General features: G+C 40.6%; 96 protein-coding genes, 1 other RNA gene and 1 riboswitch (2 of these 98 only partly in view). Of the genes, 27 read left to right on the forward strand and 70 right to left on the reverse strand.

What is annotated here, in order from left to right:
* A protein-coding gene (gene tyrS, locus OZX68_06085) for a tyrosine--tRNA ligase (GenBank protein WEV60486.1) crosses the window boundary here: on the reverse strand, window positions 1–398 show its 5' portion. 856 nt of this gene lie to the left of the window's left edge; 398 of the gene's 1,254 nt are visible here — the first part of the coding sequence; the start codon lies at window positions 396–398; the stop codon falls past the left edge of the window.
* A 130-nt stretch (window positions 399–528) separates the two neighbouring features.
* On the opposite strand from tyrS, the gene OZX68_06090 reads away from it, so the two are divergent.
* Window positions 529–2,898: a transglycosylase domain-containing protein gene (locus OZX68_06090; GenBank protein ID WEV60487.1), complete on the forward strand. Its 2,370-nt coding sequence runs from the start codon at window positions 529–531 to the stop codon at window positions 2,896–2,898.
* Window positions 2,899–2,958: 60 nt separating this feature from the next.
* On the opposite strand, the gene thiI is transcribed toward OZX68_06090, so the two are convergent.
* The 4 genes from thiI to OZX68_06110 form a co-directional block, all read right to left on the reverse strand.
* Window positions 2,959–4,176 (reverse strand): tRNA 4-thiouridine(8) synthase ThiI, encoded by a 1,218-nt coding sequence (thiI, locus tag OZX68_06095; GenBank protein ID WEV60488.1) that lies wholly within the window; start codon window positions 4,174–4,176, stop codon window positions 2,959–2,961.
* Between the two features lie 14 nt (window positions 4,177–4,190).
* A complete protein-coding gene (locus tag OZX68_06100) occupies window positions 4,191–5,333 on the reverse strand; it encodes a cysteine desulfurase family protein (GenBank protein ID WEV60489.1) in 1,143 nt (380 codons plus the stop codon).
* A gap of 125 nt (window positions 5,334–5,458) precedes the next feature.
* On the reverse strand, window positions 5,459–7,516 hold the full coding sequence (locus tag OZX68_06105; GenBank protein WEV60490.1) for a sodium:proton antiporter: 2,058 nt from the start codon (window positions 7,514–7,516) through the stop codon (window positions 5,459–5,461).
* Window positions 7,517–7,543: 27 nt separating this feature from the next.
* Window positions 7,544–7,867 (reverse strand): hypothetical protein, encoded by a 324-nt coding sequence (locus tag OZX68_06110; protein ID WEV60491.1) that lies wholly within the window; start codon window positions 7,865–7,867, stop codon window positions 7,544–7,546.
* Between the two features lie 167 nt (window positions 7,868–8,034).
* Between OZX68_06110 and OZX68_06115 the strand changes: the two genes are divergently transcribed.
* Window positions 8,035–8,487, forward strand: a complete 453-nt coding sequence (locus OZX68_06115) for a universal stress protein (GenBank protein ID WEV60492.1) — start codon at window positions 8,035–8,037, stop codon at window positions 8,485–8,487.
* Between the two features lie 80 nt (window positions 8,488–8,567).
* Here OZX68_06115 and rpsA read toward each other — a convergent pair whose 3' ends face one another.
* The 6 genes from rpsA to OZX68_06145 all read right to left on the reverse strand — a co-directional run bounded on the left by rpsA (window position 8,568) and on the right by OZX68_06145 (window position 14,501).
* On the reverse strand, window positions 8,568–9,791 hold the full coding sequence (rpsA, locus tag OZX68_06120; GenBank protein ID WEV60493.1) for a 30S ribosomal protein S1: 1,224 nt from the start codon (window positions 9,789–9,791) through the stop codon (window positions 8,568–8,570).
* 207 nt (window positions 9,792–9,998) lie between these two features.
* The gene (locus OZX68_06125) at window positions 9,999–10,262 is read right to left on the reverse strand and encodes a type B 50S ribosomal protein L31 (GenBank protein ID WEV60494.1); all 264 of its coding nucleotides are present in this window, start codon (window positions 10,260–10,262) and stop codon (window positions 9,999–10,001) included.
* 118 nt (window positions 10,263–10,380) lie between these two features.
* Window positions 10,381–11,640: a UDP-N-acetylglucosamine 1-carboxyvinyltransferase gene (locus tag OZX68_06130; GenBank protein WEV60495.1), complete on the reverse strand. Its 1,260-nt coding sequence runs from the start codon at window positions 11,638–11,640 to the stop codon at window positions 10,381–10,383.
* 70 nt (window positions 11,641–11,710) lie between these two features.
* Entirely contained in the window at window positions 11,711–12,640 is a 930-nt protein-coding gene (locus OZX68_06135) for a bifunctional oligoribonuclease/PAP phosphatase NrnA (protein WEV60496.1), read from the reverse strand.
* A gap of 24 nt (window positions 12,641–12,664) precedes the next feature.
* A complete protein-coding gene (locus OZX68_06140; protein ID WEV60497.1) occupies window positions 12,665–13,948 on the reverse strand; it encodes a DRTGG domain-containing protein in 1,284 nt (427 codons plus the stop codon).
* Complete coding sequence (locus tag OZX68_06145) at window positions 13,941–14,501, reverse strand: GNAT family N-acetyltransferase (GenBank protein ID WEV60498.1); 561 nt, start codon at window positions 14,499–14,501, stop codon at window positions 13,941–13,943. The genes OZX68_06140 and OZX68_06145 overlap by 8 nt, the downstream gene beginning before the upstream one ends.
* Before the next feature lie 63 nt (window positions 14,502–14,564).
* Here OZX68_06145 and OZX68_06150 point away from each other — a divergent pair, with 63 nt between their 5' ends.
* Window positions 14,565–15,017, forward strand: a complete 453-nt coding sequence (locus tag OZX68_06150) for a DUF1694 domain-containing protein (protein WEV60499.1) — start codon at window positions 14,565–14,567, stop codon at window positions 15,015–15,017.
* Between the two features lie 37 nt (window positions 15,018–15,054).
* Here the strand turns inward: OZX68_06150 and ffs are convergent.
* From ffs to OZX68_06190, 8 genes are all read right to left on the reverse strand, one after another.
* Window positions 15,055–15,153: signal recognition particle sRNA small type (gene ffs / locus OZX68_06155), an RNA gene on the reverse strand.
* Between the two features lie 10 nt (window positions 15,154–15,163).
* Entirely contained in the window at window positions 15,164–15,631 is a 468-nt protein-coding gene (gene tadA / locus OZX68_06160; GenBank protein ID WEV61390.1) for a tRNA adenosine(34) deaminase TadA, read from the reverse strand.
* Window positions 15,632–15,641: 10 nt separating this feature from the next.
* On the reverse strand, window positions 15,642–16,418 hold the full coding sequence (locus tag OZX68_06165; GenBank protein WEV60500.1) for an MBL fold metallo-hydrolase: 777 nt from the start codon (window positions 16,416–16,418) through the stop codon (window positions 15,642–15,644).
* 297 nt (window positions 16,419–16,715) lie between these two features.
* A complete protein-coding gene (locus OZX68_06170; protein WEV60501.1) occupies window positions 16,716–17,399 on the reverse strand; it encodes an ABC transporter permease in 684 nt (227 codons plus the stop codon).
* Window positions 17,396–18,412 carry an ATP-binding cassette domain-containing protein gene (locus OZX68_06175; protein ID WEV60502.1) on the reverse strand — a complete coding sequence of 339 codons (1,017 nt, stop codon included), beginning with the start codon at window positions 18,410–18,412 and terminating at the stop codon, window positions 17,396–17,398. Before OZX68_06175 ends, OZX68_06170 begins: the two co-directional genes overlap by 4 nt.
* A 78-nt stretch (window positions 18,413–18,490) precedes the next feature.
* The gene (locus tag OZX68_06180; GenBank protein ID WEV60503.1) at window positions 18,491–19,324 is read right to left on the reverse strand and encodes a MetQ/NlpA family ABC transporter substrate-binding protein; all 834 of its coding nucleotides are present in this window, start codon (window positions 19,322–19,324) and stop codon (window positions 18,491–18,493) included.
* A gap of 31 nt (window positions 19,325–19,355) precedes the next feature.
* Entirely contained in the window at window positions 19,356–20,189 is an 834-nt protein-coding gene (locus tag OZX68_06185) for a MetQ/NlpA family ABC transporter substrate-binding protein (protein WEV60504.1), read from the reverse strand.
* Between the two features lie 96 nt (window positions 20,190–20,285).
* The gene (locus OZX68_06190) at window positions 20,286–21,122 is read right to left on the reverse strand and encodes a hypothetical protein (protein WEV60505.1); all 837 of its coding nucleotides are present in this window, start codon (window positions 21,120–21,122) and stop codon (window positions 20,286–20,288) included.
* 123 nt (window positions 21,123–21,245) lie between these two features.
* Window positions 21,246–21,350: riboswitch (TPP riboswitch) on the forward strand.
* Window positions 21,351–21,390: 40 nt separating this feature from the next.
* Here OZX68_06190 and thiT point away from each other — a divergent pair.
* From thiT to OZX68_06215, 5 genes are all read left to right on the forward strand, one after another.
* Window positions 21,391–21,930 carry an energy-coupled thiamine transporter ThiT gene (gene thiT / locus OZX68_06195; protein WEV60506.1) on the forward strand — a complete coding sequence of 180 codons (540 nt, stop codon included), beginning with the start codon at window positions 21,391–21,393 and terminating at the stop codon, window positions 21,928–21,930.
* 59 nt (window positions 21,931–21,989) lie between these two features.
* Window positions 21,990–22,838, forward strand: a complete 849-nt coding sequence (locus OZX68_06200) for a DUF368 domain-containing protein (protein ID WEV60507.1) — start codon at window positions 21,990–21,992, stop codon at window positions 22,836–22,838.
* Window positions 22,838–23,308 (forward strand): aminoacyl-tRNA deacylase, encoded by a 471-nt coding sequence (locus OZX68_06205; GenBank protein ID WEV60508.1) that lies wholly within the window; start codon window positions 22,838–22,840, stop codon window positions 23,306–23,308. The genes OZX68_06200 and OZX68_06205 overlap by 1 nt, the downstream gene beginning before the upstream one ends.
* A gap of 9 nt (window positions 23,309–23,317) precedes the next feature.
* Window positions 23,318–24,415, forward strand: coding sequence for a serine hydrolase (locus OZX68_06210; GenBank protein ID WEV60509.1), 1,098 nt, complete (start codon window positions 23,318–23,320; stop codon window positions 24,413–24,415).
* A gap of 100 nt (window positions 24,416–24,515) precedes the next feature.
* Window positions 24,516–24,866 carry a DUF3397 domain-containing protein gene (locus OZX68_06215; protein ID WEV60510.1) on the forward strand — a complete coding sequence of 117 codons (351 nt, stop codon included), beginning with the start codon at window positions 24,516–24,518 and terminating at the stop codon, window positions 24,864–24,866.
* On the opposite strand, the gene OZX68_06220 is transcribed toward OZX68_06215, so the two are convergent.
* From OZX68_06220 to OZX68_06270, 11 genes are all read right to left on the reverse strand, one after another.
* The gene (locus OZX68_06220; protein ID WEV60511.1) at window positions 24,867–25,082 is read right to left on the reverse strand and encodes a YdbC family protein; all 216 of its coding nucleotides are present in this window, start codon (window positions 25,080–25,082) and stop codon (window positions 24,867–24,869) included.
* Between the two features lie 80 nt (window positions 25,083–25,162).
* Entirely contained in the window at window positions 25,163–26,305 is a 1,143-nt protein-coding gene (locus tag OZX68_06225; GenBank protein WEV60512.1) for a nicotinamide-nucleotide adenylyltransferase, read from the reverse strand.
* Between the two features lie 171 nt (window positions 26,306–26,476).
* Window positions 26,477–28,945: an ATP-dependent Clp protease ATP-binding subunit gene (locus OZX68_06230; GenBank protein WEV60513.1), complete on the reverse strand. Its 2,469-nt coding sequence runs from the start codon at window positions 28,943–28,945 to the stop codon at window positions 26,477–26,479.
* Window positions 28,932–29,399, reverse strand: a complete 468-nt coding sequence (locus OZX68_06235) for a CtsR family transcriptional regulator (GenBank protein WEV60514.1) — start codon at window positions 29,397–29,399, stop codon at window positions 28,932–28,934. Before OZX68_06235 ends, OZX68_06230 begins: the two co-directional genes overlap by 14 nt.
* 310 nt (window positions 29,400–29,709) lie before the next feature.
* Complete coding sequence (gene recG / locus OZX68_06240; GenBank protein ID WEV61391.1) at window positions 29,710–31,737, reverse strand: ATP-dependent DNA helicase RecG; 2,028 nt, start codon at window positions 31,735–31,737, stop codon at window positions 29,710–29,712.
* Between the two features lie 139 nt (window positions 31,738–31,876).
* Entirely contained in the window at window positions 31,877–32,509 is a 633-nt protein-coding gene (locus tag OZX68_06245; protein ID WEV60515.1) for a hypothetical protein, read from the reverse strand.
* 111 nt (window positions 32,510–32,620) lie between these two features.
* Entirely contained in the window at window positions 32,621–34,294 is a 1,674-nt protein-coding gene (locus OZX68_06250; protein ID WEV60516.1) for a DAK2 domain-containing protein, read from the reverse strand.
* Window position 34,295: 1 nt separating this feature from the next.
* Window positions 34,296–34,658, reverse strand: coding sequence for an Asp23/Gls24 family envelope stress response protein (locus OZX68_06255; protein WEV60517.1), 363 nt, complete (start codon window positions 34,656–34,658; stop codon window positions 34,296–34,298).
* 112 nt (window positions 34,659–34,770) lie between these two features.
* Complete coding sequence (gene rpmB, locus OZX68_06260; protein WEV60518.1) at window positions 34,771–34,959, reverse strand: 50S ribosomal protein L28; 189 nt, start codon at window positions 34,957–34,959, stop codon at window positions 34,771–34,773.
* 283 nt (window positions 34,960–35,242) lie between these two features.
* Window positions 35,243–35,905 carry a hypothetical protein gene (locus OZX68_06265; GenBank protein WEV60519.1) on the reverse strand — a complete coding sequence of 221 codons (663 nt, stop codon included), beginning with the start codon at window positions 35,903–35,905 and terminating at the stop codon, window positions 35,243–35,245.
* 147 nt (window positions 35,906–36,052) lie between these two features.
* On the reverse strand, window positions 36,053–36,649 hold the full coding sequence (locus tag OZX68_06270) for an ATP-dependent Clp protease proteolytic subunit (GenBank protein WEV60520.1): 597 nt from the start codon (window positions 36,647–36,649) through the stop codon (window positions 36,053–36,055).
* Between the two features lie 186 nt (window positions 36,650–36,835).
* On the opposite strand from OZX68_06270, the gene OZX68_06275 reads away from it, so the two are divergent.
* Window positions 36,836–37,366 carry a hypothetical protein gene (locus tag OZX68_06275; GenBank protein ID WEV60521.1) on the forward strand — a complete coding sequence of 177 codons (531 nt, stop codon included), beginning with the start codon at window positions 36,836–36,838 and terminating at the stop codon, window positions 37,364–37,366.
* A 40-nt stretch (window positions 37,367–37,406) separates the two neighbouring features.
* On the opposite strand, the gene ftsY is transcribed toward OZX68_06275, so the two are convergent.
* From ftsY to yycF, 7 genes are all read right to left on the reverse strand, one after another.
* Window positions 37,407–38,588: a signal recognition particle-docking protein FtsY gene (gene ftsY / locus OZX68_06280; protein WEV60522.1), complete on the reverse strand. Its 1,182-nt coding sequence runs from the start codon at window positions 38,586–38,588 to the stop codon at window positions 37,407–37,409.
* Window positions 38,589–38,631: 43 nt separating this feature from the next.
* Window positions 38,632–39,426 (reverse strand): Cof-type HAD-IIB family hydrolase, encoded by a 795-nt coding sequence (locus OZX68_06285; protein ID WEV60523.1) that lies wholly within the window; start codon window positions 39,424–39,426, stop codon window positions 38,632–38,634.
* A 10-nt stretch (window positions 39,427–39,436) separates the two neighbouring features.
* Window positions 39,437–42,967: a chromosome segregation protein SMC gene (smc, locus tag OZX68_06290; GenBank protein ID WEV60524.1), complete on the reverse strand. Its 3,531-nt coding sequence runs from the start codon at window positions 42,965–42,967 to the stop codon at window positions 39,437–39,439.
* A complete protein-coding gene (rnc, locus tag OZX68_06295; GenBank protein ID WEV60525.1) occupies window positions 42,967–43,707 on the reverse strand; it encodes a ribonuclease III in 741 nt (246 codons plus the stop codon). The genes smc and rnc overlap by 1 nt, the downstream gene beginning before the upstream one ends.
* A gap of 68 nt (window positions 43,708–43,775) precedes the next feature.
* Complete coding sequence (locus OZX68_06300; GenBank protein WEV60526.1) at window positions 43,776–44,579, reverse strand: MBL fold metallo-hydrolase; 804 nt, start codon at window positions 44,577–44,579, stop codon at window positions 43,776–43,778.
* Between the two features lie 29 nt (window positions 44,580–44,608).
* Window positions 44,609–46,033 (reverse strand): ATP-binding protein, encoded by a 1,425-nt coding sequence (locus tag OZX68_06305; GenBank protein ID WEV60527.1) that lies wholly within the window; start codon window positions 46,031–46,033, stop codon window positions 44,609–44,611.
* 6 nt (window positions 46,034–46,039) lie between these two features.
* Window positions 46,040–46,756 carry a response regulator YycF gene (gene yycF, locus OZX68_06310; protein ID WEV60528.1) on the reverse strand — a complete coding sequence of 239 codons (717 nt, stop codon included), beginning with the start codon at window positions 46,754–46,756 and terminating at the stop codon, window positions 46,040–46,042.
* A 193-nt stretch (window positions 46,757–46,949) separates the two neighbouring features.
* Between yycF and OZX68_06315 the strand changes: the two genes are divergently transcribed.
* The 10 genes from OZX68_06315 to OZX68_06360 all read left to right on the forward strand — a co-directional run bounded on the left by OZX68_06315 (window position 46,950) and on the right by OZX68_06360 (window position 60,217).
* Window positions 46,950–47,690 (forward strand): amino acid ABC transporter ATP-binding protein, encoded by a 741-nt coding sequence (locus tag OZX68_06315; GenBank protein ID WEV60529.1) that lies wholly within the window; start codon window positions 46,950–46,952, stop codon window positions 47,688–47,690.
* 47 nt (window positions 47,691–47,737) lie between these two features.
* Window positions 47,738–48,565 carry a transporter substrate-binding domain-containing protein gene (locus OZX68_06320; protein ID WEV60530.1) on the forward strand — a complete coding sequence of 276 codons (828 nt, stop codon included), beginning with the start codon at window positions 47,738–47,740 and terminating at the stop codon, window positions 48,563–48,565.
* 25 nt (window positions 48,566–48,590) lie between these two features.
* On the forward strand, window positions 48,591–49,271 hold the full coding sequence (locus tag OZX68_06325) for an amino acid ABC transporter permease (GenBank protein WEV60531.1): 681 nt from the start codon (window positions 48,591–48,593) through the stop codon (window positions 49,269–49,271).
* 27 nt (window positions 49,272–49,298) lie between these two features.
* A complete protein-coding gene (locus OZX68_06330) occupies window positions 49,299–49,967 on the forward strand; it encodes an amino acid ABC transporter permease (protein ID WEV60532.1) in 669 nt (222 codons plus the stop codon).
* 215 nt (window positions 49,968–50,182) lie between these two features.
* On the forward strand, window positions 50,183–52,009 hold the full coding sequence (locus tag OZX68_06335) for a glycoside hydrolase family 13 protein (GenBank protein ID WEV60533.1): 1,827 nt from the start codon (window positions 50,183–50,185) through the stop codon (window positions 52,007–52,009).
* Between the two features lie 107 nt (window positions 52,010–52,116).
* Entirely contained in the window at window positions 52,117–53,964 is a 1,848-nt protein-coding gene (glgB, locus tag OZX68_06340) for a 1,4-alpha-glucan branching protein GlgB (protein ID WEV61392.1), read from the forward strand.
* 97 nt (window positions 53,965–54,061) lie between these two features.
* Entirely contained in the window at window positions 54,062–55,204 is a 1,143-nt protein-coding gene (locus tag OZX68_06345) for a glucose-1-phosphate adenylyltransferase (GenBank protein WEV60534.1), read from the forward strand.
* The gene (gene glgD, locus OZX68_06350; protein WEV60535.1) at window positions 55,194–56,333 is read left to right on the forward strand and encodes a glucose-1-phosphate adenylyltransferase subunit GlgD; all 1,140 of its coding nucleotides are present in this window, start codon (window positions 55,194–55,196) and stop codon (window positions 56,331–56,333) included. Before OZX68_06345 ends, glgD begins: the two co-directional genes overlap by 11 nt.
* Window positions 56,330–57,766, forward strand: coding sequence for a glycogen synthase GlgA (gene glgA, locus OZX68_06355; protein WEV60536.1), 1,437 nt, complete (start codon window positions 56,330–56,332; stop codon window positions 57,764–57,766). Before glgD ends, glgA begins: the two co-directional genes overlap by 4 nt.
* Window positions 57,767–57,820: 54 nt before the next feature.
* Window positions 57,821–60,217, forward strand: coding sequence for a glycogen/starch/alpha-glucan phosphorylase (locus tag OZX68_06360; GenBank protein ID WEV60537.1), 2,397 nt, complete (start codon window positions 57,821–57,823; stop codon window positions 60,215–60,217).
* A gap of 36 nt (window positions 60,218–60,253) precedes the next feature.
* Here the strand turns inward: OZX68_06360 and OZX68_06365 are convergent, their stop codons facing one another.
* From OZX68_06365 to recA, 10 genes are all read right to left on the reverse strand, one after another.
* Window positions 60,254–61,213: a 3'-5' exoribonuclease YhaM family protein gene (locus tag OZX68_06365; GenBank protein WEV60538.1), complete on the reverse strand. Its 960-nt coding sequence runs from the start codon at window positions 61,211–61,213 to the stop codon at window positions 60,254–60,256.
* Window positions 61,210–63,399, reverse strand: a complete 2,190-nt coding sequence (locus OZX68_06370; GenBank protein ID WEV60539.1) for an AAA family ATPase — start codon at window positions 63,397–63,399, stop codon at window positions 61,210–61,212. Before OZX68_06370 ends, OZX68_06365 begins: the two co-directional genes overlap by 4 nt.
* On the reverse strand, window positions 63,389–64,525 hold the full coding sequence (locus OZX68_06375) for a DNA repair exonuclease (GenBank protein ID WEV60540.1): 1,137 nt from the start codon (window positions 64,523–64,525) through the stop codon (window positions 63,389–63,391). The genes OZX68_06370 and OZX68_06375 overlap by 11 nt, the downstream gene beginning before the upstream one ends.
* 27 nt (window positions 64,526–64,552) lie before the next feature.
* Window positions 64,553–65,209: a ribulose-phosphate 3-epimerase gene (rpe, locus tag OZX68_06380; GenBank protein ID WEV60541.1), complete on the reverse strand. Its 657-nt coding sequence runs from the start codon at window positions 65,207–65,209 to the stop codon at window positions 64,553–64,555.
* A gap of 3 nt (window positions 65,210–65,212) precedes the next feature.
* Complete coding sequence (gene rsgA, locus OZX68_06385; protein ID WEV61393.1) at window positions 65,213–66,106, reverse strand: ribosome small subunit-dependent GTPase A; 894 nt, start codon at window positions 66,104–66,106, stop codon at window positions 65,213–65,215.
* A 172-nt stretch (window positions 66,107–66,278) separates the two neighbouring features.
* Window positions 66,279–67,154, reverse strand: coding sequence for a 16S rRNA (adenine(1518)-N(6)/adenine(1519)-N(6))-dimethyltransferase RsmA (gene rsmA / locus OZX68_06390; GenBank protein ID WEV60542.1), 876 nt, complete (start codon window positions 67,152–67,154; stop codon window positions 66,279–66,281).
* Entirely contained in the window at window positions 67,147–67,719 is a 573-nt protein-coding gene (gene rnmV, locus OZX68_06395) for a ribonuclease M5 (GenBank protein ID WEV60543.1), read from the reverse strand. Before rnmV ends, rsmA begins: the two co-directional genes overlap by 8 nt.
* 9 nt (window positions 67,720–67,728) lie before the next feature.
* On the reverse strand, window positions 67,729–68,499 hold the full coding sequence (locus OZX68_06400; protein ID WEV60544.1) for a TatD family hydrolase: 771 nt from the start codon (window positions 68,497–68,499) through the stop codon (window positions 67,729–67,731).
* A 126-nt stretch (window positions 68,500–68,625) separates the two neighbouring features.
* Complete coding sequence (gene spx / locus OZX68_06405; protein WEV60545.1) at window positions 68,626–69,024, reverse strand: transcriptional regulator Spx; 399 nt, start codon at window positions 69,022–69,024, stop codon at window positions 68,626–68,628.
* A 113-nt stretch (window positions 69,025–69,137) separates the two neighbouring features.
* Window positions 69,138–70,283: a recombinase RecA gene (recA, locus tag OZX68_06410; protein WEV60546.1), complete on the reverse strand. Its 1,146-nt coding sequence runs from the start codon at window positions 70,281–70,283 to the stop codon at window positions 69,138–69,140.
* 234 nt (window positions 70,284–70,517) lie between these two features.
* Between recA and OZX68_06415 the strand changes: the two genes are divergently transcribed.
* Window positions 70,518–72,515: an ATP-binding cassette domain-containing protein gene (locus OZX68_06415; GenBank protein ID WEV60547.1), complete on the forward strand. Its 1,998-nt coding sequence runs from the start codon at window positions 70,518–70,520 to the stop codon at window positions 72,513–72,515.
* Between the two features lie 86 nt (window positions 72,516–72,601).
* Here OZX68_06415 and rpsD read toward each other — a convergent pair whose 3' ends face one another.
* From rpsD to mnmA, 9 genes are all read right to left on the reverse strand, one after another.
* Window positions 72,602–73,213 (reverse strand): 30S ribosomal protein S4, encoded by a 612-nt coding sequence (gene rpsD / locus OZX68_06420; protein WEV60548.1) that lies wholly within the window; start codon window positions 73,211–73,213, stop codon window positions 72,602–72,604.
* 173 nt (window positions 73,214–73,386) lie between these two features.
* The gene (locus OZX68_06425; GenBank protein WEV60549.1) at window positions 73,387–73,689 is read right to left on the reverse strand and encodes a hypothetical protein; all 303 of its coding nucleotides are present in this window, start codon (window positions 73,687–73,689) and stop codon (window positions 73,387–73,389) included.
* Window positions 73,690–73,727: 38 nt separating this feature from the next.
* On the reverse strand, window positions 73,728–75,083 hold the full coding sequence (gene dnaB, locus OZX68_06430) for a replicative DNA helicase (GenBank protein WEV60550.1): 1,356 nt from the start codon (window positions 75,081–75,083) through the stop codon (window positions 73,728–73,730).
* A complete protein-coding gene (rplI, locus tag OZX68_06435) occupies window positions 75,083–75,535 on the reverse strand; it encodes a 50S ribosomal protein L9 (protein WEV60551.1) in 453 nt (150 codons plus the stop codon). Before rplI ends, dnaB begins: the two co-directional genes overlap by 1 nt.
* Before the next feature lie 2 nt (window positions 75,536–75,537).
* The gene (locus OZX68_06440) at window positions 75,538–77,526 is read right to left on the reverse strand and encodes a DHH family phosphoesterase (GenBank protein ID WEV60552.1); all 1,989 of its coding nucleotides are present in this window, start codon (window positions 77,524–77,526) and stop codon (window positions 75,538–75,540) included.
* Between the two features lie 106 nt (window positions 77,527–77,632).
* Window positions 77,633–79,513, reverse strand: a complete 1,881-nt coding sequence (mnmG, locus tag OZX68_06445; protein WEV60553.1) for a tRNA uridine-5-carboxymethylaminomethyl(34) synthesis enzyme MnmG — start codon at window positions 79,511–79,513, stop codon at window positions 77,633–77,635.
* A gap of 194 nt (window positions 79,514–79,707) precedes the next feature.
* Window positions 79,708–80,226: a ClbS/DfsB family four-helix bundle protein gene (locus OZX68_06450; protein WEV60554.1), complete on the reverse strand. Its 519-nt coding sequence runs from the start codon at window positions 80,224–80,226 to the stop codon at window positions 79,708–79,710.
* A 106-nt stretch (window positions 80,227–80,332) separates the two neighbouring features.
* Window positions 80,333–82,780 carry an LTA synthase family protein gene (locus tag OZX68_06455; GenBank protein ID WEV60555.1) on the reverse strand — a complete coding sequence of 816 codons (2,448 nt, stop codon included), beginning with the start codon at window positions 82,778–82,780 and terminating at the stop codon, window positions 80,333–80,335.
* A gap of 60 nt (window positions 82,781–82,840) precedes the next feature.
* Window positions 82,841–83,968 (reverse strand): tRNA 2-thiouridine(34) synthase MnmA, encoded by a 1,128-nt coding sequence (mnmA, locus tag OZX68_06460; GenBank protein ID WEV60556.1) that lies wholly within the window; start codon window positions 83,966–83,968, stop codon window positions 82,841–82,843.
* Window positions 83,969–84,190: 222 nt separating this feature from the next.
* On the opposite strand from mnmA, the gene OZX68_06465 reads away from it, so the two are divergent.
* From OZX68_06465 to OZX68_06490, 6 genes are all read left to right on the forward strand, one after another.
* Window positions 84,191–84,811 (forward strand): HAD-IA family hydrolase, encoded by a 621-nt coding sequence (locus OZX68_06465; GenBank protein ID WEV60557.1) that lies wholly within the window; start codon window positions 84,191–84,193, stop codon window positions 84,809–84,811.
* Window positions 84,811–85,482 (forward strand): L-serine ammonia-lyase, iron-sulfur-dependent subunit beta, encoded by a 672-nt coding sequence (gene sdaAB / locus OZX68_06470; protein WEV60558.1) that lies wholly within the window; start codon window positions 84,811–84,813, stop codon window positions 85,480–85,482. Before OZX68_06465 ends, sdaAB begins: the two co-directional genes overlap by 1 nt.
* 16 nt (window positions 85,483–85,498) lie before the next feature.
* Window positions 85,499–86,371: an L-serine ammonia-lyase, iron-sulfur-dependent, subunit alpha gene (sdaAA, locus tag OZX68_06475; GenBank protein WEV60559.1), complete on the forward strand. Its 873-nt coding sequence runs from the start codon at window positions 85,499–85,501 to the stop codon at window positions 86,369–86,371.
* A 289-nt stretch (window positions 86,372–86,660) separates the two neighbouring features.
* Window positions 86,661–87,737 (forward strand): AEC family transporter, encoded by a 1,077-nt coding sequence (locus OZX68_06480; GenBank protein ID WEV60560.1) that lies wholly within the window; start codon window positions 86,661–86,663, stop codon window positions 87,735–87,737.
* A gap of 56 nt (window positions 87,738–87,793) precedes the next feature.
* Window positions 87,794–88,789, forward strand: a complete 996-nt coding sequence (locus OZX68_06485) for a 2-hydroxyacid dehydrogenase (GenBank protein WEV60561.1) — start codon at window positions 87,794–87,796, stop codon at window positions 88,787–88,789.
* A 104-nt stretch (window positions 88,790–88,893) separates the two neighbouring features.
* The gene (locus tag OZX68_06490; protein ID WEV60562.1) at window positions 88,894–91,503 is read left to right on the forward strand and encodes a YfhO family protein; all 2,610 of its coding nucleotides are present in this window, start codon (window positions 88,894–88,896) and stop codon (window positions 91,501–91,503) included.
* Window positions 91,504–91,516: 13 nt separating this feature from the next.
* Here OZX68_06490 and OZX68_06495 read toward each other — a convergent pair whose 3' ends face one another.
* Window positions 91,517–91,918: a CopY/TcrY family copper transport repressor gene (locus OZX68_06495; protein WEV60563.1), complete on the reverse strand. Its 402-nt coding sequence runs from the start codon at window positions 91,916–91,918 to the stop codon at window positions 91,517–91,519.
* 176 nt (window positions 91,919–92,094) lie between these two features.
* On the opposite strand from OZX68_06495, the gene OZX68_06500 reads away from it, so the two are divergent.
* Entirely contained in the window at window positions 92,095–92,850 is a 756-nt protein-coding gene (locus OZX68_06500) for a glycerophosphodiester phosphodiesterase family protein (GenBank protein WEV60564.1), read from the forward strand.
* A gap of 38 nt (window positions 92,851–92,888) precedes the next feature.
* Here the strand turns inward: OZX68_06500 and leuS are convergent, their stop codons facing one another.
* The 13 genes from leuS to rpoB all read right to left on the reverse strand — a co-directional run.
* A complete protein-coding gene (gene leuS, locus OZX68_06505; protein ID WEV60565.1) occupies window positions 92,889–95,402 on the reverse strand; it encodes a leucine--tRNA ligase in 2,514 nt (837 codons plus the stop codon).
* 147 nt (window positions 95,403–95,549) lie between these two features.
* Entirely contained in the window at window positions 95,550–96,512 is a 963-nt protein-coding gene (locus OZX68_06510) for a ribose-phosphate diphosphokinase (GenBank protein WEV60566.1), read from the reverse strand.
* Window positions 96,513–96,603: 91 nt separating this feature from the next.
* Window positions 96,604–100,995 (reverse strand): PolC-type DNA polymerase III, encoded by a 4,392-nt coding sequence (locus tag OZX68_06515; protein WEV60567.1) that lies wholly within the window; start codon window positions 100,993–100,995, stop codon window positions 96,604–96,606.
* Window positions 100,996–101,076: 81 nt separating this feature from the next.
* Window positions 101,077–102,930 carry a proline--tRNA ligase gene (locus OZX68_06520; GenBank protein WEV60568.1) on the reverse strand — a complete coding sequence of 618 codons (1,854 nt, stop codon included), beginning with the start codon at window positions 102,928–102,930 and terminating at the stop codon, window positions 101,077–101,079.
* A 21-nt stretch (window positions 102,931–102,951) separates the two neighbouring features.
* On the reverse strand, window positions 102,952–104,202 hold the full coding sequence (gene rseP, locus OZX68_06525) for an RIP metalloprotease RseP (GenBank protein WEV60569.1): 1,251 nt from the start codon (window positions 104,200–104,202) through the stop codon (window positions 102,952–102,954).
* Window positions 104,203–104,204: 2 nt separating this feature from the next.
* The gene (gene dxr / locus OZX68_06530) at window positions 104,205–105,380 is read right to left on the reverse strand and encodes a 1-deoxy-D-xylulose-5-phosphate reductoisomerase (GenBank protein ID WEV60570.1); all 1,176 of its coding nucleotides are present in this window, start codon (window positions 105,378–105,380) and stop codon (window positions 104,205–104,207) included.
* Between the two features lie 18 nt (window positions 105,381–105,398).
* The gene (locus OZX68_06535; protein ID WEV60571.1) at window positions 105,399–106,193 is read right to left on the reverse strand and encodes a phosphatidate cytidylyltransferase; all 795 of its coding nucleotides are present in this window, start codon (window positions 106,191–106,193) and stop codon (window positions 105,399–105,401) included.
* Window positions 106,194–106,952 (reverse strand): isoprenyl transferase, encoded by a 759-nt coding sequence (locus OZX68_06540; GenBank protein WEV60572.1) that lies wholly within the window; start codon window positions 106,950–106,952, stop codon window positions 106,194–106,196.
* 79 nt (window positions 106,953–107,031) lie between these two features.
* A complete protein-coding gene (gene yajC / locus OZX68_06545) occupies window positions 107,032–107,394 on the reverse strand; it encodes a preprotein translocase subunit YajC (GenBank protein ID WEV60573.1) in 363 nt (120 codons plus the stop codon).
* 61 nt (window positions 107,395–107,455) lie between these two features.
* Entirely contained in the window at window positions 107,456–108,601 is a 1,146-nt protein-coding gene (tgt, locus tag OZX68_06550; protein ID WEV60574.1) for a tRNA guanosine(34) transglycosylase Tgt, read from the reverse strand.
* A 179-nt stretch (window positions 108,602–108,780) separates the two neighbouring features.
* Window positions 108,781–110,007, reverse strand: coding sequence for a hypothetical protein (locus tag OZX68_06555; protein ID WEV60575.1), 1,227 nt, complete (start codon window positions 110,005–110,007; stop codon window positions 108,781–108,783).
* A gap of 177 nt (window positions 110,008–110,184) precedes the next feature.
* Complete coding sequence (rpoC, locus tag OZX68_06560) at window positions 110,185–113,802, reverse strand: DNA-directed RNA polymerase subunit beta' (protein WEV60576.1); 3,618 nt, start codon at window positions 113,800–113,802, stop codon at window positions 110,185–110,187.
* A 108-nt stretch (window positions 113,803–113,910) separates the two neighbouring features.
* A protein-coding gene (gene rpoB / locus OZX68_06565; GenBank protein WEV60577.1) for a DNA-directed RNA polymerase subunit beta crosses the window boundary here: on the reverse strand, window positions 113,911–115,343 show its final stretch. Its footprint extends 2,191 nt past the window's final position; the window shows 1,433 of its 3,624 coding nt (coding positions 2,192–3,624); the start codon falls outside the window, past its right edge; it ends in the stop codon at window positions 113,911–113,913.

Genomic DNA, 115,343 nt, shown 5'->3' on the forward strand with positions numbered 1-115,343 from the left:
TCAAGCACATTCATCTCTGAAAACCAGTCGTAATTATTGGCTACCTTGGCTGCATTATCCCCTTCAAAGCTTAAAAAACGTTCAAGTTGACTCTTAATGCCTGCACTCCACTCCTTAACTGTTTCAGTTGTTTGAAGGGAACGCTCGCTATCCTTAAAACTTGGGTCACCAATCATACCTGTTGCTCCACCAACAAGTGCCACAGGTTTGTGACCAGCAAGTTGGAGCCTTCTCATATTTAGGATGGGAACCAAATGTCCTAGATGGAGACTGTCTGCTGTTGGGTCATAGCCGGTATAGAAAGAAACACTCCCTTCCTTTAGTGCTTTTCGCAATGCTTCTTCATCAGTTGTTTGAAAAACTAAGCCACGTTCGACTAATTCATCAAAGATTTCCATGCCATAACCTCCTTTTAAAATAAATAGTAATATTTTAATTATAACAAAATAATTACCAAATTGACCACGAACTTTTATTTTTTTATCTTGTCCGTTAGGCAATTTTTAACAAATTTGGTATAATTCACTTATGAATAATAATGAGAATGGACAAGGTGGCAGAAGGCCAGCCAAAAAAAATACGAGTAAGCCCAAGGCTAAACTCAAATTTACCAATTACTTTAATATCGCCTTTTTATCAGTCAGGGGGGTTGTCTTCACCCTTTTAACTATCATTTTCTTAGGTGGCTTGTTTGTTGGATCAATCGGGATTGGATATTTTGCAAGTCTGATTGACGAGGTCAAGGTACCGGATAAGGAGGAGTTGACCCAAAAAATCAATAATATCCACGGAACCTCAAACATTGTTTACAGCAATAATAGTCTAATTTCACCAATTTCCTCAGATCTTGTCAGAACCAAGATTGGTAGCCAGGAAATCTCTCAAAACATCAAAAATGCCATCATCTCAACTGAGGATGAAAATTTTGAAAGTCATAATGGAGTGGTGCCAAAGGCTGTTTTAAGGGCAACTATTGGTGCAACCATTGGTGTTGGTAGCTCGAGTGGAGGATCGACCATTACCCAACAGTTAATCAAGCAGCAAATTCTAGGGGATAGTCCAACCTTCAAGCGTAAGGCTTCTGAGATTGTTTATGCCCGTGCTGTCGAAAAGGATTTTTCAAAGGATGAAATCCTCACCGACTACTTGAATGTATCTCCTTTTGGTCGCAATAATAAGGGACAAAATATTGCAGGTGTTGAGGAAGCTGCTATGGGAATTTTTGGCAAACATGCCTCAGAAGTTAATATCCCCCAAGCTGCTTTCATTGCAGGACTTCCCCAAAGCCCAATCACCTATAGTCCCTATGCAGCTGATGCAAGCCTTAAAGACGGAGATAACCTATCTTACGGCTTAAATCGGAAGGATGCAGTCCTTTTCAACATGTACCGCAAGGGTTACATCAATCAGGAGGAATATGAACAATACAAGGCCTACAATCTGACCAATGACTTTCTTAAGCCAAGTTATTCGGAAGCTGCTAGCCACGACTACCTCTACTATACTGTAATCGGTGAGGCCATTGATCATGTCTACAACTATCTACTAGCAGAAGATAAGGTTTCTGAGAGCGATCAAAAAAATGATGCTACCAAGGAAAAATACCAAAAGCTTGCTCTACAAAAGTTACAGCAGGGTGGCTATACCGTCCAGTCGACAATTGACCAAAATATCTATGCTGCCATGCAGAATGCTGTAGCAAATTACGGTGGTTATTTGGATGATGGGACTGGGCAAGTTCAGACAGGGAATGTCCTAATGGACAATAAAACAGGAGCTGTCCTAGGTTTTATTGGTGGTCGTAACTACCAAGAAAATCAAAATAATCATGCCTTTGATACCAAAAGAAGTCCTGGTTCAAGTATTAAGCCAATCCTAGCTTATGCTCCAGCCATCGATCAAGGAATCATCGGTAGTAAAAGTCGCCTAAGCAACTATCCAACCAACTACTCTACCGGTCAACCCATCCTTCACGTAGGTGACCGTGGAACAAATGAGATGATGACCCTCCAAGATGCCCTTGATTCCTCTTGGAATATTCCAGCCTACTGGACCTATCAGACCCTTCTAAAGGAAGGAAAACCAGCCCAGCCTTATATGGAAAAAATGAACTACCAGGTGGACAACTACTATATCGAAAGCCTGCCTATGGGGGGAGGGATTGATCAGACTGTTGTCCAACAAACTAACGGTTTCCAAACACTTGCTAATAACGGCCAGTACCAGGAGCAACACGTTGTCCAAAAAATTACAGATGATACAGGCAAGGTAATCTATGAATGGAAGTCTAATCCAGTCAAAGTTTTCTCAAGAGCTACTTCAACTATTATGAATGAGCTTTTAAGGGGACCTGTTCGTTCTAAGAAAACTACCAAATTCCTTGACTACCTATCAGTTGTAAATCCAGGTCTTGTGGATGCTGTTGACTGGACTGGAAAAACCGGGACAAGTGACGACTACGGGGATGCTTGGCTTATCCTTTCAACTCCAACTGTAACCCTTGGTGGTTGGATTGGTCATGACAACAATGCCTCAATGGCACCTTTAACAGGTTATGCTAATAATGGAAATTACATGGCAAATCTAGTCAATGCTATCAATAGTGCTAGCCCAAATATCTTTGGTAATGGACAAAAATTCAAGCTTGACTCAAGTGCAACTGAAAGTAAGGTCCTTGTATCAACTGGAGAAAAACCAGGTAAAGTAACTGTGGGATCTAACACCATTGACCTTAGTGGCGAAACAACCAGCAGTTACTGGGCTACCAGCAAGGGAGCTCCTACGACCCAGTACAAATTTGCCATTGGTGGATCTGACGCCAACTATGCTGATGCCTGGTCTAAAATTGTCGGATCAAATCCAACAACAAGCCCGAGTTCATCAAGTGAAAGCCATTAATGAAAGCTACTAAATATAAAAAAGTTACCTGCCAATAAACAGGTAACTTTTTTATATTCTTTAAAGGAAATCAGCTAGGACTTCTTCTTCCTCAGATAGATTGCTTCCTTCTTTTTTAATTGTTGAAACCATGATTCCGTCAACTGCACGGGCCACAAGTCCTTCAACATCCATTCTGCTCTCATAGTTTTGAGCATGTTCAAGTTTTGGATTAGTCTTTGGACTTGGTGGGGCAAAGATTGTACAGCAGTCTTCGAAAGGCTGGATTGAAAGGTCAAAGGTATCAATCTTTTGAGCAATATCGATGATTTCAAGCTTGTCCATTGTAACTACTGGACGGATAACTGGTGTATTTGTTACCTCATTGATTACCACCATACTTCCAAGCGTTTGGCTAGCAACCTGTCCAAGGCTTTCCCCGTTGATGATGATTGACCCTTCGCGGCGGGCACGGATTTCGTCAGTGATACGCATCATGAAGCGGCGGGTAATTGTCATAAGGTAGGCTTGAGGCACCTTATCCTTAATTTCTTCCTGGATCTCCGTAAATGGAACCTCGATGAACTGGATGTTTCCACCAAATGAAGTTAGTTTTTCTGCTAGGTCCTTGGCCTTTTGGAGGGCACCAGGGCTTGTATAAGGTGGGCTTGCAAAGTGGACAGCTTCGATTTCAACCCCACGTTTTAGGGCCAGATAACCTGCTACTGGAGAGTCAATTCCTCCAGAAAGCATAAGCATTCCGCGGCCACTAGTTCCCACTGGAAGGCCACCAGCTCCCTTGATTGTTTCGTATGACAGGTAGCAGGCATCAGGACGGATTTCAACACGGAGGTTGATGTCTGGGGCCTTCATCTGAACCTTAGCATGGTCAATAGTGTCAAATACGACACCACCAAGTTCACGGTTAAGTTCAGTACTGTCTAGTTCAAAGTCGTGGTCACTTCTTTTGGCTGTAATCTTAAAGGTCATCCCCTCAAGATAGATGTCAGTCATAAGGCTTGCGACTGCTTCCTTAATTGCCTCCATCTTTTTCTCAACCTTGATACTTGGTGAGAAGTTTTGGACACCAAAGACCTTAGTCAAGCGGTCAGCAACTACCTCATAGTCTTCTCCGTTTAGGATGATGTGGGTGCGGTCCCTTTGGGCGTCAATTGTAAGGCGGGGCATGTCGCGAAGGACTTCCTTGATGTTTCTTGCAAGGCGGCCGATAAACTTACCGCGGTTTTTACCCTTGGTTGAAAGCTCACCGTAGCGAACCATAATTTCTGTATAATTCATATTTATCTCTCTTTCTACCTAATCTTTTGGAATTTATCATATAGGTGGTTTAGGACGGTTAGGAATTGTTCGATTTCTGCCATATTATTCTCATCATCAAGACTGATACGGACAGCACTTGTGGCAAGGTCTGGCTTAACATTCATGGCAAGAAGGGTACTGGCTGCTGAACCTGCCTTTGAGCTACAGGCACTTGTTGTTGAAACAAAGATATCACGCTCTTCTAGGGCGTGGACTAAAACCTCACCACGCACCCCCTTGATTCCAAAGGTTATGATATTTGGAACAAAGTTCTCTGTGCCTGAGAAAATTTCAACCCCCTCATAGGTCTTAAGCTGCTTAAGGATAACTTCCTGCATGGCCCGCAGGCGTTTAAGCTTTGCCTCCTGGTTGTCAAGGGTCATCCTAAGAGCACGGGCAGTTGCTGCAATCCCTGCAATATTTTCAGTGGTTGAACGCTTGTTGCCCTCTTGTCCCCCTCCAGTTAAGAGGCTTTCAAGCTTCTTACCTTCCTTGATATAGGCAAGACCAACCCCACGAACCCCGTGAACCTTATGGCTAGAAAAACTTGCCATATCAACCCTTGAAGGGAGGTAGTTTACGTGCTCTGTTTTTCCAAGAGCTTGAACAGCGTCAACATGGAAGGTTACCCTTGGCCTGTCCTCAAGGATTTTTGCAATCTCAGCTAGGGGCTGGATGCTTCCGATTTCGTTATTTACAGCCATAACGGAAACAAGAATTGTGTCCTCACGGAGGAGTTCTTCAAGCTTTTCTGGGATGACAAAACCTTTTTTATCAACGGGAGCATAGTCGACCGCAAAACCATGGCGGGAAAGCCAGTCTGCTGATTCACGGACTGCTGGATGTTCAATGGCTGAAACAATAATATGACGCCCGTACTTCTCCTTCTCAAAGGCCACTCCCTTTAACAGCCAGTTGTCGGACTCAGTTCCGCCACTTGTAAAAAAGAGCTCCTGGGGTTTGATAGCAAGAAGGTCAGCAATCTGCTTACGGCTTAGGTCAAGAAGCTTCGTTGCTGTCGCCCCAAGACCATGAAGGCTACTTGGATTTCCCCAGATTCTTGTTGCTACGTCTGTATATGTTTTCAAAACCTGTGGATAAGGCCTTGTTGTCGCAGCATTATCAAAATAAATCACAGTTTTCTCCTCTTATCTAATTTTATCTAATTTAAACTTTGACTTTTCTTAAGCAAGAACTAGTATAGCAAAAATCACCCTCCTTTAATAGAAGGATGAGCTAAAAAAATCAGTGTCTCCACTGATTAGTTTTTTATGCCCTTGTAGTCCAAGAAATCATAGAGCAGGCTACTGTACTCTTCATTCATGGAATAATCTTCAAGGATATTTACATTATTACGAAGCTTGCGAGCCTTGGCTGAGGTGATTTCTCCCCTGTCTTCATACTCTGCAATTATCTTTCTTTCCAGATAGTAGCCGCGGGTCATCTCATCAATATTATTAGGCTTATACCTTGAAATGAGTCTCTTGGTAAAGTCCCCTTCAGCGACAATTTCAGCTGACCGTAACCTGTTTGCTGTCAAAAGATTAATCAGGTAGGGATCGTAAATATCAGTCAAATTGTAGAGGGCTGATAATATAAGCTCAGTATTGGCCAGATATAAATCCTTCAACTCCTGCTTAACTTCTGGACTTATGCTTTGCACCTTAGATGGCTTCTTTTTGGGGCGGCCCAAATGAATGATCTCTGCCACAGCCAGATGCACAGATCTAAACAAGATGGTCAGGGCAAATGTTAGGGAGGAAACCAGACTATGTTTGATTGACCGCTCAAGCTCCTTTAGGTAGCCATGATACACCCTATAAGTATAGATGGAAATATCCCCGTCACTATAGGCCCGGTCCAAACTATCCTCTTCAATCCTTAAAGCCATAAGCTGCAAGTCATTGAAATCCTGGGTAGCCTCCTCACTTTCCTGCATAAGAATAAGCTGCTGGATGCGGTTGGTATAGTTGTCAATGGTTGCATAATAACCATCCTTAGACCGACTTTTGGCCAAATCCTCCTGAAGGGCTTCAACCACATCATTTAAGATAGAAATTTGACTAAAGTAGTTGACCTTTCGCTCCTTCTTAGGGGCAATAAGGGGAAGGATGATAATCCCTGAAAGAAAGGATAGGAGGGTAACCCCTGCCGTTGTGAAAATCATCATGTTATATTTCTGGGCTATGGCCTGGGGAATAAGCATGATTGTTGCTATACTCACCGTTCCCTTTACACCTGCAAAAGTTAAAAGATTTATATCACTTTTATACCTTTCAAAGGGCTGCTTCCTTTTAATGCTTACCAGCTTATAAAAAATTGAAAGTATTATGTACCTGGTCGCAAATAAGACAAGGGTTAGAATAACAATAATTACTAGTAACTTAGAATTGCTGTAGGTATTATTTTTAAGGACGGGTAGGGCGATAGACTCAAGCTCAATCCCAAGGAATAAAAAGACAACCCCATTTAAAATAAAGACAATCATATCCCAAATGGTACTTGATACACGGTTTATCTGGGCATCAAAGAGGGTTATTTTTTTAAATCCTGCAGCCTGCATAATTCCAGCAACAACGACTGCAATGATTCCCGACACCCCGACAAGCTCTGAAATACTAAAGGCCATAAGGGGCATTATAAGCTCCAAAAGTAGATAACCAACAACATCTTGGGCTGCTACATCTTCCATGAGAGACAAAACAGTACTATTGAGCCAGGAAATTAAATAACCAATGATAGCTCCCCCAAGAGCTGAGATGACGAACTGAAGACTTGCATTTGCTAGAGAAAATTTACCAGTTGTCAGGGCCAAAAGGGCAAACTGGAAGGCGATAATTCCGCTAGCATCATTCAAAAGCCCTTCACCAGACAAGATATTTCTAATTCTTTTGGGGAAGTCAAATCTTGAAGCCAGGGAAGATACTGCCACAGCATCAGTCGGGCCAAGACTTGCCCCAATGGCCACACAGGCAGCAAGGGGAATGGCAGGGAAAAATGAATGGGTTACATATCCAATCACTAGAGCTGTTATAAAGACGACAGCTAAAACCAAAACCAAAACAGTCTTAGCATGCTTCATGATACCTGGAACATCAGCCTCTTCTCCTTCACGAAAGAGGAGGGGGGCAATCCCAAAGGCCAAGAACAGCTCAGGATCAAATTTCAAGATTCCATCTGCCCCAAAAAATGCCAAAAGCATTCCAAAGACAACCTGAATAAAAGGCAGGGGAATTTTAGGAAAGACTCGGTTAATTATATTTGATAAAATCAAAGCAAGTAAGAAACCAATAATAATAAACATAAGGTGATGGTCCATCAAGTTCTCCTTATTCCAATTATTTTATTATTTTTCGCGGGTTTTTGTAAAACCCCGATATATATTTTTGTATTTTTGCTTGAAGAGAGCCTTTTGCACTGCTAATTTTTCATCTAAGTCCGTACATGACTTATTGTCAAGCTTACGTTGGCATCTTTTAAATTCAAGTTGGGCAGCACGACGTTTGATTCTAGCCTTTTTAGCTTCTGCTGAAGCAAAGCGTTCATAAAATTTTTCCTTATATTCTAAGTTTTTTTGAACCTCTTCACTAACATTTAACCGCTCCAAATAACGCTTACGCATGCCTTCTAAACGCTCCAGAAATTCTTTTTCTGAAATATTTTTCTTCATTGTTAAAATTACGCTCCAAAAATTTGTAGGGTGGATTTTCTCCACAGTCAATGAGTCATTCTACTACTATCCACCTTAAAAAGCAAGAGATAATAAAATAAAAATTAACAAATATTTTACAGCTTTATTTTTAAAGAGTAAGATAAAAGTATAGAAAAGGAGTGCTTATGGAAGAAGAATACAAAAAAATATTGGTCGGTGTTGATGGTAGTATGGAAGCTGACAAGGCCTTTCAAAAGGCAATAGCTTCAGCCATCAGAAACAGGGCTCAGCTTATTATAGCAAATGTTATCGATTCTCGTGCCTTTCAAGGTCTTTCAGGCTTTGAAGGTGTCATTGCAGAAGATGCCCTCAAATCTTCAAAAGAATTCATGAAAAAATATGAGGATGCGGCCCACAAAAAAGGACTTAAGGATGTCAAAAGCTACATTGAATTTGGTAGCCCAAGGGCCATGCTTTCTGATACTATTCCAACACGGGAGGGCGTTGATCTAATAATGGTTGGCTCAACAGGTCAGTCTGCCATTGAAAGACTTTTGATTGGAAGTGTTGCAGAATATATTATCCGCCATGCCCCTTGTGATGTCTTGGTCGTTCGTGATAATAAAAGTAAAAAATAAGGGAAAAGCTCAGTCTGGCTGGGCTTTTTGTGTAGGGAACAATAAAAAAAAGAAGCCCATGGCTTCTTTTAAAATACTTTTTAGTCAAGTTTGAAGTCTTCACCAAGGAAGTCTGCAAGTGAGAATCCTTCTTGAGTTTCAGGAAGTTCATAATCACGTTGAGCTTTACGCTTGTTGTTACGACGAGGTTTGTTTGAACGTTCTGAACGTCCTTCGTCATCGTTACGTGGAGCACGAGCTGGAGCTTCTTCAAGAGCTTTGATTGAAAGTGATACACGTTCTTCTTCAGGTTTCACGTCAAGTACTTTAACCTTAACTTCTTGTCCTGCAGAAAGTACATCTTTTGGATTTTCAACACGAGTGTGTGAAATTTGTGAGATGTGAACTAGTCCTTCAACACCAGGGAAGATTTCAACGAAAGCACCGAAGTCTGTAAGGCGTTTAACAACACCATCAAGAACAGTTCCAGCAGCAGCTTTTTCTTCGATGTTTTCCCATGGTCCAGGTGTAGTTGCTTTAAGCGATAGTGAGATACGGTTAGCATCTTCGTCAACTTTAAGAACTTTAACTTCAACCTTGTCACCTACAGATACAACATCTTTAGGGCTTTTCACACGTCCGTGAGCAAGCTCAGTAACGTGAACAAGTCCGTCAACACCACCAAGGTCTACGAAAGCACCGAAGTCTGTTAGACGTGCTACAGTTCCTTCAACTACAGAACCTTCAGCGATTTTCGCAAATACTTCTTTACGAGCTTCTGCTGCTGATTCTTCAACTACTGCTTTACGAGAAAGGATGAAACGGTTTTCTGAAGCGTTAACTTCGATGATTTTAGCTTCAACTTCTTGTCCTACGAATTTAGCAGTATCACGAACGAAATATGTGTCAATCATAGATGCTGGGATGAATCCACGTACACCTTGATAATCCACTGAAAGTCCACCTTTAACGTTCTTAAGAACTTTAACTGTTACAACTTCACCTTCTTTACCTTCAAGAGCAGTCCATGCTTTACGAGCATCAAGACGTTTCTTAGAAAGTAGGAATACTGTTGCACCTTCAGATTCTTTACCAACGATTTGTTTTACAACTAAAAGTTCTAATTCATCACCTGATTTTACAAAAGTATTTATATCAGCGTCACGGTCGCTTGTAAGCTCACGTAAAGTAAGTACTCCTTCAACACCAGTACCAACGATAGCTACAGAAGCTTGGTCGCCGTCAACTGAAAGGATTTCACCTTTAACGATGTCACCAACTTTGACATCTCCAACGCTGTTTAATAGTTCTTCAAATTCATTCATTATAAAATTTCTTCCTCCTACGACTTAACTGACACACAGTCTTAAGAAGATTTTAACACATAAAGTAAAAAAATAAAAGAAATATTATCCTGATTAATAGATGAACAAAAAAAGAACACTAAAAAACATTGAATCTTATTTTTTAACTAATATGAATTTATAACAAAAAAAAGACACCCGAAGGTGCCTTCCACAGAAAATAACAAATTATTCTGCAGCGTTTTCGTCTTTGAGACCGTATTTTTTGTTGAAACGATCCACACGTCCGTCCGCTTGCGTGAATTTTTGACGTCCTGTGTAGAATGGGTGTGAGTCACTTGAGATTTCAACACGAATTAGTGGATAAGTGTTTCCGTCTTCCCATTCAACTGTTTCTTTAGAAGATTTAGTTGATCCGCTAAGGAATTTGAAACCAGTTGTTGTATCCATGAATACTACTGGTCCATAATTAGGATGGATATCTTTTTTCATTGTCTTTTTCCTTTCTGCCCTGGAATGTTTGCCACTCCAGAGATTAGTAGGGCTAAAATTAGCCGTGCACATAACATTTTATCAGGTTTTTAAAAGTTTTGCAATAAGAATTATTTTTTTATTCTTCAATAATTTTTATGTCAACACCAAGACCTGTCATTTTTTCAACAACATTGTCATAACCCCTTAAAATAAATTCAATATTATTTATTTTGGTCTGACCTTGGGCCATAATGGCCGCGTTCATGAGGGCTGCTCCTGCACGAAGGTCTGTTGCTGTAACTTCAGCTCCATGAAGGCTTCGAGGTCCCTTGTAAGAGACCAGGTCATTGTCTACTCTGATGTCTGCTCCCATCTTAGCCAGCTCAGGCACATGATTGACCCTCTTTTCATAAATGGTGTCAATAATGGTACCCTGTCCGTGGCTTCTTAGAAGAAGAGGGGTTATGGGCTGCTGGAGATCTGTTGCAAACCCTGGATAGGGAACAGTCTTGATATTTATGGCCTTAAGGTCAGATGATTTTTTAACCTCAATCGAGTCTTCCCTAATAATCATCTTAACACCCATCTCTTCAAGCTTGGCTAAAAATGATTCCAGATGTTCATAAATGACGTTGTTGACAGTAACACCTTCCCCGTAAGCTGCGGCAAGGGCCAGGTAGGTACCTGCTTCAATCCTGTCTGGAATGACCGTATGCCTTGCTCCACCAAGTTTTTCAACTCCGTTGATTCTAATCTCATCAGTTCCTGCACCCTTAATGTCTGCACCCATGTTGTTTAACAGGGTAGCTACATCAATGATTTCAGGCTCACGTGCGGCATTTTCAATGACCGTGCGACCAGATGCTTTAACAGCTGCAAGCATGGTGTTGATGGTTGCCCCAACTGACACCATATCCATGTAAATGTGAGTTCCTCTAAGGTCTTGACCATCTGTTGTAAGGTGCATGGCATTATCCTGGTAGGTCATCCGAGCACCAAGGGCTTCAAAGGCCTTAATATGAAGGTCAATCGGACGAGGACCAAGGTCGCACCCTCCAGGTAGACCTACTGTAGCCTCACCAAATTTCCCTAAAAGGGCTCCGTTGAAATAATAAGAAGCTCTGAGGCTATTTATCTTGCCATAAGGAAGGGGCATACTCTTAACCCCCCTTGGATCGATTGTTAAAACTTCCCCTTGGCGGTCAATTTTAGCTCCGATGATTTCCATTATTTCAATTAAGCTAGCTACATCAGAAATATCTGGAACACCTTCTAAGGTAACAATATCATCTGCTAAAATAGCTGCTGGAATCAGGGCTACAATACTGTTTTTAGCCCCTGAAATGGTAACCTCTCCCTTGATTGGCTTACCACCGTTAATTAATATTTTTTTCATTTATCTATTTCTCGCTATATTTTAGTAACACAAGCTATTCTATCACAGATAAGATAATTTTTACACAAAATTATTTATTAGCTACAGCTTCTTGCAACTCCTTAAAAATTTGTGCATTCTCGCTTAGGTCATAACTCTTGGCACCACTTGCAAAGATGTGACCACCTCCGTCATGCCTTTTAGCAATCTGATTTATAACTGTTGATTTACTCCTTAGATTAACCCTGTAATAACCCTCTGGCTGCTCCACAAATAAGACCCAAGATTCAACAGATGCTATCCTACCTGGAGCTGCAACAATGGCACTAACTTCACTTTCGCTTACGCCGTATTTTTTTAAGGTAGCTTGGCTAATGGTAATCTGAGCTGCTCCATTTTTATCAATGTCAAGATTTTCATAAAGATAGCCTTGAAGTTTAGCAATCCTTAGATCAACGCTATCCATCCTGCGAGCAAGGCCTGCAAAGTCAAAATCTTCCTTCCTCAAGATAGATGCAATCATCATTGTTTTTGAAGTTGTTGACGGATATAAGAAACGACCCGTATCACCAACGATACCAGCGTAAAGCATGCGGGCACTCTTACCATTTAACCTCAAATCATAGGTCAAGGCAAAGTCAGCAATGAGCTCACTAGCTGATGAGGCCGTATCTTCGACATAGTAAATATCGCCGTAGACGTCGTCATTAGGATGGTGGTCAATCTTTATCAGAAAGTCCCCTGTTGACCAGCGGGCGTCGTCAATTCTTGGTCTATTTGCTGTATCACAGACAATAACTAAGGCACCCTCATAGGTGGCATCACTTATTTGGTCCATTTTAGCTAGGTAGGTCAGACTTGGCTCATCATAGCCTACTGCATAAACTTTTTTATCTGGAAAATTTTCTTTAATTATTTCTTTTAAGCCAACCTGACTTCCTAAGGCATCTGGATCAGGATTTTGGTGGCGGTGGATTATTATCGTGTCATATTCTTTAATTTTTTTATAAATTTCAATCATTTTCTTTTTCCTTCCTTTTTCAAGCTACTGGATTTGTACAGTCACTAAAGCCTTACTTACAATCTTGTAACCCAGATAAACCTCAATATCAATTATTGCTTCCCTCCTACTTTCAGATATTACCTTGGGATAGATTTCAAGAACATCGTCAATGTTTACCGCATCAATAAAATAAATATTTAATTGGTCAACTAAAATAGTTTTATTTTTACTTTTAGCCATCAGCCTGGCTGCTATATTAGAGATAATCTCGACAAGAACTCCATTTGAGATATTACCTGTCCCATTCATCATAAGAGGGTCAACCTTGAAGGTGTAGTGATTTTGCACCTCCCTAACTAAAGTAGCCAAGTTGTCACTCATGGTATGGGAAAACTGATTTTGCTCTTCTGATTCCTGAAGACTTCTTAGGACATCAATCTTACTAACTAGACCCAAAAAGGTCTGCTCCCTACTTACAACAGGTAAAAGCTCAAAGCCATCAAAAATCATCCTTTGGCTGGCACTTGCGACCGTTGTATCAAGGAAGACAGTTACTGGATTTCTGGTCATTATCTTATCAATGGTAAGATTTGAGGCCTTGCCTACCACATCCCTCATGGTGACTATCCCAACGACCATGCGATGCTGGTTGATAACGACAAAACGACTGCTATTGGTCTTTTTAACCAGGTCATTATAGTCCTTTACGGTGCTTGTCTCATTTAAGCTTGTAATATTCTCCCGGTAGATGTCTGCAATGGTTAAAATATCTTTTTTAATCAGCTCATTACTAAGGGCTCGGTTGATTCGACTTGCCACTGTAAAGGTATCAAATGTTGTCCGCATAATGGGGACCTTGACCTTATCAGCCCAGACGAGAACCTCATCTTCAATGGGGAAACCACCTGTTACTAAGACAGCATTATTTTCCTTAAGGGCTAAGATCTGGATGTCCTTTCTGTCACCAACAATTAAGAGGCCACCAACAGAAAGGTATTTTTTGATGTGTTCTTTGGTCATGGCACCGATAGCAAACTTATTAAATTCCCGGTCCATTCCTTCACGTCCACCCATGACCTCAGCATTTGAAATCTTAGCAATCTCCTCATAGGTCAAGCGTTCAATGATCTTTTGCTCCTTGGTCGCAATCCTAATGGTTCCAGCCCGGTCAACAACGGCCACAAGACCCCGTCTTTCTGCCTCCTTGATGGCCCTGTAGGCTGTCCCATCACTAACGGAAAGCTTTTGCGATAGACCCCGTACACTAACCTTCTGGCCCACCTTTAAGTCTTCAATGTATTCAATAATTTCCTGGTGTTTACTCATTTTCCTTTAAATAATCTGCTCTTTCTATCCTATATTCAGAAAATAAAACAATTTCCTTGGTGTACTTATTTGAAGACTTGTATTCCCTAATCTTCTTCATCTGAGCCTTCTCAGCCACCCGCTTACTAGCAAGATTTCTAACATCAGCTACCAAATCAAGACTTGTAAGTCCAAATTTCCTAAAGGAGAAGTCAATCAAATTTTTAAGGGCCTCAGTCATAAGGCCACACCCCCAATAGTCTTTATTAATAACATAGCCTATCGTAGCTGATTTTTCCTTGTGATTGAGCTTGATAAAGTCAATGGTTCCAATCATCTTCCTTTCATCTTTGAGCACGATGGCCCATTTACCCAAAGGTTTTTCCATAAAATTTCGAGCCAGGGAGAGCTCAGTTTCAGCTAAATTTTTATGGGGCGGGAAAATAAAGATTAAATTTTCTGGCTTTGACGCATACTCATACATATCTTCTGCATCCTGAATTCTTAAAGGTCTTAAAAGAAGTCTTGGTGTTTCAATAATATTGTATCTGGCAAGCTCGACTAAAATATTCATTACATCCCCCTGGTAAATAGTATATTCTAGCCTTATTGTACCATATTTGCTATAATGCGGGACATGGACACTAATATAAATGATCGATTGGAGCGTTCTGCCTTAGGTGAGGGACGATTTAATCCAGATGAGCAAAAAAAATACCTAAATACCTTCAGGGAAAGAATTATTTTAACCATTGACTTTGAAGACGCCAAAAAGAAGGAAGTTATTGATAATTTTGACGCTGTCTTATCTGATTTGGCTGGCAAATATGAAAATATGGCTGTCAAAATCAACGGAAATCTTGATGATAATATCAGTACCAAGTATGCTAAAATAGCCAAAACACATGGTATTCCGGCTTCTATAATTTCAACCAGCCTAACGGCCTCAAGATTTGGTGTTATTATCCACTCAAACACAGCCTTAAATGCTGACCATTTTGACATCTATGAGCGTTATAACAACCTACTCAAGGCCAAAGAAGTTATTAAAAAGAAAAAGGAAGGCTTTTTGAAGAGACTTTTCAAATAAACTTCCCAGATTAAGGGCTAACTTGCAGTTAGCTTTTTTATTTTGCACAAAAAAAGGCACATACCCCACCTACTTAGTGCTGCTACCGTCAGGTCCTGACACGCTTCGTAAACAAGATATTGCCTCGAGTTCAATTATAACATACTCTATTTTTTTCGTCTAGCCTTAAAAAATTTTTTCATGATAGCACTACATTCTGCTTCAAGAAGGCCTGCTTCTACCTGGACCCTATGGTTAAGTCTTGGGTCCTCCAAAATTTGATAGAGGGAGACGGCTCCTCCGAATTTTTGATTGGCCGCCCCAAAATACACCTGGGGAATCCTCGCAAGTCCGATAGCTCCAGCACACATAACACAGGGCTCGATGGTCACAAAGAGGGCACAGTCAGTCAGCCGCCAGTTGCCGATAAAGTCATTGGCTAGATTAATGGCACATACCTCAGCATGATCAACTGCCCTTTGCTGCAACTCCCTTTGGTTAAAGGATCTGGCTATAATTTTCCCGTCCTTAACAAGGACAGCCCCAATTGGAACCTCCTCATTATCAAAGGCTTTTTGGGCCTCAAGAAGGGCTTGACTCATATAGTACTCTTTTTCTTCCTGGCTAAAAACCAGCTCCTTGTAATCAGATTTCATTAAAATCCCATTTTCTGTGAGGAGCTGAAAGCTCAACCGGAATTGATTCAGCCTCATCTTTTGCTTCCTGTAAGAGGCTTTCCAAATAATTTTCTTTCGCAATGTGCTCTGGTGCGTGTTGAGGTAGGTGGGTTAAAACCAAAAGATCAACAGAAGCTTCTTTAGCAATTTTTCCTGCCTCATAGCTTGTAAGATGAGCCGGATGATGCTCCCGTCCCTTAAAGAAATAAACGTCAGCTAAAAACATTTGAGCATCCCTTGTAAAATCAACAAGTTCATCAAACCAGCCAGTATCACCTGTAAAGACTAAACTTTGGCCTGTCTTTCGCTCAACAATTCTCATGGCATAACAAACAACTGGGTGAACAGTTTTGATGAAGGTGATATCAAAGGGACCAATTTTTTGAAGGCCTGAAACATTATAGGCATGACCCTTAGAAACATCCTTTAAGGTCAGGCGTTTAAAACTTTCAGGGTCTTCGTCATGACCATAGATATCAAGAATTTTTCCGTCCCACTCATCTTTAGGCCACAACTGGCGGTACTGCTGGAGTACGCCCAAATCTGCTATATGATCTTGATGGTAGTGACTAATAATCACTGCATCAAGCTCGAGTGGTGACAATTCATGCTCAAGCTCTGTAACAGCTCGGCTTCCTGCATCAATCAAAAGATTAAAACCAGATTCACTGGTCAAAAGATAGCTAGTTGTCCCAGCATCCTTATAGGGATATCCTCCCCAACATCCTAAGCTTGTTAATTTCATTTTCGACAATCCCTCCTTTAGAATTAATAAGTTTATTATAACAAAATAAATACCCCCGGTCGCAACCAGGGGTATTTAAGGAGTTTTATGAAAAAGAAAAGTTTACTGATAATTAATCAGTAGGATAAGTCGTTATGTACGACTATTTAAGGGCTGACGCTAGTATATAAATCAAACCTTAAAGAAAACTTAAAATAATTTTATTTTACTTAAAGTTTATTTGTTATCAAACTATAATTAAAAAAATTACAATTTTTTAGAATTTGTATGCCCAAAATAACTGACTTAGCTCTATTATCAAGATTTTTTATTTTTACTGGCTACTTTTATGGTCAAATTTCCGATTATTTGGGTAATAAAGACCAAAAGTAAAATTATCACTAAGGCAACAAGGGTCACATCATTGTGATATCTTTGGTAACCTTTAGAGATGGCAAGCTGTCCAAGGCCGCCTCCACCTACTGCACCGGCCATAGCAGTAAGTCCGATAATTGAAATCATTGTGAAATTACAAGCCCTAATAATCGGAACTAGCCCCTCCCTCAAGTAAACCCTAAAGATAATACCAAGGTCGCTAACACCCATTGACTTTGCAGCTTCAATAACCCCAGGATTAACCTCCAGGAGGGCATTCTGAATTTGGCGGGCAAAGAAGGGTACAGTCCCCACAACTAGGGGGACAATGGCAGCTGTAGTACCTACAATAGTTCCTACAATTAGGCGGGTAAAGGGAAAAATTACGGCCAGCAATATAACAAAGGGAATGCTTCGCCCGATATCAACTATCTTATCTAAGATAGTATAGATAAACTTATTTTCCTTGAGGCCCCCTTTACCGGTAACTAACAAAATAATTCCTAAAATTAAACCTAAAAATCCTGCAATCAAGGCTGACACCAAGGTCATATAGATGGTCTCAAGACTTGCTTGGATAAAATCATCTGGAATTTGACTGGCATAGGGAAAGTATTTTTCAATCATTTTTTACCTCCAATTTTTTCAATGGTAACACTCTGTGTCCTTAAGTATTCCCTAAGCTCATCCAGATTAGGTTTTTGGTCAAAACTAACTAATAAACTACCAAAGGGTGTATCCTGTAAGTATTCAATATTTCCATATAATATGGTTGCAGTCAGGTTAAATCTCTTGTAAAGCTCAATGATAACCGGGTCCCCTGTGTTATTACCAGAAAATTTAAGCTCATAAATATCTGCATCCTTATTGTGGCTGATAATTTTCTTTTCAGCCTGCTCAATATGGGTAGCTGTTCTTATAAAGTCACGGGTTAAGACCTCTTCTGGTTCATTGAAAATATCAACTACCAGACCATGCTCAAGCACACGTCCCTCCTCCATAACAGCAACCTTATTACAAATCTCTTTGACTACTTGCATTTCATGGGTGATAACAATAATTGTAATACCAAGAACTTCATTAACTTCCCTAAGTAAATCAAGAATGGCAAGGGTTGTCTTTGGATCTAGGGCACTTGTGGCTTCATCACAAAGGAGGATTTTAGGGTCATTTGCCAGAGCACGTGCAATGGCTACCCTCTGCTTTTGTCCACCTGAAAGTTGCGAAGGATAAAAGTTTTTCTTGTCCAAAATCCCAACTAAATCAAGCAGGCGTTCAACCTTTTGGGCTTCCTCATCCTTTGACAGGCCACTTCCCTTTAGGGGAAAGGCTACATTTTGATAGATGGTCCGGCTTTCCATGAGGTTAAAGTGTTGGAAAATCATCCCAATCTTTTTTCGCTCCTCCCTAAGTTCCTTACCACTTAGTTTTTCCAAATTCTTCCCATCAACAACAACCTGACCACTGGTCGGTTTTTGCAGAAGGTTGACTACCCGTACAAGGGTTGACTTACCAGCCCCTGAGTAACCAACAATCCCGTAAACATCCCCCTTATCAATCTTAAGAGAGACTCCATTAACAGCAGTTACATCCTTTGAGCCCTGCCTAAATTTGACTACTATATCTTTTAAATCAATCATTAACTACTCCATACTCTACTAAGCTAATAAAAAGAGGAAGGAAGTCCCAAAGGACCATCTTCCTTAAACTACCTTTAACTATTCCCAAGCTGGAAGGTCATTCCCACCTGTCTCATCCTTAATAAGTCCTGCTATCTTATCAGTCTGATAGGCTGCAACAATCTTCTTAAAGTCAGGATTTGATGCGTCTTTCTTCTTAACTGCTACTAAATTTTTATAAATCTCGCCAACCTTTGATAGATTATCCGTATCAAGATAGATGGCATCTTCTTTTGGTTTTAAACCACTATCAACAGCGTAGTTGGTATTGATTACAGCTGCCGCTACATCTGGGAGGGCTGCTGGTGTTTGCGAGGCATCAAGTTCCTTGATGTCCACTTGCTTTAAGTAGCTTTCAATATCATCCTTACTTGGAGATGATGGTGCATTATCCTTAAGCTTGATTACCTTGATGGCATCCAGGAGCTGAAGGGCACGCCCTCCATTTGTAACATCATTTGGAATGGCTATAGTATCCCCTGATTTAATGTCTTGATAGCTCTTTAATTTGTCAGAATATAGTCCCATGGGCGACACGTAGGTATAGCCAATGGATACTAGATCTTGATTTTTCTCCTTGTTATAGTTATTCATATAACCAATACTTTGGAAGGCATTCAAATCAAGGCTTCCATCAACTAGAGCATCATTGGGAGTATTGTAGTCACTAAACTGCTTGATTTTAAGATCAATTCCTTCATCCTTCAAATCCTTTGCGACTGTCTTCCAAATCCTATCTTCTACATCAGACACTACACCAAGAGTATAGGTTTTTTTGCTATCAGAAGAACCACTCTTTTGATTACCACAGGCAGCAAGGCCCAAAAGGGCACATCCTGCAAATAATGTTACTAGTAACTTTCCTTTTTTCATAAGGCACTCTCTCCTAAATTACCCCAAAATTTTATTTCCAAGCTGGAATATCGTTACCACCTGACTCTTTTTCAAGAAGGGCTGCTGTCTTATCTGTTTGGTAAGCTTTAACAATCTTCTTGAAGTCTTCATTTGATTCATTTTCTTTTTTAACAGCGATGACGTTCTTGTAGATATCGCCAACCTTAGACAGGTTATCTGTATCAAGGTAAAGAGCATCCTTCTTAGGTTTCAATCCACTGTCAACAGCGTAGTTGGTGTTAATTACAGCTGCTGCTACGTCTGGAAGGGCTGCTGGAATTTGTGAAGCATCAAGTTCTTTGATGGTAACATCTTTTGTATTTGTTTCAATGTCATTTACTGACGGTGAAGCTGGAGCATTTGATTTAAGCTTGATGACACCAATGGCATCAAGTAGTTGAAGGGCACGTCCACCATTTGTAACATCGTTTGGAATGGCGATAGTATCTCCTGCTTTGATATCCTTATAATCTTTTAATTTACTTGAATAAAGGCCAAGAGGTGAAATAAGGGTATAACCAATAGAGACAAGGTCACCATTTTTTTCCTTGTTATAGTTTTGAAGGAAGGCTACGTGCTGGAAGGCATTTAGGTCAATACTTCCATCTTCCAAGGCATCATTTGGAGTATTGTAGTCGCTAAACTGCTTGATTTTAAGATCAATTCCTTCATCTTTTAAGGTTTCAGCAACTGACTTCCAAACATTATGGGCTGAATCTGAAACAACTCCCACTGTATAGGTTTTTTTCTCTTCCGATGCTGAATCTTTTTTACCACCGCAGGCTGTAAGGGTTAAAAGGGCAGCTCCTGCAAGTAGGGCTGTAAATAACTTAAACTTTTTCATATTTATCTCCTTGATATGTTTTTTACTGTAAAACTATAATAACACAAGGAATAAAAAATTCGGCTTATCATTTATTTATAAGGCCATTAAGTTTTTTTATTGCCTAAGCTTTAGGTAGCCTGACTGGATTTTTTCAAGGCTTGCCGCAAATTTTTCGGCTTCTTGAATGGATAAATCAGGATTAGTCTTCCTAAGCACTCCCCTTTCAAGCGAAATGTTACTTGGTGAGCCGTAAAAGCAATCCCTTTTAGCATCATAGGATGAAACTAAAAGGGATTCTTCAGATTCTTCTACAAGGGCTGTAATGATTCTTGCGACACTTGAGGCTATACCAAAGGCTGTGTGTCTTTTAGCCGAATAAATCTCCCAGCCAGTTTGGGCAGCAAGCCTTGCCTCAGCCTTTGAAGCATTCAAGGCCACCTGACTTTCCCCGTGCTCGCCAATGACCATGGAGTCAGCTCTTAAGCTTCTGTTAATTAGACGGTTGCTATCAATCAAGGTTCCACTTCCGACAATCTTTTGCTTATCAAAAGAAAGTGAATCTGCTAGATAGTGGACAATAAGGTCACAGGGATTAGTGATGGAGATGATAAAGCCATTAAAGCCCGATTCTTTAATTTTTGGTGCCACATCATCAACAACCTCCTTACTGACCTTCATTTCTGCAAAGCGATCAGTGGCGTTCTCTAAAATACTGATATCCCCCGCACAAAAAATCAAAATTTGAGCATTACTTAGTTCTCCGTAATCATTTTTTACAAGCCTTACATCCTTTGAGATATTTAAGAGAACATCCTTAAGTTCCAGGTACTCGGCCTGGACTTTTGCTTCATTCTTATCAATTAAAATAAGTTCATCAGCAAGTCCTTGAAGGCATAAGGTATAAGCCAAAGTTGAACCCACATGCCCCATTCCTATAATTCCAATTTTCATCTTCAAAGCTCCTTTTGCAATATTATGTTAAATAAATAATACCATAATATTTTTTAATCATCGATGAATCCTAGCTTTACTTAAAATTTAGTGTTTTAAATAAGGAATATTTCTGTTAGTATTAAGGTACACAAGGGGTACTGAAATTATTTACTTAATTTTAGTTGAGATTCACCCTCAGAACCTGATACGGTTAATACCGTCGTAGGGATGTGTCGCTATTATTATAGCCATACTCCCTCCTTGTGAATTTTAGGAGGTTTTTTTAATGTCTACTAGTACAAAACTTGATTTACGGATTGCCCTTGAGGCTACCATTTGTGCCTCTTTGGCCATGGTTCTTTCCTTCTTAAAGGTTCGCTTTGGTTGGATCGATATAAGTCTTGGTCAGACCATCATCATCTTATTTGGTCTAAGAAGGGGACTTAAGGCAGGACTTTTTGCAGGACTTATTTGGGGAATCCTACACTTTTTAACAGGGCAAGTTTACTATCTGTCTCTAGCTCAGGTTGTGGTTGAGTACATTCTTGCCTTTGTTTTTGCAGGAAGTTCAGGACTTTTTAGGGGGCAACTTAAAAAGAATCCCGAATCAACTGTCATTTTAGCTTCAATCTTTGCAACCTTTGCTCGCTTCTTTTGGCACTTTATTGCAGGACTTATTTTCTGGGGCCAATATGCTTGGAGTGGCTGGAACCCGTTTTGGTACTCACTTGTCGTCAATGGGTCAAGTGCCATTCTGACAAGTCTTGTTGCCATCCTTGTTCTTTTATTTACCGTGCGGAAATTTCCAAAAATTTTTCAGCCATGATATAATTAACCCTAATTAACTGATTAGGGTTAATTTTATTTATAGAAGGAGAACAGTCAATGAAAGATTGGTTTATTAGGATTATCAAGGGGATGATTATCGCTCTTGGCTTTATTTTACCCGGAGTGTCCGGTGGGGTTCTTGCGGCCCTTTTAGGACTTTATCACCGAATATTATCTTTTTTAGCTAATATTAGAAAGGATTTCACAGCAAATATCCTTTATTTTTTACCCGTTGGAATCGGTGGAATTTTAGGAATTGGGCTCTTTAGCCGCCCCCTAGAATATCTACTTGCAAACTATCAGGTGCCAGTCTTGTGGGGGTTTGCAGGAGCTATTATTGGAAGCATTCCAGCCCTTTGGAAGGAAGCAGCCAGCCAAAATAAGGGGATTCATTCAAAAAGTGACTGGGGCTATTTACTAGGGACTTTTGTTGTCTCAAGTATCTTCCTCTATTCTATGCCCTATATCTTTGGTACCCTACCAGCTAACTTTCTAAGCTTTGTCCTAGCGGGAGCCTTAATTGCCCTTGGTGTTCTGGTACCAGGTCTGAGTCCTTCAAACTTCCTTTTGATTTTAGGGCTATATAATCCCATGCTGACAGGTTTTAAAAACTTTGACCTCTTGGGCGTCTTCTTACCCATTGCAATCGGTGGCGTAATCACCATTCTTTTATTCTCTAAATTTATGGAGCATTTACTTGATAGGCATTTTTCTTATGTTTACCATTTTATAATTGGAATCGTTCTTTCAAGTACTCTTTTAATCCTGCTGCCAAATCCTAAATCAGCTGACACCATAAACTATGCTGGAACGAGCTTTCCAACAATCATTACATCCTTAGTTCTTTTAATCCTTGGGATAATTCTTGGCTACTGGATGAGTAAGCTTGAGGAGAAATATGAATAATGGCAAAGAAAAAAAATAAAAAAACGCTGGTCGAACAGATTCTTGACCAAAAGAAAATTCCCCATGAGGGAATCGAGATGAATATCTCAGAAGGGATTAATCCCCTCAATATTGAAGAAAAAGATGTCTACAAAACCCTAGCCCTAAAAAACAATCTGGGCCAGGCCTTGATTGGAATTGTCCCTATCAACCAGCACCTGTCGATTAAAAAACTAGCTCAGGCAAGCTCCAGTAAAAAGGTTGCCATGATTCCCTTGAAGGACTTACAAAAGACAACAGGCTATGTTCACGGGGCCAATAATCCTGTTGGAATCTGGCAAACCAAGAAATTTCCCATTTTTATCGATCAGCTGGCTAAAGAAGAAGACTTCATTATCGTATCAGCAGGGGAGATCGGCAAAAGCATTAAGATTAATCCAAGGGATTTGGCAGGTCTTGTTCACGCCCACTTCCATGATTTGATTGACTAGGGCACAAGCATGCTAAAAGGAAAGCAAAAAAACTTTAAAGTTTTAAAAAAATCCCTCTTAATTGTCCCCTTTCTTGGCCTCCTCCTTTTACTGGCCTTTACCCACGATAAGGAAAGAAAGAGCAACCTGGCAGAACTTACACCAGCAGATAGCTATCACTTGATCAACCAGCTTGTAGAAGACTCAAAGATTGATGGAAATCTTCTGGTCACTAAAAAAGACCAGAAAATTATCGGCCAGGCTTATGGTTATTCGGATAAGGATAAGACCCGTCCTAGTGATAGTGATATCATTTATCCGGTAGCTTCCATTCAAAAAACCTTCACAGCCCTTTTAATCGCACAACTTATTGAAGAGGGAAAACTTAGCTATAACTCAAAGTTAGAAGACTTTAGACCTGATATTGCCAGGTCAAATAATGTCACCATCAGAGAACTTCTTGAACATACTTCTTCTTATGTCATGCCTGAAACTGCCAGCCAGGATATTTTAAAGACTGAGGAAGAGCAGATTGAATATGCCAAGGAAACTACCAGCTACACAGGCTACCATAGTTTTTTCTATACAAATGTAAACTATACCTATCTGGCTGCTGTCATCAAACAAATTGACGGTGGCTCCTATGAGGAAAGCATAAAAAGAAGGATTATAAGTCCCCTGGGTCTTAAAAACACCTACTTTTGGGATGACTTACCTCCTACTGCAAGTCTTGCTGAGGAGATTCAATCAGATAATTCCAAGGCAGAGATTTACTCCGAGGAGCTGATGAGTACCCTTTTAGGGGCAGGAAATCTTTACATGTCTGTTGCAGATTTGGCTACCTATCAAGAAGCCATCAATCACAATCTGCTAGTCAGTCAAGCTTCTTTTGATGATTTAACTACGCCCCAAACCAATCCAAACTATGCTGGCGGATATTTTTTGGCAGGAGACGGTAGTCTTGTAGTCAGCGGAAATATATCAACCAGCCAATTGGGAAGTAGTGGTTATGTCAGTATGCTTTATGGTAATCAGGAAAAGGACATTGTCATTGCCTGGTTGGGTAATAGCCTCCCTACAAACTCCCTTGTGAATCTTGGCAAATCAATCTATCAAGATATTCCTTGAAGCAAATTAAAAGAGAAAGCCTGGGCTTTCTCTTTTAATTTAAAGCTTATTTAGCAAGTTTTTTTCATCCTTCAATTGTGATTTGTGCTATAATGGGGGCATGATTTTAAGAATATTTACCTTACTGTATCCCCTTTTGATAATTTTTATCCTAAACTACCTGTTTAAGTTTTTTAAGATTAGGAAATACATTGGGATTAGGGTTCCTGATATAGCCACCCTCTTTTTAATCCTTGGGATTTACCTTTTTTCCTTAAAACTTACAACAACAAGTATGCTTCCCTACTTTATCATTATGATGAGTGGTCTTGGAATAGTTATCCTTTTAGTTGATCTTTTTTATGTTAGAAAATTCGACCGAAGTAACTTCTTTAAATTATTTTGGCGGCTCGCCTTCCTTGCATCCTTCATCATGTATTATATGATGGCTATCTTGTCACTTCTCAAGTAATTACTTGCTTGAAAGGGCCTCAAGAAGAACTTGAAATTCTTCATTGGTAAGGGTTACTCCCTTACTCATTTTTGTGTGGTCAGGACTCCAAGTACGAATGTCATACTTGGCCTGTCCCCCATTCCAACTCACTCGGTTGAGCTCCTTGGTCCAGCCCTTGTCATTTTCTGATAAAACAATCAGTGATTCTTCTATTTCAAATTTTAATTCTGCCATTACAACTTCCTCCCTATAAATAATACGATTTTTAAATCATCTTTTATCCTAAAAAATTCAAAAACGCCAAGGGGCGTTTTTTAATACTCTAAACGTTTAATCACAACACCTGTATGCTCCTTAACGGCATCAATGGCGTGATGGTAGCGAGCTAGATAACCATACTCATCTCGAAGTCCGTCCCCTCGGTCATCCAAGATTACAACCTTATCCATCAAGTCAAATTCCTCAAGTTGACGCATAAGCTCCTCATGAAACTCAAGGCGTGAATCCTCCCACTCCATATTCCTAAAGCCATCATCTACATAGCGGGTAATGGGTGGAATAACCAGGATTAAATCCATTTTTTCCTGCTCGATGGTTCTTAAAAATAGGGGTTCAAGAGCTTCTTGGTCTTCAAGGGGAAGATAAAGCTTGGCATAAACACGCGTTACAATGGCGTCTGTATCCAAAAAGACAATTCCATTATTTGACGGAGAGCAAATTTCATGCGAGTTGGCATCATACTGGCCTGTAATTAACCTAGCATAATCATCCACACGAAGCTCATCATCATCAATATTTGACTCTTCCTCATAGATCCGAGCGTATTCTTCTGAGAAGGGAGCATTGATGGATCTAGCAAGTCTCCTTACCAAGGTTGTTTTACCAGTTGAAGCACCTCCCATAAAGGTTACAATCTTACTAAAATGACGCCTGAAAACCCTATTGATATCATTCCAGTATTTTTGCGGATTCTCCCTAATCATGGTCGAAGAAATGGCTATATCATGACGGTCAGCCCGCTCAACTGAATAGGTATTCCCGTCATCAGGGAAGCGTTTTGAAAGCTCCTCAACATACTCCTCTTCCCCCACATAAAAGGTTACTTGGAGGTTTTCTTGAATAGTATTTTCATGAAGAATCTCAATGACCCGGTCAGTCCAAACATCCCAACCAAGGGGCATAGGAGGCATGCCATTTTCATCAAGTTTTGCGACCTTAATATCAGGCTCATCATTGAAGGCCTGACGCAGGTAGCGAAATCTCTTTTCAAGATTTAAGCCAATCTGGTCACCTCGGTCATTATCATAGCCTGATGCAATCAGTAAAACCCCATCATTCAAGGCTGCTGTCTTATAAATCTGCTGCTGGTGTCCTGTATGAAGGGGGGCAAATGTTCCAAAGTAGATACCAATTTTTTGGCCCTTTAATTTTCCCTTGGAAATATTATTTGTAATCATGTCTATAACCTTTTCTTAAATATTTGCTTCTTTGCTTCTTTTATCGAAATTTCCAGCTAAAAATTAGCCAGGCATTTCCTAATAATATTTTAATTATAGCAAAAAAATGTGTGAAATTCACACATCTCCTTGGCTGGGACCATATGGATATAAGTTTTTGGCCCGTAATTATTATTTAACCTTAAAGTTAATCTTGTCAGCAGAGCTTCCAACAGTGACTGTTTGTCCGGCTGAAATTTCACCACTTAAAAGCTTCTCACTTAGCTTGTCTTCAACCTCCCTTTGGATGGCACGTCTTAAAGGTCTTGCCCCGTATTCTGGATCAAAACCAACCTTGGCAATATGTTTACTTGCCGCTGGTGTAATCTTAAGTTCTATATCCTGCTCCTTGAGACGATTTACGACGCCATTAAACATTAGTTTTACGATTTCTTGAATCTCTTTTTCTGATAGGTTGTGGAAGACCAAAATCTCATCAACCCGGTTTAAAAATTCAGGTCTATAAGCCTTCTTAAGCTCCTCTAAAATCTTAGCCTTCATGGCCTTGTAGTCGCGAGCTTCATCCTTGCTTGAAAAACCAACTGTTTTTTCATCCCTAAGGGCAGTCGCTCCAATATTACTTGTCATGATAATAATGGTATTTCTAAAGTCAACCTTACGGCCCTTACTATCAGTTACAAAGCCATCATCAAGAATCTGTAAGAGAACATTAAAGACATCCGGATGAGCCTTTTCAATTTCATCAAGTAGGACTACTGAATAAGGTTTTTGGCGGACTTTTTCAGTCAATTGTCCGCCCTCATCAAAGCCAACATAACCCGGAGGAGCTCCAATCAAGCGACTGGTTGAAAATTTTTCCATGTACTCACTCATGTCGATACGGATTAGATTGTCCTCGCTACCAAAGATAGTAGCTGAGAGGGCTTTAGCAAGCTCCGTTTTACCCACCCCTGTCGGTCCAAGGAACATAAATGAACCAATTGGCCTACTTGGATCAGAAATCCCACTGCGTGACCTTCTAATTGCCCGGCTGACAGCTTCAATGGCCTCATCTTGGCCAACCACTCGTTCATGAAGCTCCTTTTCAAGATGAATCAGACGACTGGCTTCTGACTGGGTCATTTGACTTACAGGAACCCCTGACAAATCACTTACAACTTCAATAATATCAAGCTCTGACACCTTTAAATTACCAAGGGATTTTGGCTCATTTTTAATGTCTACAAGCTCCTTAAGGACAGCTTCTCTCTCCCTACGTAAATCCCTAATTTCACTTATCTTATGCTCTAAAAGGGCTGATTCGATTTCAAGATTTAAGAATTTTAACCTATCCTGTAAGTTTTGATAACCTTCCTTAGATTCCAGGCTATTAATTTTTACCCGAGCTGAAGCCTCATCAAGTAGGTCAATTGCCTTATCAGGTAGTTTACGACTTGGCATGTAGCGGACGCTATTTTTAACGGCAGCTTCAAGGGCACTATCTTCAATGGTCAAACCATGATAGTCTTCGTATCTGGCCTTTAGACCCCTTAAAATTTGAAGGGCTTCTTCTTCACTAGGCTCATTAATTACTACCCGAGCCAGGCGTCTTTCAAGGGCTGAGTCCTTCTCAATCTTCTTTTGATATTCATCAAAAGTTGTTGAACCCATAAGCTGTAAGTCACCGCGAGCAAGGGCTGGTTTTAAAATATTTGAAGCATCAAGGGTTCCATCCATTCCACCACCTGAACTCATGATTGTATGGATTTCATCGATGAAAAGAATGGCATCTTGAGCCTTACTTACCTCATCAATAATGGCTGTCATCCTATCTTCAAATTCCCCCCGGAATTTAGTTCCCGCAAGGATTGATGAGATTTCAACTGACATTAGTCGTTTGCCCTTTAAGTCCTCAGGGACCTCATCACGGGCAAGTTTAATGGCTAAACCTTCAGCAATAGCAGTCTTTCCGACCCCAGGCTCACCCACAAGGACAGGATTATTTTTACTTCTACGGCTTAAAATTTGAAGCACCCGTTCAACTTCCTTATCCCGACCAATCATAGGATCTAGCTTGTCCTCACGAGCCAGGCGGGTCATATCCCGAGCCACACTATCTAAGGTAGGCGTCTTGCTGTTGGGTGAAACATCAGCTGCTGTTCCCCTCTTTGAAGCTGGTAAAACAGGCTTGCGGCTAAGAAGAGCCTTGACGTCAAGGTGGGATTTATCAAGAAAACTCTTGAGTAATTTGCCTATATCAATGCCTAGGCTGACCAAGATTCTTCTGGCAAAAGAGTCATTATCAGAAACAAGAATATAAAAGAGATGCTCTGACCCAATCTCTTCTTGACCATTTTCTTGGGCCAAATATTGTGCTACTTCCAGAAGGCCTTCAAGCCTTGGCGATACCTGTAAAAGATCATCAAGGGTAAGGTCTAGCTGATTTGAAGAAAGAGCAGCTAGCTCAATATCAAAATCATCCCTACCAAGGTTTAAATCCTTAAGTGCTGTTGATCCATAATTATCATAAAATTCCGCATAGGCTGCTAAAACATGACCAGTCCCAACCACCCTTGAATTGTAAGAAAAGGCAATCTTTTCTGCCTCCTCAAGTATTGACCTTACGGTCGGAGTAAACTTTAAGTTACTATTTAATTTCATCTTCTCTATCCAATCTTTGTAAAAATGATTTCATCATTAGTGATCTTATGGCATCCTTATCCTTTGAATTAAAATTTGAATCATTCAAAACCGAAATCATAAGATTACCCTCCCGGTAGCTAATTATCTCCTCTTCAAAGAGAAATTGAATTATATCCTTACTTGCTTTTTCATCAAGGAGTTTTGGCAGTTTGTCTTGCATATCTTGCAAAAATAGGTGCCTATTTGAACACCTAACCCTTACAATTCTGATATAGCCACCACCTCCTCGCTTACTTAAAACTTCATAACCTCGAAGTAGGGTAAAGCGAGTTTTTATAACATAATTTATCTGACTGGGAACTACATCAAAGGTCTCTGCAAGTTCAGAGCGTTTGATTTCAATTTCTGAAGCTTGCTCAAGAAGTCGCTTCAGATACTCTTCAATCAAATCAGATGTATTCTTCCTACTCACCTTCATTCTCCCTTCCCATAAATTTATTGACCTATACTGACCTTAGCTTAATTATAAACAAATTTTATAAAATATTCCATGCTTATACCTTATAAAACTAACTTTAAGGCCCTCATGACTAATTTTAATGAAATAAAAGACCAGAAATTAATCTGGTCTTTCATGTAGGAGTTTTTAGGAGTTTTGTTTACTTAGGATTTAGAATCCCTTAGGAGTTTTGTTATTTATGAAAAAGTTTTACGACCTTGGTCGATAGATATATAATAAAACTTTTTGCCTGATGGTACATCAGTCTAAAGTACCATTTATTTTAATCAAAGATATCAAGATCAGATAAGTTTTCAAAGAGCAGCCTATACTGGGGATTGGACCTTAAGTTATCATCCTCAAATATCGCTTCTGCCTCAAGTCTTGCTGCTTCTAAGATATTATAGTCAACAACAATATCAGACACCGTAAACTCTGGTAGACCTGATTGACGAAGGCCAAATATCTCACCAGATCCCCGCATCCTAAGATCTGCTTCTGCTAAAACAAAGCCATTATTCGTCTCAGTCATAATTTTCATCCGCTCCTTTCCTTGATCACTTTTAGGATTGGCGACAAGGATGGCGTAGGACTTTTTGCTTCCCCGACCAACCCGACCCCTAAGCTGATGGAGCTGGCTGAGTCCAAAGCGGTCAGCATTCATAATCACCATAATTGTTGCATCAGGCACATTAACCCCAACCTCAATTACAGTCGTTGACACTAGAATATCATATTCCTTGGCCTTAAAAGAGGTCATGATTTCATCCTTTTCCTGGGCCTTCATCCGACCATGCAAAAGGGCAATCTTAGCCTGATCTCCAAAGTAATCTTTTAAATCCTGGTAAAGATCTTGGGCATTTTTAAGGTCCAAGGTCTCACTTTCTTCAATTAAGGGAGAAATAAAATAAACCTGGGCCCCTTTCTTAAGTTCATCCTTAATCCATGCCAAGACTTGAGAAAATTGCTCCTGCCTGGTCCACCTGGTTGTGATAGGAACACGCCCCTTAGGTAATTCATCAATGATTGAAACATCCATATCCCCGTAGGAGGTAATAGCAAGTGTCCTTGGAATAGGAGTTGCCGTCATCATGAGAACATCAGAATTTTCACCCTTTTCCCTAAGGAATTTTCTTTGTTTGACCCCAAAACGGTGCTGCTCGTCTGTAATAACTAAGCCCAAATTTTTAAACTCAACCCCATCCTGAATCAGAGCATGGGTTCCGACAACCATATCAACTGAACCTGCTACAAGCCCAGCCAAAACCTCCCTTTTATCAGCAGGCTTCATCCCACTAGTTAGAAGACCAACCCTAAGTTCTGGAAAGAGTTCCTTTAGACTTAAAAGATGCTGGTTGGCCAAAATTTCTGTCGGTACCATCATGGCTGATTGAAAACCCGCCGTATGGGCTGCGTACATGGCTAAAGAAGCTACAGCCGTCTTACCTGAGCCAACATCTCCTTGCAGGAGACGATTCATGTGGTTATTAGATCTTAAATCCCTACATATTTCATCAAGAGCCCTCTCTTGAGCCTGGGTCAGGTCAAAGGGTAGTTGATTTATTTTTTCTAATAAAAGCTTATCATCATAGGGCAGACTTAGGCCCTTAGTCAATTTTTTATCCCTATATTTCAAGGCCTGCATCTTAAGTTGAAAGTAAAATAATTCCTCAAATTTTACCCTCCTTAGGGCTTGCCTGTGGGCCTCATCATCTTCTGGAAAGTGCATATTAAAAACAGCAAGACTTCTTGGGAGCAGGCGATACTTTTCAAGAAGATAGGCCGGTAGGGTTTCCTCTATAAGATTAAGGGCTCCAAGGTCCATAACCTGCTTGATTAAAGATACAAGCTTTCCCTGTTTAACCCCCTCCTTGAGCCGGTAAACAGGCTCACGCCCATTGTCAATCTGAGCCAAAAGCTTGATTCCAGACAGGGCTGCCCTTCTAGCATCCCACTTTCCGTAAATAGCAAGGTTTGCCCCGACTTCGATTTTTTGAGCCAGGTAGGCCTGGTTAAAAAAGCTGACTGAAATTACCAGCTCATCTTGCTTAATTTTAAAATTTAGACGATTTTTCTTAAATCCATAGTACCGACTAGAGACTGGTGTTACAACTACTCCAACTACTGTCGCCTTCTCTCCGTCCATTAGTTCAAGGGCTGACTTACCTGAAAAGTCCTCGTACCTAAAGGGAAAGTAAAAAAGTAGGTCTTCAAGGGTTGAAATACCAAGTTTCTGATAATTTTCAAGGGCCTTGGGACCTACACCCTTAAGATACTGAATTGAATCACTTAATTTCATACACTCTACCAGATTACCTGGCGTCCTTTCTGTAACTTTTCTTGCCTTCAGTATAGCATAAATAGTTACACTTTCAGATGATGGCTAATCAGCAAGACTGCTAAGAAAAATAAGTAAAATAAGTAAAAAAGACAAACTAAGTTGTCTTTTGTCAAAAAATAAATTTGTCTTCCAAATACTTATAAGCAAAAGCCTTATCATAATCCTGAACAGTAAAAGTTAAATCATCACCATGACCTAAGACCACATTACAAGCAGTTGACCCATAAGTAGTTCCCCCATCATAAAAATCACCATTTAAGGTATAAAAAATAGTAGTAGCGTCTTCAAGATTAGCATAAATATGACCATTGAATTCCTTGGTCAGGCCTCTGTAATTTCGATCAAAATATATTCGAAAAACTTTATCAATTGCCCTAGATTCTCCTTCTTCACTTGTTTGACAGTAAAATTTAATCCTTGGACGGTAGTCATCAGTGACTAAAATTTCCCTCGAAAAAATTCGGAAGGTCTCTCCTACTTGATTCTCTCCTTCAATTATATTTTGATTGATTTCCTCTGTTGCAAGATTCCTAGTAATCCCTTCAGTCTTAGCAATTTCTGCCGCAAGCTGATCCTTGGTTAAAGGCGGTGTAATATTAGTCTGCTTGTCTACATCCCCAATTTTAGAACTACTGGATGTGGAATCAGTAGTAGAAGGTTTAGAGACAGCTCTCCCCTGTTTACAGCCAGTTAAAGAGGTAAAGGTAAAAGTTAAAATTATTACTGCTAGTATTTTTTTCATTCTAAACTCCCATCTACCTCTGACTCTACCACAAAATTAGATTTTTGTGAAATAAATATCTATTTTTATAAGCAAATCATAAAAAAAGACCCCATAAGGGTCTTATATTTATTATTCAACACTAAATAGGTAAGGATAAACTGGTTGATCTCCTTGATGAATTTCAACTTCAACTTCTGGATAGTCTTCTTCGATATCCTCAGCAAGACTTTCAGCAAGTTCGCGGCTTCCATCTTCACCGACATAGATGGCTACAATTTCACTTTCATCAGTAAGCATCTTGTCAAGAGTTGCACTCAGTGCATCCCCCATGTCAGGGGTTGACACAACGATTTTGTTATCAATCATTCCTAGTATGTCATTTTCATGGATTTCAAGGCCATCAATCGTAGTATCACGAACAGCATTGGTTACTGATCCGCTAACAACATCAGAAAGGGCTTGAGTCATACGTTCCTTGTTCTCTTCCAGGCTACGGCTTGGATCAAAGCTTAAGAGGGCCGTAAATCCTTGAGGAACGGTTCTTGATTCAACAACAAGGGCTGGCTTTTCAACAACATCTGCCGCTGTTTGAGCAGCCATAAAGATATTCTTGTTATTTGGTAGGATAATAATATTTTTAGCATTAACACTTTCGATGGCTACAACAATATCCTCAGTTGATGGATTCATTGTTTGACCACCACTTATAACATAGTCAACACCTAGGCCCTTAAAGACCTTAGCTAGTCCATCACCGGCAGCAATTGCAATTATCCCAAATTCCTTAGCTTCTTCTAAAGGAGCTGTTGGAGCTTGTTGGGCTTCTTTTTCAAGGACATCGTCATGCTGGTTACGCATGTTGTCAACTTTTACCTTAACCAGGCTTCCGTATTTAAGACCTTCTTGCATGACAAGACCTGGATCTTCTGTATGAACATGGACTTTTACAATCTCATCATCATTTACAACTAAAAGAGAGTCACCTAGATCATTAAGGTAGGTACGAAATTCATCATAGTCAAATTCTTTTCTAGCAGTAGGACCCTTACCTAGGGCAACCATAATCTCGGTACAATAACCAAACTTAATATCTTCCGTTGCCACATGTCCTGCGACTGACTTATGGTGTTCTGCATTTACCATCTCATCCATGACAGCTGGTGTCGCAACAAAGTCAACACTTTCTAGGTACTCACCAGTCGCTGCTGCAAGGAAGCCTTCATAAATGTAAACTAGACCTTGTCCGCCTGAATCAACTACACCAACCTCCTTAAGAACTGGAAGCATGTCAGGTGTTTTGGCAAGGGCAACATTTGCTCCCTCAAGGGTAGCACGCATGACCTCAATTGCATCATCAGTTTCTTCAGCCTTTTTTAGGGCGTAAGTGGCTGCCCCGCGGGCAACTGTAAGGATGGTCCCCTCAACTGGTTTCATAACAGCCTTATAGGCAACCTCAACTCCTCCTTGAAGGGCAGAAGCTAGTGCCTTACCATCAAGGACATCAAGGTCTACGATTTTCTGACCAAAACCACGGAAAAGCTGGCTTAGGATAACTCCACTATTACCACGTGCTCCCATTAGAAGCCCTTTTGATAAAATCTGTGCTACCTGCCCAACTGTCGCTGCTGGCTTATCTGCTACTTCCTTGGCACCATTTGTGATTGTCATACCCATGTTTGTCCCAGTGTCACCATCTGGAACAGGGAATACATTAAGGGAATTCACATATTCTGCTTGGTTATTCAGACGAGAACTTCCTGCTTGAACCATTTCTTGAAATAGACTTGCATTAATTTTTGACATTTTACTTTGCTACCACCTTCACATCTTGCACAAAAATATTTACTGAGTCAGCAACAACACCAAGTTGATTTTCTAGGTTAAACTTGACCCGCTCCTGAATATTTTTAGCAACCTCATTTATTTTTACACCATAACTAACAACGACATAAACATCGACAGTTATGCCTTCTTCTTTATTGGAGATGACTACACCTTTTGAATAATTTTCCTGACCTAAAATAACCTTAAAGCTATCTTTGACTGCACTCTTGCTCGTCATACCAACAACTCCGAAAATTTCAGTCGTGCTCGCACCAACAACTGTCGAAAGAACATCATTTTCAATTTCGACAGCACCGTTCTTTGTATTAATAGTAACAGTCATTTTTTCTGCTCCTTAGAATTTAATTACTGTAATTCTATCATAATTCTTGAAAATAAAAAAGTCGCGACTCAGCACGACGGTCTTTTATTCTATTGATTAATCAATAATAAAATTAGATACGTTCAACTTTACCTGATTTAAGAGCACGAGCTGAAGCCCAAACTTTTTTAGGTTTACCATCGATAAGAACAGTTACTTTTTGAAGGTTTGGTTTGAAAGTACGCTTAGTTTTGTTCATAGCATGTGAACGGTTGTTTCCTGATACAGTCTTACGACCAGTAAAATAACAAACTTTAGCCATTTTTATATCTCCTGTTAAATTTTTTTGTTAATCATAGATAACATACTAATCTATTTTATCATAATTATAACTTATTGCAAGAGGTTTATTAGCTTTTTTATCTTTCAAAAATACCAAGTCAACACCTTAATGAAGATTATAACAGCCTTTATATTAAGCCAATTCCACTGGATTGATCTACTTATTGCGAAAAAAGACCTCCAAGGGAGGTCTTAAACATATTTACTGGTAAGATAAAAAATAGCTACCGGGAAAAATTATTTTAAGAAGAAAGATTTTTCTTTTATCCTACAATCTGCCAACTTCCATCATTTTTTACAAAACAAGGGAAAGTACCACCATACTCGCCTGGATAATTTTTTAGGACAACATTAACTGTAATTCCATTCTTATTTTTCATACCTGTGCTAAGGAGTAAGCCATATTTTTCATCATATTCTTTCAGACCTTCTCTAATAATTCTCATAGCTACTTCTTCATTTAAGCTTGATGAATCAACGGGAAAAGACGCCTTTCCACGTGAACGACGGGGCAAACCATCTTCCCTAGCTGGTAACTCTGCATCAATTGCATCTATCTCCTCATCAGTCATACTTACCCCGTTATACTCCTCATTGCGGGCAATATCTTCTGGGGTCAACCCAGCATTATAGTCTACTTCCTTGGATCCATCGCTTGAAGTGACTGTATCTCCACTATTTTCTTGGTTAGGTGAAACTATAGCAATTGCTTCCTGGCTTGCCTTGTCTTCTACTAAATCAAGGTCCTCACTTTTATCTTCATTGACCTGAATGTCTTTATTACTAGATTTATTGGCTGTATTTTCATTAGTCAGCCCAGATTTTTCAGTTTTTACCTCGTTCATAGTTTTGACTTCAGATGTCTTGTGATTGCCACAAGCAGTAAGAATAACGACTGAAGATAAGATAAATAGATACTTTTTCATTTTTGCTCCTTATAAGTTTTTATCTAAGTTTTTATCGTTTTATGATATAAAAATCACAAATAACCCCATAATTATAGCTTTTTATCTGCTAAAAACAAAATTTTTACCAGATAAAAAAGACTCCTCACTCGAGGAATCTTTCATATCTTATTTTAACTTATTATTTTCCATGATTTGATCAATAAAACCATAGTCAAGTGTTTCTTCAGCACTCATCCAGTTATCACGCTCAGCGTCCTTATTAACACGCTCAATTGGTTGACCTGAATTTTCGGCAAGAATTTTTTCCAAGGTATTACGGGTTTTTAGTAGGTGTTCTGCAGCAATGGCCATGTCAGTCTGCTGGGTTCCACCACCAGTACCACCCATTGGTTGGTGAATCATATATTCAGCATGAGGTAGCATGAAACGTTTACCAGGAGTCCCACTAGAAGCGATAATGGTTCCCATTGAAGCAGCCATTCCCATAACGATTGTTTGAACGTCTGACTTAATGAAGTTCATGGTATCAACAATAGCAAGACCAGCCGATACAGAACCACCAGGTGTGTTTACATAAAGGTAGATGTCCTTTGTGCTATCTTGAGCGTCTAGGAAAAGAAGTTGGGCAATGATGGAATTGGCCATATTATCTTCAACCTCACCAGTAAGCATGATGATACGGTCCTTTAAAAGACGTGAGTAGATATCATAAGCACGCTCTCCGCGGCTTGATTGTTCAATAACTGTAGGTACTAGATTCATAATTTTCTCCTTTTTAGTTTAGTAAAAATTAGCATGGTCACAAATCTCAAGCGACCTTTTTGTTAATTTTACACTTTTGGTCAAGAATGGTCAAATAGTTCGTGTTACGAGGGACAATTATTTTACCTCTACTTTTAAACTAGCTCCCACTAGCCTAGGGCCCAATAATAATGGTATAATTTCCACATGAATATCCAAATTATCTTATCAATTTTAGCCGGCATGCTGCTGGGCATTGTAGGGATGGGACTTGGTTTTTACCTCTACCACCTCTATGACGAAAATCGCTACAAAAAACAACTGGCCATCGACAAAAAATTAAAGGAGCTTGAAGTAAGAAATATCTTAAATAAGAAGATTAATGAACTTTTAAATCGTCCCCTGGACACGGGAAATGATCTTCTAATCATCCCCCAAAAGGATATTAAAATCCCCTTCTATGACTATAATTTTCTTAAGAATTTCACTTCCATGTATAACCTTTACCTGCCTGCCTACTTCCTTGAAACCTTCTTTAAGGACTTATCACACAGGCTTGCAACCTATTCAGATGAAGATGACATGAAAAATGGGGGCTATATCTTTAAGGATGCAAGGATTATCCTTGAAAATTTCTCCAAGGAAGTGACCCACGACATGAAAAAGAAGCAAAAGGAGCTCGAAAAACTCGCAAATATCTACCCAAGTATCCTGAAAAAGCAGTATTTTGACCTCTAATAAAAATGAAGACCACGGGTCTTCATTTTTATTTTGTCTTTTATAGTAGTGATGAGAAAACGCCAACGACAAAGTTTTCTGGTGAAAAATCTTCTAAATCATCAATCTTCTCACCCAGTCCAACGAGTTTAACGGGAATCTTAAGGGTACTTTCAATGGCAAAAACAATACCACCCTTGGCACTTCCATCAAGCTTGGTCAAAATAATTCCTGTCAAAGGAGCCACGCTTGAAAACTGCTTGGCTTGCTCAATCGCATTTTGCCCAGTCGTTGCATCAACTGCAAGCAGGGTCTCATGAGGAGCACTTGGAACCTCCCTTTGGATAATTCTAATTATTTTTTCAAGTTCCTTCATCAGATGGTCCTTGTTTTGTAAACGCCCTGCTGTATCAATTAAAAGAACATCATATCCTTCATCACGGGCCCTTTTAACTGCATCAAAGACTACACTTGCAGGGTCTCCCCCTTCCCGTCCAACAACGACAGGAACTTGACTCCTTTGACCCCACTCAACCAATTGGTCAGTAGCACCAGCTCTAAAGGTATCAGCAGCTGCTAGGAGAACCTTCTTACCTTCCAGGCGGTAGCGATTTGCAAGCTTACCGATGGTTGTTGTTTTACCAACACCATTTACCCCCACAAAGATAAAGACAGAAAGCCCGTCCTTTTGAAGGTTTAGGCTGTGATTTAAGCCATTATCATCCAAGGTGTCAGCAAGCTTTTCAATGATGACATTTTTTACATCCTCACGCTTCTTAGCGTTCTTAAACCTGACTTCTTCCCTTAATTCTTCAGCAATATCTAGGGATAATTCATAACCCACATCGCTTAAAATCAAAGCCTCTTCAACCTCTTCAAAGAATTCTTCGTCTACTCCCCTAAAGTTTGCCATAAGGGCATTAAACCTATCCCCAAAGGAGCGGCTTGTCTTCTTAAGTGACTTTTGATATTTTTCTTCAAGTTTTTCTTCAGGCTCAATTTTTACTGGCTGATGAGCTTCTTCAAGCCCAAGCTTTTTATCTTCTACAGGAGCTAGACTACCAATAGACTGATCACTAGGAGCCTCTTTCTCCTCCTGAATAAAAGCCTGGAAACTTTCATTAGCAGAAGATGCATTCAAGTCTTCTGATTGATTAGAAGGTGATTCTAAAGGAGCTTCCTCAACCTGCTCCTCTTTTTTATCCTTGTTTTTTCTTTTAAATAATTTATCAAATAAGCCCATAATATCCTCCTTCTTAAATTAAGCTAAATTTTACCTACAAAATTTATAAAATATACTCTTCAATTGCCCAGGCAACACCATCTTGATCATTTGTCAGAGGAATCGTGTGATTAGCTAAGTCTTTTATCAAATCAACTGCATTAGCCATAGCCATCCCGTATCCTGCCCATTCAATCATCGACCGGTCATTTTCTTCATCACCTATGGCCATAACCTCTGATTGATCAATATTTAAGATGTCAATTAGCCCCTTAAGGCCTGTCGCCTTAACCACACCCTTGGGCATAACCTCAAAAATTATATCCCTTGATTTAAAGGATTCAAAAGAGCTTGCTAATTTTGTTTGGAGCTCTTTAACATGGCTGTCAAGAATCTCAGCCTCTGCACAGAAAATAGCCTTATTATAGATACGATCAGACGGTAAATCCTCAACCGATGATTCAAAATAGTTAAGGGCTGGATTAATCTTCCTGTAGTCAGTCGGCCCATCAAGTTCATAGACCCTGTCATCGCTTAAGATTGAAAGAGGCAGACCAAAACTTGAACCCAGCTTATGAATTTCCTTAATTTCAGCAAGACTTAGGGAAGACTTACTTAAAATCTCGCCTGTATTCCTTTGGACCAAGCCCCCATTGAAGGTAATACTGTATTCGTCTGGGTCAATTAAATCCAAATCCTCTAGGAGGTATTTAATCGATGTCAAAGGTCGGCCTGTGGTAATAACTAGTTTGACCCCTTTTTTTCTAGCCTCATCAAGGGCCCATCTGTTTTTATCAGATACCTTTTTTTGACTATCTAAAAGAGTTCCATCTAAATCAAGGGCCAGTAATTTTATCATCTTATCTCCTCTAACTATCTTCTTTTATATCTTGCAACTTGACTGATACAATTTTTGAAATCCCAAATTCCTGCATGGTTACCCCATAAATGGAGTCAGCAGCAGCCATGGTTCCCTTTCTATGGGTGACCACAATAAATTGATTGGCTCCGTCAAAATGAGTCATGTAATTTCCAAAACGCTTAACATTTGCTTCATCAAGAGCCGCTTCAACCTCATCTAGGACAACAAAAGGTACCGTTTTAACCTTTAAGATGGCAAACAAGAGGGCCAGGGCTGTTAAGGATTTTTCTCCCCCACTCATTAGATTAAGGCTTAGAAGTTTTTTGCCTGGTGGTTGGACAACAATCTCAATACCAGCTTCAAGAAGATTATCACTAGTCAGCTCAAGGTCGGCCTGCCCACCATCAAACATCTGTTCAAATGTCTTCTTAAAGCTTTCTCTCACGGCTTCAAAGGTGTTTTTAAAACGAATTTTAACCTCATCATCCATCTCAAGGATGGTATCAAGGAGCATCTCCTTTGACCTTAGGAGGTCATCTTTTTGGGTGCTTAAAAATTCATACCTGCCACTAACCTCATCATACTGACTAATAGCATCTAGGTTAACAGTCCCAAGAGCTCTGATTTGCTTTTCAAGCTCCCTAAGTTCAAGCTCGCAAAGCTTTAAATCTTCCAGATCTTGAGCCTGATTTTTAGCTTCCTCAAAACTCATTTGATAACTATCAGTTAGGATAAGCTGCTTGTCCATGAGGTATTTTTTTGACTGTTCAAGCTCAAGTTCAAGTCTTGTGTGACTGTCCCCGTACTCTTCCCGGGCCTTGATATTTTTACTACTTAAATCATCAAGGTCATCAAGCTGGCCTTGAAGGTCATCAAGCTCAAACTTGATCTGAATAATTTTGTGGTCACAAGCAGTAAGCCTGGTTTCAACTTCAGAAAGTCTGACTGAATACTTATCCCTGTCTTCTAGGCTTAATTTTCCACTTTCAGTAAGGCTCTTCTGATAATTTGAAATTTGTTCCTTGAGGTCAAAAATCATCTCTTCAAGGCCTTCTTTTTCTGACAGCCTAAACTTGATTTCACTTGTAATCTCAGTAAGTTTCAAGTGACTGGTCTGAATTTTCTCCTTGAGACCTTCCTTCATTTCCTTAAGGCTGGTCTGATTTTTTTTCAGATTCTCTATTTCTTGGGTGATCTTAACTTTTTCAAGTCTTAAGCTCTCAAGCTGAATCTTAATACTCTCTGCCTGCTCAGCCAAGGCATTAAGCTCTAGGGACTTGTCCTTTGAAGTTAACCTTGCAAGCTGGGCTTCAAGTTTTTTCTTCTCTTCCATTAAGTGTTCAACCTTTAAGGTCTTCTCTTGTTTTTTAAGACGTGCATCTTGAGTTGAACTACTATTTTGTTCAAGTTTGCTAAGGAGGTCTTGGCCCCTTTCTTGAATCTTTTTAACATCTTGCTCCAAGGCCTTTAACTCAGATTCCAAGGAAGGCAATAATTTTTTCAGATTTTTAATCTCAGCCTGGGTAAAGGTGGTTGAATTTTTCCTATTCGAACCACCCGAGTAGGAACCACCTGGCATCAAAATAGTGCCATCCAAGGTGACTATTTTGAATTTATAGTCCATAGATCTTGCAATCTGGCTGGCATTTTCTATAGTATCAACCACCACTGTTGTTCCAAGAAGGCTTGAAAGGGCTGGCTCGATTTTTTCTTGAAAATGAATCAAATCAAGGGCCAGACCAACAAATCCGGCCAGGTCTCTAAGCTTATCCAGATGATTCTGCGACAATTGCCTGGCTTTAATTGTTGTTAAAGGCAGGAAGGTTGCCCGTCCGCTCTTACTCTCCTTAAGAAAATTAATGGCTTGTTGGGCAGAAGCTTCATCTTCAACAATCAGATTTTGGGCACTGCCGCCTAGAGCAACTTCAAGGGCTGTCGAATATTTGCTGTCAAAGCTAATTAAGTCGGCAACAGGTCCTATGATACCACCAATTTTTGAGGCATGATTAAGAACAGCCTTAACCCCTTGATAGTAATTGCTGTGGTTGGCCTGAATATTTTCAAGACTTTCAAGCTTGGCCCTTTGACTTTTAAGTTGGTCAAGCTTATCAAACATTAGATTTTGGGCTCTTTGGAAGTTCCTGTCAATCTCTTCCCTCCTTTGAATAAGAGCCTTCTTATCGTCTGAAAGCTCAGCAAGGAGTTCGCTTGTTTGGTCAACTTCCTTTTGGCTACTAATGAGCTGGATTTTGTTTTGTCCATAAGCTTCTTCAAGCTCTTTTGAACTATCATCTTGCTCCCTTGATGCCCTTAAAATATTTTCTACATCTGAATCATTTTTGACCAGTTGATTATTTAGACTGGCCTCTTGGTCGACCAGACTTACATAAGCCTGCCTGAGCTCTTCCATGACAAGCTCTGGATCATCTGAATATCTGTCCTCTTCATGCTCAAGTTTTTTGATGGCTGAAAGAAGGGTGTCTTTTTCCGCTTCATTTTTCCCTAAAAGGAACTCAACTTCCTCAAGTTTGCCTTGGTAACCTTCAAGCTTACCGCAAGCTTCCTCCAAGCGACCTTCAAGTTCAGCCTTACTTTTATCAGAAGCATCCTTTTGGCTGTCAAACAGCTCAAGTTTTCCTTGGTAGTCTGCCCTAAGCTTGGTTAGACTAACCACCTCAGTTTGAAGGTCCTCTCGCTCAAGGTTTAGTTTACGTCTGCTATCCTTGATGGATGCAACCTTACCCTCATAGACTGATTTTTTCTGCCTTAAATCTGCTAAAAGACTTGAAATTTCTTCAAAGGCTTCACTTCTAGCTTGGTATTTTATTTTTTCTTCAATAATTTGAGCCACAACAACGGATAGCTCAAGCTCCATCCTCTTACCATCTAGCTGCTTATATTTAAGGGCCTTATCCCTTTGTGCCCTTAGGGGAGCAAGCTGGCTATCTAGCTCATAAATAATGTCTTCCAGGCGGTCGATATTTTCCTGGGTTCCATTAAGTTTACCTTCAGTTTCCTTCTTCCTGGTCTTATACTTTAAAACACCCGCAGCTTCTTCAAAGATTAGCCTACGGTCTTCTGGCTTACTGCTAAAGATTTCTTCGATTTTACCTTGAGAAATTATAGAAAAAGAGTCCCTGCCAAGCCCCGTGTCAGTGAATAAACTATGTACATCCTTCAAGCGAACCTTCTTACCGTTAATCAAGAATTCACTATCACCATTGCGGTAAAGACGTCTTGTAATAGTAAGGTCTTGATCAGCCTTGAGGTACTTATCCTTGTTGTCAAAGCTTACAATAACCTCAGCAAAATTTAGGGCCTTGCGGCTTTCAGTACCTGAGAAGATAACATCTGGCATCTTGGTTCCACGGAGGCTTTTGGCGGACTGCTCCCCAAGAACCCAACGCAAGCCTTCTGCTATATTTGACTTACCAGACCCATTTGGTCCAACAATTGCCGTAATTCCTGCATCAAAATCAATCTTGGTCCTATCAGCAAAAGACTTAAAACCAACCATTTCTATTCTTTTAAGAAACATTAGTCCTCCTTTTTCTGGTTGATAATACTTGTTTCAAGCACCAAATTGTCATTGCTTTCAAGGGCATTTTTAGCCGCAGCCTGCTCAGCATTTTTCTTTGATTTACCTAAACCGTGACCGATCTCATCTCCATTAAGAAAAACTGTAACCTCAAACACTCTTTCGTGGGCTGGTCCGCTCTCCTTAACTACCTGATAGCTGATATCAACATCTCCATTGGCTTGAAGGGCCTCTTGCAGGCTGGTCTTAAAGTCCACAATCTTTTCAAATTCACCACTTTGGATGGTCGGAATAATCACCTGGTAGATGAAGGCTTCTGCTGCCTTAAAGTTCTCATCTAGTAGGAGGGCACCCAAAAATGACTCAAAAAGATTCTCAAGATTGGTATCCCTATTTCTTCCACCACTTTTTTCTTCCCCATGACCTAAGAGAAGGTATTTGTCAAAATTACATTTACGGGCAAAATTGGCAAGACTCTCTGTCCTTACAATATTTGACCTCATTTTTGAAAGTTCACCTTCTGGCCGATCTTCATATTTTTTAAATAAGAATTCTGAAATCGTTAGTCCCAAAACGGCATCTCCAAGAAACTCCAACCTTTCATTATTTGAAGCTTTTGGGAGACGTTGTTCATTTGCATAACTCGAATGGGTAAACGCTTGTTTTAAAAGCTTGAGATTCGTAAAGTTAATTCCGTATTTTTCCTGTAATTCAAGATTTAATTCTTCAATATTATTCATTTTTTTCTCCTCTTTTCTGTATTATATCAAAAAAAACGATTGAATTCTTCAATCGTCTTCCGTCCCTCCTAGATATCAAAAAGGGGACTAGCTTCGATATGGGAGGTGTCATAGATTTTAATTTCTTTTTTAACGTCAATATCATTTTGCATGAGCGTTGTTTCCATGGTCATGTGGGCCAAGTCCTTGATATTATTCTGTTGACTTCTGTGACCCAAAAATATCTTCTTGGTCTTATTACCCAAAACATCAAGTGCTGCACGAGCTCCGTCCTCATTTGATAAGTGTCCATGGTCACTTAAGATACGCTGCTTTATCCGCCAAGGGTAAGAACCCATCCTAAGGATTTCCACATCGTGGTTACTTTCCATCAAATAAGCGTCAGCATTTTCGATGGTTTTAGCCACCCTTTCACTAACGTAGCCTGTATCAGTAAGCATAACAAAACTCTTGTTATCCTTCATAAACCTGTAAAACTGGGGTGCTGCTGCGTCATGGCTGACACCAAAACTTTCAATGTCCAAATCCCCCAAGGTCATGGTCTGACCCAGTTCAAAAATATTTTTTTGCTCACTGGGAATCCGACCACAAGATTCACCAATCGCGTCCCAGGTCGGCTGATTGGCATAAAGATCAAGCTTGTACTTTCTGGCTAGAACACCAAGTCCTGCCACATGATCCTTGTGTTCATGGGTGACCAAGAGGGCATCAACCTCCCCTAAATCTCTACCGATATCTGCCATTAGACCTTCTATTTTTTTACCTGAAAGCCCTGCGTCAACCAAAATCTTCTTCTTGGGACTTTCCAGATAAAAGACGTTCCCACTGCTTCCTGAAGCTAAAATACTGTATTTAAATGCTGAATCTTCCACTACTTTCCTCACTTTAAAAACTGGGGAACTTAGCCCCAGTCATCTTCTTCTGTAACAACCTCTGTTAGGGTTGGATTATAAGGGAGAATGATGGTAAATGTTGTACCATGCTCCCCATCACTAGATGCCCAAATATAGCCGTTATGTAATTTTATCACATCACGCACAATGGCAAGACCTAGACCAGTTCCCCCTTGCTTTCTGTTACGGTCCTTATCAACCCGGTAAAAACGATCAAAAATCTTGGGTAAATCCTTTTTAGGAATCCCTATTCCTTCATCTGTAACCTTGAGTAAAATTTGATTGTTGGTATCTTCCAAGGAAACGGTAATGGTTCCGCCTTCTGGTGAATACTTGATGGCATTATTCATGATATTATCAATAACCTGACCCATCTGGTCGGTATCAATCTCGACCCAAACAGGCTTAAGGGGAATCTTTCTGATAATCTTAATGGTCTTATCAAGTCCCGTACTTACAGACATCTGATCAAAGCGGTTGAGCTGAAAGTGAAGAAAGGCTACGAGATTGACCATCTCCTTGTCAGCAACCATATCCTCCCGGTCCATTCTTGACAGGGTCAAAAGATCGCTAATCATCCTAATCATGCGGTCCGTTTCACCCAAAGACACGGCCAGAAAATTAGGAGCAATCTCAGGATCCATCCAAGCTCCCTCTTCCAAGGCTTCCAGATAACTTTTCACACTGGTTAAAGGAGTTCTCAGTTCGTGAGATACATTGGCTACAAAAAGTCTACGCTCCCGCTCTGCCGTCTCTTGCTCAGTCACATCATGAAGAACAACTACAAGACCCGAAATAAAGCCGTTGTCTCTTCTAAAAAGAGCAAAGTGAAGCTGGATACTTGCATACTCACCCATCTCGTTTTCCCTGTCAATAATAACCTCAGGTGACTGAGTTAGAAGGTCCCTAAAGCTATATTTACTTGATAATTTTAAGACGTCAACTATCCTTTTATTTAATATTTTCTTCTCATTAAGGCCAAGCATGGTCAGGGCTGCAGCATTTGCAGTTACAATTTTACCCCGCCGATCAGTGGCAATAACCCCATCAGTCATATAAGTTAGGATACCATTTAAACGATTATGCTGGCTCTCTAGCGTATCTTGCGTTTTTTCAATCTCCTCACCAAGCCTTACAACATTATCATAAAGCAGGGTTATCTCATTATTACCTGAAATATTTTTACGCTCAGAATAATTTTTATTGGCATAGTCTTCCACCTGCTTGGAGACCTTAAAAATCACACCTGAAAGCCTTTGAGCCACAAAGATTGTAACAACCAGGCAAATCAAGCTAAAAACCATAAAACTTCTATAAAGAATCAAATTTTGGATAAGCAGGTCATAACTAAAGGCTATAAAGATAGAAAAAAGCAGCACGACCGCAAGGGCTGCCTTAAAAACTATCGAATTATAAAATTTTATTTTCTTCACACTTATCTAGTTATCCTTATCATTCTTAGCCTCACTCAGATAATAGCCAACGCCACGACGAGTGGCCACATATTCTGGGCGACTTGGAGTGTCTTCAATTTTTTCCCTCAAACGACGAACAGTTACGTCAACTGTCCTCACATCACCAAAATAATCATAACCCCAAACAGTTTGAAGAAGGTGTTCACGGGTCATAACCTCACCAATATGTTGGGCCAAATAATGAAGGAGCTCAAACTCCCTATGCGTAAGTTCAAGGGGCTCATCCCTTTTGTAGGCCACATATTTTTCTGGAATAATCTTTAGATCCCCAACAATAATTTCTTGCTTGGAATCATCTTCTTGGGCCAAATTTTGGGCGGCCTTAATCCTTCTAAGATTGGCCTTAACCCGGGCTAGGAGCTCACGGTTTGAAAAGGGCTTGGTCACATAATCGTCAGCCCCAAGCTCCAAGCCAATCACCTTGTCAAACTCACTATCCTTAGCCGAAACCATAATGATTGGTATATCACTTGACTTTCTAATCTCACGTGCGACTTCAAGTCCATCAATCTTAGGAAGCATCAAATCAAGAAGAACCAAATCAGGATTCTCCTCATCAAATAATTTGAGGGCCTCTTCGCCATCAAAGGCAGTAATTACCTCGTAACCTTCTTTAGTCAAATTAAATTTTACTATATCACTAATCGGCTTCTCATCATCAACTACCAATATTCTCTTCATAGTCATCCATCCATTCAAATATCTTTTACTTTATTATACATTTTTTTAGAATTTATTACAAAAAAGCTGGTTTAGCCAGTCAATTAGCCTAATTGGTCTAATTGGTCGAATTTTTCTGAATATTTGACGAATTCATATTTTTTTGTTAGAATATGCCAATGTCAGAAAAAGTGACAATAAGAAAGGAGTTTTTATGGCACTCATTGAATTTAAAAATGTAGAAAAGTACTACGGGGATTACCATGCCCTAAAAGATATCAATTTAGAGGTTGAACAGGGACAAGTCGTCGTTCTCCTAGGCCCATCTGGTAGTGGTAAATCAACTCTTATCCGTACCATAAATGCCCTTGAAAAAATTGACTCAGGTGAATTAATCGTAAACGGTCACCATGTCGATTCAGCAAGTGCCCAAGATTTAATTGACCTTCGAAAAGAAGTTGGTATGGTTTTCCAACACTTCAATCTATACCCCCACAAAACCGTCCTTGAAAATGTAACTTTAGCACCAATCAAAGTCCTCAAAGAAAGTAAGGCTGATGCTGAGAAAACTGCCCAAGAATATCTTGAGTATGTAAATATGTGGGATAAAAAAGATAGCTACCCTGGCATGCTTTCTGGTGGACAAAAACAGCGTGTGGCCATCGCCCGCGGTCTTGCCATGCACCCTAAATTGCTTCTTTTTGATGAGCCAACAAGTGCTCTTGACCCAGAGACAATCGGTGATGTTCTTGAGGTTATGCAAAACCTAGCCAAACAAGGTATGAATATGCTTGTTGTAACCCACGAGATGGGCTTTGCCCGTAATGTTGCTGACCGAATTATTTTTATGGCTGACGGTGAAATCTTACAAGATACAACCGACGTTGAAGGATTCTTTGATAATCCTACTGAAGAGCGTGCCAAACAATTCCTAGGTCAAATCATTTCCCACTAATTCGATTGGTTACTAATTTTTAAAGTATTATAAATCAAAAAGGAGGAATGATGAAAAAATTTAAAAAACCGCTGATGATTTTCACTGGATTCCTGGTCGCCTTATCTTTAGCTGCCTGTAGCTCATCTACCAAAACAAGCTCAGATGGTGCAAGCTCAACCAGTAAGGCCTTAGATAAGATAAAGGAAAGTAAAAAATTCAGAGTCGGTGTTAAGCAGGACGTACCAAACTTTGGTTTTAAAGATCCAGAAACTGGTAAATTCTCAGGAATTGAAATTGAGCTAGCACAAATGATTGCTGACGAGCTTGGAGCAAAACCTGAGTATGTTCCTGTAACTGCTCAAACAAGGGGACCACTTCTTGACAACAACCAGATTGATGCCGTGCTTGCAACATTTACCATTACCGATGAAAGAAAATTAACCTACAACTTTACAGAGCCTTACTTTACAGATGAAGCTGGCTTCTTGGTTAAAAAGAAATATGGTTACGAGAGCATCAAAGACCTTGACGGTAAAACAATCGGGGTTGCCCAATCATCAAGTACCAAAAAGAACCTTGAAAAACTAGCCCAAGAAAATGGGATTAGCTTCAAGTACACTGAGCTTTCAGACTATCCAACCCTTAAATTATCTTTAACAGCTGGAAGAATTGATGCCTTTGCTGTTGATAAGTCAATCCTTACAGGTTATGTGGACGGAGAAACTGAAATCCTAGACATTGGATTTGCTCCACAGAAATACGGGATTGCAAGTAAAAAATCAAGTACCGATTTAAACGACTATATGAATCAATTGCTTGAAAAATGGAAGACAGACGGTACTCTTGACAAGTTATATACTAAATATAATTTAAAGGATGCCTCAAACAAATAAGCATCTATCTTAGAAAGGAGTTTTTATGAGCCCATTTGCTCTTGAACGTTGGCAGGCACTATTCAATGACTTTGGTATCTTTGGTAAAGCATTTTTATATACCTTAGCAATATCAATCTGTGCCCTCATCCTTGCCTTGGCCCTTGGAATCATCTTTGGTTCCATGTCAGCAAGTAAAAATAAATTTCTCAAGGGAGTTTCTAGGGTCTATGTTGAACTTTATCAAAATATTCCCCTCCTTATCCAATTTGTTGTCGTTTATTATGGTTTCCCTATAGTGAATGAACATCTCATGCTAAGTGCCTTTTGGACAGCTGTGCTCTGTGTGGGACTTTACCACGGAGCTTACATTTCAGAAGTTATCAGAAGTGGGATTGAAGCTGTACCTCGCGGACAACTTGAAGCTGCTGAGTCACAAGGCTTCTCCTATCAGGAATCAATGAGATTAATTATTCTGCCACAGGCGATAAGGATGATTATCCCGCCACTTACCAACCAGGTTGTTAACCTAATTAAGAATACTTCAACCATCGCCCTAATCGGTGGTGCAGATCTAATTTTTACAGCCAAAAGCTGGTCATCAGGAAACTTAAGCTTTATTCCAGCCTTTATCGCTGTTGGTGTTCTCTACTTTATCCTTTGCTTCCCTCTTGCTACATATGGTCGCAAAATTGAAGAGAGAAATAAAGATTCTTACAGCATTTGATGACTTTCATCAATAGAAAGGAGACTCATGTCATTATCTGAACAAGCACAACAAGTATTTACTCCTGCAAATATGAAGTTTTTGATGGAAGGACTCATGCTAACCCTTTGGATATCACTTTTAGCCATTGTCTTTAGTACCTTCTTTGGAACTATCCTAGCTGTCATGAGAAATGGGAAGAATAAATTTTTCAAAATTCTTGCAGGTATTTATATTGAAATCGTCCGTAATGTACCCAACCTACTTTGGATTTTCGTAATTTTTCTTATCTTCAAGCTAAAATCAGTTCCAGCGGGTGTAACAAGCTTTACGGTCTTTACTTCTGCAGCCCTGGCAGAGATTATCAGGGGTGGTTTAAATGGTGTCCCTAATGGACAAGTTGAAGCTGGTAAATCACAAGGGTTTTCAGACTTCCAAATCCTTACCATCATTGTCTTGCCACAGGCCATTAGAAAGATGTTACCTGCGATTATTTCTCAGTTTGTAACAGTAATCAAAGATACCAGCTTCCTTTATTCAACAATTGCCCTTCAAGAGCTGTTTGGTAGCTCACAAATTTTGATGGGTAAATACTACCAGGCCGGACAAGTTTTCATGCTTTATGGAACGGTAGCCCTAATTTATTTCGTCATCAACTTTGTCATTAGTCAGTTTTCACGCAAACTTTCAAAAAGTTGGGCCAATTCCCTTGAATAAAAATTAAATAAAAAAATGAGAGGACAACCTAAGGGTTGTCCTTTTTTTGTGAATTTTTTTGGTTTAAATAGCTAAAAACACCAATAAAACACTAGTATTTAGCTATATTTTTGACATAAATTTTGTGGTAGGGTAATATCTTAATAAAGGTAGCTCTTACTATATAGACCATATAATTCAAGGGACTTCCCACTACTTAATTAAAGGAGCACAAAATGGCTGATGTTTTTTTCAATCCCTGGGATGAGGCTTACAAATATCCCTTTGGAGCCTGTAAAAAAGATAGCGACATTCACCTTAAAATAAGGGCTGAAAGCCTTAATAAGCTTGATGTCACGCTTATTTTACAGGGGGAAGATGGGCGTGAGCAGGCATTTTCCATGGATAAGCTAAAAGATAGTGATTTTTATCAAATTGACTTAACAAGCTTTGATCAAATCGGTAGCTACTCCTACTTTTTTCAGATAGAAGAGTATGATTACGATAACGACAAAACTTATCTTTTTTTCTACGGGGCATCAAATCCCCATTTAGGCCAAGGACAAAGCTATGAGAAAAAAGAAGATGTCACACCCTTTACCCTCACTATTTTTTTAAGTGACGATAAGGCACCAGACTGGTATCAAGAAGCCATTTTCTATCAGATTTTCCCAGACTCTTTTGCCAAATCTACTGTAGAGAAAATTGAAAACCCTTACGACAATATCCTCTTTTACGGCAAGAGTTCAGATCGCCCTTACTATGCCAAAGAAAGTAACGGCGATATTGCTCGCTGGACCTACTACGGAGGTAACCTAGCAGGTATTAAGGAGAAGATTCCCTACCTGAAAGATTTAGGAGTCACAGCCCTTTATCTAAATCCTATTTTTATGGCTTCAAGTGTCCACCGTTATGATACAGCTGACTATATGAAGATAGATCCCCTTTTAGGGAGTGAAGACAACTTTTTAAGCCTTCTCAAGGAGCTTCACCAGGCAGGAATGCATCTCGTTCTTGACGGAGTCTTCTCTCATGTCGGTAAAAATTCAATTTATTTTAACTATGATGGTCGCTTCGGGCAGGATTTAGGGGCCTATCAAAATCCTCAAAGTCCTTATATGGATTGGTTCAAATTTGAAAATTATCCAGATGACTACAAGTCTTGGTGGGGCATTAAAGACCTGCCAGAGATTGATAAGAATCAGGAAAGTTTCCAAGACTACATTTATAAAAATAAAAATTCAGTCATTAAAAAATGGACAGACCTTGGCGTTGACGGCTGGCGGCTTGATGTGGCTGATGAACTTCCTGATTTCTTTATTGAGGGCATTAGAAAGTCCCTCGATGACTATAGTGATAAGGTTTTAATTGGTGAGGTTTGGGAGGATGCAAGCCGCAAGGTATCCTACGGGGTTAAAAGAAAATATATCCTTGGAAAATCCCTTGAGGCGGTAATGAACTACCCCCTAAGAAAGATGATTATTGACTTTTTAAATCAAAAAATTTCAGCCAAGGATGCCTATAGCTTAATCATGGGACTTAGGGAAAATTACCCCAAGGAAATTTTTTACAATAGCTTCAATAATCTAGGTACTCATGATACCCCAAGAATTTTAACTGAGCTGGCTGAAAATACTAAGAGTCTTGAGCTTGCAGTCCAAATGCTCATCTCCCTTCCTGGGGTTCCTTGTTTCTACTACGGGGACGAGGCTGGTTTGAATGGTCAAGCTGATCCTGATAATAGAGCCTTCTTCCCTTGGGATAACATCAATCAAGAGCTTACTAGTTTCTTTAAAAAATGGATTAGCTACCGCAAGGAAAATAAGCTACTCACCAGTGGTGATTTACTAGCTTTCTACACAGATAAGAGTCTTGGAATAATCCGATTTGAAGCTTCAAGTGCTAGTATCTTTATCTTCAACCCTAGTGGTCAAGATGACTTTATCACAAGGGAGCATGTGAATTCTTCGCAAAATATTCCTAGTGCCTTCTTAGATTTAATCCACGAAAGCACTGTTTTAGCCCATGATGTCCTGCATTTACATGAAGATAAACTTAGTTAATACAATTAATTATAATTACAATTAATGTTGATATTATTAATTAAAAACTATATAATTGTTAGCGAAGATAACGCTTTCATAATTTTAGAAGATAAGGAGATAGGACACTGACTAAGGCATACAAAACTTTTACCACTGGAGAAAATTTTAAGGCACAGGACTACTTTGGCCACCATCGCCGTAAACATGGTTTTGTCTTTAGACTCTGGGCACCAAATGCCCAAAAAGTGGACTTGGTTGGCGATTTTACCAATTGGGTTGATAATCGCCTGGCCATGAAAAAAATTAACGACGAGGTTTGGGAAATAATGACTGATTTGCCCACAGATGGAGACCTCTATAAATTCCTTGTAACCCGTGCAAACGGTGAGGAAATCATGAAAATTGACCCTTATGCCCTGGAACTTGAGGAAAGACCAGGAACAGCTTCAGTTGTCAGAGACTTTCCTAAAAGGGAATGGAAGGATAATAAGTGGATTAGAGCCCGCAATAAAAAAGACTATTCCAAGGAAGCTGTAAACATTTACGAAATCCATGCTGGAAGCTTCAAAACCCATGCTAACGGGAGTCCTTTGACCTTCAAGGACCTCAAAAAAACGCTCATCCCCTACCTTAAGGAGATGAATTATACCCATGTAGAATTCATGCCCCTTATGGCTCATCCTCTAGGCATGTCTTGGGGCTACCAATCAGTGGGCTATTTTGCCCTGGAAAAGACCTTCGGCCAACCCGAAGAACTGAAAGATTTCATTGAAAGTTGCCACCTTAATGGAATTGGTGCCATTGTTGACTGGGTTCCTGGCCACTTTTGTATCAATGATGATAGCCTGGCCTACTATGACGGAACCCCAACCTATGAATACCAGGACCCAAACAGGGCCAACAACTACCGCTGGGGGGCTTTAAACTTTGACCTTGGGAAACCCCAGGTTCAGTCATTTTTAATCTCGTCTGCCCTCTTTTGGCTTAACTACTACCACTTTGATGGAATCAGAGTTGATGCGGTAAGTAATATCGTTTACCTGGACTATGATGAGGGCCCATGGCAGCCAAATCACGAAGGAACAAATGTTAACCTAGAAGGCTATCACTTCCTTAGGAAGCTAAATGCCGTCATTAAAAAGAAACATCCAAGTGCTTTAATGATTGCTGAAGACTCATCAAGTCAAATTAAGGTTACAGGAAGTCTTGAAGAAGGCAGTCTCGGCTTTGATTACCGATGGAATATGGGCTGGATGAATGATATTTTAAAATTCTACCAGCTTGATCCCATCCACAGAAAGAATAACTTTACCCTTTTAACATTTAGCTTCATGTACATGATGAGTGAAAGGTATATTTTGGCCCTATCTCATGATGAGGTCGTTCACGGTAAGAAAAGTCTCATGCATAAGATGTGGGGTAACCGGGAGCAACAATTTTCTGGCCTAAGAAATCTTTATGCCTATCAAATGTGCCATCCAGGTAAGAAACTCTTATTTATGGGCAGTGAATGGGGACAATTTTTAGAGTGGAAATTTGATCATGCCCTCGAATGGGTCGACCTTGATGATCCACTCAATAAAAAGATGCAGACCTATACCAAGGAACTTAATAGCTTTTACAAAAAAAATAAAGCCCTGTGGGACATTGACCACGACTATGCAGGAATTGAGATTATCGATGCTGATAATGTTGATGAAAGCGTTTTAAGCTTTGTTAGGAAAAGTGACACAGACTTCCTAGTCTGCATCTTTAATATGACCCCTGTCGAAAGGCATGACTTTACCATTGGTCTCCCTGTTGGGGGTACCTACAAGGAAGTCTTTAATAGCGAGCTTGAAAAATTTGGTGGCAAATGGGAAAGACGCAATCCGACAAAAAAAAGTAAAAAGGAAGAGTGGAAGGCCTATCAGGATACCCTATCATTTACCCTACCAGCGTTTGGGGTCTCAATTTGGAAGTTAAAAAAATAGTTTTATAAGTTAAGGAAGTTAAAAAATTTAAAGTAGTTTTATGAATTAAAAAGAAAGGTCTTCTTATAAGCGATAAGAAGAAAATAAGGTAGCTCACATGTCTAATGGAATGCTTGCATTAATTTTAGCCGGGGGACAAGGAACCCGACTTGGAAAGTTTACTCAATCAATAGCAAAACCTGCTGTGCCCTTTGGAGGACGATATCGAATCATTGATTTCGCCCTTTCAAACTGTGCCAACTCTGGCATTAAAAATGTTGGTGTTATCACCCAATACCAACCACTGGCCTTAAATGAGCATATCGGTAATGGTTCATCTTGGGGACTTGATGGAGTTGATTCTGGAGTATCAATCTTACAACCCTACAGTGCTGCTGAGGGGAACAAATGGTTTGAAGGTACAAGCCACGCCATTTACCAAAATATCGACTACATTGACCATATCAACCCAGAGCATGTCCTCATCCTTTCAGGAGACCATATCTATAAGATGGACTATGATGACATGCTAAGGGCCCACCGTGATAAACTAGCAAGCCTTACAGTGGCAGTAATTGATGTTCCCCTAAAGGAAGCAAGTCGTTTTGGGATTATGAATACCGACTCTTCTAACCGGATTGTTGAATTTGAGGAAAAACCAGAAAATCCAAAATCAACTAACGCTTCAATGGGAGTTTACATCTTCAATTGGAAGGAACTTAGGGAAACCTTGGTTAATGGAGCTAAAAATGGGGTTGATATGAATGACTTTGGAAAGAATGTTATTCCAGCCTTTCTCGATGCAGGTGAAGGTGTCTATGCTTATGAATTTGATGGCTACTGGAAGGATGTAGGTACAATTGATTCCCTCCACGAGGCAAATATGGAGTATATCTCACCAGATAATGAACTAGATTCAAGAAACCGCCAGTGGAAGATTTACTCTCGCAATGAGATTGCTCCACCAAACTTCATTACTGACAAGGCTGATATCAAAGATTCCTTGGTTGTCGATGGGTGCGTTGTTTCAGGTAGTGTTAAACATTCCATTCTTTCAACCAATGTCCAGGTCAAGGAAGGTGCTGTGATTGAGGATTCCTTTATCATGCCAGGAGCTATTATTGGGGAGAATGCTGTAATTAAAAATGCCATTATCGGGTCTCATGCCATCATTGGTGAGGGAAGTGAGATAATCGGCGAAGGTGAAGTTCAAGTTGTAGGATATGAAGAAGTTGTGGGGGTACCAAGTGATGAAAATTGATAAATACTGTGCGATCTTAGGAAATGCTGTCGGCTGCCATGAAATGGGAGAGTTAACTGCTAGCCGTCCCATTGCTACCCTCCCCTTTGACGGGAAATATCGTCTAATTGACTTTCAGCTGTCAAATCTGATTAATGCTGACATCCACAATGTTTATGCAATTTTTCATGATAACAAGGTCAATAGTGTCCTTGATCACATCAGAAATGGGCGGGAATGGGGCCTAAGTGGCCTACTTAGCCACCTGTTTATCGGCTTTTACAATCAGGATTTTAATGATCACTATGCTGACCATACCTACTATGAGAAGCTTCTGACCTACCTAAAAAGAACAGGTAGCGACTATACAATCTTTTCAACCTGTGACATTCTTTGTAATATCAACCTAAGCCAGGTTATCCACGTCCACAGCGTTTCTCAAAGAACTATGACTGTTGTTTATAAAAAACTTTCAAGGGACATGATGTCACTTGAAAACCAGGTCTTAGAAATTGATGAAACAGATACTGTTGTTGGAACCAAGGACTTTACAGATGATTCTGCAGCCGAAGAAGAGACCATGTCGACTGGTATTTATGTTATCAACACTGACTGGCTGATTGAACAAATGGAGGCTGAACAGACCAAGGACAGACCCCGTAAACTTCGCTACCTACTTAGCAGTCTTGTGGCTAATGTTGATGCCTTGGCCTATGAATATACTGGCTACTTATCAAATATCCATGATATCAACTCTTACTATCAATCAAACATGGACATGCTTAATCCCCAAAAATTCAATTCCCTCTTTTACAGCAGTCAAAGGGTTATCACCAAGGTTAAAAACGAGGAAGCAACTTACTACTCAAATGATTCGCATGTAGAAAATTCACACTTTGCCTCAGGGTCAATTATTGATGGTCGAATTGAACATTCTATTGTTTCAAGAAACTGTAGGGTTAATAAGAATGCGGTAATCAAGGACTCTATCCTCTTCCCAAGAGTTAGGGTTGGAGAGAATGCTAGCCTTGAGTACGCAATTGTCGATAAGGGTGTTGTTATTTCTGACAATGTTAAAATCAAGGGTCGACCTGATTCACCAGTTGTTATTGGTAAATCTCGTAAAATCACAGAGGACATCATTCTATGAAAATATTATTAGTTGGAGCTGAAGCGGCTCCCTTTATCAAAACAGGGGGACTTGGGGACGTTCTTGGAGCCCTACCAAAAAGTCTCAATAAAAATGATGACATTGATGCTAGGGTAATCATCCCCTACTACAAGAATATTCCAGAAAAGTACCGCAGTGAAGCAGAAGACCTCTTCTTCACTCATGTCGATGTCGGCTGGCGTAAGATGTATGCTGGGGTTAAACACCTACTCTTTGGAAATGTTCACTACTACTTCATCGACAATGAATACTACTTCAACCGAGATGATGTATATGGCTACTATGATGATGGTGAACGTTTTGCCTTCTTCCAACAGGCTGTCTTACAGGTTCTTCCAGAGATTGGCTTTGTCCCTGATATTTTGCATGTCAATGACTACCACACAGCCATGATTCCCTACTTACTAAGGGAAAAATATGCCTGGATTGAAGGCTATCCACAAATGAAGACAATCCTTACCATTCACAATATTGAGTTTCAAGGGCAGTATGGCCCAGAAATGCTTGGGGATTTATTCTCCATGGGACTTAATAAGTATCAGGATGGAAGTCTTGAACAAGATGGCTGCCTCAACTGGCTTAAGGCTGGAATTATCTATTCAGACAAGGTTACAACGGTCTCTCCAAGCTATGCCAAAGAGATTCAAACCAAGGAATTTGGTAAGGGACTTGATCCTGTTCTAAGGCTTGTTCAGGGGAAACTTTCAGGAATAGTTAACGGAATTGACACTGAGATTTACAACCCCGCTACTGATAAAAATCTGGTTAAAAATTACTCCCTCAAGCACATGAAGGGTAAGAAAATCAACAAGAGGGAGCTCCAAAAACAAGTGGGGCTTCCTCAAAGAGATGATGTCCTCCTGATTGGAATTGTAAGTCGCTTGACCTATCAGAAGGGCTTCCAGCTGGTTGTTGAAAAATTAAATGAAATCCTTTCCTGGGACAAGGTTCAAATCATTGTTCTTGGAACAGGGGATGAACGTTTTGAATACGACTTTTCTTGGTTTGCTGGTGTATTTCCTGAAAAAATTTCAGCCAATATCAGCTTCAACCTAAAACTTGCCCAAAGGATTTATGCTGGCTGTGACCTATTCTTAATGCCAAGTGCTTTTGAGCCTTGTGGTCTCTCTCAAATGATGGCCATGCGTTATGGTAACCTTCCCCTCGTCCACGAAATTGGAGGACTAAAGGATACAGTTATCCCTTACAACAAGTATACCCAGACAGGTGATGGTTTTGCCTTTAATAATTTTAATAGCTACTGGATGATGGAGGTGCTAAAAAATGCCTACGACATCTTCATTAATGACCAGCCAACCTGGAGAATGCTTCAAAAAAATGCCATGGAAAAAGATTTTTCTTGGGATACAGCAAGTCTTGCCTACCTAGAGCTTTACAGGGAAAGCAAATAAATTAATTCTTAACATTCTTAGTACTTACTAAGCCTAATCAAAAAGAGGACATCTATGGAACTTACAAAAGAACAATTTATTCGCGATTTTAAAAATCAACTACATGAGGATTTCATGATTAAAATAAAGGATGCTACGACTGATGAATACTTCGTAGCCCTTGCCCACCTGCTAAAAAATTATGCCAGTAATGAATGGATTAAAAGGCGTCACGATTTAGCAGAAAATCAAGAAAAGACAGCCTACTACTTCTCCATCGAATTTTTACCTGGAAGAATGCTTGAAACCAATCTCCTAAATATGGGTCTCTTAACTTTGGTTGAGGATGCCTTGGCGGAGCTTGATATTGATTTTGATGCCCTTGTTGCTTCTGAAAACGATATGGCCCTTGGAAATGGAGGGCTGGGTCGTTTGGCTGCTGCCTTTATGGATTCCCTGGCCACTATTTCAGCCCCAGGATTCGGGAATGGTATCCGCTACAAGTATGGTCTCTTTAAGCAAAAAATTGTTGATGGTTACCAGGTTGAGTTACCTGATGCTTGGCTGGGTAAGGATGGAAATGTTTGGGAGATTAAAAAACCCCATTCAGCTGTCAATGTCCGCATCTACGGGGACGCCTTCTTGTATCCAAACGATAATGGATCTTATGACGTCCTTTACAAGAATCATCGTACCTTAAGGGCTGTACCTTATGATATTCCACAGATTGGCTTCCAAAATGGGAATGTGAACAACCTAAGACTTTGGGATGTTGAAATCCCAGAAGAAGACGAGCTCCGCTATCCAACAATTGAGAGTAGGAGGCAGGTTGAGGACATTACCAATATTCTTTATCCAGATGATACCTCTTATGAGGGTAAATCCCTTCGTCTGATTCAGGAATACTTCATGGTATCAGCTGGTCTTCAAACAATCGTTCAAAATTACCTTAAGATGGGACTTCCCTTAAAGGATATCCATGAAAAAGTTGCTGTCCACATTAACGATACTCATCCAGCCCTTGCTGTACCTGAATTTATGCGTATTTTAATGGATGATTACAAGTTAAATTGGGACGAAGCTTGGCATGCTACTGTAAATACCATGAGTTATACCAACCATACAATCCTGGCTGAAGCCTTGGAAAAATGGGAAACCAATCTCTTTTTAGGAATTCTTCCTCGTATCTACCAGATTGTAAGTGAGATTGATAACCGCTATATTGCAGAGGTTCATAAGAAATTTGACTGCCAGGTCATTGAAAACACCCGAATCATTAAAAATGATCAAATCCACATGGCCAATCTTGCCATCATTGGTGGTCATTCCATCAATGGGGTCGCAAAACTTCACACTGACCTTCTGATTGATGACGTCTTGAAAGATTTTTACCAGGTCTACCCTGAAAAATTCAACAACAAGACCAACGGAATTGTTGTTCGTAGGTGGTCACAAATCGCAAATCCGCTCATGTCTGAAAAAATTGACCAGCTGATTGGAAGCGAATGGCGAAAGGATATCCACCAAATTCAAAAATTAGAAGCTTTGGTTGACCAAAACCAAGTCCTTGAAGATTTTTACAATGTGAAAAAGGAAAATAAAAAACGCCTGGCTGACTACATTGAAAGTACTTTAGGAATTAAGGTTAGCCCTGACGCCATCTTTGATGTGCAGGTTAAGCGACTCCATGCCTATAAACGCCAGCTTCTAAATCTCCTTCATATCATCAAATTATATTGGGATTTAAAGGACAATCCAGACCTTGATATGACGCCTCGTGTCTTCATCTTTGGTGCCAAGGCAGCTCCTGGCTATAAATTTGCCAAGGCCGTAATCAAGCTTATCAATGAGGTTGCAAACCTCGTCAATAATGACTCTGATATCAAGGATAAACTTAAGGTTGTCTTCCTTGAAAACTACAATGTAACCCTGGCTGAGCTAATTATTCCTGCAGCTGATGTATCTGAGCAAATTTCGACAGCTGGTAAGGAAGCTAGTGGTACTTCAAACATGAAATTCATGATGAATGGGGCTATAACCCTTGCTACTCTTGACGGAGCAAATATTGAGATTAAGGATGCTGTTGGTGATGATAATATTGTAATCTTTGGAATGAATACAGAAGAGGTTTACAAGCATTATGAAAATCATGATTACAATTCAAGGGCTATCTATGAAAACAATCCCGTAATCCGTAGGGTGGTTGATAGCTTTATCAATGGATCAATTCCTAATGCTGAGCGTGAGGGACAGGAAATTTATGATGCCCTCATCCTTAACAATGATGAATACTTCCTTCTTGGTGACTTTGAAAGCTATGTCAAGGCTCAAGAGTATATCGATCAGATTTACCGGGACAAATACTTGTGGACTAAAAAAGCCCTCCATAATATTGCCAAGTCAGACCGTTTCAGCTCTGATGATACAATCAGGCTTTATGCAGATCAAATTTGGCATATCAAACACGATTAAAAAGAAAAACCTGTAAGAATATATCTTACAGGTTTTTTATTTAAGTTTTTTTCCATCAAAGTGTGGCTTATAGAGGTTACGGTTGTCAAGGGCAAAAATTCTTGGGGTCATCTCCCCTGGTTCAACTTGATTTAAGGCTGTAGTCATCATCATCATGCTAGCATCCAAATTATCAATCATATGAATAATTTCAGCTTCCATGATATGAGGACGAACGGGGCTACCATATTCAAGAAGTCCGTGGTGGCTTAAAAGAACATGGCGAAGTAAGATTACATCCTCATCCATCTCGTCAATCTTAAGTTCATTTACGGCCTTTGAGACCTCCTCATCGATTAAGACAATATGACCGATTAAATTTCCAGCCAAAGTATAGCTTGTATTGGTCACACCACTTAACTCAATCGTTTTTGCCATGTCATGAAGGAGAATTCCTGCATACATGAGACTTTCATTAAGTTGAGGGTAAATCTCTGTTATTTTTTCAGCCAGCTGAACCATGGTCACCGTGTGAAAGGCTAGCCCTGTTTCAAAGGCATGATGATTGACCTTGGCGGCTGGATATTTGAAGAATTCCTCATCGTATTTACTAAAGATATGACGGACAATCCTATTCCAGGTCCCATTTTCAATTTTAAAGATAATCTTTTGCACATATGCCCTAAGCTCCTCAGCTGAAACTGGTGGCTTTTCCTTGAAGTCAGCTGGATTATTTGGTTCTGTATTTTCTGGCAGGCGAAGGAAAATCTGATTAACCTGGGGCATGCCATTATAAAGCTCCTTGGTCGCCCTCATGTAAACAACACGCCCAGGAGTAAACTCTTCCACATTATGGGGTTGAGCATCCCACAAGTTTCCAGAAATCGTTCCCGTCCTGTCTTGAAAGGTCATGGCCATGTAATTTTTCCCAGCACGAGTCTTTCGAACCTCGGCTGCCTTAATCAGATAGAAACCCTCAAAGTGGTCTCCTACCGATAAGTCTTTTAAAAAAGTCATAATTCTATTAAATCTCCTTGATTCCTAAATTTTTCATCACTTGTAAAAACAAATGTTTGCACTTTACTTGAAAATTCCTCCAGTAATTTTATGAAATTTTCCTTGCGTTTTTGGTCATATCTTAGGAAGCTGTCATCAAAAAAGACTGGAAAATTAAGATTCTTTGCCTCAATAAAGGCAAGCCTTACGGCCAATTGAAGCTGGTCTCTTGTTCCTGTTGAAAGGTCAAGTAATCTCATACTCAAAGGCCCTGGCCCGCTGATTTCTAAAAGACCATTTGAAATTCCAAGTTCCTGCCAACTGCCGTCTGTCAAAATGGACATGTAATGGCCTGCCCTCCTTAAAATCTCAGGCAAACTATGGGTCGATAGGCTCTTTGTCGCAGCCTTCAAACTTTCAATTTGACCTGCCTTAAGCAGGTAGAGGGAAATCATATCTGAAAGTTCACCCCTTTTTAACTCAAGCTTCTGGTATAGATTTTCTAGGCTTTCATCAGACTTCCTTTGGTCTATCTTAGCCAAAATCAAGCTATTTTGATCAATCTGTCGACCTAATTTATCGCCAAATTCATCAATCTTTTGATTAATTGCAGCTAACCGTCCATCAATTTCATCAAAATCTGGCTTTTTCTCTACATCCAGATCAAGGACCTGTTCCAACCTTTTTCTCAGCTGGCCCAGATATTTTTTCTGCTGGATAAAGTTCTCATGATTCTTGATTTCCTCTTGAATCTGATCAACCTGGGGGTTTTCTTGTAGAAATAAATCCGACTTGGTATAAAGGTTTTCAAGTAGATACTCATCCTTTTGACTGTCTAAATTCTTATAGTTAAAATCAAGCTCTAGTATCCGCTCCTTTATTTTTAGAACTAGGGCATATCTTCCTTCAATGCTCTCAGGTAGCTGATACCAACCCTTAAAGATATCTGTTAGGGCAAAATAATCCCTAGCTATCTGGCTATTTTTAGCTTCAAGGGCAAGTTCTCCCCTGCGTTTTGAGGTAACAAGCAGGTAGGCGACACCTGAAATAATTTCAAAAATCAGCAAAATTGAAAGAAAAATCTTTAGCCCAGCTGGGACAAGGATGAGAAAACCTAAGGTCACAAGGGTTACAAGCATCAAGAGTAGAAGAAAACTATTGTTTCTCTGGATAACCTTGACCTCCTTTTCCTTCCTCCCAACAAGCTTGGGATATAAAAATTCAATCTGCTTTATGGCATCCCTGGTTTGACCCTCCAGTAAAAAGTTATCCAAGGGATTATCAAACTTTTCAAGCTGGGACTTGTTTGACTCGATTTTATCTTCCAAGCGGCCAATCCTTGTTTGGAGGATTTCAAAGTCATGATAGCTAGCAAGGAGGCTTTCATAGTCTCTTGTCCCCTGAGTTTTTTCCTGCTCCCTAAGACTTGCTTCGAGCCTTGAAAACTCCAGATAGTCATTTTCAAAAGCAAGCTTGGCCTCCAAGATTCGTCGTTCTTCCTCAAGGGCTACAAGTTTTAAGCGGCTTTCTCTTATCTCATCCTCCCGCTTTTTACCTTCCTTAATCAAAGGAGCTAGAGCTGCCTCTTCAGCCTCCTTGTCAAAAATTTCACTCTTGATTTGTTCAAGAGCATGAAGGGTTTGATTGAGGGGCTTACTAAGGGCCTTAGGACTAGTATAGAGGGAATTTTTTTCTTTAATAAGCTCCTCTTCCTGCTTGTAAAGCTCGACTGTTCCAGTCGTTATAGCCATTCGCCATTTTTCTTCCAAACTTGCCTCATTGTAATCCCTCTCTCGGTTTATTTGAAGATTATCCTGGCTGATCGAGTAAATTTGATCAAAAAGCTTGGGCGTCATAGGACTAAGTAGCTCAAGCCACTCATCTTCTGATAGCTTTCTTGCATCAGAAAGATAGGAACATGTAAAATTTGGAGTCCCACTCTTACTCAGACTGATTCTTTCAATCATAAGATCTTGTCCATCAATCTCAAGGTAGAGCCGTCCGCCATAAACCCTGCTATCTCTTGGACTAAAATCCCGATTTTTAGTGGTTTTTTTCTCAAAACCAAATATCATATATTTAATAAAGGACAAGAGAGTTGACTTACCAGCCTCATTTGCACCCATAAAAACGGTCAAATCTTCCAGCTCATAAGAACGGTTTACTAACTTTCCAAATCCATCAATCTCAACTTTTTTAAGCTTCAAAATCATCCTCCCTTGCCAATGAAAATTCGCTGTCAATATAAGCCTCTAAATCTTTCTCAAGGTCAGCAAATAAATCGCTTGTTAAAATATTTTTTATTTCGCTATTTTGAGGAAGAGCCTTAGCCAGCTCTTCTAAGCTAGGAAGCTCCAAATGACTAACAGGAAGAGCCGTCTTACTCAAGTTTTGAGGCCCATCAAGGGGCAGGAGGACAAGCTTTCGAAGGAGAAAACCCTGGGCACGCAAGCTATCAATTAGCTCACCATTTTCAAGGGCCAGCCTTAGGCTATCAGCCACCAAATCGTAATTCTTCAAGTAAAGACTATAGATATTCCCCTGATTGGAAAGGTTGTCACTCAATATGCGGCTGAGCTCTGCCAAATCTCTAACCCCAGTAAGATCAAGCTCTTTTTTTATCCAGTGAATCTGAGCCAAGTCAATAAATTCAAGGTCAGAGACGGTCTTACTTAGGTTAACAAGAGCAAATTGGCTGGTAATCTCCTTACTATTACGGCCAAGGGGAGTCCCTGGGTAGACAATATTATCTGCCAACATGCTTTTTAGATGAATGTGTCCAAGGGCCCAGTAGTCATAATCCTTAGCCTTTAGATCAGAAAGACTGGTCGGTGCATAGTCAAAGCCTCCAATTTCCCCGTGAAAAAGACCTATGTGGTAGTCACTAGCAGAGTCCCTAAAGGGATAGTCCTTAATTTTATTTTCCCTAATATGAGGGTGCTCATAAGAGAAGGCTGATATGGTAGCTCTTTCTCCCTGAGCATTTTCAAAATACTTGCTTTCAACCTCTTCCTTGTAGAAAACTTCAACATTATCAGGAAAGTCAAACCAGTAAACACCCTCCCTGTAGTAGTCGTGGTTACCAAAAATCAAAAAGACTTTAATCCCTTGCTCCTTAAGACGCTCAAGCTGGGTCATAAAGTAGTTTTGCATTTTGATACTTGGCTTAGACTGATGAAAATTATCTCCAGCAAGAATAATAAAATCGACATCCTCATCGAGGGCAAAATCAATAATAGTCCCCAAAATTTCATAAGGACGATAATCGATATCCTGACTTAAACCCTCAAATTCACGGTCCAAATGGAGGTCAGCTATGTGCAAAAATTTCATAATAACCCTCTAATCTAATCCCTTGTCCTACAACTCTTTTTGAAGGGCTGCCCTAAGACTTCCAATCCTTTGACTGGGTTCCCCGTTAAAGACATAAGAACCTGCTACAAAGACATTGGCTCCCGCATTTTGGCAAAGTTTTATGGTCTTATCATCAACTCCCCCATCAACCTGGATATCATAGGAATACCCATCTTCATCCCTTAATTTTTTAAGAAGAGCCACTTTAGTTAGACACTCCGGAATGAATTTTTGACCACCAAAACCTGGATTTACAGTCATGACAAGGACTTGATCAACCATCGAAAGAACTGGATTAATCAGCTCAACTGGTGTACCTGGATTAATAACAATACCTGCCTTAAGACCTGCCTTTTTAATCTTTTGAAGGGTTCCATGAATATGATTAGTAGCTTCTACATGGACAGACAAAATGTCAGCTCCAGCTTCAGCAAATTCTTCAACATAGCTGTCAGGATTTTCAACCATCAGATGGCAGTCAAATACAAGTCTTGTTGATTTTCTAAGAGCCTTGACAACACCTGCACCAAAGGTCAAGTTATCAACAAAGTGACCATCCATGACATCAATATGGATATAGTCAGCCCCTGCCTCTTCAAGAATTTTTACATCACGTTCAAAGTTACCAAAATCTGCACTTAATATTGATGGTGCTATTTTCATAATCTAACCTTTCTTACTTCTATTTTTTGCATAAACCTGTCTTTGCTTTTGGATTTCAGACAAAAGTTGCAGGTAATCATCATACCTAGTCTGAAGAATCTCACCCTGGGCCACAGCCTCTTTAACCGCACAACTTGGCTCATGGGTATGAGTGCACTCACGAAACTTACAATCATGGCTAAAATACCTGATATCAATGAAGGCCTCATTAAGACCCGGGGCATCTTTAACCTCATAGTCAAGCGAGCTAAATCCTGGGGTATCAGCAATCCATCCCCCTGCCACCTTAAACAGTTCAACATGGCGAGTTGTGTGGCGACCACGACCTAGCTTGTCAGATATCTCCTGGGTCGCAATTGCAAGGTCTGGAGCAATCTTATTAAGAAGGGTCGACTTACCAGCCCCTGTTTGGCCCATAAAGACTGTTACCTTGTCCTTGAAGTTAACTAAAAGCTCCTGTGGATCAAAGTAGATATTATAGCCAATCTTCTTATAATCAGCCTGAACCCTTTCAAAGTAACTTAAATCATCTAACAAATCGAGTTTACTAATATAAATGAGTGGCTTAATCCCCTTGTGTTCAAGAAGGACCAAGAAACGGTCGAGGAGGTTTAGTGAAAACTCCGGCTCAACAGCACTCATAACAACAACAGCCTGGTCGATATTTGCAATGGGCGGGCGGACAAGTGAATTTTTACGCTCATCAATCTTTAAGAGGTAGCCCTCATTATCCTCACCCTCACCTGCAGTATATTCCGCAAAGTCACCAACAACTGGCTTAACCATTTTTTTCCTAAAATTACCACGCGCACGCGTTCTTTCAATTTTTCCCTGGTCCCCATCTTCGATGTAGTAAAAACCAGCGAGAGATTTTATAATTCTTCCTTTTTTTACCATAGCCTTATTATACACAATTCTAGCTCCCCCTTCAGCAAAATCGCCTAAAGCTCTTGGGGAAACAACCCTTTAGTTTAGCGGATTATATTAGCTCTAGTATACATTAAATATGACTTTAATTAAAATTATATAATGAATTTTCCAGGCAAAATAAAATGGCCGAAGCCATTTATTATTTCCAATATTTATAAAGCGAGTTGGCAAGTCTTGCGAAATCCTCAATACTTAGGGCTTCACCACGGATTGTTGGCTTGATGTCAGCGTCTTCAAGGGCTAAAGTCAGCTTTTCCTTGATTTCATCATTTTTCCCAAAAGAAGCAAGTAAATTATTCCAAAGGGTCTTCCTACGGTGGGTGAAGGCAAGTTTTGTCACCCTAAAGAAGAAAGTCTCATCATCCACCTTAACAAGGGGCTCAGGACGTCTTACCATCTTAAGGATTGCACTGTCAACATTTGGTGCTGGGATAAAGACTGTACGCGGTACGATAAAGGCAACAGAAGCCTCCATGTAGTACTGGACAGCGATACTTAGGCTACCGTAAGCCTTAGTATTAGGTTTGGCACTGATCCTGTCAGCCACCTCTTTTTGCATCATCACGACAAATTCCGCAAAGGGAATGCGACTTTCAATCAGGTGCATAAGGATTGGTGTTGTGATGTAGTAGGGAAGGTTTGCGACAACCTTAATTGGAAGGTCAGGATTCTTGAATTTCTTAATCTGACTTTGGAGGTCTGTCTTTAGAACATCCTCATTGATGATTTGAACATTATCATAAGGAGCCAGCGTTTCCCCAAGGATTGGAATCAGGCGGTCGTCAATCTCAAAGGCCATAACCTCAGCTGCCTCACGGGCAAGAAACTCAGTTAGGGCTCCGATTCCGGGACCGATTTCGATAACATTCACCTGGCGGGAAAGGTCAGCTGTTTCCGTGATCTTTGCAAGGATGTTTGGGTCGGTTAAAAAGTTTTGCCCAAGACTTTTTTTAAAAGAAAAACCGTGGCGTTCAAGAATTGCTCTTGTATTTTGATAGTCTGCGATATTACTCATTATTGTATTTGTTCATTGCCTTTCTTACTTGTTCTTCGTCGATGCCAAAAAGAGAAAGTCTTTTTGGCAGTTGTTTGGCATTGGTATAGCCAATTCTTAGTTCTTCTCCCAGAAATTCCCGTCTGGCCCTGCCCTCACTTGACATAATAAGACCAAGTTCAATAAGGACTGCCTGATCAACTACTGGGAAGTCAACACGTGCATCATGGGCACTGGCAAGAGCTGTTTTCAAGTCCTCATAGGAGGCATGCTCTACCCCAAGACTTTTTCCCTTGCTTTTTGAGCTTGGTCTTGCCTCCTGGGGATTTAAGAAGGCTTGTTTGACACCTGGGAGGGCTTGAACAATTTTCTTGCGGATTTTTTCCCCAGAAAAGTCAGGATCTGTAAAGACGATAACGCCACGAAGGTCATCAAGCATCTCAATTTTTTCAAGATCCTCATCCGTTATAGCTGATCCCCTTGTCTCATAGGTTTCAACCTCAAAAAATTCCTTGAGGCGTCTCGTATCATCCTTACCCTCAACGACTACGACTTCTGAAATTCGGATTTTTTCCCTGTCTAACATGGTCTCCTCCTAGTCCTTAAGATTAAAGACGCGGTGGGCGTTTTCTGTCGTAGCAGCTGCCATCTCCTCATAGCTTAGGCCGCGGAGTTCCGCAATCTTTTGGACAACAAAGTGGGTGTAGGCTGTGTGGTTGGTTTTACCCCGGTAGGGAACTGGTGCTAGGTAGGGAGCATCTGTCTCAACGAGGATGCGGTCCAGAGGAAGTTTTGCGGCTGCCTCCTGGAGGTCAAGAGCCTTCTTGAAGGTTACAACCCCTGAAATTGAGATATACATGCCAAGATTGATAAACTTTTGTGCCTCTTCAAGGCTACCTGAAAAGCTGTGCATGATGCCGCCACGTGGTCCAACACCCTCACTTTTTATAATCTCGTAGGTATCACTCATAGCATCCCGAGTGTGGACGATAAAGGGCAGGTGAGCCTCTTTTGAGAGGGCAATCTGCCGTCTAAAGACCTCTTCTTGAACCTCCTTGGGTGAAGTCATCCAGTGGTAGTCAAGGCCAATTTCCCCCCAGCCGATAACGCGGTCGTTTTTTATCTTCTCAAGGAGGTAGTTCTCAACCTCCTCATCATAGTCACTTGCCTCAGTCGGGTGCCAGCCAATGATGCTGTAGATATTGTCATATTTTTTCGAAAGTGCAAGACTTTCCTCAATCGTTGGCCTATCAAAGCCCACAACTGCCATTTCCCTAACATCAAATTCGTAGGCAAGAGCAAGTTCTTCATCAGTTTTACCAAGAAAGTCTTTCACATTTAAGTGGGTATGGGTATCAAAAATCATATTATTCTCCTAGGTAATAAATTAGTGCAAAGAAAAATGAAAGCACTAAGTACTTTCATTCATTATAACACAATAAGACACGGTCACAATCAGACATCTAGGCCGCAGGCCTTGAAAAAATAAATCCTAAATAACACTTCTCAAACGCGCATCTCTATTTTCAATAATTCTTACCGAGCGAGGAAGGAAAGTTCTTATTTCTTCCTCATTGTATCCAATGTTCAACTTTTTAGAGTCCATAATAATTGGACGACGTAAAATTTGTGGATTCTCAGTAATAATTTTAACAACTTGACTAAAGGTTAGTTCCTCAAAGTCAATATTCAGCTGCTTAACATACCTATTACGTGTAGAGATAACACCATCAATACCATCTTCTGTCATTTCAAGAATCGTTTGAACTTCTTCTTTAGTCAGAGGATTGCTGATGATATTTCTTTCAACGAAATTAATTTGATGTTTAGCAAACCAAGCTTTGGCTTTTTTACAACTTGTGCAAGACGGGGCAGTATAAACGGTAAGCATAAATCACACTCCTTTGTAAAGGGAACCACTATCATGTGATTATTATATCATACGTTATTAATATTGCAAGCCTTTTCAGAGATTTAATTTGTAAAAAATATATTTAACTATTCTTAATCTTCTATTTCAATATCTTCAAGTTCAAGACCTAAATCTTCATTTTTAGTGGCCTTGGCTGTCTTAACTTTTTCTTTGTCATCTTTATCAGTGCTGTCCTCTAATAGGCCAAACTTAACGCGGACTTCCCTGTCGATTTCATCAAAAACTTCTGGATGTTCCTTCAAATAAGCCTTGGCCTTTTCAGAACCTTGACCAATTCGTTCATCCTTATATGAATACCAGGCACCTGATTTTTTAACAATATCAAGGTCAGAAGCAATCTTAAGAAGCTCACCTGTTTGTGAAATCCCTTCACCATACATGATTTCTACTTCAGCTACCTTAAATGGTGGGGCAACCTTATTTTTAACAACCTTAATCTTAGTTTCCTTACCAACGTTTTGATCCTTCTCGTCACCTGTACCCTTGATTTGCGTGTTTCCACGGACATCAAGACGGATTGATGAATAGAATTTAAGGGCACGTCCACCAGGAGTAGTTTCTGGGTTACCAAACATTACACCTACTTTTTCACGAAGTTGGTTGATGAAGATTGCAATTGTCTTAGTCTTGTTGATACTTGCTGAAAGTTTACGCATGGCCTGACTCATCATTCGGGCTTGAAGACCAACGTGTGAGTCACCAATGTCACCGTCAATTTCAGCACGAGGCACAAGGGCTGCAACCGAGTCAATAACAACAAGGTCAATCGCTCCACTGTCGATTAGGCGGCCAGCAATTTCAAGCCCCTGCTCTCCGCTATCTGGTTGTGATAAAAGGAGTTCATCAATATTTACACCCAAGGCCTGGGCATAGGCTGGGTCAAGGGCATGCTCAGCATCGATGAAGGCTGCGATTCCACCTTCTTTTTGAGCCTGGGCTACGGCGTGTAGGGCCACAGTTGTTTTACCAGATGATTCTGGCCCGTAGATTTCAATAATCCGTCCCTTTGGATAACCACCAGCACCAAGGGCGATGTCAAGGGCTAGACTTCCAGAACTCATGACCTGAACCTTTTGCTCAGCCTTGTCACCCAGACGCATAAGTGCTCCCTTACCATAATCTTTTTCGATTACTTTAAGGGCATCATTGAGGGCACGTTCTCTTTCGTCACCAAATTTCTTTGTAACTTCTTCTGTTTTTTTCTTAACTTTAGCCAATTTTTTCTCCAATCTTAATTGTTACAAGGTAGGTTTATTATACCATTTTTGGGTCTATAATTCATGTTAGACCACTTGGATAAAAGCAGTAATTAGACCCTTCCATCTACCTCCTTATACGATAAAAAAGAAGCATTTTACCAGTCTACTCACCCATCATCTAATTAAAATTTTAGTCTTTTTTCAAAAAAAGAACTATAATAGAGCCTATACATTTATTAGTGGAGGAAAGTTATGCCCTTATTAGAACTTAAAGATATTAAAAAATCTTATTACCTGGGAAAGGAAGAATTTCCCGTATTGAAGGGAATAAATCTCTCCTTTGAAAGAGGAGAATTTGCAAGTATTCTCGGTGAATCAGGAGGCGGTAAATCGACTCTTATGAACATCATTGGAGGTCTTGATAATAAATTTTCCGGTGAGGTAATTGTTAATAATGTTAACCAAAGGTCAAAAACCGAAAAGGCCATGGATGAATACCGCAGGAGTACCATCGGCTTTATTTTCCAAAGTTTTAACCTAGTTAATTATCTAAGCGTTTTAGATAATGTTCTCCTAAGTCTTAAGATGACCAGTCTTTCACACCAGGAGCAGGTCAAAAAGGCTGAGGAGTTACTCAAACAAGTAGGTCTCTTTGACCACCGCAAGAAGAAGCCTAATCAGCTATCAGGTGGACAAAAGCAGAGGGTGGCCATTGCTCGTGCCCTTGCCAATAGCCCTGAAATTATTATAGCTGATGAACCTACTGGAGCCCTTGACAGTCAAAATACCAGGGATGTCCTTCGCATTCTAAGGGAAATTGCTGAAAGTGGAACCACCGTTGTCGTTGTTACCCATTCACAAGAGGTTGCTGATTACGGTACAAGAATCATCAGATTAGCTGATGGGCAGATTGTGGCTGATGAAAAGCTAAGAGACCCTTATCAGGTTGTCGAAAAACCTAAGAACTTCAAGGCCAAGGCCCTAAGCCTTAGAAGCTCTCTTGGAATGTCTTGGAAGCATTTTAAATACAACTGGAAGCAAAATCTTTTGATTGCAATTGGTACAGGAATTGGGCTTTTTGCAGTTATGCTCTTCTTGGGGCTTGGAAACGGGATTAGTAAGTTTGCTGAAAAGCAGGTATCAGAACAACTTAACCCCAACCATCCAACCATTATGAGAAGGATTTCAAAGGATGATAAAATCCCTAATGAGCTAGCCCTACAGGAGTCAAGTCAAGCTGTTTTGAGTGGGGACTCTAAGCTTTTATTTGATGATAGTTTAATCGCAAAATTAAAGGCTGTAAGCCACGTTTCAGGGGTTGAGGAAACCTATAACATTCCTTTAGTCATTCCTGGTAAAATTACCCTTAATGATCAGGCTGAAAACTTTCAAACTGTAGCTAGTTGGGGCAGTAACCAACAGGAAGCTTCAGTCAAGGAAGGCCATATCCCAGGGGATAACGAGGTTCTTATCAGCAAGCAAACGGCCATGAAATTTGATCCTGAGGATTACCAGTCAATTGTCGGTAAAAAGGTTAAGGTCAGCTATGCGACCCTGTCAAGTGACGGGACAAAACCTGCTACCATCGAAAAAGAGTACACTGTGTCTGGTATCATTGATTCTCTAGCAAGCTCAAACATGGCAGTCTTTAGCTTCAAGGAACTTAAAAATGACCTGGCAGCTGCTGGAGCTCAAACTAAGTCAAGTATCGTATCAATTGATATTGATGATTCTAAAAATGTCGACCAGGTTCTCTCAGACATTCAAAATATTAAAATTGACGGTCAAAAGGCCTTCGTTACTCTAGGAACAGGAGACATCCTTAAAACAATTAATGGTTACCTAGATATCATTAAGTATGTTCTTGCAGCTATTGCTGGAATCTCCCTCATCGTGTCAATCTTTATGATTGTCGTGACAACTTACATGTCCGTTACTGAAAGAACTAAAGAAATTGGTATCCTTCGTGCTATGGGGGCCCGCAAAAAAGATATTCGCCGTCTCTTTACTGGAGAAAGCCTTATGCTAGGTCTTCTTGCAGCAATCATAGCTATTGCAGGAGCCCTACTAGGAGAATTTGGACTTAATAAGGCTCTCTATGGTTTGGCCAACTTCAATCTGGTTCAGGTTACAAGTAGTGATGTGACTTTTGCCATCTTAGTTGGAATCATCATTGCCCTTCTATCAAGTATTGCACCATCAAGTCGTGCAAGTAAGATGAACACAATTGAAGCACTTTCAGTTGATTAATAATAAGCATGCCCAGGCATGCTTTTTTATATGGATTAAAATAAAAAAAGAAGCAGAATAATCTGCTTCTTTTGACCAGGTAAATCTTAAAGTTGTTTGTTGTAGAATTCTACGACAAGAGCTTCGTTGATTTCTGGGTTGATCTCATCACGTTCTGGAAGACGCTCAAGAGTACCAGTAAGTTTGTCAGCATCGAATGATACGAATGCTGGACGTCCAAGAGTAGCTTCAACAGCTTCAAGGATAGCTGGAACTTTTTGAGATTTTTCACGAACGCTGATTACATCACCAACTTGTACGCGGTATGATGGGATATCAACGCGGCTTCCGTTTACAAGGATGTGACCGTGGTTAACGAATTGACGTGCTTGACGACGAGTAGTAGCAAGACCTAGACGGTAAACTACGTTGTCAAGACGTTGTTCAAGAAGAACCATGAAGTTGAAACCAAGAGTTCCTTCTTTGATTTTGCTTGCTTGTACGAATAGGTTACGGAATTGACGTTCAGTTACTCCGTAAGAGAAACGAAGTTTTTGTTTCTCAGCAAGTTGTAGACCGTATTCTGATAGTTTGCTACGGTTGTTTGGTCCGTGTTGTCCTGGTACGTAGTTACGACGAGCGATTTCTTTACCGGTTCCTGAAAGTGATACACCTAAACGGCGTGAAAGTTTCCATGATGGTCCTGTATAACGTGACATATTTGTCATCCTCCAAAAATTTATTTTTGAAGAAATAATGTTTTGAATAATTCCAGGTCCGTGCACTACATCTTCACCTTTACAGCTTTGGCTACTTTAGCTAACCAGATGCATTGTTGACGGGGGCCTTAATTATTCTGCTGCACTATCTCAACTTTACTAGTTTATCAAGATTATTCTTCTGTGTCAACATCAATTTCAACCACTTCAAAAGCTTCTTCCTGATCAGCGTAGTGGATAAGAATATTCTCAGTTAAAATATCAGAATAGCTGTAGCTTGCTCTTTCTTTGGGACGAGAATCTTGATCATAGACAACAATAAAAAGTGAATCGTAAACCTCAGAAAGGGTTCCTTCGCGGCGATTTTCACGCTTACGTCCGTACTGGCTTGTAATACCAACTACTTGCCCTTCGTGATTTTTTACGTCTTCCTTAATTTTTTTCATTTTTTCAACATCTTCGAATGCTTGTGACATATTATCCTACTTTCTAGTGACTCTAGTACTTCGAGTAATTAAAATTCTTCCATATTCGAAAGATTGACAAATTTATTATATTCCTTGATAAAGGCAAGTTTTACTGTTCCGCGAGCTCCGCTTCGGTTTTTTTCAATAATAACCTCAACGGTATTATCCTCTTCAAACTCCTCCTCATCGCCCTCTCTAGCATAGTAATCTTCCCGGTATAAGAAGGCTACAATATCAGCATCCTGCTCAATTGACCCAGACTCCCTAATATCTGAAAGGACGGGCCGCTTGTCCTGCCTTTGCTCAACTCCACGAGACAGCTGACTTAGGGCAATCACAGGAACTTTTAGTTCCTTGGCTAAAATTTTAAGCTGCCTTGAAATTTCTGAGACCTCCTGCTGGCGATTCTCACGCCCTGTCCCTGAAATAAGCTGGAGGTAGTCGATTAAAATAAGACCAAGATTACCTGTTTCCTGGGCAAGTTTGCGGGCACGAGCCCTAATCTCTGTAATCTTAATTCCTGGGGTATCGTCAATGTAAATCCCTGAGTTTGAAAGGGTACCTGCTGCGATGGTCAGGCTATTCCAGTCATCCCGGGATAGATTACCTGTCCGAAGATTATAGGATTCAATCCTACCTTCTGCAGCAAGCATCCTTTTGACTAAACTTTCAGCCCCCATCTCTAAGGAGAAGATGGCAACTGACTTATCAAGTTTGGTTCCTATATTTTGGGCAATATTAAGGGCAAAGGCCGTTTTACCGACAGCAGGCCGGGCAGCAAGGATGATTAACTCTTCCTCATGAAGGCCTGTTGTTAAATCATCAAGGGCCGGGTAACCTGTGGCAAGTCCTGTAATCCGGTTGTCTTGTTGGCTAAGCCTGTCAATTTCTTCAAAGCTATCATTGACAAGGTCAGATATTTTCTTAAAACCAGACCGATTCTTATTCTCGGCCACATCCATAAGCTTGCTTTCAGCCTCATTTAAAATCTCATAGGGGTCATCCTCCTGGGCATAAGCTTTTTCAACACTTCGGGTAAGATTACTGATTAAATTTCTTAGAAGGGATTTTTCGGCAACAATTTTGGCATAGTAGGCTGCGTTAGCACTGGTTGGCACGGCACTGGCAAGTTCTGCAATATAAGAAACCCCACCAATATTTTCAAGCTCACCTTCTTTTTCTAAGGCATTTCTGACTGTTAGGACATCAATTGGTTCCTTGTCGTCAGAAAGCTTGATCATATTTCGAAAAATTGTTCTATGAGCCACCTTATAAAAGTCTGCCAAATCCAAGTATTCACGGACTTCAATCAATCGATCGGCATCCAAAAAGATGGCACCTAAAACGGCTTGCTCAGCTTCTAAGTCTTGAGGAGGAACCTTCATAATATCCTGATCAGGCATTATGCTTCTCCAACGTGCACTCTAATAGTAGCAGTAACCTCTCTATGAAGTTTTACAGGTACCTTGGTTACTCCTAAAGTTTTAATTGGGTTTTCAAGCTGAATCTTATGCTTGTCTAATTTGACCTTGTACTGATCATTCAAGGCACTGGCAATTTTTTTAGAGTTGATTGCTCCAAATAATCTACCATCCTTACCAACTTTTTCAGTCAATTCAACCATGGTTCCTTCTTCTTCAAGAAGCTCCTTTAATTTTTTAGCTTCAGCTAAAATCTCTGCCTCTTGCTTATCTTGGGCCTTCTTTTGTCCCTTTAATTCACTGATGGCAGCATTGGTTGCTTCCTTGGCTAGATTCTTTTTGATGAGAAAGTTTTGTGCGTAGCCAGAAGGGACTTCCTTGATTTCTCCCTTTTTCCCCTTACCTTTTACATCTGCTAAAAATATAACTTTCATTTCTATCCCTCTTTCTTATCAATCTTATCTTTGTTTTCATCTCGGAGAACCTCTAAGAGCTCCTCCTTAACTTCTTCAATTGTTTTTTCATAGACCTGGGCTGCTGCATTGTTGAAATGTCCCCCACCACCAAAGGCACTCATAATGGTCTGTACATTATAATCGCCTCGGCTCCTTGCAGATATTGCTATATAGCCATTTTTATGGCGGGCAATGGCAAAGGCCATGTTGATATTCACCATATCAACCAAGGTTTCAGCAGCAATGGCCGTTTTTACATTATCATATTTTTTATCAGGATTTCCGCAGGCTACTACTGTATGTTCGCCAACAAAATCGGCCTTTAAAATAATCTCGTTTACATCCTTGTAATCACTATAATTGGTGGCAAGAATATCCTTGACCAGGTTACCATCAGCTCCTTGCTCCCTAAGGAAGCTTGCAGCTTCAAAGGTCCTGCTTGTAGCACCTTTGCTGAAACTTTTAGTATCAACTGAAATCCCTGCTAGGGTAATACTCGCCTCAAGGCTGGTCATCTTTTTGGGATTGGTTGTCTGATACTGGAGTAATTCAGTTGCAAGTTCACTAGCACTACTTGCCCCACTTTCAATATAGGTCAGCATGGCATGATTTGGAAAATCCTCATCCCTTCTGTGATGGTCAATCACGACCAACTTATCAAAGGCCTTGTAGAACTCTTCGTTAAGGGTCATTCTAGGCTTCGAGTGGTCGACCATGATCAAGAGGGAGTTATCCCTCCTAAGGGCCTTAGCCCTATTGGTGGTAATAATTGATTTTTTCCCGTCCCCTGCCTCATCAAGTTTGGCAATGGCCCTTTGAACGTCTGGTAAAAGCTGCTTTTTATCGTAAACCACATAGGCAGACTTACCCGCAAGATTTGCAAAAATCTTCATGGCAACTGCTGAACCTAGAGCATCCATATCAGGAAACTTATGACCAACAATAAAAACATTGTCGCTTTCACTAATAATGGTATTAATGGCTGTTGCAATAGCCCGTGCCCTGGTCCTTGACCTTTGTGACCTACTGGCAGAATTTCCACCAAAATATCTAATAGGAGCTGAGTCAATATTTTCCTTAACAACAACCTGATCCCCCCCACGAACAAGAGCAAGCTCTAGGTTATTAAGGGCTGTTCTACCGATTGATTGGTGGTTTTCAATCCCGTAACCAACCCCAATACTATAGGTCAGAGGTACATTTCTCTCCGCTGCCTTCTTCTTGAATTCCTCAGAGAAGCTGAACTTATCATCCATAATTCGGTTGAGAGTTCGATAGTCTGTAAAGAAGTAGTATCGGCCGGCAGAAACTCTCCTGGTAAATATCTTATATTTACTGGAGATACTGTCGATGGAGTTTGTAATAACACTATTTATAGTCGTTCTTTCACTTTCAGACAAAAGATCGGTCGTATCATCATAGTTATCAACGGATAAAACCCCGATAACAGCACGACTGTCAGCTATAATATTTTTAGCGTCAAGCTCCTCACTTGCATCCAAAAAGTAAAGGAGGTGCTTGTCCTTATCATGCTTGACTGTGTACTGCTTGTTGTCAAGGCTCATGTACTTACTAATACCTTCTTCAATCTGATTGGTTATCTTTTTAATCTCATCCCTAGTGAAGTATTTTACGGCATCACCAAAAATTAAATCAACATAAGGGTTGAACCATTCAATCTCATAGGTATCTGGTGTATATCGCACGACTCCTAGAGGCATTTTTTCAAGGGTCGAACTCAAAGAATTCTCCGCTAATTCATTTGCATTCCTAATAAAATCAACAGTATTGCTTTGGTAGGCCCTTTTTTGATATAAAATAATCGCCAAAACAATAACATTTAAAAAGAATAGAATTACCATTGAGTTAATCCTTGATTCAGAAACTCTGATTACAATGCATTCTATTAGGAATAATACCCCTAATATTATGGTCATTGTTAGTGAAGACAATTGATCTAAACGTTTCATATTTACACTCCTGTCCGTCGTATTTTACCATAAATTGACTAAAATTTAAAGTATGGAGGGGGCTTACACGAAGACAGAAAAAGCATAAAAGGAGCCTCAGCTCCTCTTATTTTTTATTTTTTCCTTCAAGATAAACCATCAAAATACTGATATCTGCTGGATTTACTCCGCTAATACGGCTGGCTTGTCCAATCGTTTCAGGATTAATCTTTTTAAATTTTTGACGGGCTTCTGTGGCAATTGAGTCAATGGCGTCCCAGTCAATATTAGCTGGAATTCTTTTGGCCTCAAGGCGGTGCATTTTGTCTATCTGATCCATGGCCTTCTTAATGTAGCCTTCGTATTTAATTTCAATTTCTAGTTGCTCAATGATTTTGTCATCAAGATCTTCAGCAGCTGGTTCAATGAAATTAAGGAGGTCACTGTATTTAATCTCAGGACGTCTTAAGAAATCCCTTGCTGTCATGGCATCTTTCAAAGGCTTATAGCCGTATGATTCAATGATTTTATTGGTCTCTGCTGTCGGCTTAAGCTTAAGCTCAGACAGGCGTCTGTCCTCTGCTTCAAGCTTATATTTTTTAATCTCATAGGCAGCAAAGCGGTCGTCATCGACAAGGCCAATAGCACGCCCCAGCTCTGTCAAACGCATGTCAGCATTATCATGGCGAAGAATCAGACGGTATTCGGCCCTACTTGTTAAAAGACGGTAGGGTTCAATTGTTCCCTTGGTAACCAAGTCATCAATCATAACACCGATGTAGCCATCGCTTCTTTTCAGGATAAATTCAGGCTTACCTTGAGCCTTCAAGGCAGCATTAATCCCTGCCATAATCCCTTGGCCACCAGCTTCTTCATAACCTGATGTACCATTAGTCTGACCAGCTGTAAACAGGCCTGAAATAAGCTTGGTTTCAAGGGTTGGGCGAAGTTGGTGAGGTAGGACTACGTCGTATTCAATGGCATAACCTGAACGCATCATCTCTACCTGCTCAAGACCTGGAATGCTTCTTAAAATTTCAAATTGCACATCCTCAGGTAGACTGGTCGAAAGACCCTGAACATAGACCTCATCAGTATTACGCCCCTCAGGCTCTAAAAAGAGTTGGTGGCGGGGTTTATCTGAAAAACGAACAATCTTATCTTCAATGGACGGGCAGTATCTTGGCCCAACTCCTTTTACAACACCAGAAAACATGGGTGCCCTGTGGAGATTATCATTAATAATCTTGTGGCTTTCTTCGCTTGTATAAGTCAACCAACAAGGAATTTGGTCCTTGTCATAGTCAGCGTCCCTTGATAGGTAGCTAAAGTGATTAGGCTCCTCATCTCCTGGCTGGATTTCAGTCTTGCCGTAGTCAATACTTTGAGCCTTGACACGAGGCGGAGTACCTGTTTTAAAACGGGCAATCTCAAAACCAAGGTCACGAAGGTTATCAGCCAGGGTAATTGATGCTAGGGAATTATTTGGCCCTGATGAGTATTTTAAATCTCCTAGGATAATTTCCCCGCGGAGGGCTGTTCCTGTTGTGATAACAACTGATTTTGCCCCGTATCTAGTTCCAGTAGATGTTCTAACTCCTACAACTTTTTTATCTTCAACAAGGAGCTCATCAACGATGGCCTGGCGAAGAGTCAAGTTTTCTTGGCCTTCGACAGTTCTCTTCATTTCCTGTGAATAAAGTTCCTTATCAGCCTGGGCACGAAGGGCACGAACGGCTGGTCCCTTACCAGTATTTAGCATCTTCATCTGAATGTAGGTCTTATCAATGTTACGACCCATCTCACCACCTAGGGCGTCAATTTCACGGACAACAACCCCTTTAGCAGACCCACCAATTGACGGGTTACATGGCATAAAGGCCAGCATGTTTAAGTTAATAGTTAAAAGCAGGGTTTTTGAACCCATACGGGCTGAAGCAAGCGACGCCTCTACTCCCGCATGACCTGCACCAACGACGATTACGTCAAATTCTTCTTGAAAGTTCACATTTTCTCCTATATACATACAAAAAAGCCAAAGCAAGAGCAGGTACGCCAAAAAAGCATACATGACTCAGTACTTTGACTACTGGTTTTCATTTTAAAAATATTTTATCTTAAATTTAATAGTTGGTCAAGCTGAAAAACTTGCCCAACTAGATGCATGGCAACTTATTTCTAGCCAGGTATTAATTTACTAGCTTATAGGAATTCTCGCTTCCACTTTCTGATTTTAGTCCTAAATGTTCCAAATGGTGCAACTGTATTAATGTGGATAAATTTGTAAACCTCCCACACTGCATTCTTAGTTGCCCCGTCCGCCCACTTCCTTTGATGGACTTCAAAAATCTCTTCTTCAGTCATTCCATCAATCATCTTCAAAATATCATCAACATTTTTACTTAATTTTTCTTCCAATTCATCCAAAGATAAAGAAGCATAGGTATCGGTAAACCACTTGTACAAGTCTCCTAGTTGATTCCATTTAAACTTATCAGACGGTGTTTTAACCTCTAATCCAAGTTTTTCATCCCTCTCCCAGCTTAAAAGTAAATTTGTCCAACCAAGCTGGTAGGCAAGATTTTCGGCTGGTGTTCTCTCAGAAGCATCAGATTTTTGATCCTTCAAATTTTCTGGAATATCCTTAAATTCTGCAATATATTTATCATATGATTTTTTTATTTCTGATTTTAGCTCTTCTTTATCCTTATAAACTTTCATTATAGCCCCCATTTAGTTAGTACCTAGATTCATGATAGCAAATGAAGTAAATTTTTCCCAGTATTATTTAATGGATCAGCCTAAAAGTTGATGGCAAAAATTTTGCTTATTGTTCCTTGAAAAATGAGTCGTCAGCCTTTAAGTAATGCTTCCCAAGTGTCAAATCATACTGAATAATCTTAAAATCATCTGAAATTTCCTTTTGACTGGCAGTCAACTCGCCATCATTTCCAAGCATTTGCTTATTGGGAACCTCCTTATAGTGGTCAGTTTGTAGGGCATACCAAGGACTTACCTTGGCATCAACAAGCTCTAAAAGTTCAGGGATAAAATCACTGGTTCTAACAATTGGCTGACCCTGACTGTAGTCTTTTTTATTGTTCCAAATGAAGTAGTCGGTCTGGTACTTGAGCTTGGGATTTTTGTCAAAGACAGACTGTGGGTAAAAGCCAGGCAGGTGGTCACCGTAAAAAACAACGGAAATATCCTTGGTTACTAGAGACAGTTTGTCCAAAAACTTTTTCGTCTCTATGTCGGTCTGAGCCAGAGCATTAGCATAATTTGCTAGATTTTCATTAACACCCTTTCCAAGCTTTGGAAACTCTGCACTTATATCGCCACCAACATTCACCCAAGGAGAGTGATTTTGCATGGTTATCAGTGAGAAAAATTGAGCATCCATTGTCAAACTATCAATGACCTGACCATAGCTACTTGCATCACTTGGATGAACCCCGTAGTTTTCAACGTCAAGGGCCAACATGTTGGAATTTCCTAGGGAGATAAACTCCTCATAGCCCATCTCTTGGTAAATATTCCGTCTATTATAGTTTTCAGCATTTTCCAGGTGGATGGCTGTTTTATTTTTGAAAAAATCACTGAGGGCTGGAATAAAAGCCATTTTAGGGACAACCTCATTATTGATGACTGTAACGCTTGGGTTAAAGTAATCAAGGCTTAGACCAGTTAGGCCCTCAAACTCCATATTGGCTGTACCGCCCCCATAACCATGGGAAATCATAAGGCCTGATGCTGTCTTCTCCTTTATCTGATCAATCTCTGTTAGGGGATTTTTCGATAATTTTATCTGTGGGAGTCGATTGGGGTTGGCCAGGGACTCAGACAGTACAAAAATCACAGTCTTGTCCCCAATCTCATCCTTGCGGTTTTGATTTATTTGCTTGGCCCGCTTGATATATTTGTCCCTTATCTCCATCACTTTTTTCTGGCTATAACCTGCTGGCTCATCCATGGCATCATTAAAGAGCTGCATGTACCAAACAAAAGCAAGAGACTTCATATTGGCTGTTGGCGTATTTCCCTGCCAGAGGATGTTACCATCCTGCCATCTGGTAAAATCAGCCAGGACAGGAATCTTGATGTGAGGATTTTTCGCCGTATTGTCCCCAATCAACCAAAGGCTAAAAACAAGAGATATAATCAGCATGATCCTTTTTTTATAGCTCCTGTAGATTCCACCCCTTAAAAACTTCCTTTGCAGGAAGAAGGTCGCAAGGAGCAGAATTAAGAGAACAAGGCCCATCCAAATAACCTTTGTGATGTCAATGAAATCTACTAAGGATCTAAAGTTCTTAAGCCAGGCAAAGTCCGATAAATAAACAGGTTCCCCCCTTAGACTAAATTTTTCAATATTTGAAAAAACAAGGAGACTGGTAAGGGTTAGATTTAAAAAGGTTCCGTAAAAATACCGATTGGTCAAAGCGTAGCTTAGGCCATACAGCAAAAAGAGGGTTAGAATCTGAAATAAACTAGCCCCATCAAGGACAAAGTAGCCAGCAATTTTAGTGTAGTTGGCAAGACTTAGCTGAATCAGGTAGTTGCTATTAACTGCCAAGAAGAGGGAACTTATAAGAGCCAACTGCCAGCTGGTCTGGTTACTGAAAAATCCCTTAAGCCCATCAACAAAGACAGCTGCCACCAGTAAGATGACCATAAAAATTGCAAGCTCCCTTAGATTTAAGCTTAAAAAATTAAACAAGTCGAGCTGGCTTATGGCTACTAAATCTATACTATTAGAAGGACTTAAATAGTAAAATTTTGCCTCCAAAAGGGAGAAGACCTCTGGACTTAGATAAATAAAGAGGGTAAAAAGGGCCGTAAGAATCTGTCCCTCCCTGATATTTAAAAGATCAGAAAGTGGACTTTCATGGACGAAGGCCCTAAATCTTTTCAATCGACTAAAGAGGAAAAAAAGGGCAAGGAGCACCCCTAGATAGGATAGAAGCTTCCAGTCAATGAAGATATCTACAAGATTTTTGAAATCAAGTCTGAAGTCCTCATCATTAACATTTTTAGTCAAAACAATAAGGAAGTGGAAAATTCTAGTAAACAAATAGAGGATGGCTGCCTTAAAGAAGGTAGCACCCCTGGTATTTTTACCCCAAAGGATAAGTAGGCTAAAGATAGCTATTGAAAGAGGTAGGAGGAGGGTAAAAGTACCAACAACCGACCTTGCAACATTATCTATATCAATATCAACTGATGTAAATAAGCGGTCATTGACCAGGGCATATAAGCCCATAGCCAAAGACACGAACAGGAGGCAGACTCCCCCTTTTTTCCTAAAAAACCCCTTCAACAACTCTACCTCCCCTTACTGGTATTGCATCACTTTTCCATCCTTGTAGGCACGATCAATCATAGCCCCGCCAAGACACTCCAAATCTTCATAGAAAACAACCGCCTGACCTGGCGTAATAGCACGCACAGGCTCCTTAAAGGTAACAAGAGCCTTGTCACCTGAAATCTTCACCGTCACTGGAACATCAGGCTGCCTGTAGCGGAATTTAGCCGTACAATCGAACACAAAATCATCAGGCATATCACGGGTGAAACTCACATCACTTGCCTCAAGGCTAGTTGAATAAAGGTGGTCATGGTGGAAACCTTGTCCCACGTAAAGAGTGTTAGTCGCAAGATCTTTACCAACAACAAACCAAGGCTCATTATCACCACCTTGTTGGCCACCGATTCCAAGGCCCCCACGTTGGCCAATTGTGTAGTACATAAGCCCAGCGTGAGGTCCCATATCACGCCCTTCAAGGGTCATCATGCGACCAGCCTTGGCTGGTAGGTACTGGCTGAGAAACTCCTTAAAGTTCTTCTCACCGATGAAGCATACCCCAGTTGAGTCCTTCTTCTTGGCTGTCGCAAGGCCAGCCTTTTCAGCAATCTTACGTACTTCAGGCTTTTCCAGGTGACCCAGAGGGAACATGGTCTTCTTAAGTTGCTCCTGTGAGAGTTGGCTTAAAAAGTAGGTTTGGTCCTTATTGTTGTCATTACCACGCAACATGTGGACGACACCGTCCTCATCAGTCATGACCTGGGCGTAGTGACCCGTTGCCACATAATCAGCCCCAAGTTCCATAGCATAGTCTAGGAAGGCCTTAAACTTGATTTCCTTGTTACACATAACATCAGGATTGGGCGTGCGTCCTGCCCTATATTCTGCCAAAAAGTACTCAAATACCCTATCCCAGTACTCTTTTTCAAAGTTTACCGTATAGTAGGGAATGCCGATTTGGTCAGCTACTGCTGCTACATCCTTGTAGTCCTCAGTTGCCGTACAAATGCCTACATCGTCTGTATCGTCCCAGTTTTTCATGAAGATTCCGATAACATCGTAGCCTTGCTCTTTTAAGAGTAAGGCTGTAACGCTTGAGTCGACTCCTCCACTCATTCCAACAACGACACGAGTTTTTGAATTGTCCATATACACCATCTTTCTTGTAAAGTGAGATTAAAGGTCTACTTTACTTACCATTAATTTTTGCTTTGCATTGAAGGTGCAAGCCCTCGTATTATAACAAAAAATCTTAGCTAATAAAATAATGCTGACTGACATTTTTATGACATTTTCTAGTATATTTGTAAAAAAATTGATGTAATTTACAATTGGCTCAAAAGGTTGTACACTAGGCCTATGACTAAGAAGGAGTATAAGATGAATCATTATTTTTTTGACTTAGACGGAACAATTATTAATAGTGAGGTTGGCATAAAAAATACCTTTAAACATACCTTTAAGGAACTTGGCCTAAAAGAACCCAGTGATGAAACCCTAACTTCTTTTATTGGTCCAAGCCTTGAGGTTACCTTTTCTCAGATGGGAGACCAAGACTTTGTTAATAGGGCTCTTGAAATCTATCGTTCCTACTATACCAAACAGGGCATGTTTGAGGCTGAAATCTACCCCTATATCCTTGAAACCATTGAAAAACTAAGAAATAAAGGGGCAAAAACCTATATTGCAACTAGTAAGTATGAGCCAGTTGCCCAAAGGACACTAGAAATATTCAAGATAGAAGATTATTTTGATGATTTAACTGGAAGTTTTGAGGGAAGGCATACCAAAACTGCTGTCCTTAAAGAAGCCCTTAAAAAATCACAGGCAGATAAAAGTGAAAGTCTGATGATTGGAGATAGGTCCTACGATATCACTGGAGGCTCTGAAAACGGCCTACAGACAGTAGGTGTCCTTTATGGTTTTGGTGACCTTGAAGAGCTTGAAAAAGCTGGGGCTAGCTATATTATTTCAAATCCTAAGGAGCTACTAGAAATATAATGCAAAATATAAAATTTAAAAGTGTCTTTGATATCATAGGGCCTGTTATGATTGGACCAAGTTCCTCTCATACAGCTGGAGCTGTTCGGATTGGAAAAATTGTCCGCTCGATCTTTGGTCAAATGCCTGAGCAGGTTGAAATTCACCTCTACCAAAGTTTTGCCAAGACCTACAAGGGACACGGTACTGATGTTGCTCTGGTTGCTGGCCTCTTAGGAATGGATACAGATGATCCAAAGATTCCTGAATCCCTAAAAATTGCCCATGACCAAGGAATGGAGGTTTCTTGGATTATTGACCGAGAGGGAAAGACTAATCATCCCAATACTGCAAAAATTATCGTCAAGGGACAAAATCGTAGCATGTCTATCACAGGGATTTCTATCGGGGGTGGAAACATCCAGGTCACAGAGCTTAATGGCTTTGATATTGCCCTTAACATGAATACCCCGACCCTGATTATCGTAAACCAAGATATACCTGGGGTAATTGCTAAAATAACTAACTTTTTGTCCCAAGCTAACATCAATGTCGCCCAAATGAATGTAACCCGTGAAAGTGCGGGGGAAAAGGCGATCATGATGATTGAAGTTGACTCCCAAGACATAGGAGATGCCCTAGAAAAAATTCAGGCCATCCCTCATATTGAAAACGTCAACTTCTTTAAATAAAAATTGGAGTTTACACATGTTTTATTCAATTAAAGAACTGGTCTACCAGGCTGATTTAAACCACCAGGGAAGCATCCCTGAGCTGATGATTGCTACAGAAAGAGAGATGACTGGTTGTAGCAGGGAGGAAATCATAGGCCTCATGGAGAGAAATCTTGAGGTAATGGTTGCATCCGTTAAAAAAGGGCTTGACCCCAAGCCGTCTCCAACTGGACTTTCAGGAGGGGATGCCGCAAAGCTTGACCGCTACCTGCAAAAAGGGACTAGCCTGTCTGACACAACCATCCTTTCAGCAGTCAGAAATGCAATGGCTGTCAATGAGCTAAATGCCAAGATGGGACTGGTCTGTGCCACTCCTACCGCGGGGTCTGCCGGATGTGTTCCAAGTGTTTTGGTCGCTGCCAGTGAAAAATTAAAGCTAAGCCACAAGGAACAGCTTGATTTTCTTTTTACAGCAGGAGCCTTTGGGCTTGTCATTGCTAATAATGCTTCTATTAGTGGGGCTGAAGGTGGTTGTCAGGCTGAGGTTGGCTCAGCTAGTGCCATGGCAGCTGCTGCCCTCACTCATATAGCAGGGGGATCTGCCTTTGAAGCATCCCAAGCAGCTGCTTTTGTTATCAAAAACCTTCTGGGACTCATCTGTGACCCGGTTGCAGGACTTGTCGAAGTACCCTGTGTTAAAAGAAATGCCCTGGGGGCAAGTTTTGCCTTTGTGGCAGCTGATATGGCCCTTGCTGGTATTGAGTCAAAAATTCCAGTTGATGAGGTAATTCAAGCCATGTATCAGGTTGGTGTTGCCATGCCGACAGCATTTAAGGAAACAGCTGAAGGCGGCCTTGCTGCCACCCCTACTGGTCAAAGACTGATGGAAGAGATTTTTGGATCATAAAAAGACGGAGAGATTCGTCTTTTTTATTTTTACAGGAAAATTAATAAGTAATAAGAAAAAGTCTTCCCTCTTGTAATACATCAGATGGAATCAATTTATGCATAAGTAAAAGTAATTAAAAGTAAAAATTCATCCCATCTGTATGAGATTCTATTGTAATTGCTCAAAAAAAATAGTATTATCGGTGTATATTCTTTTTTTGCTTATTTTTTATTTATATATGTTTGTTATCTAACAAACTTCGTATAGTATAACAGATTGAGAAAAAAACTTTAGGAGAAGCTTATTTATGAACATTTTAAAAATGGCGGTTGAGACCTTGACCAAGGTTGAGGTTCTAAGTGCCATTACATCGACTGTCTTTATCATCCTTCTTGGCTACTTTTGTAGGAAAAAGGGAATTTTTGATGCCCATGTTGGGAAAACTCTTTCAAAGATTGTCCTTACCGTAGCCCTACCCTGCCTTGCCTTCAACTCATTCATGCAGGATATTGACCCTGTAAAGCTTGAGCAGAGTATCAATGTTTTGATTTGGGGACTTGTAGTCTACGTCCTTCTTATCTTCCTATCAAAGCCTTTATTTATTAAATATAAGGGAGACAAGCAGACAACCCTTAGGGTTCTAACCATTTTTGGGTCAACCACCTTCTTTGGAACACCAATCGTTAGTGCAGTCTATGGTCCTCTTGGAGTTATGTACTCAAGCGTCTTTAACATCGGCTATCGTATCTTCCTCTATTCTTATGGTTACATCAAAATGAGTGGTCTTAAGATGGAGGCTAAGAACATCAAGACCATGTTTATGAATCCAATCATCATTGCAACCTTTGCAGGTCTTCTTATCTGGCTTTTCCAAGGATATCTTCCACAAACACACGTTACAGTGAATGTTCCAGCTAGCGTTGAAAAAGGCAAGGTAATCAGTGAGCAGGTTGTTAAAAACTTTGCCATCCTAAGGATTGACCAAACTCTACCGTGGCTCTTTAAGCCAATGACCTTCCTTGCAGGACTTGCGTCACCTCTTGCTTGGCTATCAATCGGTGCAACCCTTGGTGAAGTTGAATTCAAGAAAGCTGCATCAGACAAGACTTCTTGGTATTACTCAGTTGTCAAAGTCATCATCGTACCTCTTATCAACCTAGTTGCCCTAACTATTCTAACAGCAACTGGAATTTTAAAGGTTGACTCAACTGCCCTTGCAACAATTGTTATCATGATGGCAGCCCCTACCGCAACAGTAGCTGCGGCCTATGCTATAAGCTTTGACCGAGAGGCTGTCCTTGCATCAAACGCTTCACTCATATCAACAGTCCTAGCCGTCATCATGACCCCTGTTTGGATTGTTGTCCTTCAAATGCTTGGCTAATCTAGCTAGCTACTATTACTTCTAACTTAAAGACAGAAAGGTCTAGGTTTACACTTATGTTAAAAATCGCATGTTACGGGGTTCGACCAAATGAAAAACCCTACTTTGAAAAACTCAATAAATATAACTATGATTTAACCTTAATCGAAGACTTACTAACCCACGATAATATAGATACTGCAAAGAATCACGATGCTGTTTTACTTCGTGGAAACTGTGTGGCAGATAGGGTAAATCTTAAAAAATTAAAGGATTTTGGAGTTCGTTATGTATTCACTAGAACTGTAGGATTTAACCATATTGACCTAGATGCTGCAAAAGAATTGGGACTACTTGTTGCCCGTGTTCCTGGCTATTCTCCAAATGCAATTGCAGAGCTTGCCCTAACCCTTGGGATGAGCCTTTTGAGAAATGTGGCCTATACTGTTGACCGCACTTCGCAAAAGAACTTTACCGTAAGTCCTCAAATGTTTAGTCGCGAAATCCGCAACTGTACCGTTGGAATTCTTGGAACTGGTAAAATCGGTCTTGTTGAAGCCAAGTTATATAAGGGGCTTGGGGCACGTGTTGTAGCCTATGACATCTACCAGTCTGATGAAGCCAAAGAAGTTGTTGAATTTTTAGAGCTTGATGAACTCCTTAAAACAAGCGATATCGTAAGCCTCCATCTGCCTTACTTCCCTGGAAAAAATGATAAATTAGTCAACCAAGACTTCCTTGCTAAGATGAAAAATGATGCCATCCTCATCAATACAGCAAGGGGAGAACTCCAGGACAATGAAGCCATCTTAAAGGCTCTTCAAGAGAACACCTTGGGTGCCTTTGGTACAGATGTTATGCCTAATGAAACAAGCATCTTTTTCAAGGAATTTTCATCCGAAAATCCAATGTTAGATAGCGTGGCTGAACAGCTAGTCGATTTATATCCTAGAGTCTTAATCACTCCTCACATCGGATCAAATACCGATGAGGCCCTTAAAAACATGATTGAAATAAGCTTTGATAATTTTAATGATGTTGAAAAAACAGGGACTTGTCCAAACCTAATTTAATGAGTAAAAAAAACAGGCCTTAAGCCTGTTTTTTACTTGCCTAAATCTACCTGTCCCTACTGGTTTCTTTGTTAATTTTTTAATTTTTTTGCTATAATCATACCATGAAAAGATTATCAGATTTTGTTAAAAAAAATAAGCTGCCACTTGTGGCCAGCTTCTTCTTACCAGCCCTTATACTTACAATAATTTATTCAATTTTTGGCATTTTTTGGAATGGTGGAACAACCGTCCTAGCAGGGGATGCCTACCATCAATATGTTAATGCCCATGCCCTATACCGAGATATCATGCATTCTGGTAAAGGATTTTTCTATACCTTTACTAGCGGTCTTGGGTTGAATCTCTACTCATTTTCTTCTTACTACCTGGGTAGTTTTTTCATGCCCCTGACCTATTTTTTCACGGCAGAAAATATGCCAAACGCCCTTTATCTTTTTACCATCTTAAAATTTGGGGCAATCGGGCTAACAGCTTTTATAAGCTTTAAAAACATGTATAAGACCATCTCAAACTGGCTTATTTTACCCCTATCAACGGCCTACTCCCTCATGAGTTTTTCAAGTAGCCAAAGCGAGATTATCATGTGGCTTGATGTTTTCATCTGGTTGCCCCTTATTGTCTGGGGGCTTCACGCCCTCATGGATGCAGGCAAAAAGAAGCTTTATTTCGTAAGCCTTACCATCCTCTTTATTCAAAATTACTACTTTGGATTCATGATGGCAATTTTTTTAGTGGGATATTTTTTGGCCAGATCAAGCTTTAATTTTACTAGGAAAAAATTCATCAAAAATTTTACGGCCTTTTCAATCACATCACTTTTAGCAGGGATAAGCTCCCTTGTAACCATCCTTCCCATGTACCTTGATCTTAAAATCAACGGGGAGGAGCTCACTCCAATCACTAAATTATTTACTGATAAGAGTTGGTACTTTGACCTTTTTGCCAAAAACTTCGTAGGAGCTTTTGATACCACCAAATACGGCTCAATCCCTATGATTTATGTGGGACTAGTTCCCCTAGTCCTTGCCGTTTTATTCTTCTTTGCAAAAACCATATCCCTTAAGACAAAGCTTGCCTACCTGGCCCTTTTGGTCTTTATCAATCTAAGCTTCCACCTAGAGGCTCTTGATCTTTTGTGGCAGGGGATGCACGCTCCCAACATGTTTTTACACCGCTATTCATTTACCTTGAGCCTCTTAATTGTAGTCATGGCCCTTGAATCGCTAACTAGAATAGGGGAATTTAGCAGGCGGGCTGTAATTGATAGCTTTATTATTTTGGCTGTTGGTTTTACCTATGTCCTTGCAAGCGAGCGTTATAATTTTTTAAATAAATATAATCTTATCCTAACCACCCTCTTCCTAGCGGCCTACTTCCTTGTTGCCTGGGCCTTTAGAAATAACAAGGTTAATCCCAAGCTTCTAATGCTAAGTCTCCTTCTTCTAATGGTTGGAGAGACTGGTATTAATAGTTACTATCAAATTAAGGGACTTTCAAATGAATGGGGCTACGCCAAAAAATCCCACTATGATGAGCAGTATGACAAGGTCGATCCTCTGGCAAAAAGTTTGGATCCTGAAATCTTTACCCGAATGGAGAACCTTGAACCAGATACAGCTAATGATGGTATGAAATATGACTACAACTCCCTGGCCCAATTCTCAAGTGTCAGGAATCGTAAATCAAGTAGTACCCTTAATCTATTGGGCTTTAAATCCCTTGGAACAAATTTGAATCTAAGATATCCCAATAACACCCTCCTTGGAGATGGAATCTTTGCCATCAAATATAATATCACTAGCAATCTACAAGCAAGCAAATATGGCTTTGAAGATACTGACTTTGATAAACTAAAAGTTAATAATCTAGCCCTAAATCCTGCAATTTTTGTTGCTGGAGGCTACGAGGACGTTGAGCTTATAAACAATGACGTCCTTGAAAATCAGACCAAGATGCTCAACAAGCTTTCAGGCCTTGATCTTGACTATTTTACAAGCCAGGCCAAGGAAGATGAGACCATATCTGGAAATATTAGTGCAAGTGATAGCCGGGTTACTCTTAGGAAGAAGGACTCAGAGACTGAGTTGTCCTTCACCTACTCAATCATGGCACCAGCCAGGAAGCAGCTTTATTTAAAGATGCCAAACATCAGCTTTTCTGGTGACAAGAGTAAGGATATAAGAATTACCATCAATGATAAATCTTACAGTTTTAATCCCCTAAACACTGGTTCCTTCTTCAATCTTGGCTACTATGATGTGGCAACACCGATTGACTTTAAGCTGACCGTTTTAAACAATGACAATATCTCCTTTGACAAGACCCAACTTTGGGCCCTTGATGTTGATAATTATCAAGCGGCTATTGATAAAATTAGGGCCAATAAGACTGAGGCCAAGGTCCTCAAAAATGGCTTAAGCGTTAGCTACAAGGCTGACCTTGCTGGAGACTTATTCCTAACCATCCCCTACGATCAAGGCTGGTCAGCTAAGATTGACGGCAAGCAAGTTGCCATCAAAGAGGCCCAAACTGGTTTCATGAAAATAAAAGCTCCCGCAGGAGAGCATGAGGTTATCTTAAAATTTGTTCCCCAAGGATTCAAACTTGGACTCACGGCCTTTATTGTGGGTGTAAGCTCCTTTATCATGTACGAAGGTAGCCTAATCTCCTATCTCGTTAATAAATATAAAAGTAAAAAAGAAGGACGCTAGTCCTTCTTTTCTTCTAATCATAGATACAGTTACAGGCAACCATTACCTCACTTGTCTTATGATCCAAAGCATCCCTTAGGATGACAAGATCTTCTTCAGTAAAGTCGCTAATTTTTATCAATTCTGCAATGGCCTGAACCCTTTGTTTGGTGCAAATCTTATCAGCCAGCTCATCTGCCATCTCGCAAGCCGCCTCACTTTCAGAAAGCCTGGCTGAGTAAATATATTTTCTTCCTGCCTTTTGGGTGGCAAGCATCCCTTTTTTCACCAGCCTACCAAGAAGGGTTTTAATGGTTGAAAGCTGCCAACCATGGCTGGGATCAATCTTACTGGAAACATCGTCAACTGTAGCTGAACCATTGGTCCAAATCACTCGCATAATGTCCCACTCTGCATCACTAATTGTATTAATCATGCCTACCTCCTAATCTTTGATATAAGTTTACAGCTGTAAATATTCTTTGTCAAGGTATCAGTTTAAATCAACTTTCAAATAAGCTTTACTTTGCTTTAAAGAGCTCATTCGCTATAATGTGGACTATAGGGTGGACTTTAGAATTTCCACCAAATAAAACAACAGATAGGAAAGTCATGTACGAAGACAAAACGATTTTTGCCCACAGGGGGCTTCCCTTACAGGCACCTGAAAATACCCTGGCCTCATTTCAACTCCTAAAAGACTATAATATAAGCTGGTTTGAAACAGACATCACATCGACAAGTGACGGGGAGCTTGTGATTATCCATGATGACTTTTTAGACCGTACAACCAATCTTCATGGCGAGGTGGCAAGAACTCCTTATAAAACTCTTGAAAATTTAGATGCGGGATTTTGGTTTTCTGAAAAATTCAAGGGAGAAAAATTACCTCGAATGGAGGACTTGGTCGATTTTATCAATGATAGTAAAATTAATCTAAATCTTGAACTTAAGGGAATTTCTGGCCCCCGTGGTAATCTTTTGGCTGATAATTTGGTGGTCAAGCTCAAAAAACTCCTGGCCCAGATTGATCCAGAAGTTAAGATTCTAATCTCCTCTTTTAACTCGATAATGCTATCTAAGATGCAGCAGATTGCCCCAGAATATGAGTATGCCATCCTCTTTGAAAGGCACACCCTCTATCCTGACTGGCAGTTGATTGCTGATGCCTGCGGGGCAAGAACCATCCACCTTGAAAATGATCTTTTGACCTATGAGATGATTAAGGAAATAAAAGATCGGGGTTACAAGGTCAATATTTGGACGGTAAATGACCCGTCCCGTGCCAATCAACTCTTTAATTGGGGGGTAGATGGAATTTTTACAGATCAGGCAGATTATTTTGTCGGAAAAAGATTGGAAAAATAAAAAGGACCTAGGGTCCTTTTTTATTTGTTTTAGCTTTATTAGTTGGCAACAATATTTACTAGTTTTCCAGGTACAACAATTACCTTTCTTACTGTCTTGCCTTCAATATTGGCCTTGATCTCAGCATCAGCAAGAGCCAAAGCTTCAAGCTCTTCACGAGATAGGTCCTTAGCAACAACAGCCTTGGTCTTAACCTTACCATTAACCTGAAGAACAATCTCAATCTCATCTTCCACAAGTTTAGACTCATCATAAGTTGGCCAAGCAACATATGAAACTCCTTCACTGCCACCAAGTTTTTCCCAAATTTCTTCACTTAGGTGAGGAGCAATTGGAGCTAGAAGTTGGATGAAGCCTTTAGCATATTCAAGCGGGAAGACTTGAGCCTTATTGGCCGCATTAACAAAAATCATAAGTTGGCTAATTGCTGTATTGAATTTAAGGTTTTCCAAATGATCGCTGACAAGTTTAACTGTTTCATTGTAAACCTTGTCCAAGCTTCCATCATTTTCGTCCTTGATATTGTCACGTAGGTTTCCGTCCTCAGTCATGTAAAGACGCCACACGCGGTCAAGGAATTTACGGGCTCCGTCTAGGCCCTCTTCAGACCAGGCAATTGAAGCATCAAGAGGTCCCATGAACATCTCATAAAGTCTTAGGGTGTCAGCCCCGTATTCACGGACAACATCATCTGGATTGATAACATTCTTAAGGGATTTACTCATCTTGGCTGGACCTTGCTCAAGTTCCTCACCAGTTTCCACATGGATGAATTTATCCCCTTGTTTTTCAACCTTATCACTTGCTATAAGGGCTCCCCTTGAATCACGGTAGCTTGTTCCAAGAATCATACCTTGGTTGAACAGCTTGGCAAAAGGTTCTTTGGTTGGAACAACCCCTAGATCATAAAGGAATTTATGCCAGAAACGAGCGTAAAGCAGGTGAAGAACGGCATGTTCAGCTCCACCAATGTAAATATCTACTGGTAGCCATTCCTTAATTTTTTCAGGATCAGCAAGGGCTTCTGTATTTGTTGGATCAATATAGCGGAGGTAGTACCAGCTTGAACCAGCCCACTGAGGCATAGTATTGGTCTCACGACGTCCCTTGCGACCATTTTCGTCTTCTACATTTATCCATTCAGTGATATTTGCTAGGGGGCTTTCCCCTGTGCCTGAAGGCTTAATATCATTTGTTTTTGGAAGAACTAGCGGAAGTTCTTCAAGAGGAACAGTTGTTGTTTCTCCGTCTTCCCAGTGAATAACTGGGATTGGCTCACCCCAATAACGCTGACGGCTAAAGAGCCAGTCACGCAAGCGGTAGGTAACCTTCTTAGATCCTACTCCCTCATCCTCTAGCCAGCTGTTAACACGGCTAATGGCTTCTTCCTTATTAAGACCATCTAGGAAACCTGAGTTGATGTGAATGCCATCTTCAGTGTAGGCTTCTTCTTCAACGTTTCCACCCTCAAGGACTGGAATAATATCAAGGTCGAATTCTTTAGCAAATTCCCAGTCACGAGTATCATGAGCAGGAACGGCCATAATAGCACCTGTTCCGTAGCTTGCAAGAACATAGTCGGCAATCCAGATTGGAATTTCACGACCATTGATTGGGTTGATAGCGTAAGCACCTGTGAAGACTCCAGTCTTATCCTTGGCAAGGTCAGTACGGGCAAGATCAGACTTAAGGGAAGCCACACGTTTGTATTCAGCAACAGCTTCAGCCTGTTCTGGACTTGTAATTTGGTCAACAAGGGCATGCTCTGGTGCCATTACAGCATAAGTTGCCCCAAAAAGTGTGTCAGGACGAGTTGTGAATACTGTGAAGTCTTCGTCTGTGTCCTTAATCTTGAAGTTAACGTCAGCTCCAGTTGATTTGCCGATCCAGTTTCTTTGCATCTCCTTGATTGACTCAGGCCAGTCAAGTTCATCAAGGTCTTCAAGTAGGCGTTCAGCATAGGCTGTAATTTTAAGCATCCACTGACGCATTGGTTTTCTTACAACTGGATAACCACCACGCTCACTTGTTCCATCAGGCAGAACCTCTTCATTTGCAATGGCTGTTCCAAGCTCTTCAACCCAGTTTACAGGTACTTCTGCTTCATAGGCAAGACCTTCTTCATAAAGTTTAGTGAAAATCCACTGGGTCCACTTGTAGTAGTCCGGATCAGTTGTATTAATCTCACGGTCCCAGTCATAGGAGAAACCAAGGGAGTTGATTTGATCCTTAAAGGTATCAATATTTTGCTGGGTAAAAATAGCTGGATCATTTCCTGTATCGATTGCATACTGCTCAGCAGGAAGCCCAAAAGCATCCCAACCCATTGGGTGAAGGACATTATAGCCCTTGGCGCGTTTGTAGCGGCTAAGAATGTCAGTTGCTGTATATCCTTCAGGATGTCCTACGTGAAGACCTGCACCTGATGGATAAGGGAACATATCTAAGGCATAGAATTTTGGTGCACCAGCTTTTTCACCTGTCTTAAAGGTATGGTTATCAGCCCAATATTTTTGCCACTTCTGCTCAATTTCTTGATGGTTGTAGTTCATAGTTCTCCTCATTCGTAAATTAATTTAATATTTTTATTCTAACACAAATCGTCTTAAAATTGCCACAATCTATCCAAAATAATCAGCCAGTAAGCAGGTAAGTAAACAAAAAGGATGGCCGGTAATAAAGCTATCCTTTTTATTTTTTTAAAACTTGTGTGGTGCCTCAAATAGTGGTGAAAGTGGACGTTTTTCATGAATACGAATAATCGCTTCAGCAAGTAATCCTGATGTTGAAATTTCAACAATCTTGTCAATCTTACGATCTTCAGGTAGATAGATTGTATCAGTTACAACTAGTTTTTTGATGGCTGAGTTTTCGATACGCTCAAGTGCTGGCCCTGATAAAACTGGGTGGGTACATGACGCATAAACCTCTGTTGCTCCAACTTGTTTAAGGGCATCAGCAGCAAGTGTAATTGTTCCAGCTGTATCAATCATGTCATCAATCAGGATACATTTTTTCCCTTCAACTGAACCGATGATGTTCATAACCTCAGCGACATTTGCCTTAGGACGGCGTTTGTCGATAATGGCAATCGGTGTTTTTAGGAATTCAGCAAGCTTACGAGCACGAGTCACTCCTCCGTGGTCAGGACTTACTACTACTACGTCGTCTCCACAAAGACCTTGACGGTCGAAGTAGTCAGCGATAAGTGGTGCACCCATTAGGTGATCAACTGGGATGTCAAAGAATCCTTGAATTTGGGCAGCGTGAAGGTCGATAGTCAAAAGACGGTCGATTCCTGCAACCTGAAGCATGTCAGCTACAAGTTTTGATGTGATTGGCTCACGGGCACGGGCCTTACGGTCTTGACGGGCGTAACCATAGTAGGGCATAACAATGTTGATTGTCTCAGCACTGGCACGTCTTAAGGCATCAACCATGATCAAAAGCTCCATCAGGTTATCATTAACTGGGGCCGAAGTTGATTGAAGGATGTAAACGTGCGAACCACGAATACTCTCTTCAATATTGATTTGGATTTCTCCATCAGAAAACTGCTTAACTGTTGATTTTCCAAGCTCAATACCCATATTGTCAGCGACTTTTTGGGCAAGATCCTTGTTTGAACTTAAGGCAAATAACTTTAAATCTGAATAACTCATTACATCCTCCGCGATTTCTAGCTCCTATTTTACGTTGATTTACATAAATTTTCAAGTTCTTGTTCATTAAAGTTTGGTTAAAATTTAGCCCTTAAAATAAATCATCAAAGAGGCTCAATTGATTATCCTCAGGCATGTTACCAAGAATGCCCATTTCATCCATCTTTTCAACCAAGGTTTGAGAGACTCCTGCCCTTTTCCTTAGTTCGGTTTTTGACAAAAACTCTCCATCTTGCCGAGCTTGGACAAGTTGGTGGGCTACTGATTCACCTAGACCATCCATGGCACGAAAAGGAGGAATGAGGGTATCTCCTTCGATAATGAAGTTTGTAGCATCACTTCGGTAGAGGTCAAGCTTGCCAAATTTAAGACCACGCTCAAGCATTTCATTACAAAGTTCAAGGGTTCCGTAAAGATCCTTTTCGACCTTTGTGGCCTCATATCGCTTGTCTTTCTCCCGAATTTCAGCCATCTTGCCCTTAACAGAGTCAGGTCCCTCACCCATGGTCTTAAGGTCAAAGGCCTTGGCCCTGATTGAAAAGTAGGCTGAGTAATAGAAGATTGGATAATGAACCTTGAAGTAGGCTACCCTAAGAGCCATGAGAACATAAGCTGCCGCATGGGCCTTGGGGAACATGTATTTAATCTTACTACATGAATCAATGTACCATTCAGGTACCTTGTTTTCCCTCATGGCAGCAAGGTACTTATCCCGCTCTGCTTCATCCATCTTATTCCAGGCACCCTTACGCACTCTTTCCATAATATTAAAGGCCATACCCTCTTCAAGACCTGCATGGATGAGATAAACCATGATGTCATCCCGACAGCCGATGACCTCACTTAGATTGGCTGTATTTGACTTGATTAGCTCCTGGGCATTTCCCAGCCAAACATCTGTCCCGTGGGATAGTCCTGAAATCTGTAAGAGCTCAGCAAAAGTTTTGGGTTTAGTTTCTTCAAGCATCCCACGCACGAAGCTTGTCCCAAATTCGGGAACTCCAAAGGTCCCTGTTTTGGAAAAAATCTGCTCAGGCGTTACTCCCAAAACCTCAGTCCCAGAGAAGATTTTCATAACCTCTGGATCATCTGGTGGAATAGTTGAAGGGTCAATGCCAGATAAATCCTGGAGCATCCTAATCATGGTTGGGTCATCATGCCCCAGAATATCAAGCTTTAGAATATTGTCATGGATGGCATGGAAGTCAAAGTGAGTGGTTTGCCACTCGGCATTCTGATCATCTGCTGGATACTGGACAGGTGAGAAATCATAGACATCCATATAATTAGGAATTACAATGATCCCCCCTGGGTGCTGGCCTGTTGTCCTTTTAACCCCAGTACTACCTTTTGACAACCTATCAATTTCAGCAGCCCTGTAGTATTTACCATAATCCCTTTCATAGCCCTTAACAAAGCCGTAGGCTGTTTTATCGGCAACCGTACCGATAGTTCCTGCCCTAAAGGCATAGTCACGACCAAAAATATCTCGGACGTCAAGGTGGGCACTAGCCTGGTCCTCTCCTGAGAAGTTCAGATCAATATCTGGAACCTTGTCCCCATAAAAACCTAGGAAGGTTTCAAAGGGAATGTCTTGTCCGTCCTTATTAAGCTTGGTCCCGCACTGGGGACAATCCTTTTCTGGCATGTCATATCCTGATCCGTACTGTCCTTCATCATAAAACTTAGAGTACTGGCAGTTTGGACACATGTAGTGGGGGGCTAAAGGATTAACCTCAGTAATCCCAATCATGGTGGCTACAAAACTTGATCCAACTGACCCACGACTTCCGACCAAATAACCCCGGTCATTAGAACGCTCAACCAGCTGTTGGGAGATTAAGTAAATCACGGCAAATCCATTACCAATAATACTATTAAGCTCTTTTTCAATCCTCAGATCAACCAAATCTGGGAGGGGATTACCATAAAGGGCGTGGGCTCTTTCATAGGTAAGTCTTGCGACTTCTTCTTCTGCTCCTTCAATATAAGGGGTATAAAGGTCACTTCTGACTGGAGTTACCTCTTCAAAGCTATCAGCCATCTTTTGTGTATTTTCAATTACAAGCTCACGTGCTAAATCTTCTCCTAAAAATGAAAATTCATCAAGCATTTCATTGGTGGTTCTAAAATGAACCTCTGGAAGATCTGCTGGCATGGCCTTTTCCCCGCGGCCAATAGGCCTATTAATCATGGCTCCAGGTCCAAGGGACCTTACAATTATCTCCCTATAAAGGGCATCGGTCTTATCCAGATAGTGGACATTACCTGTAGCAAGGACTGGTTTTCCTAAGGTCTTTCCAACCTTAATCAGCTGCTTCAAAATATCCTGAAGCTCCATCTCATCCTTGATGGTCTCCTTGGCTATCAAAGGTTTATAGGCAGCTGGTGGCATAATTTCAATGAAGTCATAAAAGCTTGCTACTTCTAAAGATTTTTCAAAACTCTTAGTTGTAACTGTATCAAACACCTCACCCTCAGAACAGGCAGAGCCCACCAAAAGTCCTTCCCTATGACTTTCAAGGACACTTTTAGGAATCCTTGGAACTCCTTCAAAGTAATCAACATTTGAGTATGAAACAAGCTTAAAGAGATTTTTAAGGCCTGCCTGAGTCCTGGCATAGATTGTCGCATGCTTAATTCGGGCCTTTTTATAGGAATCCTTAGCTACTACCTGGGTATTCAACTCAGAAACCTTGGTCACACCAAATTTTTCAGCCACATCCCTCAGGAAGATAAATAAAAGTCTGCCTGTAGCTTCAGCATCATAGTTGGCCATGTGGTGGTGGTCTAGGGCTATTCCAAAACGTTTGGTCAAGGGTCCCAAACCATGACGTTTGTATTCTGGGTAAAGATTTCTTGCAAATTCAAGGGTATCAATTACTGGCTGAGTAATCTCTGGTAGATTATGGCGGGCATAGTTGATATTCATGAAGCCCACGTCAAAACTTGCATTATGGGCCACTAAAATAGATCCCTGGCAGAATTTTTGAAAGTCTTCAAGGACTTCCTTAAGTGGCCTTGCATTCCTCACATGGTCGTCTGTAATTCCTGTCAATTGGGTTGTAAATTCACTTAAAGGATGCCCTGGGTTAATAAATTCATCAAATTCTTCAATGACATTACCCTTATACATTTTACTAGCAGCAACCTGAATAAGTTTATTATAAACTGCTGACAGTCCTGTTGTTTCCACGTCAAAAACCACATAGGTTGAATCACTTAGACTTGAGTCGTCTTCATTGTAGGCAATGGGCACTCGGTCTTCAACAAGATTGGCTTCAACCCCGTAAAGGATCTTAACTCCATTTCTTTTTCCAGCACTATGGGCTTCGGGGAAACCTTGAAGGCCAGCATGGTCTGTAATGGCGATGGCCTTATGACCCCATTTTGCTGCCCTTTCAACCAAGGCTCCAGCTGATTCAATAGCGTCCATAGTCGACATATTGGTGTGAGCATGAAATTCGACCCGCTTTTCATCATCAGGCATAAGATCCATCCTGGCCTTCTTTTTGACCTCAATTAAGTCCTGGGCTTCAAGGACCAAGTCCCTGGTAAAGGTATTCATGACAACATTCCCCCGGGCCCTAACCCACATACCAGTCTTTAATAGATCAAAAACCTTGGCCTCATCATCAGTTCTGGCCCACTTTTGCACGACAAATGATGAGGTATAGTCGGTCATCTTAAAAATTAAAAGATGGCGACCATTTCTAGTAGTTTTCCTTTCGACATCAAAAACATAACCTTCAAAAATTAGGCGATTTTCCTCAGTTGTAATTTCAACCATTTGAGTTAGGAGTTCATTTGACTTAATCTCCCGGCCCATCTGAAAAATTGTAGGATCAAGGCCCTTCTTATCTTTTTTACTGGCACTAGAAGCTTGGACTTGCGGCTGGCTGGCCACCTGATTTTTAATCTTTTGCAGCTGGCTATTAGTCGCCTCAGTTACCTGTTTTTCATGCTTTTTGGCAAGCTTCATCGACAGGTCCAAATCGACCTTAGTAAAAATTTTTATGTCCTTAAAACCAAAATTTTTATAGGCAGCTTCCATTAAGGGTATGTACTTGTCTTCGAAATATTTAAGGTTGGTCAGGTCTGCCGTTACCAGATAGGTTCTTGAGTCTTCTGAGTAAAGCTTGTAATTTTCAAAGATATTTGAAAATGACGGACTATTACATCCTTCTTCAGCAAAAATCAAGGGATAGTAGTCATTTAGATCATCATCTGAAAAGTCAGCATCTTGCGTTAAAATAGTTAGTTTAATCCTTGCAATATTACTAAAGGCTTCTTCCAAATGTCCCCTTAAGCTTCTGTAATCCTGAACCCTTAAGGGTCTTTTGAAGCTTAGGTAAAAATGCCATAAATTACTAATCGTGTGAACTTCAACGTTTGCAATATCGGCACCTGAAAAATCAGCTGACTGCCTAATCTCCAAGGGAAGATTTATCTGATCCATCAACCTTTCAAAAAGTTCATTCATTTATTTTCCTCATATAAAGGCAAGAAAGAGCTAAAAATAATTATCTTATTACTTTTAACTCTCCTTACTTATTTACTTATATTACTTATTTAAAATCTTAATTGTATCGATCAACTCATCCTTATTAATCTCAATGGTTTCACCAGTTGAGCGGATCTTAACTTCAACAATTCCTTCATTTGCTTTTTTACCAACGGTAACACGCACTGGAAGTCCAATCAAATCACTATCAGCGAACTTAACCCCTGCACGTTCATTACGGTCATCAACTAAAACTTCATAACCAACCTCGCGAAGCTTGCTTTCAAGTTCATTAGTTAATTCAGCTGCAACCTCATCCTTAGTATTGACTGGAATCAAATGAACGTCAAATGGTGCAAGCCCTTGTGGGAAGTTAATTGACCAGCTATATTTGAAATCACCCTTTGGTGTCTTTTCAACGTAAACACGGGCAAATTGTTCAAGAATAGCTGAGAGCATACGGCTGACACCGATACCATATGAACCCATAATGATTGGAATTGCACGGCCATTTTCATCAAGAACCTTAGCATCCATTGACTCACTGTAGCGAGTTCCAAGTTTAAAGATATGACCAATTTCGATACCACGGGCAAATTTTAAGTTACCACGCCCATCAGGTGACACTTCACCTTCTTTGGCTGTACGAAGGTCAACATATTCTGAAACTTCAAAATCACGGTCACGGTTGGCATTAATATAGTGGAAGCCATCTTCATTTGCTCCAACTACAACATTATCCATCACTTCAATTAGGCGGTCAGCAAGGACGTAAGTATCCTCCTTAAGACCAACTGGTCCAAGAGAGCCAAAGTGAGCTCCAAATAGCTCAACTGCTTCATCTTCTGTTGCCGGACGAAGATCACTTGCTCCCAAGTGGTTAGTAAGCTTAACTTCATTTAGCTCATCATCCCCGCGTAAAAGAATCACGACTGGTTTTTCATCGGCTACAAGAAGTAAGGTCTTAACAGTCGACTCAACTGGGACATCCAAGAAGGCTGATACTTCATCAATTGTTTTGGCATCAGGAGTTGCTACTTTCTCAAGTGAAAGGGGCTCAGTGTATGAATTTGATTTTTTAAATTCACTTGTTGCCATTTCAAGGTTAGCAGCGTAATCTCCGCCGTCAGCGTAGACGATAGTGTCTTCTCCCGCAACCAACCATGAAGTTAACTCTTCCTTGATATTGTTAAGAACATCTTCAGGAATCTCATCAAGGGAGCTGATACTTTTATCAAGGATTAGCCACTGGTCAAGATCGGTACGGCTTGGAGTGATAGCCATGAATTCCTGGCTGTCCTTTCCTCCCATAGCTCCCCCGTCACCAATAATTGCCTTAAAGTTCAGACCAGCACGGCTGAAGATATTTTCATAGGCCATCTTGTAGTCGTTATAAGTTTCATCCAAGCTATCATAGCTTGAGTGGAAGCTGTAACCGTCTTTCATGATAAACTCACGACCCCTTAAAAGACCGTAACGTGGACGTTTTTCATCCCTGTATTTTGGCTGAATTTGGTAGATGTTTAATGGTAATTTCTTGTAAGAGGTGATTTCATCTCTTACAAGGGCTGTCATTGTTTCCTCATGAGTTGGACCCAAGATAAAATCTGAGTTATCACGATTTTTAAGCTTGTAGAGGTCTTCCCCGTAAGTATGGTAGCGGCCACTTTCCTTCCATAGGTCGGCTGTTAAAAGGGCTGGTACAAGAAGCTCAACTGCTCCAATGGCTTCAAATTCTTCACGTAGGATATTCTTGAATTTCTCAAGGACGCGGTTGGCCAAAGGCAGGTATGAGTAAATCCCTGCTGAAATTTGGCGGATGTAACCTGCACGCACCAAGAGAGCGTGGCTAATTACCTGGGCATCACTTGGCATCTCCCTTAAGGTTGGGATTAGCATTTTTGATTGTTTCATGTCTATAGTTCCTTTCACTTACTAAAATAGTCTCATAAAGTCATTCCAGGTTACAGCAATCATCAGGATAATCATAAAGACCATGGCTACTGCTGTAATTATTCCTTCTTTTTCAGGGCTTATCGGTTTCTTGCGGATGGCTTCAATTATGTTAAAGACAATTTTACCTCCATCAAGAGCTGGAATTGGAATTAGATTAAAGATTCCAAGATTAATTGATAAAATGGCCATAAATTTAACAACTGTTGAAAGACCAGCCTGGGCTGCTGTCCCACTCATTTGATACATGGCAACTGGACCACCCAACTTATTGATATTAGGTTTTACTATCAAGTCTCCCAAGGCCTTAATAATGGCTGTAGAAGCACTTAAAGACTCGCTAAAACCATAGCTTATCTTATCCATAAATCCTGTTTTAATGTGGGGAGAAAGTCCCACCAAATAACGGTCATCAACCTTTTTAGGGGTAATTTGAAGCTCTTTACTTTGGCCATCTTGAATGACGTCAAAGGTCAGGCTACTTCCATTACCTTCCCCAATATTTTTGGTCAAATCATCCCAGTTTGAAATGGAAACACCATTAATTTTTTCAATGTAAGCTCCACTCTCAAGGCCTGCTTGAGCTGCAGGAGAGTCACTTGCCACCTCACCAATTTGGTTGGTTGAAAGGTCTTGAACACCTCCAGCCAGGAAGGCTGCTAGGATAAAGGCAAGAATTCCCAAAATAAAGTTATTCATGGGCCCTGCAAAGTTTGTCATCAAACGTCCAGGAAGACTGGCATTTTGATATTGAACGTCACTTGGGGCAATCCTAACCTCTGTCCCGTCAGCTTCAACAATAGTCGCATCATGGTTTACCGGGTAGGTTCTTTCGTCTCCTGCAACCTCACCTGTAATGGTGAGAGCATTTTCAAAGTCATAGGAGGTTACAAACATAGGAAGCTCTTCCAAGTAACCTGCCCCCTGCCTCAAATTAATCCTTGTCACCTGCCCGTCAATAAGGGTTAACCCAAGAGGGGTTCCTGTTTTGATTTCTGTATCATCATCACCCCAGCCAGCCATGCGGACATATCCTCCAAGAGGAAGCATTCTGATGCTGTAGGCCGTTCCATCGCGACCAATATGACCAAATAATTTGGGGCCCATGCCAATTGAGAATTCTCTGACAAGGATACCAGCCTTTTTGGCAAAGTAAAAGTGACCAAACTCATGAACGATTACAATTACACCAAAGATTATAATAAATGTAACTAATGTCTTAATAACTTCCATTTCTAACCTCCTTGAGATTCAAAGCCTAGATCTCCACTTTCAATCCATTCCTTGACTAACAGCCTTGTTTGCTGGTCAATTTCGATTAATTTTTCAAGACTCAACTGGTCTACTTCTGTGTGACAGGCGACTGCCCTTTCAATAACAGCTTCAATGTCTAAAAACTCAATTTGACCTGCTAGAAAGGCAGCTACTGCTATTTCATTTGCTGCATTGTAGACAGCAGGGAAGCTTCCGCCAAGGCGACCAACCTTAAAGGCTAGGGCAAGCATGGGAAATCGCTCGTAATTAGCTCTTTCAAAGTGAAGGCAAGCCATGTCAGCCAAGGAAAAAGCTTTCTCCTTAACCAAGGGTTCGTGCTTGGGATAGGTCAGGGCATACTGGATGGGCTGCCTCATGTCACTAGCTCCAAGTTCTGCAAACATGGCTCCGTCGTGAGTAGTTATAAGAGAGTGGACAACACTTTCCCTGTGCATGAGAACATTGATTCGCTCGTAGTCAAGATTGAAAAGGTGATGGGCTTCAATTACTTCAAGACCCTTATTAACCATGGTGGCACTATCAATTGTAATCTTTGCTCCCATGGACCAATTGGGATGGTTTAAGGCATCCTCAACGCTAACTCCAGTAAGTTCTGAGCGTTTTTTATCTCTGAAACTTCCTCCACTGGCTGTTATAGTTATATCCCTTAGGTCAGAATTTTTCACCCCTTCAAGGAGTTGAAAAATGGCCGAATGCTCACTATCAACAGGAAGTATGTTCACCTCACGCTCCCTGGCTGCTGGCATAATAAAATCTCCAGCAACAACCAAGGTTTCCTTGTTAGCGATAGCAATATCTCTTCCAAGTTCGATGGCCTTCATGGTCGGAAGAAGACCAACACTTCCCATAACAGCATTTAAAAGTAAGTCATAGTCGATTTGAGCAAGTTGAACCAGCCCCTTATCACCATAAAAAACCTGTAAATCGGGGTAATCATTTTTTAAAAGATTTGCATTTTCCTCTGATTGAGTTGCTACATAGCTTGGTTTAAAATAATCAATAATATTTCTGGCTCGAGCCATATTTTGCCCAAAACTTATGGCAACCAGCTCAAATTTATGGGGATTATTTTCAATTATATCCAAGGTGCTTGATCCAATTGATCCTGTAGCACCTAGTAAACAAATTTTTTTCATTGCTTTCATATCCTAATCTTAAAAAAGACCAAAAAGGTGCATGATGGGAAAGACAAATAAAAGACTGTCAAAACGGTCTAAAATCCCCCCGTGACCAGGCAAGATATTACCTGAATCCTTGACCCTATACTGACGTTTGATTGAACTTTCAACCAAGTCTCCAAGCTGAGCTACCACACTAAAGATGATGGTTAGGAAAAGAAGCTTCCCTAGGGAAATATTAGGTGCATACTTGGAGAAAATGATGGCCATAAGAAAGCTTGTAGCTACTGCCGATAAAATTCCACCAAGGGAACCCTCAACGGTCTTATTAGGAGAAATTGATGGAATTAGCTTGTGCCTACCATACTTACTTCCAAAGAAATAAGCACCGATATCAGTTGCCCATACGATAAAGAGGGCTAAAAATACAACAAATAAACTATTCAATCTAGCATTTAAAAGACTCTGAAAACCAATTCCAATATAAAAGGCTGATAGGAAGGGAAAGCCTATATTTTCATACTTGTATTGACCTTTTGAAAAGACCATACCAGCCAGCAGGCTAAAAATAAAGAAGGTAAAAAGCATGAGCTGACTGTCAACCCCAAGTTTTGGAAAATAAGTATTCATAGGAAGAACTAAGGAAAGACTGGCAAGAGAAGCTAGGCCTCCTTCAAGGGATAAGAAGGGGATACCTGCCATCTTGAACAGCTCACTAAGAGCTATAACAGCAAGGGCTGCTACTAGAAGGTTTAAGATTAAACCACCTTTTAAGAGGGCTAGAATAAAAATCCCTCCTGCTACAAGTCCAGTAATAACTCTTTCTCTCATCTACTTAAGTCCTCCGTATCTTCGATCACGTTTTTTATAAACTTCTACTGCCCGTTCAAGCTCGGCCTCATCAAAGTCTGGCCACAAGGTGGGTGTAAAATACAGCTCACTATAGGCTGCCTGCCAGGGTAGAAAATTACTAAGCCTCTCCTCACCACTTGTCCGAACAATAAAGTCAGGATCCCTATAAGCTTCAGGCAAAATGGCTGTCTCAAGATGCTTGGAAATCAAATCTTCATTGATATCGTCCAAATTAATGCTTCCATCTTTTACAGCTCCTGCAATTTTTTTAAGAGCCTGGGTAATCTCATTACGGCCCCCGTAGTTAAGGGCAAAATTTAAAATCATCCCAGTATTATCCTTGGTATCAAGGCTTGCCCTATCGATGGCATCAAGGGTTGCCCTTGGAACACCTTGTCTTTCCCCAATCATTCTAATTTGGATGTTCTCCCGGTTTAAGACAGGGACAAACTTCTCATAAAAATCAATGGGAAGACTCATGATAAACTTAACCTCAGCATCAGGTCTTGTCCAATTTTCGGTTGAAAAGGCATAGACTGTCATGACCTTAATTCCCATTTTTTGGCCGTGAATGGCTGCCCTTTGAAGGGAATCCATTCCTGCCTTATGACCTAAAACCCTAGGTTTTCCCTGTTTTTTAGCCCATCGTCCATTCCCATCCATGATGATTCCTACATGATTTGGAACAGGGATATCAGCCAAATTTTTTATATCTTTATTTTTAAATAGATTTAACATAGTCGCTCCATACATTTAATATCCTATTTTACCATAATTAAATTATTTTTAATACAGATAAAAAAGGGCCTAGGCCCTCTTATTTGTCTTCTTCGATTGGTGTATCGTAAGGTCTTTGGCTTTCTTGATCAGCTTTTTCTTCGCTGTCAGCTACAAACTTTTCAGCCTCAGCTTGAATCTCAGCTGGCTCTTTTACAGTTTTAATAGCAGACTTGTCAAAGGTTAAGATAACACCTTCACAGTCAAGTTCAATAGTTCCAAGGTCATTATTAACAGCAAATAAAGTACCGTGAAGTCCTCCAATTGTTACAATTGAACTTCCAACCTTCATGCTATCAAGTAAGTTTTTACGACTTTCTTGAGCTTTCTTTTGCTGTCTTGAGGTCATGAACATCATTCCCCCAACCATGACTAACATTACTAAAATAAATGGGCTACCCATATCTACCTCCGATTTTTATGTTGCTTTCTACAGTTTACCAAATTTCTTGGCCTTTAACAAATTAGAATTGCTTGGCATTTTCCTTGTTGTAGCCATAACGCTCACAAAAGTCCTCCCTAAACTCAAGAAGGTTGTCGTCCATAATGGCCTTGCGAACCTGTTTCATAAGGTTTAAGAGGAAGTGAAGATTGTGAGTTGAGGTTAAACGCATACCAAAGGTTTCATCACACTTGATTAAATGACGGACGTAAGCTCTTGTATAATTTTGACAAGTATAGCAGTCACAGTTTTCATCAATTGGCCTAAAGTCTTCAGCAAATTGAGCATTTTTTACAACCAAGCGTCCATTACTTGTCATACAAGTTCCGTTCCTTGCAATCCGGGTCGGTAGGACGCAGTCAAACATGTCAATTCCGCGGATTACACCATCAATTAAAGAATCCGGTGCTCCAACTCCCATTAAATAACGGGGTTTATTGCTAGGCAGCATGGGAGCTGTAAAGTCAAGAACAGCATTCATCTCCTCGTGACTTTCACCTACAGCAAGACCTCCGATTGAATAACCTGGAAAATCCATGCTAATTAAATCTTGAGCTGACTGACGGCGAAGGTCCTCAAACCCTGCCCCTTGAACAATCCCAAAAAGACCCTGGCGATCTGGATTTTCGTGGGCACGAAGCCCCCTTTCAGCCCAGCGGCTGGTTCTTTCAATTGATGCCTTAACATAGTCATAAGGCTGGTAGAATTGCGGACATTCATCAAAACTCATCATAATGTCGCTCCCTAGATTGTTCTGAATCTGGATGGCTTTTTCAGGACTTAGGAAAAGTTTTTCGCCATTTAAGTGGCTCTTAAAATTAACTCCTGCTTCTTCAATATGGCGACTTTCAGCCAGACTGAAAACCTGGAAGCCTCCTGAATCAGTCAAAATTGGTTGGTCCCAGTTCATAAACTTATGGAGACCACCAGCTTTTTTAACTAGCTCATCACCAGGACGTAGCCACAAGTGATAGGTATTGGCAAGAATAATCCCAGATCCCATGGCCTTAAGCTCTTCTGGGCTTTGAGTTTTAACAGTTGCTAGCGTTCCAACTGGCATGAACATGGGTGTTGGAAAAGTCCCGTGGGGGGTTATAATCTCTCCCAGACGGGCTCCTGTATGTTTTTCCGTCTTAATCAGACGATATTTTATCGGTGAATCCTTCATTTTTCCTCCGGCTCTTGAAAAAACAGTTCAAGGCATTTTTTTATAGCTTCTTACTTAGCTACAGCTCTACTATTCTAACAAATTTGACTTGGGCCGTAAAGATAATAAGAGATTAATCACCTGACTTTAACCTGCTTGAAACATTTAAAATAAAATAGTATTTTAGTGGCTTAGAAGGCTTAGGCAGGAATTTCCTTCATACTTAATATTAAAGCAAAGGCAAGGACTACTAAGACTCCCAGACAGATTGCTGCAGGCATGATTCCAAGGGAGCTTGCTACTGCAACGAGGGCGATGGATAAAAGTCCTGGAAAGACCACTGTAATGGTTGAAATAGCTGATTGAATGGCTCCCATAGATTTTTCTGGAATTAGGCTAAAAACTGCCTTTTGCAACCTAGGGCTTAAAACTCCAACTGAAAGGGCATTTCCAAAGGCCCCAACTACAACTAAAAGAAAGTTTTGACTGATAAAGCCAAAAATTATCAAAAGCTCCATCAGTTGACACAAGTAGATTGAACTTCTGGTTGTCATCTTCTTTAAAAGTGATCCACTAAGGAAACCACCAAAAACTAGACCCAAAAGCTCAAGGACTGTAAGAAGAGCAATAGCTTGACCATTTTCAAGGCCATAAAAATTGCTATCTAAAAGCAGGAGAGTCGATAGAGGAACTAGGATACTCATAACAGCCTGGCTAATGGAAAGAATTCCCAAAAGCTTAACCACATCACTTAGGCCAAATAATATCTTTAGTGACTCTTTCAAGTGCTCCAAAAATCCCCTGGCACTCATGGGACGGCCTGATGGAATCTCTGCTTCATACTTGCTTAAATCTTTTTTAATCAAGAGAATACCCAAAAATACTAGTAAAAAGGTTAGGGCATTAATGACCGCAAAATGACCAATACTGATAAAGCCGATTAGAAGGCCACCCATAAGATTTCCTACCATCCTAAAGAGGCTTGAGCTGGCCTGCTTAAAGCCCATGGCTTGAGTCATATCATCACTTATGATTCGCATATAAATGGGAGTTAGCATGGCTCCAGAAAAGGTACCCAAGGTATCCGACACTAGATTAATTCCACAAATTAGAAAGACCGATAGAAGGCTAAACTGACTGCCCAGAAGAATCAGGGCCACACCAGCATAAAGGACAAATTTGGCAAAGGCAATAATGGTATATTTTTTTATCCTATTTTTTTGAAAATCTGCTGCAACTCCTGTAAAGATTTGAATAATCTGTGGAATTGTCTCTGAAATGGTAATCAAAAGGACAGCCAGGGGAGCAAACCTATAGTCTGACACATAATTAATAAAGGCCAGATAAAACATGGTATCCCCAAGTACTGAAATCCATTCATTTATCGACATCTGCCTAAAATCTCTATTTTTTAGAAATATATTCATCCACTAATTCCCCTTTATTATAATTTATTATAAAAATAATACCATTTAAGAAGGATACTTCCAAAAATTTACTGGAAACTTCCATTATATGAGAATTTCCGCAGCCAATAAAAAAATACCCAGGAATTAACCTTGGGTATTTTTTATTATTTGTTAAAAGTTGGTGGAAATTAGCTGTTATTCAGTAACTTCAACTACTTCTAAGACTTCTTCAGTTGCTGGTACATGAGCTTGTGGCTCGATGTTACGGTAGCGCTGCATACCTGTACCCGCTGGGATAATCTTACCGATGATAACATTTTCCTTAAGACCAAGTAGGTGGTCTTTCTTACCGCGGATGGCAGCATCTGTAAGGACACGAGTTGTTTCCTGGAATGATGCAGCTGATAGGAATGAGTTAGTTTCAAGAGATGCTTTTGTAATCCCCATAAGGACTGGACGTGATGTCGCAGGGACTCCACCCTTGATAAGAGTGTCTTCATTGGCATCAGAGAAGTCTGAGATGTCCATAAGTGTTCCTGGAAGAAGGTCAGTGTCCCCTGGATCCATAACGCGAACCTTACGTAGCATTTGACGAACCATAACCTCAACGTGTTTGTCGCCGATTTCTACCCCTTGAGAACGGTAAACTTTTTGTACTTCTGCAAGTAGGTAAGTTTCTACAGATAGGGCGTCACGTACTTGTAGGAGGTGTTTAGGTTCGATTGATCCTTCAGTAAGTGGAGCACCACGGTGAACAAAGTCCCCAACTGCAACCTTCATACGAGATGTGAATGGTACAGTGTATGTACGTGTATCAGTTTCACCTTTGACAGTTACTTCCTTAGTACGTGTGCTTGCTTCTTCAGTGATTTCGACAACTTCACCTGTAACTTCAGTGATGATTGCTTCCCCTTTAGGATTACGAGCTTCAAAGATTTCCTGGATACGAGGGAGACCCTGAGTGATATCTTCACTTGAGGCAACCCCACCCGTATGGAAGGTACGCATTGTAAGCTGTGTTCCTGGCTCCCCGATTGATTGGGCTGCAATTGTACCAACTGCTTCACCAACTTCAACGGCATCACCTGTTGCAAGGTTGACACCATAACAGTGTTTACATACACCGTGACGAGTACGACAGGTAAATACGCTACGGATTTTGACTTGTTCAATACCAGCTTTCACAATAGCAGCTGCAATATCTTCTGTAATCAGCTCATCCATACCAATGATTACTTCACCAGTTTCAGGATTAGTTACAGTTTGTAGAGTATAACGTCCTGCTAGACGCTCATCAAGTGGTTCAACCATCTCTTTACCGTCAGTGATAGCACTGATGATAAGTCCGCGGTCAGTTCCACAGTCATCTTCACGGATGATTACGTCTTGGGCTACGTCTACTAGACGACGAGTCAAGTAACCTGAATCGGCAGTCTTAAGGGCTGTATCGGTCATACCTTTACGAGCTCCGTGAGTAGAGAAGAACATCTCGAGGACTGAAAGACCCTCACGGAAGTTTGAGATGATAGGAAGCTCCATAATACGTCCATTTGGAGCGGCCATAAGTCCACGCATACCGGCAAGCTGTGAGAAGTTTGAGATGTTACCACGGGCCCCAGAGTCCATCATCATAACGATTGGGTTCTTAAGGTCTTGAGTTTCAATCAGACGTTTTTCAAGCTCTTCTTTAGCTCCACGCCAAACGTTTGTTACAGCTTGGTAGCGTTCGTCATCAGTGATTAAACCACGACGGAACTGAATGGTGATTGTCTCAACTTTTTCATGGGCTGCATCGATGATTTCTTGTTTTTCTTCAACGACTGGGATATCTGCGATACCCACTGTAAGACCAGCTTTTGTTGAGTGGTGGTAACCTAAATCTTTCAGACGGTCAAGCATTTCAGAAGTTTCTGTAGTGCGGAAACGTTTGAAGACTTCAGCGATTACATTACCAAGATATTTTTTCTTAAATGGTGCTACAAGGTCAAGATTTTCGATTGCTTCCTTAACATTTCCTCCAGCAGGAACAAAGTAACGGTCATCTGTTTGACTTGTTAGGTTGTCCATTGTTGGCTCATTTAGGTAAGGGAACTCTGTAGGCATGATTGCATTGAAGAGAATCTTACCAACAGTTGTAAGTAGGATTTTACCTTCTTGATCTTGTGTCCAAGGTTTTTCAAGTGAGTTAGTTGCGATACCAACACGTGTGTGCAGGTGAACGTAACCATTACGCCAAGCAATGATTGCTTCATCAGGATTTGAGAAGATCATTCCTTCACCTTCACGTCCTGCTTCTTCCATAGTTAGGTAGTAGTTACCTAGGACCATATCCTGTGATGGAGTTACTACTGGCTTACCATCTTTAGGGTTAAGGATGTGTTCAGCAGCAAGCATAAGGATACGAGCTTCAGCTTGAGCTTCTTCAGAAAGTGGTACGTGGACGGCCATTTGGTCTCCATCGAAGTCGGCATTGTAGGCCTCACATACAAGTGGGTGAAGGCGGATTGCACGTCCGTCGATAAGGACTGGTTCAAAGGCCTGGATACCAAGTCTGTGAAGGGTAGGGGCCCTATTAAGTAGAACTGGGTGTTCCTTGATTACATCTTCTAAAACATCCCAGATGTCTTCGTCCATACGCTCAACCTTACGTTTAGCCGCACGAACATTGGCTGCCATTTCACGTTTAACAAGTTCAGCCATAACGAATGGTTTAAATAGCTCGATTGCCATCTCTTTTGGAAGACCACATTGGTACATCTTAAGAGTTGGACCAACGACGATTACTGAACGTCCTGAGTAGTCAACACGTTTACCAAGCAAGTTTTGACGGAAACGTCCTTGTTTACCTTTAAGCATGTGGCTTAGAGATTTAAGCGGGCGGTTACCTGGTCCTGTAATTGGACGACCACGGCGACCGTTGTCGATTAGGGCATCAACTGCCTCTTGGAGCATACGTTTCTCATTTTGAACGATGATTCCAGGAGCGTTAAGCTCAATCAGACGTTTAAGACGGTTGTTACGGTTGATAACACGACGGTAAAGGTCGTTAAGGTCACTTGTGGCAAAACGTCCACCATCAAGTTGAACCATTGGACGTAAATCTGGTGGAATAACTGGAAGTACATCCATTACCATCCAGTCAAGCTGGTTGTCTGATTTACGGAAGGCATCAAGAATGTCCAGACGACGAACAGCCTTAACACGTTTTTGTCCGCTTGCTGTTTTAAGCTCTTCTTTAAGCTCAACAATTTCACGGTCAAGGTCAACGTCCATAAGTAGGTCTTGAATGGCTTCAGCACCCATCTTAGCAACGAATGATCCGTAGCCGTATTCCAGCATTTTTTCGCGGTATTCACGTTCACTTAGAAGAGTTTTCTTCTCCATTGGAGTGTCTTTTGGATCGATTACCACGTATGAGGCAAAGTAGATTACTTCCTCAAGGGCACGTGGGCTCATATCTAGGGCAAGACCCATGCGAGAAGGGATTCCTTTGAAGTACCAAATGTGGGTTACAGGAGCCGCAAGCTCGATGTGTCCCATACGTTCACGACGTACTTTAGCACGGGTAACTTCTACCCCACAGCGGTCACAGACGATACCCTTATAACGGATACGCTTGTATTTACCACAGGCACACTCCCAGTCTTTTGTAGGACCAAAGATACGTTCATCAAATAGTCCTTCACGTTCTGGTTTTAGTGTACGGTAGTTGATTGTTTCTGGTTTTTTTACTTCACCGTATGACCAAGTACGGATTTGGCGTGGTGAAGCCAGAGATATTTGCATACTCTGAAATTTATTAACATCTACCAAGATTTTTTCTCCTAGCTATATAAAACTTGATAAAGGGCATCTGTGCCCTTTATCAACGTAAGTTCTCAAAATCTATATTATCTATTTTTACTAAAGTTAAAGTATAACTTACTTGCCATCTGCATCAGATTCAAGTTCGTTTGCTTGTACTTCCTTGATTTCTTGAGCAGCCTTTAATTCTTCTGCAGCAAGGTTTTCAGCACGTAATTTTTCTTGTTCCTTACGGGCTTTTTCAAGGGCATCAACGTGGATTCCATCATCTTCATCATCATCAAGATCACGAAGTTCAAGTGTGTTATCCTCATCATCAAGTACTTTCATGTCAAGACCTAGTGATTGTAGCTCTTTAACAAGTACGCGGAATGATTCAGGAACACCTGGACGAGGGATGCGTTCACCCTTAACGATTGCTTCATATGCCTTAGTACGTCCTGTAACGTCATCTGACTTGTAGGTCAAGATTTCCTGTAGGATGTAAGCAGCTCCGTATGCCTCAAGGGCCCAAACTTCCATTTCCCCGAAACGTTGTCCACCAAATTGAGCTTTACCTCCAAGTGGTTGTTGGGTAACTAGTGAGTAAGGTCCTACGCTACGAGCGTGGAGTTTATCGTCAACCATGTGGTGAAGTTTGATCATGTACATGACACCAACCGATACACGGTTGTCAAATGGTTCACCAGTACGTCCGTCGTAAAGGACAGTTTTGGCGTCATCTGCCATACCAGCTTCTTTAACTGTGTTCCAGATGTCGTCATCATTTGCTCCGTCAAAGACTGGAGTTGCGATGTGGATTCCTAGTTGGCGAGCAGCCATTCCTAGGTGAAGCTCCATAACCTGTCCGATATTCATCCGTGATGGCACCCCTAGAGGGTTAAGCATGATATCGACTGGAGTTCCGTCTGGAAGGTAAGGCATGTCTTCAACTGGAAGGATGCGTGATACAACCCCTTTGTTTCCGTGACGTCCGGCCATTTTATCCCCAACGTGGATTTTACGTTTTTGAACGATATATACGCGAACCAGCATGTTAACACCAGTTGCAAGCTCATCCCCATTTTCACGACGGAAGATCTTAACGTCGTGGACGATACCGTCAGCTCCGTGAGGTACACGAAGAGATGTGTCACGTACTTCACGTGATTTCTCACCAAAGATTGCGTGAAGGAGGCGTTCTTCTGCAGAAAGTTCGCTTACACCTTTTGGTGTAACCTTACCAACTAGAAGGTCACCTTCTTTAACCTCAGCACCAATACGGATGATACCGAATTCGTCAAGGTTCTTAAGGGCTTCTTCACCAACGTTTGGTACTTCGCGAGTAATTTCTTCAGGCCCAAGCTTTGTATCGCGTGTTTCTGATTCATACTCTTCAATGGCAATAGATGTATAAACGTCATCTTTAACCAGACGTTCACTCATGATTACGGCATCCTCGAAGTTATACCCTTCCCATGTCATGAAGGCAACTAGTGGGTTTTGACCAAGGGCCATTTCTCCATTTTCCATAGATGGGCCGTCAGCGATAATCTCACTTGCATCTACCT

The sequence above is a fragment of the Streptococcaceae bacterium ESL0729 genome, assembly GCA_029391995.1.
In the GTDB taxonomy this organism is placed as follows: domain Bacteria; phylum Bacillota; class Bacilli; order Lactobacillales; family Streptococcaceae; genus Floricoccus.

Excerpts from the sequence above, each read along its gene's own strand:
- OZX68_06090 (WEV60487.1), top strand. The coding sequence starts at position 529 with ATGAATAATAATGAGAATGGACAAGGTGGCAGAAGGCCAGCCAAAAAA.
- thiI (WEV60488.1), bottom strand. The coding sequence starts at position 4,176 with ATGAATTATACAGAAATTATGGTTCGCTACGGTGAGCTTTCAACCAAG.
- OZX68_06105 (WEV60490.1), bottom strand. The coding sequence starts at position 7,516 with ATGGACCATCACCTTATGTTTATTATTATTGGTTTCTTACTTGCTTTG.
- OZX68_06110 (WEV60491.1), bottom strand. The coding sequence starts at position 7,867 with ATGAAGAAAAATATTTCAGAAAAAGAATTTCTGGAGCGTTTAGAAGGC.
- OZX68_06115 (WEV60492.1), top strand. The coding sequence starts at position 8,035 with ATGGAAGAAGAATACAAAAAAATATTGGTCGGTGTTGATGGTAGTATG.
- rpsA (WEV60493.1), bottom strand. The coding sequence starts at position 9,791 with ATGAATGAATTTGAAGAACTATTAAACAGCGTTGGAGATGTCAAAGTT.
- OZX68_06125 (WEV60494.1), bottom strand. The coding sequence starts at position 10,262 with ATGAAAAAAGATATCCATCCTAATTATGGACCAGTAGTATTCATGGAT.
- OZX68_06130 (WEV60495.1), bottom strand. The coding sequence starts at position 11,640 with ATGAAAAAAATATTAATTAACGGTGGTAAGCCAATCAAGGGAGAGGTT.
- OZX68_06135 (WEV60496.1), bottom strand. The coding sequence starts at position 12,640 with ATGATTGAAATTTATAAAAAAATTAAAGAATATGACACGATAATAATC.
- OZX68_06140 (WEV60497.1), bottom strand. The coding sequence starts at position 13,948 with ATGAGTAAACACCAGGAAATTATTGAATACATTGAAGACTTAAAGGTG.
- OZX68_06145 (WEV60498.1), bottom strand. The coding sequence starts at position 14,501 with ATGAATATTTTAGTCGAGCTTGCCAGATACAATATTATTGAAACACCA.
- OZX68_06150 (WEV60499.1), top strand. The coding sequence starts at position 14,565 with ATGGACACTAATATAAATGATCGATTGGAGCGTTCTGCCTTAGGTGAG.
- OZX68_06165 (WEV60500.1), bottom strand. The coding sequence starts at position 16,418 with ATGAAATTAACAAGCTTAGGATGTTGGGGAGGATATCCCTATAAGGAT.
- OZX68_06170 (WEV60501.1), bottom strand. The coding sequence starts at position 17,399 with ATGATTGAAAAATACTTTCCCTATGCCAGTCAAATTCCAGATGATTTT.
- OZX68_06175 (WEV60502.1), bottom strand. The coding sequence starts at position 18,412 with ATGATTGATTTAAAAGATATAGTAGTCAAATTTAGGCAGGGCTCAAAG.
- OZX68_06180 (WEV60503.1), bottom strand. The coding sequence starts at position 19,324 with ATGAAAAAAGGAAAGTTACTAGTAACATTATTTGCAGGATGTGCCCTT.
- OZX68_06185 (WEV60504.1), bottom strand. The coding sequence starts at position 20,189 with ATGAAAAAGTTTAAGTTATTTACAGCCCTACTTGCAGGAGCTGCCCTT.
- OZX68_06190 (WEV60505.1), bottom strand. The coding sequence starts at position 21,122 with ATGAAAATTGGAATTATAGGAATGGGGCATGTGGGTTCAACTTTGGCT.
- thiT (WEV60506.1), top strand. The coding sequence starts at position 21,391 with ATGTCTACTAGTACAAAACTTGATTTACGGATTGCCCTTGAGGCTACC.
- OZX68_06200 (WEV60507.1), top strand. The coding sequence starts at position 21,990 with ATGAAAGATTGGTTTATTAGGATTATCAAGGGGATGATTATCGCTCTT.
- OZX68_06205 (WEV60508.1), top strand. The coding sequence starts at position 22,838 with ATGGCAAAGAAAAAAAATAAAAAAACGCTGGTCGAACAGATTCTTGAC.
- OZX68_06210 (WEV60509.1), top strand. The coding sequence starts at position 23,318 with ATGCTAAAAGGAAAGCAAAAAAACTTTAAAGTTTTAAAAAAATCCCTC.
- OZX68_06215 (WEV60510.1), top strand. The coding sequence starts at position 24,516 with ATGATTTTAAGAATATTTACCTTACTGTATCCCCTTTTGATAATTTTT.
- OZX68_06220 (WEV60511.1), bottom strand. The coding sequence starts at position 25,082 with ATGGCAGAATTAAAATTTGAAATAGAAGAATCACTGATTGTTTTATCA.
- OZX68_06225 (WEV60512.1), bottom strand. The coding sequence starts at position 26,305 with ATGATTACAAATAATATTTCCAAGGGAAAATTAAAGGGCCAAAAAATT.
- OZX68_06230 (WEV60513.1), bottom strand. The coding sequence starts at position 28,945 with ATGAAATTAAATAGTAACTTAAAGTTTACTCCGACCGTAAGGTCAATA.
- OZX68_06245 (WEV60515.1), bottom strand. The coding sequence starts at position 32,509 with ATGAAAAAAATACTAGCAGTAATAATTTTAACTTTTACCTTTACCTCT.
- OZX68_06250 (WEV60516.1), bottom strand. The coding sequence starts at position 34,294 with ATGTCAAAAATTAATGCAAGTCTATTTCAAGAAATGGTTCAAGCAGGA.
- OZX68_06255 (WEV60517.1), bottom strand. The coding sequence starts at position 34,658 with ATGACTGTTACTATTAATACAAAGAACGGTGCTGTCGAAATTGAAAAT.
- rpmB (WEV60518.1), bottom strand. The coding sequence starts at position 34,959 with ATGGCTAAAGTTTGTTATTTTACTGGTCGTAAGACTGTATCAGGAAAC.
- OZX68_06265 (WEV60519.1), bottom strand. The coding sequence starts at position 35,905 with ATGAAAAAGTATCTATTTATCTTATCTTCAGTCGTTATTCTTACTGCT.
- OZX68_06270 (WEV60520.1), bottom strand. The coding sequence starts at position 36,649 with ATGAATCTAGTACCTACAGTTATTGAACAATCAAGCCGCGGAGAGCGT.
- OZX68_06275 (WEV60521.1), top strand. The coding sequence starts at position 36,836 with ATGAATATCCAAATTATCTTATCAATTTTAGCCGGCATGCTGCTGGGC.
- ftsY (WEV60522.1), bottom strand. The coding sequence starts at position 38,588 with ATGGGCTTATTTGATAAATTATTTAAAAGAAAAAACAAGGATAAAAAA.
- OZX68_06285 (WEV60523.1), bottom strand. The coding sequence starts at position 39,426 with ATGATAAAATTACTGGCCCTTGATTTAGATGGAACTCTTTTAGATAGT.
- smc (WEV60524.1), bottom strand. The coding sequence starts at position 42,967 with ATGTTTCTTAAAAGAATAGAAATGGTTGGTTTTAAGTCTTTTGCTGAT.
- rnc (WEV60525.1), bottom strand. The coding sequence starts at position 43,707 with ATGAATAATATTGAAGAATTAAATCTTGAATTACAGGAAAAATACGGA.
- yycF (WEV60528.1), bottom strand. The coding sequence starts at position 46,756 with ATGAAGAGAATATTGGTAGTTGATGATGAGAAGCCGATTAGTGATATA.
- OZX68_06315 (WEV60529.1), top strand. The coding sequence starts at position 46,950 with ATGGCACTCATTGAATTTAAAAATGTAGAAAAGTACTACGGGGATTAC.
- OZX68_06320 (WEV60530.1), top strand. The coding sequence starts at position 47,738 with ATGATGAAAAAATTTAAAAAACCGCTGATGATTTTCACTGGATTCCTG.
- OZX68_06325 (WEV60531.1), top strand. The coding sequence starts at position 48,591 with ATGAGCCCATTTGCTCTTGAACGTTGGCAGGCACTATTCAATGACTTT.
- OZX68_06330 (WEV60532.1), top strand. The coding sequence starts at position 49,299 with ATGTCATTATCTGAACAAGCACAACAAGTATTTACTCCTGCAAATATG.
- OZX68_06335 (WEV60533.1), top strand. The coding sequence starts at position 50,183 with ATGGCTGATGTTTTTTTCAATCCCTGGGATGAGGCTTACAAATATCCC.
- OZX68_06345 (WEV60534.1), top strand. The coding sequence starts at position 54,062 with ATGTCTAATGGAATGCTTGCATTAATTTTAGCCGGGGGACAAGGAACC.
- glgD (WEV60535.1), top strand. The coding sequence starts at position 55,194 with ATGAAAATTGATAAATACTGTGCGATCTTAGGAAATGCTGTCGGCTGC.
- glgA (WEV60536.1), top strand. The coding sequence starts at position 56,330 with ATGAAAATATTATTAGTTGGAGCTGAAGCGGCTCCCTTTATCAAAACA.
- OZX68_06360 (WEV60537.1), top strand. The coding sequence starts at position 57,821 with ATGGAACTTACAAAAGAACAATTTATTCGCGATTTTAAAAATCAACTA.
- OZX68_06365 (WEV60538.1), bottom strand. The coding sequence starts at position 61,213 with ATGACTTTTTTAAAAGACTTATCGGTAGGAGACCACTTTGAGGGTTTC.
- OZX68_06375 (WEV60540.1), bottom strand. The coding sequence starts at position 64,525 with ATGAAATTTTTGCACATAGCTGACCTCCATTTGGACCGTGAATTTGAG.
- rpe (WEV60541.1), bottom strand. The coding sequence starts at position 65,209 with ATGAAAATAGCACCATCAATATTAAGTGCAGATTTTGGTAACTTTGAA.
- rsgA (WEV61393.1), bottom strand. The coding sequence starts at position 66,106 with ATGGTAAAAAAAGGAAGAATTATAAAATCTCTCGCTGGTTTTTACTAC.
- rsmA (WEV60542.1), bottom strand. The coding sequence starts at position 67,154 with ATGAGTAATATCGCAGACTATCAAAATACAAGAGCAATTCTTGAACGC.
- rnmV (WEV60543.1), bottom strand. The coding sequence starts at position 67,719 with ATGTTAGACAGGGAAAAAATCCGAATTTCAGAAGTCGTAGTCGTTGAG.
- OZX68_06400 (WEV60544.1), bottom strand. The coding sequence starts at position 68,499 with ATGATTTTTGATACCCATACCCACTTAAATGTGAAAGACTTTCTTGGT.
- spx (WEV60545.1), bottom strand. The coding sequence starts at position 69,024 with ATGCTTACCGTTTATACTGCCCCGTCTTGCACAAGTTGTAAAAAAGCC.
- OZX68_06415 (WEV60547.1), top strand. The coding sequence starts at position 70,518 with ATGCCCTTATTAGAACTTAAAGATATTAAAAAATCTTATTACCTGGGA.
- rpsD (WEV60548.1), bottom strand. The coding sequence starts at position 73,213 with ATGTCACGTTATACAGGACCATCATGGAAACTTTCACGCCGTTTAGGT.
- OZX68_06425 (WEV60549.1), bottom strand. The coding sequence starts at position 73,689 with ATGTCACAAGCATTCGAAGATGTTGAAAAAATGAAAAAAATTAAGGAA.
- dnaB (WEV60550.1), bottom strand. The coding sequence starts at position 75,083 with ATGCCTGATCAGGATATTATGAAGGTTCCTCCTCAAGACTTAGAAGCT.
- rplI (WEV60551.1), bottom strand. The coding sequence starts at position 75,535 with ATGAAAGTTATATTTTTAGCAGATGTAAAAGGTAAGGGGAAAAAGGGA.
- OZX68_06440 (WEV60552.1), bottom strand. The coding sequence starts at position 77,526 with ATGAAACGTTTAGATCAATTGTCTTCACTAACAATGACCATAATATTA.
- OZX68_06450 (WEV60554.1), bottom strand. The coding sequence starts at position 80,226 with ATGAAAGTTTATAAGGATAAAGAAGAGCTAAAATCAGAAATAAAAAAA.
- mnmA (WEV60556.1), bottom strand. The coding sequence starts at position 83,968 with ATGGTGTATATGGACAATTCAAAAACTCGTGTCGTTGTTGGAATGAGT.
- OZX68_06465 (WEV60557.1), top strand. The coding sequence starts at position 84,191 with ATGAATCATTATTTTTTTGACTTAGACGGAACAATTATTAATAGTGAG.
- sdaAB (WEV60558.1), top strand. The coding sequence starts at position 84,811 with ATGCAAAATATAAAATTTAAAAGTGTCTTTGATATCATAGGGCCTGTT.
- sdaAA (WEV60559.1), top strand. The coding sequence starts at position 85,499 with ATGTTTTATTCAATTAAAGAACTGGTCTACCAGGCTGATTTAAACCAC.
- OZX68_06480 (WEV60560.1), top strand. The coding sequence starts at position 86,661 with ATGAACATTTTAAAAATGGCGGTTGAGACCTTGACCAAGGTTGAGGTT.
- OZX68_06485 (WEV60561.1), top strand. The coding sequence starts at position 87,794 with ATGTTAAAAATCGCATGTTACGGGGTTCGACCAAATGAAAAACCCTAC.
- OZX68_06490 (WEV60562.1), top strand. The coding sequence starts at position 88,894 with ATGAAAAGATTATCAGATTTTGTTAAAAAAAATAAGCTGCCACTTGTG.
- OZX68_06495 (WEV60563.1), bottom strand. The coding sequence starts at position 91,918 with ATGATTAATACAATTAGTGATGCAGAGTGGGACATTATGCGAGTGATT.
- OZX68_06500 (WEV60564.1), top strand. The coding sequence starts at position 92,095 with ATGTACGAAGACAAAACGATTTTTGCCCACAGGGGGCTTCCCTTACAG.
- leuS (WEV60565.1), bottom strand. The coding sequence starts at position 95,402 with ATGAACTACAACCATCAAGAAATTGAGCAGAAGTGGCAAAAATATTGG.
- OZX68_06510 (WEV60566.1), bottom strand. The coding sequence starts at position 96,512 with ATGAGTTATTCAGATTTAAAGTTATTTGCCTTAAGTTCAAACAAGGAT.
- OZX68_06515 (WEV60567.1), bottom strand. The coding sequence starts at position 100,995 with ATGAATGAACTTTTTGAAAGGTTGATGGATCAGATAAATCTTCCCTTG.
- OZX68_06520 (WEV60568.1), bottom strand. The coding sequence starts at position 102,930 with ATGAAACAATCAAAAATGCTAATCCCAACCTTAAGGGAGATGCCAAGT.
- rseP (WEV60569.1), bottom strand. The coding sequence starts at position 104,202 with ATGGAAGTTATTAAGACATTAGTTACATTTATTATAATCTTTGGTGTA.
- dxr (WEV60570.1), bottom strand. The coding sequence starts at position 105,380 with ATGAAAAAAATTTGTTTACTAGGTGCTACAGGATCAATTGGATCAAGC.
- OZX68_06535 (WEV60571.1), bottom strand. The coding sequence starts at position 106,193 with ATGAGAGAAAGAGTTATTACTGGACTTGTAGCAGGAGGGATTTTTATT.
- OZX68_06540 (WEV60572.1), bottom strand. The coding sequence starts at position 106,952 with ATGTTAAATCTATTTAAAAATAAAGATATAAAAAATTTGGCTGATATC.
- yajC (WEV60573.1), bottom strand. The coding sequence starts at position 107,394 with ATGGGTAGCCCATTTATTTTAGTAATGTTAGTCATGGTTGGGGGAATG.
- tgt (WEV60574.1), bottom strand. The coding sequence starts at position 108,601 with ATGAAGGATTCACCGATAAAATATCGTCTGATTAAGACGGAAAAACAT.
- OZX68_06555 (WEV60575.1), bottom strand. The coding sequence starts at position 110,007 with ATGAATATATTTCTAAAAAATAGAGATTTTAGGCAGATGTCGATAAAT.